143 protein-coding genes, 1 tRNA gene and 27 pseudogenes (1 of these 171 cut by a window edge) are annotated in these 109,309 nt (G+C 48.5%); 106 read left to right on the plus strand and 65 right to left on the minus strand.

Annotated elements, in window-relative coordinates:
• On the plus strand, positions 1–201 hold a 201-nt coding region (locus tag JCM11216_RS14230), incomplete at its 5' end, for a hypothetical protein (RefSeq protein WP_243674485.1).
• Between the two features lie 223 nt (positions 202–424).
• The gene (locus tag JCM11216_RS00005; RefSeq protein ID WP_054852912.1) at positions 425–1,357 is read left to right on the plus strand and encodes a hypothetical protein; all 933 of its coding nucleotides are present in this window, start codon (positions 425–427) and stop codon (positions 1,355–1,357) included.
• 357 nt (positions 1,358–1,714) lie between these two features.
• On the opposite strand, the gene JCM11216_RS00010 is transcribed toward JCM11216_RS00005, so the two are convergent.
• Together JCM11216_RS00010 and JCM11216_RS00015 are read right to left on the minus strand one after the other, a co-directional pair.
• Positions 1,715–1,960 carry a hypothetical protein gene (locus tag JCM11216_RS00010; protein ID WP_054852913.1) on the minus strand — a complete coding sequence of 82 codons (246 nt, stop codon included), beginning with the start codon at positions 1,958–1,960 and terminating at the stop codon, positions 1,715–1,717.
• Positions 1,945–3,138, minus strand: a complete 1,194-nt coding sequence (locus JCM11216_RS00015) for a hypothetical protein (protein WP_054852914.1) — start codon at positions 3,136–3,138, stop codon at positions 1,945–1,947. The genes JCM11216_RS00010 and JCM11216_RS00015 overlap by 16 nt, the downstream gene beginning before the upstream one ends.
• Positions 3,139–3,399: 261 nt before the next feature.
• Here JCM11216_RS00015 and JCM11216_RS14235 point away from each other — a divergent pair, with 261 nt between their 5' ends.
• The 10 genes and pseudogenes from JCM11216_RS14235 (at position 3,400) to JCM11216_RS00055 (ending at position 8,899) form a co-directional block, all read left to right on the plus strand.
• Positions 3,400–3,663: a hypothetical protein gene (locus JCM11216_RS14235; RefSeq protein WP_243674487.1), complete on the plus strand. Its 264-nt coding sequence runs from the start codon at positions 3,400–3,402 to the stop codon at positions 3,661–3,663.
• 129 nt (positions 3,664–3,792) lie between these two features.
• On the plus strand, positions 3,793–5,004 hold the full coding sequence (locus JCM11216_RS00020; RefSeq protein ID WP_243674489.1) for an ATP-binding protein: 1,212 nt from the start codon (positions 3,793–3,795) through the stop codon (positions 5,002–5,004).
• Between the two features lie 175 nt (positions 5,005–5,179).
• Positions 5,180–5,708 (plus strand): annotated as a pseudogene (locus JCM11216_RS00025) (PaREP1 family protein).
• 112 nt (positions 5,709–5,820) lie between these two features.
• Positions 5,821–6,681, plus strand: a pseudogene (locus JCM11216_RS00030) (S-methyl-5'-thioadenosine phosphorylase).
• Between the two features lie 256 nt (positions 6,682–6,937).
• Positions 6,938–7,129, plus strand: coding sequence for a hypothetical protein (locus tag JCM11216_RS00035; protein WP_054852915.1), 192 nt, complete (start codon positions 6,938–6,940; stop codon positions 7,127–7,129).
• A gap of 112 nt (positions 7,130–7,241) precedes the next feature.
• Positions 7,242–7,424: a hypothetical protein gene (locus JCM11216_RS00040; RefSeq protein ID WP_054852916.1), complete on the plus strand. Its 183-nt coding sequence runs from the start codon at positions 7,242–7,244 to the stop codon at positions 7,422–7,424.
• A gap of 65 nt (positions 7,425–7,489) precedes the next feature.
• A pseudogene (locus JCM11216_RS00045) lies at positions 7,490–7,843 on the plus strand (translation initiation factor).
• A gap of 181 nt (positions 7,844–8,024) precedes the next feature.
• Positions 8,025–8,258 (plus strand): hypothetical protein, encoded by a 234-nt coding sequence (locus JCM11216_RS14240; RefSeq protein WP_243674491.1) that lies wholly within the window; start codon positions 8,025–8,027, stop codon positions 8,256–8,258.
• Positions 8,259–8,399: 141 nt separating this feature from the next.
• On the plus strand, positions 8,400–8,543 hold the full coding sequence (locus tag JCM11216_RS14245; RefSeq protein ID WP_243674493.1) for a hypothetical protein: 144 nt from the start codon (positions 8,400–8,402) through the stop codon (positions 8,541–8,543).
• Complete coding sequence (locus tag JCM11216_RS00055; RefSeq protein ID WP_243674821.1) at positions 8,477–8,899, plus strand: DNA-directed RNA polymerase; 423 nt, start codon at positions 8,477–8,479, stop codon at positions 8,897–8,899. The genes JCM11216_RS14245 and JCM11216_RS00055 overlap by 67 nt, the downstream gene beginning before the upstream one ends.
• A gap of 14 nt (positions 8,900–8,913) precedes the next feature.
• Here JCM11216_RS00055 and JCM11216_RS00060 read toward each other — a convergent pair whose 3' ends face one another.
• The 4 genes from JCM11216_RS00060 to JCM11216_RS00075 form a co-directional block, all read right to left on the minus strand.
• Positions 8,914–9,951, minus strand: a complete 1,038-nt coding sequence (locus JCM11216_RS00060; RefSeq protein WP_243674495.1) for a hypothetical protein — start codon at positions 9,949–9,951, stop codon at positions 8,914–8,916.
• The gene (locus JCM11216_RS00065; protein ID WP_054852918.1) at positions 9,887–10,090 is read right to left on the minus strand and encodes a hypothetical protein; all 204 of its coding nucleotides are present in this window, start codon (positions 10,088–10,090) and stop codon (positions 9,887–9,889) included. The genes JCM11216_RS00060 and JCM11216_RS00065 overlap by 65 nt, the downstream gene beginning before the upstream one ends.
• Positions 10,091–10,104: 14 nt before the next feature.
• Entirely contained in the window at positions 10,105–10,476 is a 372-nt protein-coding gene (locus JCM11216_RS00070; protein WP_054852919.1) for a hypothetical protein, read from the minus strand.
• 71 nt (positions 10,477–10,547) lie between these two features.
• Positions 10,548–11,222, minus strand: coding sequence for an ABC transporter ATP-binding protein (locus JCM11216_RS00075; protein ID WP_243674497.1), 675 nt, complete (start codon positions 11,220–11,222; stop codon positions 10,548–10,550).
• Positions 11,223–11,368: 146 nt separating this feature from the next.
• Here JCM11216_RS00075 and JCM11216_RS00080 point away from each other — a divergent pair, with 146 nt between their 5' ends.
• Complete coding sequence (locus tag JCM11216_RS00080; protein ID WP_243674500.1) at positions 11,369–12,520, plus strand: MFS transporter; 1,152 nt, start codon at positions 11,369–11,371, stop codon at positions 12,518–12,520.
• 199 nt (positions 12,521–12,719) lie between these two features.
• Here the strand turns inward: JCM11216_RS00080 and JCM11216_RS00085 are convergent, their stop codons facing one another.
• Entirely contained in the window at positions 12,720–13,022 is a 303-nt protein-coding gene (locus JCM11216_RS00085; RefSeq protein ID WP_054852920.1) for a hypothetical protein, read from the minus strand.
• Positions 13,023–13,699: 677 nt separating this feature from the next.
• Here JCM11216_RS00085 and JCM11216_RS00095 point away from each other — a divergent pair.
• Positions 13,700–14,167, plus strand: a complete 468-nt coding sequence (locus JCM11216_RS00095; RefSeq protein ID WP_243674822.1) for a helix-turn-helix domain-containing protein — start codon at positions 13,700–13,702, stop codon at positions 14,165–14,167.
• Positions 14,168–14,212: 45 nt separating this feature from the next.
• Here JCM11216_RS00095 and JCM11216_RS00100 read toward each other — a convergent pair whose 3' ends face one another.
• The 3 genes from JCM11216_RS00100 to JCM11216_RS00110 form a co-directional block, all read right to left on the minus strand.
• The gene (locus JCM11216_RS00100) at positions 14,213–15,130 is read right to left on the minus strand and encodes a universal stress protein (protein WP_243674502.1); all 918 of its coding nucleotides are present in this window, start codon (positions 15,128–15,130) and stop codon (positions 14,213–14,215) included.
• Positions 15,131–15,270: 140 nt separating this feature from the next.
• The gene (locus tag JCM11216_RS00105) at positions 15,271–15,780 is read right to left on the minus strand and encodes a hypothetical protein (RefSeq protein WP_243674504.1); all 510 of its coding nucleotides are present in this window, start codon (positions 15,778–15,780) and stop codon (positions 15,271–15,273) included.
• Positions 15,781–16,109: 329 nt separating this feature from the next.
• Complete coding sequence (locus JCM11216_RS00110; RefSeq protein ID WP_243674506.1) at positions 16,110–16,574, minus strand: Lrp/AsnC family transcriptional regulator; 465 nt, start codon at positions 16,572–16,574, stop codon at positions 16,110–16,112.
• A 485-nt stretch (positions 16,575–17,059) separates the two neighbouring features.
• Here JCM11216_RS00110 and JCM11216_RS00120 point away from each other — a divergent pair, with 485 nt between their 5' ends.
• Positions 17,060–17,383, plus strand: coding sequence for a methyltransferase domain-containing protein (locus JCM11216_RS00120; RefSeq protein WP_243674508.1), 324 nt, complete (start codon positions 17,060–17,062; stop codon positions 17,381–17,383).
• A 280-nt stretch (positions 17,384–17,663) separates the two neighbouring features.
• Here the strand turns inward: JCM11216_RS00120 and JCM11216_RS00125 are convergent.
• Positions 17,664–18,591, minus strand: a pseudogene (locus JCM11216_RS00125) (chloride channel protein).
• A gap of 13 nt (positions 18,592–18,604) precedes the next feature.
• The gene (locus JCM11216_RS14250) at positions 18,605–19,039 is read right to left on the minus strand and encodes a hypothetical protein (protein ID WP_243674510.1); all 435 of its coding nucleotides are present in this window, start codon (positions 19,037–19,039) and stop codon (positions 18,605–18,607) included.
• A 60-nt stretch (positions 19,040–19,099) separates the two neighbouring features.
• Between JCM11216_RS14250 and JCM11216_RS00130 the strand changes: the two genes are divergently transcribed.
• The 5 genes and pseudogenes from JCM11216_RS00130 (at position 19,100) to JCM11216_RS14255 (ending at position 22,676) form a co-directional block, all read left to right on the plus strand.
• Positions 19,100–19,720: a hypothetical protein gene (locus JCM11216_RS00130; RefSeq protein ID WP_054852926.1), complete on the plus strand. Its 621-nt coding sequence runs from the start codon at positions 19,100–19,102 to the stop codon at positions 19,718–19,720.
• On the plus strand, positions 19,720–19,923 hold the full coding sequence (locus tag JCM11216_RS00135) for a hypothetical protein (protein WP_054852927.1): 204 nt from the start codon (positions 19,720–19,722) through the stop codon (positions 19,921–19,923). The genes JCM11216_RS00130 and JCM11216_RS00135 overlap by 1 nt, the downstream gene beginning before the upstream one ends.
• 44 nt (positions 19,924–19,967) lie before the next feature.
• The gene (locus tag JCM11216_RS00140) at positions 19,968–21,359 is read left to right on the plus strand and encodes a hypothetical protein (protein WP_054852928.1); all 1,392 of its coding nucleotides are present in this window, start codon (positions 19,968–19,970) and stop codon (positions 21,357–21,359) included.
• A 163-nt stretch (positions 21,360–21,522) separates the two neighbouring features.
• Positions 21,523–22,457 (plus strand): annotated as a pseudogene (locus JCM11216_RS00145) (cation:proton antiporter).
• Between the two features lie 63 nt (positions 22,458–22,520).
• On the plus strand, positions 22,521–22,676 hold the full coding sequence (locus JCM11216_RS14255) for a hypothetical protein (RefSeq protein WP_243674512.1): 156 nt from the start codon (positions 22,521–22,523) through the stop codon (positions 22,674–22,676).
• Here the strand turns inward: JCM11216_RS14255 and JCM11216_RS00150 are convergent.
• The 17 genes and pseudogenes from JCM11216_RS00150 to JCM11216_RS00210 all read right to left on the minus strand — a co-directional run bounded on the left by JCM11216_RS00150 (position 22,654) and on the right by JCM11216_RS00210 (position 33,140).
• Positions 22,654–24,064: pseudogene (locus tag JCM11216_RS00150) on the minus strand (CoA-binding protein). The gene JCM11216_RS14255 and the pseudogene JCM11216_RS00150 overlap by 23 nt on opposite strands.
• 25 nt (positions 24,065–24,089) lie before the next feature.
• The gene (locus tag JCM11216_RS00155; RefSeq protein WP_243674514.1) at positions 24,090–24,926 is read right to left on the minus strand and encodes a hypothetical protein; all 837 of its coding nucleotides are present in this window, start codon (positions 24,924–24,926) and stop codon (positions 24,090–24,092) included.
• A 185-nt stretch (positions 24,927–25,111) separates the two neighbouring features.
• On the minus strand, positions 25,112–25,489 hold the full coding sequence (locus JCM11216_RS00160) for a hypothetical protein (protein ID WP_054852929.1): 378 nt from the start codon (positions 25,487–25,489) through the stop codon (positions 25,112–25,114).
• 128 nt (positions 25,490–25,617) lie between these two features.
• Positions 25,618–25,884 carry a hypothetical protein gene (locus JCM11216_RS00165; RefSeq protein WP_054852930.1) on the minus strand — a complete coding sequence of 89 codons (267 nt, stop codon included), beginning with the start codon at positions 25,882–25,884 and terminating at the stop codon, positions 25,618–25,620.
• Positions 25,868–26,506, minus strand: coding sequence for a hypothetical protein (locus tag JCM11216_RS00170; protein ID WP_054852931.1), 639 nt, complete (start codon positions 26,504–26,506; stop codon positions 25,868–25,870). Before JCM11216_RS00170 ends, JCM11216_RS00165 begins: the two co-directional genes overlap by 17 nt.
• Complete coding sequence (locus JCM11216_RS00175) at positions 26,436–27,476, minus strand: SMC family ATPase (protein ID WP_054852932.1); 1,041 nt, start codon at positions 27,474–27,476, stop codon at positions 26,436–26,438. The genes JCM11216_RS00170 and JCM11216_RS00175 overlap by 71 nt, the downstream gene beginning before the upstream one ends.
• Positions 27,473–27,832: a hypothetical protein gene (locus JCM11216_RS14260; protein ID WP_243674516.1), complete on the minus strand. Its 360-nt coding sequence runs from the start codon at positions 27,830–27,832 to the stop codon at positions 27,473–27,475. The genes JCM11216_RS00175 and JCM11216_RS14260 overlap by 4 nt, the downstream gene beginning before the upstream one ends.
• Positions 27,819–28,013, minus strand: coding sequence for a hypothetical protein (locus tag JCM11216_RS14265; RefSeq protein WP_243674518.1), 195 nt, complete (start codon positions 28,011–28,013; stop codon positions 27,819–27,821). Before JCM11216_RS14265 ends, JCM11216_RS14260 begins: the two co-directional genes overlap by 14 nt.
• On the minus strand, positions 27,985–28,419 hold the full coding sequence (locus tag JCM11216_RS14270; RefSeq protein ID WP_243674519.1) for a hypothetical protein: 435 nt from the start codon (positions 28,417–28,419) through the stop codon (positions 27,985–27,987). Before JCM11216_RS14270 ends, JCM11216_RS14265 begins: the two co-directional genes overlap by 29 nt.
• A gap of 165 nt (positions 28,420–28,584) precedes the next feature.
• A complete protein-coding gene (locus JCM11216_RS14275) occupies positions 28,585–28,740 on the minus strand; it encodes a hypothetical protein (RefSeq protein ID WP_243674521.1) in 156 nt (51 codons plus the stop codon).
• On the minus strand, positions 28,733–30,661 hold the full coding sequence (locus JCM11216_RS00185; RefSeq protein ID WP_054852933.1) for an ATP-binding protein: 1,929 nt from the start codon (positions 30,659–30,661) through the stop codon (positions 28,733–28,735). Before JCM11216_RS00185 ends, JCM11216_RS14275 begins: the two co-directional genes overlap by 8 nt.
• Before the next feature lie 153 nt (positions 30,662–30,814).
• Entirely contained in the window at positions 30,815–31,150 is a 336-nt protein-coding gene (locus JCM11216_RS00190) for a hypothetical protein (protein WP_054852934.1), read from the minus strand.
• Between the two features lie 8 nt (positions 31,151–31,158).
• The gene (locus JCM11216_RS14280; protein WP_243674523.1) at positions 31,159–31,302 is read right to left on the minus strand and encodes a hypothetical protein; all 144 of its coding nucleotides are present in this window, start codon (positions 31,300–31,302) and stop codon (positions 31,159–31,161) included.
• On the minus strand, positions 31,296–31,541 hold the full coding sequence (locus JCM11216_RS00195) for a hypothetical protein (RefSeq protein ID WP_243674524.1): 246 nt from the start codon (positions 31,539–31,541) through the stop codon (positions 31,296–31,298). The genes JCM11216_RS14280 and JCM11216_RS00195 overlap by 7 nt, the downstream gene beginning before the upstream one ends.
• A gap of 137 nt (positions 31,542–31,678) precedes the next feature.
• Complete coding sequence (locus tag JCM11216_RS00200; protein ID WP_243674526.1) at positions 31,679–32,350, minus strand: hypothetical protein; 672 nt, start codon at positions 32,348–32,350, stop codon at positions 31,679–31,681.
• Positions 32,253–32,582, minus strand: a complete 330-nt coding sequence (locus JCM11216_RS00205) for a hypothetical protein (protein WP_054852937.1) — start codon at positions 32,580–32,582, stop codon at positions 32,253–32,255. Before JCM11216_RS00205 ends, JCM11216_RS00200 begins: the two co-directional genes overlap by 98 nt.
• 114 nt (positions 32,583–32,696) lie before the next feature.
• Positions 32,697–33,140, minus strand: coding sequence for a hypothetical protein (locus tag JCM11216_RS00210; protein ID WP_054852938.1), 444 nt, complete (start codon positions 33,138–33,140; stop codon positions 32,697–32,699).
• Positions 33,141–33,290: 150 nt separating this feature from the next.
• Between JCM11216_RS00210 and JCM11216_RS14285 the strand changes: the two genes are divergently transcribed.
• The 7 genes from JCM11216_RS14285 (at position 33,291) to JCM11216_RS00230 (ending at position 36,225) form a co-directional block, all read left to right on the plus strand.
• A complete protein-coding gene (locus tag JCM11216_RS14285) occupies positions 33,291–33,860 on the plus strand; it encodes a hypothetical protein (RefSeq protein WP_243674528.1) in 570 nt (189 codons plus the stop codon).
• Positions 33,838–34,017, plus strand: coding sequence for a hypothetical protein (locus JCM11216_RS14290; RefSeq protein ID WP_243674530.1), 180 nt, complete (start codon positions 33,838–33,840; stop codon positions 34,015–34,017). Before JCM11216_RS14285 ends, JCM11216_RS14290 begins: the two co-directional genes overlap by 23 nt.
• Positions 33,984–34,505: a hypothetical protein gene (locus tag JCM11216_RS14295; protein ID WP_243674533.1), complete on the plus strand. Its 522-nt coding sequence runs from the start codon at positions 33,984–33,986 to the stop codon at positions 34,503–34,505. The genes JCM11216_RS14290 and JCM11216_RS14295 overlap by 34 nt, the downstream gene beginning before the upstream one ends.
• Positions 34,506–34,600: 95 nt before the next feature.
• Entirely contained in the window at positions 34,601–35,041 is a 441-nt protein-coding gene (locus tag JCM11216_RS14300) for an Rrf2 family transcriptional regulator (RefSeq protein ID WP_243674535.1), read from the plus strand.
• Positions 35,038–35,499, plus strand: coding sequence for a CBS domain-containing protein (locus JCM11216_RS14305; protein WP_243674537.1), 462 nt, complete (start codon positions 35,038–35,040; stop codon positions 35,497–35,499). Before JCM11216_RS14300 ends, JCM11216_RS14305 begins: the two co-directional genes overlap by 4 nt.
• Before the next feature lie 75 nt (positions 35,500–35,574).
• Positions 35,575–35,817, plus strand: a complete 243-nt coding sequence (locus tag JCM11216_RS00225; RefSeq protein WP_243674539.1) for a hypothetical protein — start codon at positions 35,575–35,577, stop codon at positions 35,815–35,817.
• A gap of 24 nt (positions 35,818–35,841) precedes the next feature.
• Complete coding sequence (locus tag JCM11216_RS00230) at positions 35,842–36,225, plus strand: hypothetical protein (protein ID WP_054853128.1); 384 nt, start codon at positions 35,842–35,844, stop codon at positions 36,223–36,225.
• A gap of 24 nt (positions 36,226–36,249) precedes the next feature.
• On the opposite strand, the gene JCM11216_RS00235 is transcribed toward JCM11216_RS00230, so the two are convergent.
• A complete protein-coding gene (locus tag JCM11216_RS00235; RefSeq protein WP_054852940.1) occupies positions 36,250–36,636 on the minus strand; it encodes a hypothetical protein in 387 nt (128 codons plus the stop codon).
• A gap of 271 nt (positions 36,637–36,907) precedes the next feature.
• Between JCM11216_RS00235 and endA the strand changes: the two are divergent.
• Positions 36,908–37,465 (plus strand): annotated as a pseudogene (gene endA, locus JCM11216_RS00245) (tRNA-intron lyase).
• Here endA and JCM11216_RS14310 read toward each other — a convergent pair.
• Positions 37,435–38,592, minus strand: coding sequence for a thermopsin family protease (locus JCM11216_RS14310; RefSeq protein WP_243674541.1), 1,158 nt, complete (start codon positions 38,590–38,592; stop codon positions 37,435–37,437). The pseudogene endA and the gene JCM11216_RS14310 sit on opposite strands and share 31 nt — an antisense overlap.
• Positions 38,579–39,673: a thermopsin family protease gene (locus JCM11216_RS14315; protein ID WP_243674543.1), complete on the minus strand. Its 1,095-nt coding sequence runs from the start codon at positions 39,671–39,673 to the stop codon at positions 38,579–38,581. The genes JCM11216_RS14310 and JCM11216_RS14315 overlap by 14 nt, the downstream gene beginning before the upstream one ends.
• 201 nt (positions 39,674–39,874) lie before the next feature.
• On the opposite strand from JCM11216_RS14315, the pseudogene JCM11216_RS00255 reads away from it, so the two are divergent.
• Positions 39,875–40,914: pseudogene (locus JCM11216_RS00255) on the plus strand (MFS transporter).
• 32 nt (positions 40,915–40,946) lie between these two features.
• Entirely contained in the window at positions 40,947–41,912 is a 966-nt protein-coding gene (locus JCM11216_RS00260; RefSeq protein WP_243674546.1) for an EamA family transporter, read from the plus strand.
• 8 nt (positions 41,913–41,920) lie between these two features.
• On the opposite strand, the pseudogene JCM11216_RS14320 reads toward JCM11216_RS00260, so the two are convergent.
• The 8 genes and pseudogenes from JCM11216_RS14320 to JCM11216_RS00280 all read right to left on the minus strand — a co-directional run.
• Positions 41,921–42,151, minus strand: a pseudogene (locus JCM11216_RS14320) (DUF1634 domain-containing protein); the annotation flags it as partial.
• Between the two features lie 69 nt (positions 42,152–42,220).
• Positions 42,221–43,232: pseudogene (locus JCM11216_RS00270) on the minus strand (sulfite exporter TauE/SafE family protein).
• Positions 43,233–43,402: 170 nt separating this feature from the next.
• Positions 43,403–43,594, minus strand: coding sequence for a hypothetical protein (locus JCM11216_RS14325; protein ID WP_243674548.1), 192 nt, complete (start codon positions 43,592–43,594; stop codon positions 43,403–43,405).
• Between the two features lie 29 nt (positions 43,595–43,623).
• Positions 43,624–44,004, minus strand: coding sequence for a hypothetical protein (locus JCM11216_RS14330; RefSeq protein ID WP_243674550.1), 381 nt, complete (start codon positions 44,002–44,004; stop codon positions 43,624–43,626).
• Entirely contained in the window at positions 44,001–44,291 is a 291-nt protein-coding gene (locus JCM11216_RS14335) for a hypothetical protein (protein ID WP_243674552.1), read from the minus strand. The genes JCM11216_RS14330 and JCM11216_RS14335 overlap by 4 nt, the downstream gene beginning before the upstream one ends.
• Positions 44,249–44,440, minus strand: a complete 192-nt coding sequence (locus tag JCM11216_RS14340; RefSeq protein ID WP_243674555.1) for a hypothetical protein — start codon at positions 44,438–44,440, stop codon at positions 44,249–44,251. The genes JCM11216_RS14335 and JCM11216_RS14340 overlap by 43 nt, the downstream gene beginning before the upstream one ends.
• A gap of 121 nt (positions 44,441–44,561) precedes the next feature.
• On the minus strand, positions 44,562–44,741 hold the full coding sequence (locus JCM11216_RS14345; protein ID WP_243674556.1) for a hypothetical protein: 180 nt from the start codon (positions 44,739–44,741) through the stop codon (positions 44,562–44,564).
• A 6-nt stretch (positions 44,742–44,747) separates the two neighbouring features.
• Positions 44,748–46,277 carry an APC family permease gene (locus JCM11216_RS00280; RefSeq protein WP_054852943.1) on the minus strand — a complete coding sequence of 510 codons (1,530 nt, stop codon included), beginning with the start codon at positions 46,275–46,277 and terminating at the stop codon, positions 44,748–44,750.
• Positions 46,278–46,463: 186 nt separating this feature from the next.
• Here JCM11216_RS00280 and guaA point away from each other — a divergent pair, with 186 nt between their 5' ends.
• The 4 genes from guaA (at position 46,464) to JCM11216_RS14355 (ending at position 48,275) form a co-directional block, all read left to right on the plus strand.
• Complete coding sequence (gene guaA, locus JCM11216_RS00285) at positions 46,464–47,036, plus strand: glutamine-hydrolyzing GMP synthase (RefSeq protein WP_054852944.1); 573 nt, start codon at positions 46,464–46,466, stop codon at positions 47,034–47,036.
• 99 nt (positions 47,037–47,135) lie between these two features.
• A complete protein-coding gene (locus JCM11216_RS00290) occupies positions 47,136–47,891 on the plus strand; it encodes a hypothetical protein (protein WP_243674558.1) in 756 nt (251 codons plus the stop codon).
• Positions 47,866–48,150 (plus strand): hypothetical protein, encoded by a 285-nt coding sequence (locus JCM11216_RS14350; protein ID WP_243674560.1) that lies wholly within the window; start codon positions 47,866–47,868, stop codon positions 48,148–48,150. Before JCM11216_RS00290 ends, JCM11216_RS14350 begins: the two co-directional genes overlap by 26 nt.
• 23 nt (positions 48,151–48,173) lie before the next feature.
• Positions 48,174–48,275: a hypothetical protein gene (locus JCM11216_RS14355; protein ID WP_243674562.1), complete on the plus strand. Its 102-nt coding sequence runs from the start codon at positions 48,174–48,176 to the stop codon at positions 48,273–48,275.
• On the opposite strand, the gene JCM11216_RS00295 is transcribed toward JCM11216_RS14355, so the two are convergent.
• Positions 48,276–48,845, minus strand: coding sequence for a phosphoribosyltransferase (locus tag JCM11216_RS00295; protein WP_054852945.1), 570 nt, complete (start codon positions 48,843–48,845; stop codon positions 48,276–48,278).
• A 348-nt stretch (positions 48,846–49,193) separates the two neighbouring features.
• Here JCM11216_RS00295 and JCM11216_RS00300 point away from each other — a divergent pair, with 348 nt between their 5' ends.
• The 8 genes from JCM11216_RS00300 (at position 49,194) to JCM11216_RS00330 (ending at position 52,813) form a co-directional block, all read left to right on the plus strand.
• Positions 49,194–49,403 (plus strand): hypothetical protein, encoded by a 210-nt coding sequence (locus JCM11216_RS00300; RefSeq protein ID WP_054852946.1) that lies wholly within the window; start codon positions 49,194–49,196, stop codon positions 49,401–49,403.
• A 156-nt stretch (positions 49,404–49,559) separates the two neighbouring features.
• Complete coding sequence (locus JCM11216_RS00305; RefSeq protein WP_054852947.1) at positions 49,560–50,438, plus strand: hypothetical protein; 879 nt, start codon at positions 49,560–49,562, stop codon at positions 50,436–50,438.
• Between the two features lie 5 nt (positions 50,439–50,443).
• Positions 50,444–50,818, plus strand: a complete 375-nt coding sequence (locus JCM11216_RS00310; protein ID WP_243674564.1) for a hypothetical protein — start codon at positions 50,444–50,446, stop codon at positions 50,816–50,818.
• 10 nt (positions 50,819–50,828) lie between these two features.
• Positions 50,829–51,299 carry a hypothetical protein gene (locus JCM11216_RS00315; protein ID WP_054852949.1) on the plus strand — a complete coding sequence of 157 codons (471 nt, stop codon included), beginning with the start codon at positions 50,829–50,831 and terminating at the stop codon, positions 51,297–51,299.
• A gap of 103 nt (positions 51,300–51,402) precedes the next feature.
• The gene (locus JCM11216_RS00320; RefSeq protein WP_054852950.1) at positions 51,403–51,867 is read left to right on the plus strand and encodes a hypothetical protein; all 465 of its coding nucleotides are present in this window, start codon (positions 51,403–51,405) and stop codon (positions 51,865–51,867) included.
• The gene (locus JCM11216_RS14360; protein WP_243674567.1) at positions 51,845–52,072 is read left to right on the plus strand and encodes a hypothetical protein; all 228 of its coding nucleotides are present in this window, start codon (positions 51,845–51,847) and stop codon (positions 52,070–52,072) included. Before JCM11216_RS00320 ends, JCM11216_RS14360 begins: the two co-directional genes overlap by 23 nt.
• A 97-nt stretch (positions 52,073–52,169) precedes the next feature.
• Positions 52,170–52,511 (plus strand): hypothetical protein, encoded by a 342-nt coding sequence (locus JCM11216_RS00325; RefSeq protein WP_054852951.1) that lies wholly within the window; start codon positions 52,170–52,172, stop codon positions 52,509–52,511.
• Positions 52,508–52,813 carry a hypothetical protein gene (locus JCM11216_RS00330; protein WP_054852952.1) on the plus strand — a complete coding sequence of 102 codons (306 nt, stop codon included), beginning with the start codon at positions 52,508–52,510 and terminating at the stop codon, positions 52,811–52,813. Before JCM11216_RS00325 ends, JCM11216_RS00330 begins: the two co-directional genes overlap by 4 nt.
• Positions 52,814–52,880: 67 nt before the next feature.
• Here the strand turns inward: JCM11216_RS00330 and JCM11216_RS00335 are convergent, their stop codons facing one another.
• The gene (locus JCM11216_RS00335; protein ID WP_054852953.1) at positions 52,881–53,522 is read right to left on the minus strand and encodes a thermopsin family protease; all 642 of its coding nucleotides are present in this window, start codon (positions 53,520–53,522) and stop codon (positions 52,881–52,883) included.
• Entirely contained in the window at positions 53,519–53,779 is a 261-nt protein-coding gene (locus JCM11216_RS00340; RefSeq protein ID WP_054852954.1) for a hypothetical protein, read from the minus strand. The genes JCM11216_RS00335 and JCM11216_RS00340 overlap by 4 nt, the downstream gene beginning before the upstream one ends.
• Positions 53,780–54,332: 553 nt before the next feature.
• On the opposite strand from JCM11216_RS00340, the gene JCM11216_RS00345 reads away from it, so the two are divergent.
• From JCM11216_RS00345 to JCM11216_RS00360, 5 genes are all read left to right on the plus strand, one after another.
• Positions 54,333–54,614: a hypothetical protein gene (locus tag JCM11216_RS00345; RefSeq protein WP_243674569.1), complete on the plus strand. Its 282-nt coding sequence runs from the start codon at positions 54,333–54,335 to the stop codon at positions 54,612–54,614.
• Positions 54,615–54,693: 79 nt separating this feature from the next.
• Positions 54,694–54,840 carry an AbrB/MazE/SpoVT family DNA-binding domain-containing protein gene (locus JCM11216_RS14365; protein WP_243674571.1) on the plus strand — a complete coding sequence of 49 codons (147 nt, stop codon included), beginning with the start codon at positions 54,694–54,696 and terminating at the stop codon, positions 54,838–54,840.
• Positions 54,833–55,594: a hypothetical protein gene (locus JCM11216_RS00350; RefSeq protein ID WP_054852956.1), complete on the plus strand. Its 762-nt coding sequence runs from the start codon at positions 54,833–54,835 to the stop codon at positions 55,592–55,594. Before JCM11216_RS14365 ends, JCM11216_RS00350 begins: the two co-directional genes overlap by 8 nt.
• Before the next feature lie 37 nt (positions 55,595–55,631).
• Positions 55,632–55,880, plus strand: a complete 249-nt coding sequence (locus JCM11216_RS00355; protein ID WP_054852957.1) for a hypothetical protein — start codon at positions 55,632–55,634, stop codon at positions 55,878–55,880.
• Between the two features lie 127 nt (positions 55,881–56,007).
• The gene (locus tag JCM11216_RS00360) at positions 56,008–57,915 is read left to right on the plus strand and encodes a hypothetical protein (protein ID WP_243674573.1); all 1,908 of its coding nucleotides are present in this window, start codon (positions 56,008–56,010) and stop codon (positions 57,913–57,915) included.
• 250 nt (positions 57,916–58,165) lie between these two features.
• Here the strand turns inward: JCM11216_RS00360 and JCM11216_RS00365 are convergent.
• Positions 58,166–58,242: transfer RNA gene (locus tag JCM11216_RS00365), tRNA-OTHER, on the minus strand.
• Positions 58,243–58,394: 152 nt separating this feature from the next.
• On the opposite strand from JCM11216_RS00365, the pseudogene aroC reads away from it, so the two are divergent.
• The 10 genes and pseudogenes from aroC (at position 58,395) to JCM11216_RS00400 (ending at position 64,592) form a co-directional block, all read left to right on the plus strand.
• A pseudogene (aroC, locus tag JCM11216_RS00370) lies at positions 58,395–59,390 on the plus strand (chorismate synthase).
• Between the two features lie 212 nt (positions 59,391–59,602).
• Positions 59,603–60,633, plus strand: a pseudogene (locus tag JCM11216_RS00375) (ATP-binding protein).
• A 122-nt stretch (positions 60,634–60,755) separates the two neighbouring features.
• Positions 60,756–61,256 (plus strand): chorismate mutase, encoded by a 501-nt coding sequence (locus JCM11216_RS00380; protein ID WP_054852959.1) that lies wholly within the window; start codon positions 60,756–60,758, stop codon positions 61,254–61,256.
• Complete coding sequence (locus JCM11216_RS00385) at positions 61,222–61,746, plus strand: prephenate dehydrogenase/arogenate dehydrogenase family protein (RefSeq protein WP_243674575.1); 525 nt, start codon at positions 61,222–61,224, stop codon at positions 61,744–61,746. Before JCM11216_RS00380 ends, JCM11216_RS00385 begins: the two co-directional genes overlap by 35 nt.
• Positions 61,743–62,174, plus strand: coding sequence for a hypothetical protein (locus tag JCM11216_RS14370; RefSeq protein WP_243674577.1), 432 nt, complete (start codon positions 61,743–61,745; stop codon positions 62,172–62,174). Before JCM11216_RS00385 ends, JCM11216_RS14370 begins: the two co-directional genes overlap by 4 nt.
• Positions 62,168–62,748, plus strand: a pseudogene (gene aroF, locus JCM11216_RS14375) (3-deoxy-7-phosphoheptulonate synthase); the annotation flags it as partial. The gene JCM11216_RS14370 and the pseudogene aroF, both read left to right, overlap by 7 nt.
• Positions 62,745–63,587, plus strand: coding sequence for a 3-dehydroquinate synthase family protein (locus JCM11216_RS00395; RefSeq protein ID WP_243674579.1), 843 nt, complete (start codon positions 62,745–62,747; stop codon positions 63,585–63,587). The pseudogene aroF and the gene JCM11216_RS00395, both read left to right, overlap by 4 nt.
• The gene (locus tag JCM11216_RS14380; protein ID WP_243674582.1) at positions 63,587–63,793 is read left to right on the plus strand and encodes a hypothetical protein; all 207 of its coding nucleotides are present in this window, start codon (positions 63,587–63,589) and stop codon (positions 63,791–63,793) included. Before JCM11216_RS00395 ends, JCM11216_RS14380 begins: the two co-directional genes overlap by 1 nt.
• Positions 63,775–64,029 (plus strand): hypothetical protein, encoded by a 255-nt coding sequence (locus JCM11216_RS14385; RefSeq protein WP_243674584.1) that lies wholly within the window; start codon positions 63,775–63,777, stop codon positions 64,027–64,029. The genes JCM11216_RS14380 and JCM11216_RS14385 overlap by 19 nt, the downstream gene beginning before the upstream one ends.
• Positions 64,030–64,034: 5 nt before the next feature.
• On the plus strand, positions 64,035–64,592 hold the full coding sequence (locus JCM11216_RS00400) for a hypothetical protein (RefSeq protein WP_243674586.1): 558 nt from the start codon (positions 64,035–64,037) through the stop codon (positions 64,590–64,592).
• Here JCM11216_RS00400 and JCM11216_RS14390 read toward each other — a convergent pair.
• On the minus strand, positions 64,589–64,912 hold the full coding sequence (locus tag JCM11216_RS14390) for a hypothetical protein (RefSeq protein ID WP_243674588.1): 324 nt from the start codon (positions 64,910–64,912) through the stop codon (positions 64,589–64,591). The genes JCM11216_RS00400 and JCM11216_RS14390 overlap by 4 nt on opposite strands.
• On the minus strand, positions 64,879–65,289 hold the full coding sequence (locus JCM11216_RS14395) for a type I 3-dehydroquinate dehydratase (RefSeq protein WP_243674590.1): 411 nt from the start codon (positions 65,287–65,289) through the stop codon (positions 64,879–64,881). Before JCM11216_RS14395 ends, JCM11216_RS14390 begins: the two co-directional genes overlap by 34 nt.
• 63 nt (positions 65,290–65,352) lie before the next feature.
• Between JCM11216_RS14395 and JCM11216_RS14400 the strand changes: the two genes are divergently transcribed.
• From JCM11216_RS14400 to JCM11216_RS14425, 6 genes and pseudogenes are all read left to right on the plus strand, one after another.
• On the plus strand, positions 65,353–65,736 hold the full coding sequence (locus JCM11216_RS14400) for a hypothetical protein (protein WP_243674593.1): 384 nt from the start codon (positions 65,353–65,355) through the stop codon (positions 65,734–65,736).
• The gene (locus tag JCM11216_RS14405) at positions 65,684–66,181 is read left to right on the plus strand and encodes a hypothetical protein (protein ID WP_243674595.1); all 498 of its coding nucleotides are present in this window, start codon (positions 65,684–65,686) and stop codon (positions 66,179–66,181) included. The genes JCM11216_RS14400 and JCM11216_RS14405 overlap by 53 nt, the downstream gene beginning before the upstream one ends.
• 266 nt (positions 66,182–66,447) lie before the next feature.
• A pseudogene (locus tag JCM11216_RS14410) lies at positions 66,448–67,100 on the plus strand (transketolase).
• On the plus strand, positions 67,097–67,597 hold the full coding sequence (locus JCM11216_RS14415) for a hypothetical protein (protein ID WP_243674597.1): 501 nt from the start codon (positions 67,097–67,099) through the stop codon (positions 67,595–67,597). The pseudogene JCM11216_RS14410 and the gene JCM11216_RS14415 overlap by 4 nt, the downstream one beginning before the upstream one ends.
• Before the next feature lie 8 nt (positions 67,598–67,605).
• Positions 67,606–67,827 (plus strand): transketolase C-terminal domain-containing protein, encoded by a 222-nt coding sequence (locus tag JCM11216_RS14420; protein ID WP_243674599.1) that lies wholly within the window; start codon positions 67,606–67,608, stop codon positions 67,825–67,827.
• A gap of 46 nt (positions 67,828–67,873) precedes the next feature.
• Positions 67,874–68,017: a hypothetical protein gene (locus JCM11216_RS14425; protein ID WP_243674601.1), complete on the plus strand. Its 144-nt coding sequence runs from the start codon at positions 67,874–67,876 to the stop codon at positions 68,015–68,017.
• Positions 68,018–68,097: 80 nt separating this feature from the next.
• Here JCM11216_RS14425 and JCM11216_RS14430 read toward each other — a convergent pair whose 3' ends face one another.
• The gene (locus JCM11216_RS14430) at positions 68,098–68,238 is read right to left on the minus strand and encodes a hypothetical protein (protein ID WP_243674603.1); all 141 of its coding nucleotides are present in this window, start codon (positions 68,236–68,238) and stop codon (positions 68,098–68,100) included.
• A 5-nt stretch (positions 68,239–68,243) separates the two neighbouring features.
• Here JCM11216_RS14430 and JCM11216_RS14435 point away from each other — a divergent pair, with 5 nt between their 5' ends.
• The 4 genes from JCM11216_RS14435 (at position 68,244) to JCM11216_RS14445 (ending at position 69,956) form a co-directional block, all read left to right on the plus strand.
• Positions 68,244–68,441 (plus strand): hypothetical protein, encoded by a 198-nt coding sequence (locus JCM11216_RS14435; RefSeq protein ID WP_243674605.1) that lies wholly within the window; start codon positions 68,244–68,246, stop codon positions 68,439–68,441.
• A 7-nt stretch (positions 68,442–68,448) separates the two neighbouring features.
• Complete coding sequence (locus tag JCM11216_RS00430; RefSeq protein WP_243674607.1) at positions 68,449–69,399, plus strand: 3-phosphoshikimate 1-carboxyvinyltransferase; 951 nt, start codon at positions 68,449–68,451, stop codon at positions 69,397–69,399.
• A gap of 111 nt (positions 69,400–69,510) precedes the next feature.
• Positions 69,511–69,714 carry a hypothetical protein gene (locus tag JCM11216_RS14440; protein WP_243674609.1) on the plus strand — a complete coding sequence of 68 codons (204 nt, stop codon included), beginning with the start codon at positions 69,511–69,513 and terminating at the stop codon, positions 69,712–69,714.
• Complete coding sequence (locus JCM11216_RS14445; RefSeq protein WP_243674611.1) at positions 69,714–69,956, plus strand: hypothetical protein; 243 nt, start codon at positions 69,714–69,716, stop codon at positions 69,954–69,956. The genes JCM11216_RS14440 and JCM11216_RS14445 overlap by 1 nt, the downstream gene beginning before the upstream one ends.
• Here JCM11216_RS14445 and JCM11216_RS00440 read toward each other — a convergent pair.
• Both JCM11216_RS00440 and JCM11216_RS14450 read right to left on the minus strand, forming a co-directional pair.
• Positions 69,936–70,466: pseudogene (locus JCM11216_RS00440) on the minus strand (indole-3-glycerol-phosphate synthase); the annotation flags it as partial. The gene JCM11216_RS14445 and the pseudogene JCM11216_RS00440 sit on opposite strands and share 21 nt — an antisense overlap.
• A complete protein-coding gene (locus JCM11216_RS14450; protein WP_243674613.1) occupies positions 70,448–70,606 on the minus strand; it encodes a hypothetical protein in 159 nt (52 codons plus the stop codon). The gene JCM11216_RS14450 and the pseudogene JCM11216_RS00440, both read right to left, overlap by 19 nt.
• A gap of 240 nt (positions 70,607–70,846) precedes the next feature.
• Here JCM11216_RS14450 and trpA point away from each other — a divergent pair.
• The 11 genes and pseudogenes from trpA to JCM11216_RS00480 all read left to right on the plus strand — a co-directional run.
• Positions 70,847–71,494: pseudogene (trpA, locus tag JCM11216_RS14455) on the plus strand (tryptophan synthase subunit alpha); the annotation flags it as partial.
• Between the two features lie 75 nt (positions 71,495–71,569).
• Positions 71,570–72,814: pseudogene (locus JCM11216_RS00445) on the plus strand (TrpB-like pyridoxal phosphate-dependent enzyme).
• Between the two features lie 5 nt (positions 72,815–72,819).
• Positions 72,820–73,152, plus strand: coding sequence for a hypothetical protein (locus JCM11216_RS14460; protein ID WP_243674823.1), 333 nt, complete (start codon positions 72,820–72,822; stop codon positions 73,150–73,152).
• Positions 73,145–73,840 carry an anthranilate phosphoribosyltransferase gene (gene trpD, locus JCM11216_RS00450; RefSeq protein ID WP_243674615.1) on the plus strand — a complete coding sequence of 232 codons (696 nt, stop codon included), beginning with the start codon at positions 73,145–73,147 and terminating at the stop codon, positions 73,838–73,840. The genes JCM11216_RS14460 and trpD overlap by 8 nt, the downstream gene beginning before the upstream one ends.
• Positions 73,837–74,028, plus strand: a complete 192-nt coding sequence (locus JCM11216_RS00455; protein ID WP_054852963.1) for a hypothetical protein — start codon at positions 73,837–73,839, stop codon at positions 74,026–74,028. Before trpD ends, JCM11216_RS00455 begins: the two co-directional genes overlap by 4 nt.
• On the plus strand, positions 74,009–74,161 hold the full coding sequence (locus JCM11216_RS14465) for a hypothetical protein (protein WP_243674617.1): 153 nt from the start codon (positions 74,009–74,011) through the stop codon (positions 74,159–74,161). Before JCM11216_RS00455 ends, JCM11216_RS14465 begins: the two co-directional genes overlap by 20 nt.
• A gap of 5 nt (positions 74,162–74,166) precedes the next feature.
• Positions 74,167–74,487 (plus strand): hypothetical protein, encoded by a 321-nt coding sequence (locus JCM11216_RS00460; RefSeq protein ID WP_243674824.1) that lies wholly within the window; start codon positions 74,167–74,169, stop codon positions 74,485–74,487.
• Positions 74,477–75,754: pseudogene (locus tag JCM11216_RS00465) on the plus strand (chorismate-binding protein). Before JCM11216_RS00460 ends, JCM11216_RS00465 begins: the two are co-directional and overlap by 11 nt.
• Before the next feature lie 5 nt (positions 75,755–75,759).
• Positions 75,760–76,344: an aminodeoxychorismate/anthranilate synthase component II gene (locus JCM11216_RS00470; protein WP_054852965.1), complete on the plus strand. Its 585-nt coding sequence runs from the start codon at positions 75,760–75,762 to the stop codon at positions 76,342–76,344.
• 107 nt (positions 76,345–76,451) lie between these two features.
• Complete coding sequence (gene ppsA / locus JCM11216_RS00475; protein WP_054852966.1) at positions 76,452–78,899, plus strand: phosphoenolpyruvate synthase; 2,448 nt, start codon at positions 76,452–76,454, stop codon at positions 78,897–78,899.
• Between the two features lie 432 nt (positions 78,900–79,331).
• The gene (locus JCM11216_RS00480; protein ID WP_054852967.1) at positions 79,332–79,658 is read left to right on the plus strand and encodes an AbrB/MazE/SpoVT family DNA-binding domain-containing protein; all 327 of its coding nucleotides are present in this window, start codon (positions 79,332–79,334) and stop codon (positions 79,656–79,658) included.
• Positions 79,659–79,680: 22 nt separating this feature from the next.
• Here the strand turns inward: JCM11216_RS00480 and pyrC are convergent, their stop codons facing one another.
• Entirely contained in the window at positions 79,681–80,886 is a 1,206-nt protein-coding gene (gene pyrC, locus JCM11216_RS00485) for a dihydroorotase (protein ID WP_243674825.1), read from the minus strand.
• Positions 80,887–81,047: 161 nt separating this feature from the next.
• Positions 81,048–81,819, minus strand: a pseudogene (sufC, locus tag JCM11216_RS00490) (Fe-S cluster assembly ATPase SufC).
• A gap of 115 nt (positions 81,820–81,934) precedes the next feature.
• Between sufC and sufB (JCM11216_RS00495) the strand changes: the two are divergent.
• The 4 genes and pseudogenes from sufB (JCM11216_RS00495) (at position 81,935) to JCM11216_RS14475 (ending at position 86,099) form a co-directional block, all read left to right on the plus strand.
• Positions 81,935–83,362, plus strand: a pseudogene (gene sufB / locus JCM11216_RS00495) (Fe-S cluster assembly protein SufB).
• Positions 83,363–83,428: 66 nt separating this feature from the next.
• Positions 83,429–84,865, plus strand: a pseudogene (gene sufB, locus JCM11216_RS00500) (Fe-S cluster assembly protein SufB).
• A gap of 36 nt (positions 84,866–84,901) precedes the next feature.
• On the plus strand, positions 84,902–85,579 hold the full coding sequence (locus JCM11216_RS14470; RefSeq protein WP_243674619.1) for a hypothetical protein: 678 nt from the start codon (positions 84,902–84,904) through the stop codon (positions 85,577–85,579).
• A pseudogene (locus JCM11216_RS14475) lies at positions 85,576–86,099 on the plus strand (SufD family Fe-S cluster assembly protein). The gene JCM11216_RS14470 and the pseudogene JCM11216_RS14475 overlap by 4 nt, the downstream one beginning before the upstream one ends.
• 4 nt (positions 86,100–86,103) lie before the next feature.
• On the opposite strand, the gene JCM11216_RS00510 reads toward JCM11216_RS14475, so the two are convergent.
• The 3 genes from JCM11216_RS00510 to JCM11216_RS00515 are packed head-to-tail and all read right to left on the minus strand — an operon-like array spanning position 86,104 to position 87,778.
• Positions 86,104–86,757: a class I SAM-dependent methyltransferase gene (locus JCM11216_RS00510; RefSeq protein ID WP_054852968.1), complete on the minus strand. Its 654-nt coding sequence runs from the start codon at positions 86,755–86,757 to the stop codon at positions 86,104–86,106.
• A complete protein-coding gene (locus tag JCM11216_RS14480) occupies positions 86,754–86,936 on the minus strand; it encodes a hypothetical protein (RefSeq protein ID WP_243674621.1) in 183 nt (60 codons plus the stop codon). The genes JCM11216_RS00510 and JCM11216_RS14480 overlap by 4 nt, the downstream gene beginning before the upstream one ends.
• On the minus strand, positions 86,906–87,778 hold the full coding sequence (locus tag JCM11216_RS00515) for a phosphate uptake regulator PhoU (protein WP_243674623.1): 873 nt from the start codon (positions 87,776–87,778) through the stop codon (positions 86,906–86,908). Before JCM11216_RS00515 ends, JCM11216_RS14480 begins: the two co-directional genes overlap by 31 nt.
• A 50-nt stretch (positions 87,779–87,828) precedes the next feature.
• Between JCM11216_RS00515 and JCM11216_RS00520 the strand changes: the two genes are divergently transcribed.
• Complete coding sequence (locus JCM11216_RS00520; RefSeq protein WP_054852969.1) at positions 87,829–88,374, plus strand: NTPase; 546 nt, start codon at positions 87,829–87,831, stop codon at positions 88,372–88,374.
• A 103-nt stretch (positions 88,375–88,477) separates the two neighbouring features.
• Here the strand turns inward: JCM11216_RS00520 and JCM11216_RS00525 are convergent, their stop codons facing one another.
• From JCM11216_RS00525 to JCM11216_RS00535, 3 genes are all read right to left on the minus strand, one after another.
• Positions 88,478–88,945, minus strand: a complete 468-nt coding sequence (locus JCM11216_RS00525) for a hypothetical protein (RefSeq protein ID WP_243674625.1) — start codon at positions 88,943–88,945, stop codon at positions 88,478–88,480.
• 98 nt (positions 88,946–89,043) lie between these two features.
• Positions 89,044–89,220, minus strand: a complete 177-nt coding sequence (locus JCM11216_RS00530) for a hypothetical protein (RefSeq protein WP_243674627.1) — start codon at positions 89,218–89,220, stop codon at positions 89,044–89,046.
• 113 nt (positions 89,221–89,333) lie between these two features.
• Positions 89,334–89,495, minus strand: coding sequence for a hypothetical protein (locus JCM11216_RS00535; RefSeq protein ID WP_243674629.1), 162 nt, complete (start codon positions 89,493–89,495; stop codon positions 89,334–89,336).
• A gap of 494 nt (positions 89,496–89,989) precedes the next feature.
• Here JCM11216_RS00535 and JCM11216_RS00540 point away from each other — a divergent pair, with 494 nt between their 5' ends.
• The 10 genes and pseudogenes from JCM11216_RS00540 (at position 89,990) to JCM11216_RS00575 (ending at position 95,812) form a co-directional block, all read left to right on the plus strand.
• On the plus strand, positions 89,990–90,886 hold the full coding sequence (locus JCM11216_RS00540; protein WP_243674630.1) for a metallophosphoesterase: 897 nt from the start codon (positions 89,990–89,992) through the stop codon (positions 90,884–90,886).
• A gap of 169 nt (positions 90,887–91,055) precedes the next feature.
• Positions 91,056–91,538: an inositol monophosphatase family protein gene (locus tag JCM11216_RS00545; RefSeq protein WP_054852973.1), complete on the plus strand. Its 483-nt coding sequence runs from the start codon at positions 91,056–91,058 to the stop codon at positions 91,536–91,538.
• Positions 91,539–91,565: 27 nt separating this feature from the next.
• The gene (locus JCM11216_RS00550) at positions 91,566–91,892 is read left to right on the plus strand and encodes a hypothetical protein (protein WP_054852974.1); all 327 of its coding nucleotides are present in this window, start codon (positions 91,566–91,568) and stop codon (positions 91,890–91,892) included.
• A 69-nt stretch (positions 91,893–91,961) separates the two neighbouring features.
• Entirely contained in the window at positions 91,962–92,186 is a 225-nt protein-coding gene (locus JCM11216_RS00555) for a hypothetical protein (protein ID WP_054852975.1), read from the plus strand.
• A gap of 79 nt (positions 92,187–92,265) precedes the next feature.
• Positions 92,266–92,658 (plus strand): hypothetical protein, encoded by a 393-nt coding sequence (locus tag JCM11216_RS00560; RefSeq protein WP_054852976.1) that lies wholly within the window; start codon positions 92,266–92,268, stop codon positions 92,656–92,658.
• A gap of 125 nt (positions 92,659–92,783) precedes the next feature.
• Positions 92,784–92,960 (plus strand): hypothetical protein, encoded by a 177-nt coding sequence (locus tag JCM11216_RS14485; protein ID WP_243674632.1) that lies wholly within the window; start codon positions 92,784–92,786, stop codon positions 92,958–92,960.
• Positions 92,957–93,229, plus strand: a complete 273-nt coding sequence (locus JCM11216_RS14490; RefSeq protein ID WP_243674826.1) for a class I SAM-dependent methyltransferase — start codon at positions 92,957–92,959, stop codon at positions 93,227–93,229. The genes JCM11216_RS14485 and JCM11216_RS14490 overlap by 4 nt, the downstream gene beginning before the upstream one ends.
• A complete protein-coding gene (locus tag JCM11216_RS00565) occupies positions 93,216–93,443 on the plus strand; it encodes a hypothetical protein (RefSeq protein ID WP_054852977.1) in 228 nt (75 codons plus the stop codon). The genes JCM11216_RS14490 and JCM11216_RS00565 overlap by 14 nt, the downstream gene beginning before the upstream one ends.
• 67 nt (positions 93,444–93,510) lie before the next feature.
• Positions 93,511–95,182: pseudogene (locus JCM11216_RS00570) on the plus strand (long-chain-fatty-acid--CoA ligase).
• 45 nt (positions 95,183–95,227) lie between these two features.
• Positions 95,228–95,812, plus strand: a complete 585-nt coding sequence (locus tag JCM11216_RS00575; RefSeq protein WP_054852978.1) for an MBL fold metallo-hydrolase — start codon at positions 95,228–95,230, stop codon at positions 95,810–95,812.
• Here the strand turns inward: JCM11216_RS00575 and JCM11216_RS00580 are convergent.
• From JCM11216_RS00580 to JCM11216_RS00600, 6 genes and pseudogenes are all read right to left on the minus strand, one after another.
• Entirely contained in the window at positions 95,801–96,031 is a 231-nt protein-coding gene (locus tag JCM11216_RS00580) for an amidohydrolase family protein (RefSeq protein ID WP_243674827.1), read from the minus strand. The two genes, JCM11216_RS00575 and JCM11216_RS00580, sit on opposite strands and share 12 nt — an antisense overlap.
• 23 nt (positions 96,032–96,054) lie before the next feature.
• On the minus strand, positions 96,055–96,732 hold the full coding sequence (locus JCM11216_RS00585) for an amidohydrolase (RefSeq protein ID WP_054852980.1): 678 nt from the start codon (positions 96,730–96,732) through the stop codon (positions 96,055–96,057).
• Between the two features lie 105 nt (positions 96,733–96,837).
• Positions 96,838–96,984, minus strand: a complete 147-nt coding sequence (locus JCM11216_RS14495) for a hypothetical protein (protein WP_243674634.1) — start codon at positions 96,982–96,984, stop codon at positions 96,838–96,840.
• Positions 96,981–97,619: pseudogene (locus JCM11216_RS00590) on the minus strand (enoyl-CoA hydratase-related protein). The gene JCM11216_RS14495 and the pseudogene JCM11216_RS00590 overlap by 4 nt, the downstream one beginning before the upstream one ends.
• A 9-nt stretch (positions 97,620–97,628) precedes the next feature.
• Positions 97,629–98,174: a Zn-ribbon domain-containing OB-fold protein gene (locus tag JCM11216_RS00595; RefSeq protein ID WP_243674828.1), complete on the minus strand. Its 546-nt coding sequence runs from the start codon at positions 98,172–98,174 to the stop codon at positions 97,629–97,631.
• Positions 98,174–99,401 (minus strand): annotated as a pseudogene (locus tag JCM11216_RS00600) (thiolase domain-containing protein). Before JCM11216_RS00600 ends, JCM11216_RS00595 begins: the two are co-directional and overlap by 1 nt.
• 156 nt (positions 99,402–99,557) lie before the next feature.
• Here JCM11216_RS00600 and JCM11216_RS00605 point away from each other — a divergent pair.
• From JCM11216_RS00605 to JCM11216_RS14515, 6 genes and pseudogenes are all read left to right on the plus strand, one after another.
• Positions 99,558–101,564 (plus strand): annotated as a pseudogene (locus tag JCM11216_RS00605) (3-hydroxyacyl-CoA dehydrogenase/enoyl-CoA hydratase family protein).
• 61 nt (positions 101,565–101,625) lie between these two features.
• Positions 101,626–101,967 carry an SCP2 sterol-binding domain-containing protein gene (locus JCM11216_RS00610; RefSeq protein WP_054852981.1) on the plus strand — a complete coding sequence of 114 codons (342 nt, stop codon included), beginning with the start codon at positions 101,626–101,628 and terminating at the stop codon, positions 101,965–101,967.
• A 164-nt stretch (positions 101,968–102,131) separates the two neighbouring features.
• Complete coding sequence (locus JCM11216_RS14500; protein WP_243674635.1) at positions 102,132–102,485, plus strand: hypothetical protein; 354 nt, start codon at positions 102,132–102,134, stop codon at positions 102,483–102,485.
• On the plus strand, positions 102,479–103,048 hold the full coding sequence (locus tag JCM11216_RS14505; RefSeq protein ID WP_243674637.1) for an NAD(P)-dependent oxidoreductase: 570 nt from the start codon (positions 102,479–102,481) through the stop codon (positions 103,046–103,048). Before JCM11216_RS14500 ends, JCM11216_RS14505 begins: the two co-directional genes overlap by 7 nt.
• Before the next feature lie 5 nt (positions 103,049–103,053).
• On the plus strand, positions 103,054–104,073 hold the full coding sequence (locus JCM11216_RS14510; protein WP_243674639.1) for a thiamine pyrophosphate-binding protein: 1,020 nt from the start codon (positions 103,054–103,056) through the stop codon (positions 104,071–104,073).
• A gap of 206 nt (positions 104,074–104,279) precedes the next feature.
• A complete protein-coding gene (locus tag JCM11216_RS14515) occupies positions 104,280–104,774 on the plus strand; it encodes a thiamine pyrophosphate-dependent enzyme (protein WP_243674641.1) in 495 nt (164 codons plus the stop codon).
• A gap of 41 nt (positions 104,775–104,815) precedes the next feature.
• Here JCM11216_RS14515 and JCM11216_RS00625 read toward each other — a convergent pair.
• Together JCM11216_RS00625 and JCM11216_RS00630 are read right to left on the minus strand one after the other, a co-directional pair.
• Positions 104,816–105,882 (minus strand): annotated as a pseudogene (locus JCM11216_RS00625) (alcohol dehydrogenase catalytic domain-containing protein).
• A gap of 136 nt (positions 105,883–106,018) precedes the next feature.
• A complete protein-coding gene (locus tag JCM11216_RS00630; protein ID WP_243674643.1) occupies positions 106,019–106,549 on the minus strand; it encodes an SCP2 sterol-binding domain-containing protein in 531 nt (176 codons plus the stop codon).
• A gap of 125 nt (positions 106,550–106,674) precedes the next feature.
• Between JCM11216_RS00630 and JCM11216_RS14520 the strand changes: the two genes are divergently transcribed.
• The 7 genes from JCM11216_RS14520 to JCM11216_RS14550 all read left to right on the plus strand — a co-directional run.
• Complete coding sequence (locus tag JCM11216_RS14520) at positions 106,675–107,277, plus strand: acyl-CoA dehydrogenase family protein (RefSeq protein ID WP_243674646.1); 603 nt, start codon at positions 106,675–106,677, stop codon at positions 107,275–107,277.
• A gap of 3 nt (positions 107,278–107,280) precedes the next feature.
• The gene (locus JCM11216_RS14525) at positions 107,281–107,430 is read left to right on the plus strand and encodes a hypothetical protein (RefSeq protein ID WP_243674648.1); all 150 of its coding nucleotides are present in this window, start codon (positions 107,281–107,283) and stop codon (positions 107,428–107,430) included.
• A complete protein-coding gene (locus tag JCM11216_RS14530) occupies positions 107,391–107,930 on the plus strand; it encodes an acyl-CoA dehydrogenase (RefSeq protein ID WP_243674650.1) in 540 nt (179 codons plus the stop codon). The genes JCM11216_RS14525 and JCM11216_RS14530 overlap by 40 nt, the downstream gene beginning before the upstream one ends.
• 59 nt (positions 107,931–107,989) lie before the next feature.
• Positions 107,990–108,295 carry a hypothetical protein gene (locus tag JCM11216_RS14535; RefSeq protein WP_243674652.1) on the plus strand — a complete coding sequence of 102 codons (306 nt, stop codon included), beginning with the start codon at positions 107,990–107,992 and terminating at the stop codon, positions 108,293–108,295.
• A gap of 14 nt (positions 108,296–108,309) precedes the next feature.
• Complete coding sequence (locus JCM11216_RS14540) at positions 108,310–108,792, plus strand: acetoacetate decarboxylase family protein (protein WP_243674654.1); 483 nt, start codon at positions 108,310–108,312, stop codon at positions 108,790–108,792.
• A 136-nt stretch (positions 108,793–108,928) separates the two neighbouring features.
• Positions 108,929–109,156 (plus strand): hypothetical protein, encoded by a 228-nt coding sequence (locus tag JCM11216_RS14545; protein ID WP_243674656.1) that lies wholly within the window; start codon positions 108,929–108,931, stop codon positions 109,154–109,156.
• 29 nt (positions 109,157–109,185) lie between these two features.
• Positions 109,186–109,309: the 5' portion of a hypothetical protein gene (locus JCM11216_RS14550; RefSeq protein WP_243674658.1), read on the plus strand. It continues 107 nt past the right edge of the window; only the first 124 of its 231 coding nucleotides appear in the window; it begins with the start codon at positions 109,186–109,188; its stop codon lies off the right edge, out of view.

Here is a 109,309-nt window from a genome sequence, read left to right on the forward strand (position 1 = left end):
AAACCCGCCGGGTGCCGGGTGAGGGTCCCCCCCGTAGAAGACGGGGGGGTTGATGGGGGGGTGGGGGGGTGTAACCCCCCCCGAGGGTTTTCCCGAGGGGGGGGAGCCCGCCACTCCCAATCGCCCCAGGTGCGGGTGGTGGGGGGGTTTAATGGGTGGGTGCCTGGGTGTGGTTGGGGGGGTTGGGTTGTTCTTTCATGATTTTGCATATCCGGGTTTGCATTTTTAATTTGGTTGGGTGTTGTTCATACCGTTATGGCTAACTCAGTGGTTAGGCTCTTGATGCGTTCATCAATAAGGCACTCATTTTGTTCAATGCAAGGGCAGTAAATAATCAGGTGTTGGGGGGGGAGGTTGAGAGGCTGGGTTATGTTGGTGGTTTGGGGGGGTAATGCTTAAAGTTGGTTGTGTTTTCTTGTTGGTTATGCCTAGTCCGTACCTGTATGTTGTGGTTGTTTTGGTTGTGGTTCTTGTGGTTGTTGGTGTTTACCTCGGTATGCTTGTTGGTAATGAGGCTTCGAGGGTCTCGGCGTTGCAGGGTGAGGTTAATTCGCTGAGGACTAACTACACTGTGCTGCAGGTGGAGTATGGTCAATTGAAGAGCCAATACGTGGTGTTGCAGGCGAACTACTCAGCACTGCAGTCGCAGTATAACCAACTTGAGGTTAATTATACGAGTTTGAGGGGGGGTGAGTATGAGGAGTTGAGGGGGGGGTTTGTGGATTCGTTACTTGGTGGGCAGTTGGTTCTTTGGAGTAGTGTGCCTGGTTACCCAAGGCTGGTGAGTGGTCGGCTGCAGGTTACGCCTAATGAGCCTAATACGATGGGTATAATAGCAATCCCTATTAGGGTATACCGTGGCCTTGTGAACTTAACGATCGATGGTCTCAACGACGAGGTTGTTGGTAATGATACGGCCATACTTGTGGTACTAGCTCCATACGGGTCATTAACACTAATAAATCAATCAATAAGCCTAGGTAATCAGTCGATTCAGGTGCTAATGCCAAGTAACGTGACATATTACGCGGTGTATCACGTTTTTCTTAGTAACTTAATATCTGGTGGCGTTAGTTGGAATAGTATAAGTTGTAGTGTGGTGACTTCATCCTCTTACTACCCAATAGTTCTGGTAATTAAGTCCCCCCCAACCACCGCACCCACACTTGGTATGGGTTGTGGTACCGGTTATGCAACTGGGTCGGAAATCCTGTTAGGTAATGGAATTTATTGGTTAGTTATTGAGTTTATCAATGGTCCTGGTTCGTACATCGGTGATAATTACATAGTGAGTATTAACTATGAGACTGGTGGCTGGTCAATGACGTTAACACCAATGGGAATAATAAGTGGGTAATGAGTAAAATGTTAATGGGGTAATTAATAAAGCTTGAGGTGCGCGTTAAACTCTGTCTCCCAGTCACCATAATACCTGTAGGTATTGATACGTGTAATTCCACGATTCGTGAGGTCGCTTAATGGCTTTAGTTAGTCCCTAAGGTGTATCTAAATGGCCTGTAGTGAATTACGCGCTCTCAGGCAGCGTGGTTGGGTTATACTGTGGTTTTGTGGTGTTGTATACGAGTGTTGGTAACGTGACAGTACCACTACTGCCGGGCTATGGGTGGTGGCAGGGTTAATGATTAGGCCTTGATTAATTAGAGCGGTCGTTGAACTTCATTTTCGATCGTCATAGCTCCCTCGTGATTTTAATTTACCTTATTGTGGTTCCCAGGTCTTCCTGCCATTCCGTGCTTCCGTTTATGAATTCCTCCGCTGTGTCTGGGTCGTTGAGCATGGTGACGAGGAATAACTCGTTCCAGCCCTGGGAGTACATGGAGTTTATGATCCTGTTCACCAGTTTCTGGGCGTCCTGTAGTATGCCCACGCCGAACTTGAGCAATAGTAGGGCTAGTGCCCTAACAATGGGCTCCGTGAGGTCCGTCACCGCCCTAACCAAATCCCCCCCGAGTCCCTAGTCAGCATTCCCTCCTTACTTGCTATGTCGAGTATGGCTAGGGCGGCGTTGCCGAGGGCGTTTGAGAATGGTTTCGTGACTTTCTCGTGGTCGTTTAATTCGTTGATTGCCTTTGCAATTGCATCGCTTGCCAATGCCGTAATGCGCATTGCCAGGGCCCTGGCCTGTGTTTCGTCATCCACGTATTGCTGGGTGCTGGGTTTGATTATTGATGTGGTTGAGTTCACGATCGTGTTAAACACTTGAAGGGCGTGTATTCCCTCATTTAGTAGGTCGGGTGTTAATGTCCTGAGGGCTTTCTCGATGTATGGCTTAATGCCGCTTTCCTGCTCGTCGGTGGGTAATGCCGTGTCTGCGTACGCCCTGAGCGCACTTAGTAGTGCATTTACGTACTTCTCGCCATGGTGGAGCCGCTGCAACCTGTTGAAGAGCCACGCGTTCCACATGATTACGTAATCCTCCACGTCATGCCTCACCAACGCGTTTACTGCGTCATTGCTAAGGGTGTTTAATGCCTCTGCGATGAGCTTAGTGGCGCCTTGCCACGGTAATGCCCTGAGGGCGTGTAGAAAGAAGTTGCGAAGCCGCATTATGGCTTCCTCTGTTAATTCGTCGTCGAGTGCAGGGTTAATGCTAACGCCGGAGAGGGCTGTTAGGGCGCCTGGTATTGTTGGTTTGGAGCCGCTGACCGCGGCTGTGGCCGCAGCCCTCACCACATGGTCCTCATCCCTTAAATGGGGTATTGCTAGGGTGGCCGCCTTCGTCGCCGCCACGGCAAATGCGCCAGCCCTCTCCGCCCTCTCCTCGTTGAGTAGGATTTCTGGGTCTTCGGTGATGATGGCCCTGATTATGTTTATGTAGCGGTTTAGGAGTATGCCTATGTGGTGCATGCTCCTAAAGTGGTGCTCGCCGGTGGCGAAGAGGTCCAGGACTACGCCCTCATCAATCAGCCTGAGTGCTGTGGCTGCGGTTTTCCTGTTGGTTATTGCCTGGGTGACCGTGATGTATAGCACCGCTATGTGCCTGCTAAACACTGGCTTTAGGGGATCTACCCCCCCCAGCGTTACGTGGTCCGCGAATTCGTTGAGGGTTGGCCCCGAGCCCCCCCTTTGCCTCAACCTCCTCTCAATCCTGCGAGCCACCTTAAGTGGGTCTTCCACAATACTGTGTTTCTCTAAATGATTTATAAGGTTATGAATGATTGTTCTGGAGTGGGTTGGGGATTTCGTAATTGGCATGAGGATGTGCGCCAGTGGGTGGTCGTGGGAGGTGATTTGTGTTGGTGTTGTTTATTGCCATGGGCGCTTTTATCGTTGCTGGGCGTAGTAATGGCGTGGTAAGGGGCAGTGCGTACCTGGTTGATGAGTTGGTTTGGTAACTCCCTCGGCGGTGGCTGATTGCTGGTTGTTGATTTTCCCTGAGTGATGGTTTTAAGGGTGTTGTTTGTGGTGCTGAGTTTTTGGGGGGGGTTCTGTGGTGTGGGGGGGTTGTGGGTTTGCCCACCCCCGTCTAGCGGGGGGGTTTCCTATTGTTATCTTCTTTGTTATGGTGATTATGTGGTTATTCCCGGCGACACCATGGTCATACCCTACTTCCATCTGCATGGTTCTGTGGAGTTAATGGCGTTGGTGTTTCTAGGGAGAGGATTCTCGTCGTTGATGGTGGTAGTAGGGATGGGACCCTAATCGGCCTACAATTCCTCGGAATGGCCGCCATGGCAATATACATGAAGAGAATGGAGTATAGGCTCAGGAAGGCCGTTGAATCATTGCGCAGGGATTGATGTCCGGGCCGTAGGTCCTGTTAATTAGTACGTGTATCCTGGGCTATGTGTTAAGGCTATTACCTGGCTTGAGGAGTGGCTTGGTGATTCCTCGGGAGATATCCTTATAACTGCTGGGTCTTCAGTTACTGCTGGGTCTGCAGTGCTCTTTGACCTGCACCCGAAGGAGGTTCGGGATGAGCTTTTTGGTAGGGATGAGGAGGTTGAGTATGTTAAGAGGCAGGTTAGGGCTGGTAATTGGGTTGTCATTAGTGGTCAGCGTGGTATTGGTAAGACCAGCCTATTGAAGGTTGTACTTAATGAGTTATCTAGGGAGGGATTTAGGGCGATCTATGTCAATGCGAGGGGGGGCGTCACAACACTTAGGGATTTGCTTGCGATATTAATTAATGAGATTAATAAATCACGCGTAAGGCTTAGGCTTACTGTCTCGCTGAACTTCATCATTGGCTCGGCAGGTATCACCCTAAGTAGGGGGGGTTCCAGGGTATTCAATGGCTTGTTGGAACTCCTGTTATCAATCGATGAGGACACCGTGATCGGGATTGATGAGGTTCAGGAGTTGAGTAGGGTCAGTGGTCAATTCCTAAGGATACTCGGCAACGTATTCGCGAGTAATCCGAGGGCCTCCTTCGTGTTCACTGGATCGTACGTGGGCCTCGTTAGGGCATTACTAAGGCCGAGCCCTGAGTCGCCGCTGTACGGCAGGCCGCCGGTGGAGGTTAGGCTTAGGCCGTTTAGTGATGAATTGTCTAGGGAGTTCCTAAGGAGGGGGGGATTTAATGAGTTGGGTGTTCAATTCCATGCCTTTGACACCGTCATCAATAGGCTTGATGGTGTGGTTGGTTGGTTAACACTCTTCGGTAATTACCATGGGGGGGTTAGGGGGGGCTTGGGCATAGAGGACTCGCTGAGGGAGACGGTTAATGAGGGCGTTAAGATAATGATCAGCGAGCTTGAGCACTTCCTAGAGGACAAGGCGAACAAGGCGCTCTACCTGGCCATACTATCGGCATTGAGATTCGTGAGTAGGTGGAAGGATATTAAGTTCGCTGTAACGACGAGACTCGGTAGGGAGTTCGGCGATAGGGAGTTTGTAAACGCGCTAAATGCCTTAATTAATTATAACTTCGTTGAGAGGGTCAGGGAGGGCGAGTATAGGCTAATTGACCCAATGCTTAGGGAGGTCGATTACGATGAATTAATTAGGAAGTACTCACGAACGAGTGAACCGCAGCGTTAGGTAGTGCGTGGATAAGGCCGTATTAGGCAGTAAGGATTTGTGCGCATTTACCTTAGTAGTAATTACGGCGGGTTTTATGTAACGAATAATCTGAAGCACGGAATCCAATCGCCAAAATTAAGTTACTGGCATTACGGCAAATCACTAAGTATTTAAGGGCTAACTCAATTAATAAATTGCGAATACCGAAGCCCCTGAGAGGCCGCTGCCTAAGCCAGTTACGGAGGATTATGTGAGTGTTAGGTTGTTGGAGGCTTTGGTTGAGACTGGTCTAGCCCTTGAGTTCCTTGGTAGGGGGGGCTTGGTTAGGAACTCGGCTGGTAAGGCTTTCCAGGCCTGGAGGGCTTTGTTGGCGGCTTTGCTTAGGCTTGAGCTTGATAAGTTTGTTGGGGTGCCAAGACCGAGGAGGAGCGTAGGTGGCTTGTAAATAGGGCTGTTCCGGGGTACCAACAACGAGGATGGTCAGGCTATCACAGATGCTTGAGGAGGTTGGTCACTACGGATTATCCGCATGGACCGCGGTAGCCCTGGAACTACACGACTACCAATACAACGGGCCAGATCCCGATATGGCACTATCGAAGTACAGGGATAGGCAGAAAGCAGTAGCAACCGTGATAAAGCTGATGAGGGAGTTAGTGAATAGGATCGGGAACCTAAAGCAGAGGATAAGGGGGGGAGTGACGTACTTGAGAGTAGCTTAAGGCATTGAGGGAGGGTTTAGTGGGTAGTTCGTGATTGTGCTTAGCCGTTGGTTTCCGCCTCGTTATTTGGTTGTTGGGTAACGCTTTTATAGGTCCTTTTCCCGGCATTACCGTGGTTGAGGTTAGGAAGTTGACGGTTACCAAGGCGCCCCCCCTTGACCCGCGTGAGTTGGGTCTTGATGCCCTGCCCTACGTTGGCGTTATTGGTGGTAGTGGGCTTTATGAGGCTGGTTTCTTCAGTGAGTACTTTGAGGTTCAGCTTCACACGCCCTATGGCTTGCCAAGCGATAACGTCGTGATTGGTAGGGTTGGTAATGAGTGGGTTGCCTTCCTGCCTAGCATGGCCGTGGGCATAGATACCCGCCGCACAGGATCCCGTATAGGGCCAATGCCTGGGCCTTGTGGGCCCTTGCGTTAAGGCCGTGATTAGTGTCAGTGCCGTGGGTAGTCTTAGGCAGGACTTTGCGCCTGGGGGGGATTTCGTGATTCCTGACCAGTTCTTCGATGCTACGAAGGGTAGGGAGTACACGTTCTTTGATGGTCCTAGGACCTGCCACATACAGATTGGCCTTGAGCCTTCAACCCAGTCATTAATCAGTTGCTCTTTGAGGAGGCCTCCAGGGTTAATAAGACGCACCTCGGTGGTTGCTACGTGTGTATTGAGGGCCCGAGGTTCAGCACCAAGGCTGAGTCCAGGGTTTGGAGGGATGTCTATGGCTGTGACATAATTGGTATGACGCTCGTGCCCGAGATAAACCTGGTGCGTGAGTTGGGCATGTGCTACTCATTGCTCGCCCTGGTGACCGACTACGATATTTGGGTCCCGCACCAGCCCGTGACTGCCGAGCTTGTGGAGAGGGTCATGAGTGAGAAGCTGGAGCTTGCCCGTAAGGTCCTCCTAAGCGTGATACCCAGGATACCCAGGGATGTGCACGTCAGGTGCGAGGAGGCGTTGAGGAACGCCTGTGTCTAGTGTTTGGTGATTAAACCCCCCCGTTGCCGTCTTTTGGGGGGGTTGGGTTTTGTAATTCGTAGGGTTAACCTTGGATGTTTGCCTGAGTTTGTTGGGCACTTGCGTATTTTGGAGAAACGCATTTATAGTCCCTACCAAGAATACTTATGACCAGCGCCCATGGTTGTTAGGCAATTCGGTGGTAAGTTCCCCGTCACCTCCCTGGATGAGTTGGAGGCCTTGTTTAGGGCCTCGAGTGTTGAGTTGGGTAGGAGGTTTGGGGGGGGCCCGTAGGGTTGGTGATAAGTACCTACTGCCCATCCAAGCCGTTCCCTGGTTCACCCTGGTTGACCTTGGCCGTGAGTACCCAGTAAACGACTTGGTTGTTAGAGCGTTGCCGTTGAGGGGGGGCCCATTGACAAGCCCTGGTTCGACCTGGTCCTCGGGTTCTTGGTTGGTGACTACGTGATTGGGGGGGTCTCACTGGTTGGGCGTAGGGCCGTGGGCTGTAGGTCACGCCCACTCAACCACCGCTTGATCTTTGGGACCTGCCCAGGGGGGGCCTTGATTTCCCGAGGCCCGTGGCCATCACCAGGGAGGTCAATGGCGGCGTCATCGATGTTTCAGCCCCGATGGACTGCTTGGTGGGTTTTGGCCTTAGTACTGCCCAGACTACTCGTTATCTCCTTGTGTATGGGGCGTTGGTGAGTGTTGGTGGTAGGGTTTTCATTGATCTTGGGGGTTCCTCCCTGTTTGTTTCGTGATGTTGCGTCCTTTCCTGGACGCAAAAGATATAAATACATGTGTTGCTTACTTACTCGGTCCATGAGTGGGGGAGGGTCAGGGAGACATAGTTGATGAGTTGCTTTCGTCAGTGCTTGGTGGTGAGAGTACGGCTGAGGCGGAGATTGCAAGGAGCAGGCCCTGGTTAGGGTTAGGGTTGAGAGGAGGAAGAGGCACTTGGTTACTGTTATTGAGTTTGATAGTTCTGATGTTAAGGCTATAGACATCAATGGCATTGCCAAGGAGCTTAAGCGTAGGCTTGCGGCTGGTGGTACTGTTAAGGATAATGTCATTGAGGTTCAGGGTGACCAGAGGCAGAGGGTTAAGAAGTTGCTTGTGGAGTTGGGGGGGGTTTAGGGAGGAGAATATATTGATTGATGAGACCATTGTGGAGACCTAGGGATGATTGGGAGGGATGAGGCATTAATTAAGTACCTGAGGGATGAGTTGCCCGGTAGGTTAGTGAATCGCTTGGGGGGGGTGATGGTGCGTCAATAATAAATGGCCTCTCAAAACTATGCATTGAGGTCCTTAATAGGTCCTGTGGTGCCCTGGGCGTTGATTGCGGTGGTGATGAGTTGGTGAATGCCTGGAAGGTTATGGAGAGGGTTGTGGAGTTGAGTGGTGAATTTGTCCTGGCTAGGTACATGGCCATTGTCGCCTCCTCGGGCTTCATAGCCTCCGTGGCCGGCCCAGTGATTGCGGAGATGCTTGGTAGGGACTTGCTTACGTGTGTTGAGAAGGTTAGGGTTATGATACTTAGGATGGTTGAGGAGGGTAGGCCGTGGAGGGAGGTTTATGGGTTGGGTGATTAGTTTTTTAAAGGGTTTCTTAAAACGGAGCCTGCATGTTTAGGGTTTTGACACTCGAGGACTACATCAGGATCCCACCCAGTAGGTTTGGGGGGGAGCCGCTGGAGAGGGTTGCCTTTGAGGTTTTGTGGGGGGGGTGAGTACGTGGGTAGGGTTGAGAGGGATGTGGGCGTCTACGTGGCCATATTCGACGTTGAGGTCAGTAGGAGGGGGGCGTGGTCATATTCGGCGATGGGGGGGCCACGTACAACAGGGTTCGCTTTAAGGCCCTTGTTTACACGCCGTTAATTAACGAGGTTGTTGAGGGTGAGGTGGTTAGGACTGAGGACTTCGGGGCTTTCGTGAGGGTTGGGCCCATCGACGCCTTGATACATAGGACCCAGATGATGGAGGATAACGTGGTTCTCTACGACAAGCAGAGCGGTGCCTTCGTTGGTGAGCGTAGTAGGCGTAGGCTTGGTAGGGGGGGCGACGTTGTTAGGGCTAGGGTCGTTGGCGTGAGCTACGTGACCGCGGGCAATAGGGACGTGGTTAGGGTCAGCCTAACCCTTAGGCAGCCAATGCTTGGTAAGCTTGAGTGGATTGAGGAGGAGCTCAGTGGTGGTAAAAAGACCGCACAGGCCAAGGCTCAGCAGAAGCAGTAGTCCTTCCCTCTTCCTTACCGTCTAGCCAGCCCGATTAGGATGAGGGAAAGCGTCATTGTTTCCACCGTGCCCGTGATTAATAGGGTGATTGTTGAGTAGGCCGTATTCGTTGTAATTACCTGGACCGTGATAAAGGCTATCATTGGTATTGAGGCCGTCATTATTATTAGTATGGTATTGACCAAGTTCAGTAACGCCAGGGCCTGGGAACCCCCCCTTAGGTAGTCCCTGACCTCAAGTTGGAATATTACGGCGGACATCACGGTTGAGGCAAGTGGGGATACGGAGAGGGCTAGGATTGGTGGTATGGCTGATTGGTGGTGTAGGGCGGTGAGTATTGCCACTATGGGTACTGCGAGTGCGTAGTATGTCGTTAGTACCATGGGTATTTTTGCAAGCATCCTCCTAATCGGTGTTATTGGTATTGTGAGTATTATTGGCAGTGCGGAGTATTCCGCGTTGTACATCATGACGGGCAGGAACGAGGATATGAAGGCCAATGGGGCTGCGTAGGCCATGACACCGATCATCAACCCGAATTGACTTAGGTCATTCATTGAGGTGGCCAGGGATGCGTATAGGAACACGGCCATGAGCAGGCCACCAATGACCATACCCAGGGATCCCCTGGCACTCAATATCATCTTCATGTAGTACCTAACCAAGCCCGTGAATGAACCCCCCCTGAATCTGAACCCCATGAATGGCCTCCCAATGTTTATCACGGACTCTGGGCCGCCTGGTATCTTCGGCCTCAGCAGCCTAGGTCCCGCATTTATCACTAGGTACACATCGGTTATGAGGAGTATTACCGTGGTTACCATGGAGTTCATGACGGCCATTGGGTATTTCATGATCAATGGGTCGTTTACCAGCGGTACGTATTGGGCAATTCCAGGGCTTATGATGCCGGGGGGGTCCTCACTGAGCATCAGTAGTGCCATTGCTATTGCCCAGGGTATTGAATTCATCACAACAACGAGCGACCTAGTCAAGAATGCGTTTGCCAATCCCCTCCTCCTGACCACGGTGTCGAGAGCCACTATACCCATCAACGGCCCCCATCAAACCCAGAAGAAGTGCCTGCGCCGTGACTAACACCAACACTGGCGTGTGTACTATTACTGATATTATTATTGCCATCATGATTGACGCAAATAATGGCGCATCTACGGCCCTAATTATGGCCACCGTTGCGGCGAGCCTTATGAAGCCTCATTGAGACCCAACACCCTGAGTAGGTCACCAATCACCGGGTAGCCCATTACGGAGGTAACTATTGGGGGGGTTAGTAGCATGTAGATCATTAATATTATGAAGTACATGGCCAGGTATTCATAGGGTGGTGACTGGTACATGCTAGCTGCGCCATTCCAGTGCGTGATTAGGTCTATGATGAGCGGCGCTGCTAGGTATGTTGTGGTCATTATCGAGGCCACGGCCTTAATTACCCCCCCATAGCCATTAACAATCCTATCAACCTTGACGGGCCTAGCCCCCCCAGTCCTCCTGGACTGGGTTATTGCCTGAACAATCAATTCCCTATAGACCAGGCCACCAAGCCACCAGGCATTCATGTCATAAACCCTCCAGCAATCCCTTGATTTCGTCCTCAGCCCTAATGGCCCTTAGGAAGGCGTCCTCGAGACTACCCCGCATTGGCTGCGTTAATAATTTCCGTAGGCGTTCCCTCTATTACGAGTTTGCCCATGCTCATGATGCCGATCCTCATGCAAACCCTCTCGGCAACCTCCATTATGTGTGTCGTGAAGAGTATCGAACCACCGGACTCAAGGTGCCTCTGCATCAACTCCTTAATAACCCTCACGGACTTGGCGTCCAGGTAATTGAAGGGTTCATCCATGAGCAGGAGCCTCGGCCTATGCATTAGGGCTGCCGCAATAACCACCTTCTGCCTATTGCCCGCGGACAGCGTCATTATTGGCCTGTCAATGAACTCCTCAAGGCCCAAGGCCCTGACCAAGGCCTCCACGTACCTGGAGTCCCTAACACCCCTAACCGAGCCAACGAACTCCAGGAAGTCCCTTGGGCTCAAGGTCTCCAGGACCAGTGGGGTCTCCAGGACCGCACCCACGTGGTTCATGATCTCGGGCCTTGGTGGTCCCATGCCAAGTATGTCTATGACCCCCTCATACCTCACGAGACCTAGCACGGCCTTAATCGTCGTCGTCTTCCCAGCCCCCCCATTCGGGCCCAGGAGGCAGTAGGTCTCACCCTGCCTTACACAGGTGCTTAGGCCGTCAACGGCGACCTTGCTCCCATACTTAACGGTTAATTTTTCAATTCTCAATGCACAATCCATTCAATTAAACGCCAACACACCCACTTTTATTACTTTATTGGGTTATCACCCCCCCGGCTTTACCAGTGATTATGTTTAAATCAGTGATTCTCATGGCCGATTCAGAATGCACAGGAGTGTTTACCTGATTTTATTTGTTAAGGGGGTTGAGGACCTTCGTCTTCGGCATGGTCAGCGTGTTGACGCCGATTTACCTGGCAATGCTAGGCTTCTCACCAACCTATGTTGGTGTATCCATATTCCTGGTAGTCCTCGGTAATGTCTCCTCAAACATACTACTTACGTGGTTTGGCGACGTGATTGGTAGGAGGAGTTTATTGATCATTTTTAGTCTCCTCACTTTCGTCTCCGGCATCCTCCTATCCTCATCCTCGCTATACCCCCCCGTACTAGCCCTGGCGCTGTTCATGGGTAACATAAGTACGACTGGGACTGAGGCAGGTCCCTTCCAATCCATTGAGGTTGGCGTACTGCCCAGGTTCACGGGCAATAGGTTGGGTAGGGTCTTGGGTATTTACAACCTAATTGGTTACTCGGCCTCATCCCTGGGTGCCCTCGCATCGTCAATACCGGCCTACCTGGGGGATAAACTGGTTTTTGTTAGGTTGATGTACCTCATATACGCCATGGCCGGTTTGGTCATGGCAATAATCTATAGTGCGTTGGGTAATATTGAGGCTGGGGGTAGGAGGCCTGGGTTGAGGGGGGGTTTGGGTAGGGCTGCCGTTGTTGATATTAGGAATTTATCAATACTATTCTCAGTGGATGCCTTTGGTGGTGGGTTGGTTACGCAGTCCCTACTGTCCTACTGGTTCTATGTTCGTTATGGGGTGACCCTGAGGGAGTTGGGGTTGGTTTTCATGGTTGTTAATGTGGTTACGGCGATCTCGCTGGTTATTGCGCCGTTGATTGCCGAGAGGATTGGTAATTTGAGGACCATGGTCTACACGCATTTGTTATCAAACGTATTCCTAATCCTAGTGCCACTCGCGGGCTCCTTCATGGGGAGTCTCGCATTTCTTTTGCTGAGACAAAGCGTATCACAAATGGATGTGCCGACTAGGCAGGCGTTCATGGCGCAGATATTCAGTGATGAGGAGAGGGTCCCAGCGAATGCCGTGACGAATACCGCGAGGAGCATAGGCTCCCTGCCCGGCCCATTAATTGTTGGTGATTTAATATCCCAGGGGGGGCTCTACTCCCTACCATTCATAATCAGCGGATCCATGAAGATAATGTATGACTTGACGATTTACCTAATGTACAGGAATAGGGTTAGAGATAATGAGATTAGGTAACCACGGCAGTATGGCAATGAAGGTGGTGCATTGGGGGGGGATTGAAATACGGCAATCATTAATTAAGTACCATAAGTTAATTGTAGATAAGGGCTAAAACCCATAATCAAATAATTAGTAATGGCTTATGCTTAACTATAGGCTCTATATGGGTAATTACTACGAGGCCCTAGGCGGTATTAATGCAATAATTAGTTGTTTACTCCTCGTTCTCCAGCACGTACTCCTCTGCTGTACCGTTGCGGAGTGAGTCTATGGCGTCGGCAATGGTCACCGCTGTTTCCGGAATCCTCATTACCCTTATCCCATGGGTTATGAAGTCATAGACTGCCCTGGGCCCGATCCTCATCACCATAATTGCATCGGGTCTTAACCCTATTATCCTCTCATGAATACTCCTGCGAACGACTGAGGCTTGTTCGCCCTCTCCTCTCTCCTCATGTGGTCCCTCGCCCTCTGTGAATGATATACTTAGTATTTTACTGTTATCATCAATATCCACCAGGGCTAGGTATGGGCTCTGCCGAAGTGTGGTGATATCCTTGATTGTTCATTGTTCCTATCAAGTACGGGTATTAAGATCCTCATAATAATTCGTGTCTCCTTCGCGGCTTATAAGTGTTGCTTCACGTGTATCGTGGTCTTAATCTTTCTATTTTTCTAAAATTTCTAATGTTTTATTATTTTTAGAAATTAAGAAAGTTTTATAAATTAGTGAATTAACAGTATAGTTGGTGAGTGGTATGGGTGAAGACCAGTCCAAACCTGCACAGGTAACGGTGGGTAGGTTAAGTACATGGGGGGGCTTTTGGCTTGCGATAATTGGCGCGTTGCTAATACTCATTGATGGCGCCTGGTGCTTGGCATGAGCACGTTCTATGGTTGGCATTATGGTGGTGTCTCCGTGGTTGGTTGGACTGAGATCTCCCTAAGCATCATCATGTTCATACTACTACCCCCTCTATAAGAGGTGGCCTGCTGCCATTGGCTGGACTGTGTTTGTGCTCGCAATAATAACTATGCCATTTGATGGTGGGTTCTGGGAAGTCGGTGCCATACTTGCCTTGATCGGAGGAATACTCGTGGCCATTAAGAAGTGAGGCTAAGCATGCTGTGTGTAACTTTTAAAAATTCAAAATTTTCTTTAATTTTCTCCTATTAGGGTTTTGGGTGGTTGCCATGTCCCTTGGTGATGCCTTGAATGATTCCCTGGAGCTAATGGGTAGGATACTTAGGCGTTGGGGTTTTAGTGAGAAGGACATAATAATATACACGGCACTCCTCATGAGCCCCCCCGGACCCATGACTATGAAGGAGATTTCCGAGAAGACTGGCTTTAGCTTATCGACTGTGTCCCAATCACTTAATAATTTAATTAGGTATTACATGGTTAAGCCTGAGAAGAGGGGTAGGGTTAGGGTTTTTACTGCAGTGCCCATGTTCTATGAACTCTTCCTAAATCAGCCGGTGGAGATGCTCGATAAGGAGGTTATACCACTTAAGCAGAGGCTGCTTGAGCTTAAGGATAAAATGCCTGAGTTGAGGGATAGGATTGACCTAATACTGAGTAACCTGAGTAACATGGAGTGCGTGTTGAATGAAATAATAAGGATAAAGAACAACAACACCTGCATGAATAGCAGGTAGGCATTACCCTGGGTAAATGATAAATTTTGACTTTAATACTTGGTTTCACTCAGCTCTCCTGATTATTAGTACGGGTATTGGGGGGGACCTCGCCACAACCTTCAGTGCAACACTGCCGATCATATGCGGCCTATGACCCATCATGATTAGGTCGAACTTACCTGTGCTCGCGTAGTCAATAATTACTGATGCGGGATCACCAACCGCTATTTCATAATTAATATCCATATTGTTTATCTCAATAATCTTACTGGACCTAATGGCGTTGATTAAGCTCCTCATCTTACTCTCTGCAATCTTCTTCCCATCGGCAATAACGTTCTCCGTAATGAACTCACTAACTTCAGACAGGTTAAGCGGTACAACGTAAAGGAATGTTACACTACTTATGTTGCTTAACCTGTTCAATCCCTCAATAACCCACCTCTCCGTATCACTCGATAAGTCCACAGGGACCAAGACGTTTAAGCCTGGCCTAACTGCTAGGCTCTCAACCTCGAAGGTACTCTCCTCAGCAACACCCTTAACGCTGACCTTAGCCCTCTCTTCCACGGGCACCTTAATAGCCTCCTTCTCTCTCCTGACTCCATAGAAGTTCATTACCCTGTCCCTTAACTTGAGGAATAGTATTATGAAGATCACCTGGAAGGCAGGTAGTAATGATGGTGGCATTGAGGCTAGGAAGGCAATTCCAGAACCGAGCGGCGCGAGCGCCACTGAACTTAACGCAATGGCCGTTGCCTCATTCTTTGGAATACCAGTTAGTATGGCCACCATTGCCGGGTCATAAGGCGACTCACCCCCCCTCCTATTCAATTTAACGTACTTAAAGAATAGTGTGAATACTGTGAGCGATACAGAGCCAAAAACCATAGCCGAGTAGAATATGCCCAGCACATCCATTATGTGCGTGATAAGTACTCCTGCATGGGCGAAGAATATTGTGAATATTATGATCATCATCCAATCATGGTGATTGATGGGAATAATGGGCTAATCCTCCTAAACCTGTTTGCCCCCCATCCTCCTAATCATCACCTCACGGGTTGGTATTGCCAGGACTAGCGGTATGATTAGGACCTCTATTATCGTCATGACTAGGTTCATCTCAACCTTACCAAGGACCGCACCGGACAGCGTAAGCCCCCCCTTACATGGGTTAGGAACATGCTTATGTAGACTGAGGACTCGGCGGGTATCAACGCGAGTGATAGTATGAATGATAGGGCTACCATAGCCGTTGCGGCGCTTATGTCAGCCATCATCAACCCCCCCACATAGCCAATACTCATTGATGAGCATGGGACAGCCCAGGCAAGGAAGAGGCCGAACCTAACGAAGGGATTTGGAACAAACAATAATCCAAGTATTACTGCCATTAATGGGCCGTAAACGAAGTTCAGCAATACCACTGCTGTAGTCAACTTGTAATTCCTAAAGGCGTTTCCTAACGCTCTTATATTTAACATGAGTAGCATGGGGAATATCATTATGTATATGGAGGCCATCATTATCATGTTCAATAACTGCTCGTGATAATGCACCCAACCCATACTGTAGTAACCTGTGACCAAACCGAGAATTATCATGAGACCTACGTAGCGCCCAACCACCTATCAAGGTGCGCCCTAACTCTCTCTAACCTATTACTTACTTCAAGTGTATTTGATGTCACGAGGCGCGACAAAACACATCGAGCTAATAAGTCTCTCTGACAAAACCTTGGATAGTAATGAAATATAGTTGCAATAATTAGATCATCAAAGTAGGGAGGGAGGCAAAAATTGCCACTAAACGATTTGACTATGCATGTGCAATCCATAATACTTTCTTAAAATGAATTCCATGGATAATCATTGACCATATTATGAGACGTGTGTAAAACCCATCATGCAGAGACCTTCGAATAAGCAATGATTTTTCAACGCATCGCCGTAACTGTTTACTTCACCTTATCAATCACAACATCAAGCTCCGTGTTATATATCTTAAACTTAGTGAGATTGTTCAATATGAATCTCCTAATACCATCTAAATCCTTACCCACTATGACAGCTGCAATACGCTTATCGCCACTAATTATGAATAATTCCTTGACCATTTCCTGCATCCTTATGAAGTCCAGGGCCTCCTCCATGTTCTCCGGAGACACATTAAAGAACAGGATAACCTCACTATAACTCAGCGCCTTATAATCAACCACAGCCCTACACCCCCCCTTAATAATACCCATACGCCTGAGTCTCTCAATTCTATGCCTAACGGTCCACGGGCTCCTACCAACCCTCTTCGCAATCTCATGATAAGTAAGTGTACAATCCTCCTCAAGGATCCTCAGTATTTCGTGATCTAAATCATCAAGTAGTAGAGAGTCATTTCCATGCCCACGTCTCATAAATTCGACCATAAAATCAACACAGGAAATATAAGCCTTTTTATGTGGGTCTATGGCCTCATACTTAAACTGTTGTATTAATACTCATTGATATTAAGGCATTTCCAAGCTGAGATGCGCATAATCCAGTATTACATCAAAATAATGACGAGAAGGTTAGGCGCATATCGAGGTAACAAGCCTAGTCGTTGTATCCTACTCCATCGGCTCAAGAACCAATGGTTTTACTTAAAATACTTGCTCCACGCGCATTGGAAAACGCAGGCAAATGCCTTGGTTCAGTACGGCATCATTAAACGCGATAGTGACCATGCCTTGCATTAAAGAATTAAAGGAAGTTCTACATCAATTATATTTATCATGCTAAGTTACAAGCTTTATGTACGTGATTACTACGAGGCCCTGGGCACCAGGTACCTGGAGCTTTACCTAAGGGATAGCGTGCTCGGCTACCTAGGCGCCGCAGAGGCGCTGGGGGGGTTAGGGGGGGTGCGAGGGTGTTGGATGTTGGTTGTGGGGGGGGTTGGCGTGGGGGGGGCGGCCTTCTGTCTGGCTCGGCTAGGCAGTACGTGTGCCTTGACATCGCCTGCGGCGTGCTTAGGTACGCCAATAACCTGCCAAGCGTTGACGTGGTGTGCGCAGACGCTGCCCTATTACCCATCAGGCCTGGCTCCATAGACTACGCCCTGCTGATTAATGTCGTTAATGCGGAGACCGATGGTGAGCAGGTGCTTAGGGAGGCCCTGGGTCTCGGTGCCCGCGTCTATGCCCTGTCGCCTAGGGCTGTGGATAATGAGTTGATTAGGCACTTAATTCCCTAAGGTTTAGGTTTTAATGTAAAGCGCTAGCCAGTAATTTTGGGTAATGAGTTCTGAGGAGGTGATTAGGGAGCTTGAGGAGCGTGAGAGGGAGGTTGGGGGGGAGATGGGGGGGAGGAGGGCTGAGACTGATCGGGAGTTCATAAATTCATTACCACCTAGGGTCAGGAGTGCCGTCTGATAAGTCTTAAATGCTTTCTATAAAAGGACCCGGTGGTTATCATTACCAAGGGGGTTACTCACTTACCTGCCGTAATTATTATGTAACAGTTATGTCCGGCGTTCACTCGTGCTTGGTATGCCTTTTATTGATTCTCTGGGCCTTAAATACCGTGAACTTCCAAGTCGTCATTAGGTAGGCTATTGCCGATGCAATGACTGCCTCAGGAAGTATTCGGTAGTTGTTTGTCATTTCGAGGAGCATTACCATGACGGCGAGTGGGGCGTTTGAGGCTGCGCCGAACATTGCCAGGGAACTCACTACGACGAATGGGGGGGCAACGTTAGGCGTGAGCGTGGGGGGGTATAGGCTGTGGAAGAGTAGGCCCATGTCCAGCCCCCCCGTGAAGGCCCCCCCTATTACGAGGCCTGGCGCGAAGACGCCGCCAACCTCCCCCCCGAGCCAGGGTTATTGATGTGGAGATTATTTTAATGAGTGGGAGCAGGGCTAGGAGTATTATGAGTGGTATTACCTGTGAGGAGAAGGCGCTTAACCTTGCGTAAATCGCCAAGTCCATCCAACCCTCACCGGCACCAAGTACCTGGGGGGGTGTCGCGAGGCCGATCAAGCCAATTATTAAGCCGCCAATGACGGTCCTGACCACGTCATTAACCCCCCCCAACCCACTGAATAACCTGCGGACGCCATCTAACGACTCAATGTATATTATGGCTACGGCGCCATCAACAATCCCCCCCAAAACAACGTAGAGTGGGATTGACGCTATGGGCGTGTTCATCATTACCTGGCCCAGGTATGGCTTAAAGCCAGTTGCTAGGCAGAAGATTGCGTAGGCCACCAGCGAGGCCACGAGGGCTGGGTATAGGGCCCTAACTTCGAGGTCCCTCCTGTAGGGTATTTCAGCCGCGAGTAATGCACCGCCTATTGGCGCCTTAAATATCGCGCCTAAAGCCGCGCCCATACCAGCAATCATAGCCAAGGCTCTATCCTCATCATTAAGCCCAAGCCTCTCGGCAATGAAGTGCGACAAGTCACCTCCGAAGTTACCGGTGGGTGCCTCGGGCCCCCCCGCGGAGCCCCCCTGAGCCTATTGTTATTGCCGAGAGCACCACATTAACAAAGCCGTGAAGAACAGGGTTACTGAAGGGTCTCCTTCTACCGTGGTATGCCTCAATGACGGCATCAAGGCCGGCCCTGGACTCGCGGAACTCCCTGGCGAGGTAGGCAATAATCACTGCGCCGATCACCGTGGATACGGGTATTAACCAAGGTCTCTCAATGCGTGGTGCGTACATTAGTGAGCCACCGAGCCCAATGGGCTCTGGCTGTTCATAACCAACCAGTAGGTTTAGGAATATGTATGTGGTTAACCTAAGTATTAGGTAGAACGTTAGTGCCGAGGCGCCTGCGGCCACCCCCCCAATCAGTACGCCGAGTATGAGCCACTTAACGGCGTAGGACTGCCTAGCTATGTCCATGACGTGCATGAAGATTATGAAAACCTTTAAAACATTATCTATTAGAACGAATTGTGTCAGGTGAACCCAATGGTGCAGTTAATGACTGCGTTATTGGCTATTGTCTACCTAATTGCGTCCTCTGTCATTGCTTACGTAATGCTTAACCGATTTACATGGCGTGGTAGGGCTTCATGGGTCTTAATGGGTATTGGCTTTATGGTCCTCGCCCTAATACTGCAGGTGATTGCTCAGGAAATACCAATACTCATGGTTATCCTAATCCACATTAAGGAGGTCGTGATTGGGGGTGCATCATTAATTACTGGCTTGATCCTGGGCTTTGTTAAATCGAATATTTACCTAGTGGCCATTTACATGGGGTTAATGGCTGGGGGGGTCTTTCAGGAGGTTTTCAAGTACCTGGCTGTTAGGGGTCGTGAACTCAAGTCGGCCCTGTACATTGGTTACGGCTTTGCCCTTGTGGATATTGCATTTGCCATTGCGAGTGTGGTTATGTCATTGCTAGTACCTGTGTCGGTAAATCTCGATACTCAATACCAGTACATTGCCGTGGCGCCCATCATAAGCCTGGTCGGCCTTGCCACTCAGCCCGTGGTCTCCTTCCTATTCCATCCAGGCTCGTCAATGCTCCTTAAGGCCTATCAAACCGTTAATAGGGGGGGGTTGAGGGGGGCTTAGTGCTCATGATCCTAGCTCATGCATACATGGACTCCTTTACCTGGTACATAGACAACGCAGTTGCTCTCGGGCTCATTAATTCATCATTAATAATGTCCCTATCCACGGTCTACTTCATCACCGTGGTTTCATTGTCGGTGTTTATCTTTATCGTTGGTTTTAGGGTGCTTGATTACGTAATTCGCAGGGCGCATTTTAACTGAACTCCCAAGTTAAAAAAGAGTCTTGGGTGGTTTAATGATTGGTTATGAGGAGAGTAATCTATGCCCTAGTTAGCGTTGTGGTAGTGATTGTTGCCATATCCTTAATGCAGTTTCACGTATCTCATGGGCCTGTGATGAATAATAGCAATGCCGTCTCCGCATTACTTAATGGTGTTCCTAGGCCTACAGTGTGTATTGTCGGCTCCCTGAGTAACCCATACGTAGCGAGTATCGCCAAGGGCCTGGGCATGGTTAATGTGCCCTTTACCGTGGAGTCTTGGCTTCCGGGCAATGCCTCGTGCAGCATGGTTGTTATTGAGGATGACTTGCTAAGCCTGAATAGTAGTTATTATAGGCGTGAGGTGATCAATTACTTAGGGCGTGGTATACCCGTTGAAGTTGTTGGCTCCAACGCAGGTAATGCATTACTGAATTTAATAGGTAATTTTATCAGCGAAAGAGCTACCGTGGTTATTGGTGAGCCCGGCCCCCCCAACAAAACCGTTATACCTGAGTTACCGAGTGGTATCACCGCGGTAATGGTTACAATGATACCATCAAAGAACGCCAGCAGATTTGTGACGGGTTGGGACATTTTTGAGGGATTACCATCAAACAACTTAACATATGCGGTGCTGAGGGGGGGCTGGAGGGATTATGATAGTATGCTGACGGACATGAATAATAAGCTTTATGCCCCAGTACCAACCCTAACGCTTGGGGGGGTCCCAAGGATTAAGTTTCAATCAAGCGCGACGTCAACCACAGTATTCATTCAAGGATTCACGTACGTGGGCTACGTGGGTTGGTACTCATCAAGTACCTACGATTGGTATGGTGAATTGGCTGGTGAGCAGTGGGCCATGGTTAAGTTCTACTATGCATACCAGCAATCCCCCCCTGGTCCGTACTGGTGGTTCCTAAACCTAATACAGCATGAAGTGGAGGGTTTCTCAACGAGTGATCCCAGCCTTGGTTTTATACCATGCTACGCAGGTGAGGGCGTTAATGCATATTCCAATACCTACCCCCCCGGCCAGGTATTTTGGAGCGCCGCACCGACAGGTTCATCATCCAGTCAGCAAACAATATCATACACACTTAGTGCTGGTCCATCCGGCGTCTATGTGCAAGTGTCCGAGACTGTTACCCAGGGAACCATTGGTTGGGGCTACTCAGGCAATCCAAGTCTCGGTCAAGATAAATGGACTTGGAACTTCAATAATCCAGAGATTGGTTATACGTATGTCGTGATACCCAGCGACATATTCATGCTTGACCCAAGCAAGCCTGGTGGTTATCCACCGCTTTATGAAACTATAAACTTCACGTCAACCTTCGGCAACTTCCTGGGCTGTTTCAATAGTCCATCGCCAATAACGGTTACAGTTGATGTATTTACCAATCAGGTAACGGTGGTTAGTTCAAGTACATAGCGCATGGTGGCGCTGCGTCATTGCATGGTATTAAAAATTGTTTTTATTTTCTATTCCCCCCCATTAAAACCACCGAAGTATTGTTTATTAAGGCGAACACTCGACGTAGCCTGTGCCCGCTGGTGAGTCTATTTTCCTCACGCTTCTTGAGGTTAGTATCCTGGTGCTACTGGCTGACTTAGCGGGTGGTGTCCTCGCTAGGTATGGCTTTCCAAGGGTCGTTGCCGAGCTCCTCATTGGGCTTACCCTAAGCCCATACGCCCTGGGCTCCATATTGAACGCGGTACTCCACATGGGGGGGTTATTCACGATTAATGACTACCTATTATTCCTGACTAACCTCTCGGTGATACTGCTATTATTTGCCTCGGGCCTTGAGCATGGTCTATCCACGCTTAGGGAGGGTGGTGTCTATGGCATGTTAGCCGCAGTATTCGGCGCCATAGTCCCTTATACCCTGGTGTACTGGGCCTTAGTGAGTATGGGTTTGCCGTTTGTGGAATCAACAATCATTGCCCTATCAACGGCGCCCACAAGCCTGGCGGTCGTTGCTGGGATCATTGAGCGTGAGGGCTTGACTGGGTTACCCAGTACTAAGGTTTTGATTACGGCTGCCTCCATTGATGATGTCGTTGCCCTAATACTCCTGTCCATGGTTACTGCAGTGATAGCGCCGGCGTTTTTACATACGGCACCCTAATCACGGCCGTAAAGATCGTGGCCCTCTGGGTCCTGATATTCCTACTCTCCGTATTATTCATACCGAGGATCCTAGATAGGGTTGGTGAGGAGATCATTGTGTATGCATCCCTGGTGGTTCTCTTTGGTATCGTTCTCATAATGACGACCATGGGCTTCTCCGAGGTCATTGCCGCGTTCATAGCCGGCGTGGCTGTTGCCGAGAGCAGGTTCTCGCAGAGGGTTAGGGAGACCGTGAACGTGCTGCTCGCCATATTCGGTTCAATATTCTTCATAGTCATGGGCCTCCAGCTAAATTTTAGGTATGTACTTAACGTCGAGGTTTTGGTAATGGCTATCGTGGTCTCTATCGTGCAATCATGGGTAAGGTCATTGGTATATACCCATTCGCCTACCTGAGGCTTCGTGATAGCCGTGACTCAATAATCGTTAGTTACGGCATGATACCCAGGGGGGGGTGAGATGGGCCTTGTAGTCGCATCCATTGGATTGAGCAGTGGGCTTATTACCATGGGTGACTTCGGAGTTATAATACTCATGGTGTTGATAACCACGATAATAGGCGCCGTAGCCTATAGGCGGGAGGCCTGCAGGTTCAGGTCAGTGAGGGCGCGCTAAACCCCCTAATCACCGCATACTCATATAAAGCCCTCAATGCATTGGCCGCGGTCTCCAACCTATCATAAGTGGGCACGCCGCCCTCCTCAAGCCTTGCCTTAAAGGCCCTGGCATCCTCATTGGCGCTAATTCCGTAGACGACTATCGGCTTATCGAACCTCCCCCCCGCCTCAATTATGTAATCCGCCAGCTTAGGCGTCATGCCAGGTAACTGCATTTGGGCTAGTACCAATGCCATGTCCACGTAGTTCGTTGGTAGTACCGTGTCTAGTACGAACTCGTACATGGCATCCGTGGCGCTACCCGTCAAGTCAATGGGGGGGTTAGCCGTACTTGCGAAGGGAGGTAATGACCTAGAGAGTGTGTTGCGAACCTCCTGCGGCAGTTCAGGAACAACCAACCCAACGGACTCCACATTATCAACGGCCTGAACACCAGCCCCCACCACTATCCGTGACTATCAACACCCTGTTGCCCCTCGGTAATGGCTGCGTGGCTAATGCCTTGGCGACCTCAAGCGCATCCACTAGGTTATTAACCTCTATTGCACCCGCCTGCCTTAGCATTGCCCTGTAGATCTCGTAATTACCCGCCAGCAGCCGTGTGAGACTTAACGGCCCTACCGGAGGACTTCGACCTGCCCGCCTTATAAACAACCACAGGCTTTTTCCTGGTCACGTTCCTTATGACCTCAAGGAGTCTCCTGCCCTCTCCTGGGTATTTCAATCCCTCAATATACATAACGATAACCCTCACATCCTCATTACCTGCCAGGGCCTCGAGCAACTCCACCTCACTAATGTCCAGCTTATTTCCGTAGTTCACGGCTAACCCAACCCCCCCAATATTCCTCCTGGCTGCCCAATCAAGGATTGCGGCGGCGACGGCACCACTCTGGCTTATGAGGGCTATTGGCCCCCCCGGCTAGGTCTCTCCATCCTATCCTGCGGTATAAAGAACGTGTCAAGACCATTAAATGCATTATAAACACCGATGCAGTTAGGACCGAGCACCCTAACCCTGCTCTGGGCTGCATTCTTAACCTCCCTCTCGAGTTTCGCCCCATCCTCACCGGTTTCGCTGAATCCGCCACTAATTATTACGGCTACCCTAACGCCCTTCGCCACGCACTCATTAATTATCCTTGTCACGGTGGGTGCCGGAGTAACTATTACGGCTAGGTCAACCTCATCGGGAACCTCAAGCACGGACCTGTAGACCCTATGGCCCAGTAACTCCGTGTAGCTTGGGTTGACTAGGTAGACCCTGCCCCGGAACTTGGTGAGTAGGTTCCTGGTTATCACACCGCCAACGCTTCCCTCCCTTGCCGTGGCGCCTATCACTGCTATTGACCTGGGATTGAATAGGTAGTTAAGGCCCTCACTCACGGCTTATGAATGTGGGCTGGGCTTATTACGTATTACTCATCTGCATGGGCGCTATATATACGGGGAACCAGTCCTCCCTAATAATCACTATGTTGTTGTATGTGTAGACGTACTTCAGGGCGAGGTTTAGGTAGAGGAGCGTTGGTAGTGATGTTGTTGGTGTTGCATTGCAGTAGTACCAAGTACCCAATGGCTTCAGTGTGCCGTTTATAGAGGATATGTTTATTGCGAAGTACGTGGGACCACCCGGCAATACCGGTATTGGCTCACTGAAATTGCACCTAACCTCACCAATCACTTGCCCAAGGGAGACCAGGTTGAAGCCCGTGATGTTCGTACTCCCCCCCATCGGGGGGGCCATCTGGAATACGTAGACTCCAAGGATTGGTATCGAGAGGTTCGTTATTAACGGTACCGCGTATACAATGCCCGAGTCCTGGGTTGTTAATTGAAAGAGCTCCCTCTTAACCACGTCATAGACTAGGACCGTGGCGTTGAATCCATAGGCGACCCCCGACTTGGTTAGGTCTGCCAAGTCCCCCCCTGGGTAGCCGGTCACGCTTAGCCCTGGGGCTATGATTACGGTGTTATTAAGCCCCCCCTGGTAAATCATCACTAGGAAGTATGAGCCGCTGGGTATTTTGCCGCTTATTGTTATGTTCGTGCCAGTCCTGGGTATGTAGATGCTTAGTTCCGTTATTGGGAAGTTGAAGTTGTTTGTGCCTACTATCACGAGCAGGTTATTTCCGAAGCCTAGGTATGCGTTTGCGGTCAGGTTTAGGTAACCAGTCACCGTGGTTAGTGGCGACGGTATTGAGAGTATGAGGGAGAGGGATGCCATGAATCCCACGAGTATTATCAAGCCACCAAGGGCGTAGGCCGGTATACCCCCCTAGCCATAACCTCAGGTTAATGAATCAATTTGCAGTTATAAAATTACTTCCTCATCAAGAGTTCGCGAACATGCTCTCCCCCCCCTCTCATTAACGAAGCCTACCCTAATCACGTTATCGGCTATCGTCTCCAACGCATCAACATGTGATGTTATTATGACAGTCCTAACACCATTACTAAGGCTCCTAATCCAATCACCAACCCTACGCCTATGCTCCTCGTCCAGGTGCTCCGTGGCTCATCAAGTATTAGTACTGGTATTAAGCCCATGACCACCCTGGCGATCGCGTACCTAAGCATTAGGGAGACTAGGTTCCTCTCACCTATGGATAGCGCCTCAACGGGTAGTGAGACTCCGTCGTTCCTCTTGATCACGACATCGTATTCGTCATTGACCTCCATGGACGCGTATGAGGCCTTATGCATTAATTCCTTCATCATTACATTCAATTCCTCATTAACTGAATCAAGGAATATCTTCCTAACCACGGGCTTAACGTCATCAAGAACCTGCTGAAGCCTACTGAGCATGTCAGAGACACCAACATACTTACCTAACTCGTTCCTTACCCTGCCAACCTCCGACTCCCTACCCGCTAACTCGCCCCCCCCTCAACTTCTCAATCCTATCCCCTAAGCGCGTTGATCCTACCCCCCCCTCAACTCCCCCCCCAACCTCCCCTCATCAACGAATCCCTCTTTGCACCCAACTCCTTAATCCTAGCCCTAATACCCCTCAAGCTCCTTAATCCTCCCCCCCCTCCAACTCCCCTAAGCCTACCCTCAACCCTCAACTTCTCACTACGTATACCCAACAACCTAGTCTCACCATCCTTAATCCTCCCCCCCTCAAGCTCATCAGCACTCGCCAACTTACCCCCCCTCAACTCGGCAAGTTCAACCTTAGCCCTACCCCAACTCCTCAAGCTCCCTATTCAGTCTACTTAATTCATCTTCCACCTCCTTCAACTCCCTCCTCAATGTCTCCTCATCATAACCATCCAACCTAGATAACTCCTCAAGCAGTGAGTCCCTCCTTCTGCGTAAGTCCTCGAGGGACGCCTTAACTACGACCTCCTTACTCAACTCACCCTCGATACTCCTCAACTCGTTCTCTAACCTATCCAGTTCCACGGCCTCACCACTAAGCCTACTCAACCTACTCATTAACTCCTCCCTCCTCCTCATCAACTCCCTCAACCTAACCTCCCTACTCACCACAAGCTCCTGAGCCAACTCCCTATCCAATGGCCTACCACACAACGGGCACCTCTCGACAGAGCCACCCCCCCTCAGCAGGCTTAATTCCGTCTCTACGTGCTCAATCTCCGCATTAACCCGGGCAAGCTCCTCCCTAACGCTGTTGATCTCCACATCCATAGACGCCTTCCTAGCTAACCCCCCCTTCCTCAGCTCCTCCGCCCTCGCCTTTAGCCCATTAATCCTGTCAAGCTCATCATTTAACTTCCTAATACTATCATCGATACTCCCCCCCCAACTCCCTCCTAATCTCCCCCCCAGCCCTCTGCCTATAGCCCCCCCGGGCAAGTGCCAGCCTCGCCTTAACATCATCCCTCCTACTCATTAACTCCTCAAGCCTAGTCCTCAACTCATCCTCCCTGGATATCACGGACTCAAGCTCAAGGACCCTAGTCCTCAACCGACCCAGTTGGTTTAGTGTATTCCTCAACGTGTTAATTTCATTCACGACCCTACCCTCCTCCTCACTAAGCATTGAGAGCCTCTGCCTCAACTCTGCATACTCACCCTCAAGTCTCTCCAACTCCTCCTCACTACTCATTAACCTACTCAACTCCTCCTCAACGGCCTTAAGCTCGTCCTCCCTCTCGCTCAGAGCCTTCTCAGCGATGGAGACTTCACCATCCAACCTGGTTAATTCCTCCCTTCTACTCCTCAATTCACGTTCAAGAACCTCAAGCCTACCCCTAAGCCCCCCCTCGGTAATGCTGGTCACGGCCCTAAGCCCCTCCCTAACCACGTCCTGCCTGGCCCTCTCAATGGCGTCTAGCTTGAGTAGGGTGTCCAACCTGAACTCGCCTTTCCTGCCGCTCCTGAGTATCTCCCTAATCTCTCCCTGCCTCACGTAGAGGAGTTCCGAGAATGTGTCGAGGTCGATGCCCGTGGTTTTAACCACGAATTGCGTGACCTCCCTATCCCTAGCCGCAACCCTCTTACCGACATCATCGAGGACGTAGGTCTGCGACTCGAGGGTCTTCTCGGTACTGAAGGCCCTCTGTACCAGGTACTTACGCCCATCAATCCCCACGTACTCTAGGCGAATAATGGCGCTGGAGGCGCCGCGCCTCACGAGGTCACCAAGCCTATACTTACCCCCCCTAACCCACTCAGAGCCGTAAAGGGCTATTGCAATTGCTTCGAGTATGCTCGTCTTACCGGAGCCGTTAGGTCCATGTATGAAGTTAATGCCCTCAGTGATTACGGCCCTACCCCCCCTAATTATTGACCTAAAATTCTCAATCTCAATCCTGGTTATCATGATTTAACACCCAACCAATCGGTGATTGATTTACTACCCCCCCTGAGTGGCACGCCGACCAGGTTCTCCAGGGTCTTCAGGGCACCATCCTCATCATCAGCCCTAACCCTCTCGATGATATCCATGACAGCGCTCACCAACTCATCATTGCCCAGCCTCGACTTAAGGGCCTGCCTAATTATCTCATTAATACCACCAAAAACCCTAATCGACCTCTCACCCTCACCAACCCGCCTCTCCAGGCTTAGCCTAACGTCGACCCAAGCCCTACTGAAGAGCTTCCTAAGCTCATTGGCGTTGAAGTCCCTCGTGGAGTAGCCGCCGGCTACCCTGCCCTCAATCTCAAGGATGATCAACGAACCCCCTCTGATCCATGTTACTGGCTATGTACGACACGTCACCCTTAACAACGCTGGGCTTAGCCTCCTCATACCTAATCCTCACCCTCGCCAATCTCCTGGAAACCCCAAGCCTAACATCGCTGACCCTAACGCCATTACCACCAACATCAAGTAGTAGAAAGCTTCGGGTCGACATCCTTAACCTTCCTTAGTTTTCCGTTGGCGTACTCATAAACCTCGAATTCCCTGGCATCCCAAACCTCGAGGGAGCCTGAATAAACAGCGTTAATCCTCGGGTGCTTAAGCCCATGCTCGTGTATGTGCCCCCCCACGGCGAAGTAATCAATGCCCAACTGAGCCAGTGGCTTTTCATTAATCATGAAGACATCCACGTTAGGCATTGGGTATATGTACGGCGCGCCCTCGATGTATTGGTGAATAACGGCTATGTTAATGCCGTTGCCCCCCCTCAGGGCATTTAGTGAATTAACTAATTTGTTCTGCATGTCCGTATACACCGTGCCAACACCGATCAGCCTAACACCGCCCAGATCCACGTAGCCATTATCCAAGTACTGAATCAAACCCATCTGATGGAGCACGGCAAGTGGGTTCTCGATTGGGTTTATGACGGATGAGTCGTGATTACCCCCTAATGACTATGACCCTGATACCAACCTCCCTAAGCCTTGTTAACCCCCTAATCGCCGTTATGTATATGCTGGGCGACGGCCTCTGGGTGTCGAAGAAGTCCCCCCCGCTAATGATCACCGTGTCCAACCCCCCCTCTCCTCCCTGAGCCGTACCAGCTCATCGACGGCGTTCAGGAATGCCCTGTTATAATCCTCAAGCCTCTCCTCTAGTCCGTACTGTCGATGGCCCAGGTGTACGTCGGCTAATTGCGCAATTAGCATTCTAACCAACCTTCAGTAATCCATCCTTAATTGCTTTTGCTGTCAGTGCTATTACGTGTGGGCATGGCTCATACGTAGAGCCACACACCTCGCAGCTCCAGGTATTCTCGCCAAGCCTCACCTCAACGTGAACATCACCAACCCTGCCGCTGAGGACTCCCGTGTCCATACTCACATCACTAACCTCACTAATTAATGGGGGGGCCGCCTCAAGCACGCTCCTTGCACTAACCCTGGTGCTCAGGGCTTTCTCGACCTTATCCCTCAACTCCTCAATACCTAGGTTGACCTGGGTGTTCCATGCCTTGCTTAGGTCTATGTCTGAGCCGCCGTAATCAAGCACCCTATCCCTAAGCCTAATCACCAGCGGTAGCGGTGTTATTGGGCCTACGACTATTCCCTCACCAACGTCAAGCATAGGTATTAACCTGCCCAGCTCCTCATTAAGCACCTCACTGGCGCTGAGTACGGCCATTACGTCCCTCTGATTAACAAGCCTCAGTATTATCTGACTATTGCACTGACTGAGCACGTCCGGGTCAACCTTAGACGGCCTCTGGGTTATCACGACTAGGTAGACGCCGAACTTACGCCCCTCACCAGCTATCCTAGAGATAACGCCCAGGCTCAGTGTTGACTTAACGGCCCTGGGCTGGGCGAACCTATGGGCCTCCTCGAGAATGACAACCACGGGGGGGAATGGGTACCTAGGCCCTGGCAAGTTCCTCACGTAATTAACCCTAGCCCTAAACACCCTACTCAGTACGTGGTACACAACGTGGTCCTGAACCTCGTCACTTAAGCCTGCGAGGTTAATGATGGTTACCGAGCCAGGCCTCAGGACCTTATCAAGTGGTAATGACCAGTGCGTGTAAAGCCCAATCCTCCTGAGTCTCCTTAAATAAACCCTGGTGCTAACAAGTAGTGCCTTCTTGGTCTTACTATCTATTAAGTCCTCGAGTTCCTTCAACACCTTCTCCGCCTTCCTCCTACCCTCATCATTAAGCGATGCATTGAGCTTCTTAAGTATCCTATCAATGCTCGTGTTTGTTCCATACTCAAGAATCTCATTAATGACCTTAATCATTGAGTCCAGGGTACCCAATTGCCTAGCACCGCTGTACTTAACGATGGTCCTGATGAGGGTATGAACCAGGTATATGACGTACCTAATCTTGGAGGCACCCCCCCTCGGAACACCTGCGACGTCCGCCAGGACCTCCGGCTGAACCTTCATCGTGTTTATCCTATACCTCAAGTCGCCGGTGCCGACCTCGGATGCCGTTATCACGATGACCTTATCGAGGAATTGAGGACCAAGCCTTGAGATGCTGCTCTTTATGTGTACGTATTCACCGTGTGGGTCTATGACGAGCACCGTGGCGCCCTTCTTCAGTAGTTCCTCAATGAGTATTACTGAGGACCACGTCTTCCCGGAGCCCGTGGATGCTATTATGGCCAGGTGCCTCCTGAGGCCATTCATGTCTATGCAATAGGGTACGCCGGACCTAAGGGAAAGCCTGCCAATGCATAGGGCCCTCTCTGGGTCTACCCTCACGAATTCGCTGACCATGCCTGTGTCGGCTAGGTACACAGGCGTGCCCACGGCAGGTGTTGTCCTCGGCATGTATATCTTATCGCCGTACTTATAACCGAGCACCATTACCCTGGCCTGGACAACCTCGACAATGCTGTCTCTGGGCATGTTGTCCAGGACATCGGCTACATAACCATCAGCACCAACTATAGGTTCGCGCCTTATCCATAGTACCTGGCCGAGCACGTTGACGTTGACTTCCTTATCATCAACGTAGTCCCTCATGGGTATGTATACGTAGTCATAACGGTTAATGCCGCTGTTTCTCTTTATGGAAATCACGTACACTAACGGACTTTCCACATTGACGATAAACCCAACCTCATTAGTCATGACTAGGCAGGAAACCCACGATGCACTGGGTATTTAACATGTTGCTGACAGGCCTTGAGTAGGCCTAGGCAAAACTTTCACTCTCAGTGTTGATTCCACCAGGACCTAGCCATACACTGTAAATACATCGGTACTGCATTAATGATTCTGAAACTAGATGTGGTAGTAAAATAACTTGATGAGCGCGAGTGTGATGGCGTCTCTATCATTATTCCTTATGGCACTATAAAGCCCGGCAAATAACCTACTAATTATGGGTAATCCCCCCCTCATGCGTATACCAACCATTGCCATAGCCCTAGCAGCCACGTAATTGCCATTAATCAAGGCGTTCAGGACCAGGATGAGGAGGGCGTGCGAACGCAGTGGTGCAATGGCCTGAACCAAAGCCCCCCCAGCGCTAACGCTTTCCTCAACGGCTAGGCACGCCAGCCTACACAGTGAATTTCCACCACATGCACTATCACAGTGGTCAGTGTAAACACCCAACGCCCTCTTCAGGCTGGCATAAACGTGGCATCTACGTACTCCCTCACCGCACTCACCAACTCCTCAGCCCTCGGCCTACCAACACTCGTTACCCCCCCAAGCCAATTTAGGAATAGTCTAGCGGCCGCGTAGGTAAAGACGTCCTTCACCATCGACTGTGCAACCCCCCCATCATTACCTCACTGGCCTTGGCGCCATCATTAGTCATGCCCAAGTAAGCCGCGTATTCGATTGCTAAACGAGTGAGTGTGGTAGATTCAGTAAATGCAGGCCCTAGCTTCTCCACGGCCAGCCCATAAACCTCCTCAAACTTCTTACCTGCATTGATAAATTCGTTAATATCCTCAGAAGCCCTAATCAATCTGACCCTAGCGATTAAGCTAGATGCCATGATAAAGCCCCCACCAATCTCCAATCCTCTCACTGATGCCTCTGGACTTCTCAAGGTACTTCAGGCATCATCGAGCCAATCCTTATCCACACTAATCTTACCCATGGCGATGTAAAGCCTCACCAACTCCCAATCCACTAGGTACTCAAGGGTGTCCCTAAAGCCTTGGTGCTTAGACGCCTTAGGAAGTCCATGAGGCCCTCATTACTGATCTCCACGCTTCCCCTCATCCCCCCCTCAACCTTACTGATAAGCCCACCCAATCTATCCGCTGGGTCAACACCGCAGTGAGGACCAGCCTCGGTGAGCTTTAGGTGAACGTGGGCCTTAACAAGCGTACTAAGTACCTCACTGTTCAACCCACCTATTGCACCTAGGATGCTCCTAAAGACCTTGCATCTGTTTGTCCTCACCCTGAGGGTATTTGCCATAGCCATTAGTAGGAATGCCCTGCCCCCCCAATTACTGAGGTTTCTACGAATCTTCCATAGGCCATCCACATACTGAGCCAACTCACGTAATGCGCCTTCCTGATCCACAACCGCACTGACGTTATGGAGTAATGCAGCCCAATCGTCAAGCGATGAACTCCTCAAACTGATCAACAACCTAACCAACCTAGTTAATGAGCTTGGCCGCTGAATGAGGCGTACCACCCAATTAGCGATTCTGAGAGCCTTAGTCCCAAGTTCATTATTAGCCCTGTAACCATTAAGGCCCACCTTCACGGCGTATGCCGTAAGCACTACTAAACCAAGTGCGTAAAGCCCCTCGGCGAGACCTAGACCCCCTATTCCTCTCCCTACCATCCTCGATAACCCTTATGAACTCACCTAAGTCCCTCTCAACATCGCCGCTCCTACCCTCAGCCAATGCATCAAGTACGGGGGGGCTAGTATACCCCATGACAGGCCCAACCAGCAGTATCTCAGTGAGTGGTGTTATCTCATTATTTACCATCAGTAGTTTCAATGCCATGCATTCATTAACCCTACCGGCATCGCTTAGGAACTCTACGGCCGGTCTGACCAGCGGCATCAAGTCATTGGCCGTGCCCCCCCAAGGTCCCTAATCGCGTAGCACCCCCCCACACAATGCCGAGTAGTAGCACCAACGTACCCCAGCATTTATCGTCCAATCCAGCAAACTCCCTCCTCACCTCACCCCCCCGTAATACCCAACTATGTACTTAATGGCATCATCCCTAGTGCTTATTCCGAGGTTGACTGTGCCGTGGTTAATCCACGGCCTCAGCACATCCCTCAGGTGTTCGTAGTCCTCGGTAATTCCGCCCATTAATGTGTTGACAATAAGCGTTAGCGCCCTTTCAGTGATTTCATCATGCCTAGCGGCTAGCCAATTGATGACTTCCTCATTCAATAATACCCGCCCACCTGATATCCAGTGGGTAAGCCTGCCCATGAAGTATGGAGTCATCACATAATAACCAGGCCCAGCGCCACCTCTGCCCTTAAATAACTCCCTAATGATTAGAGCCATGGCCAGTACCTTAACAACATCGCCGCCCCATACATTAAGGTAATCGTTAATTTTGCGAATTACTTGCTCTAGATCGGCATCACGAGCATCCTTGGGCATAACTTAAATACCAGTGGGGGGGGATTTTAAAAATTATTGAATCATTTGTAAATCATTTTTGTATACTTTCACAATAAAATTGAAAAATAACGAGAAAACAGGGATTGAAGGGTAGGCAGCCACGCAATTAAAGGCCTTGGTAAGGTGCCAGTGAATAGTAATAAGGTTAGCGCGTATACAATATACGTGAACAGGTGGGGTACATTACGACTTAGGTGCCTGAGGTGTGGCTACTTGGGACCTAGTGATGGTCCGCTATGTCCCAGGTGTGGCTTTCCGTTAATTGTTGAGCCTAGGGGTGTCCTTAGGATTGATAGGGAGAAGCCGAGCATCCTTAGGTACGCGTCTGTGCTGAACTATGGTGACAAGGCTGTAACCCTCGGTGAGGGCCTTACGAGGATTAGGAGGGTCAATGGGGGGGTTATGATTAAGGATGAGTCCAGGAACCCAACGGGCTCCTTCATGGACAGGGGGGGTTCCTCGGTTCTAATTAGTAATGTGAGCGGTGAGGTTAAGGTTTTGTTTGAGGAGGACTTCACGTTGTCAATAGCCACCTACGCTAACGCGGCCGGCATTGGCATTAGGGTCTATGTGAATCCCGACCACGTGGGTGCCTATGCGGAGCTCCTTAGGTTATCTACCATGAGTAACGTTACCATCGAGTTTAGTGAGGGCGGGCATAGGGTTGACATAATTTATGGCGAGCCCCCTATTCCTTGATGGTGTTAAGACCATTGCCTACGAGCTTTATGAGCAAGTTGGTGAGGTTGAGGGCGTGGTGCTACCCATGGAGAGGGGTTACCTGGCCCTCGCGATTTATGAGGGCTTTAGGGAATTACGTGAGTGGGGGGGCTCATTAGTGAATTACCGAGGCTAATACTCGTTAAGCATAGGGCTGGTCAAATGACGGAAATCAGTGATTGGCTTGTCAAGGCCGCTGGGGGGGCTAGGGTTGTTGATGTGGGTGATGAGGAGACCATAAGGTCAATGATCGAGTTGGCGAGGGGGGGTGGTATGTACGTCAAGCCCGTGTCCGCCATGGCCTATGCCGTGGCCTCAACGCTTGGTAGGGATTACGTGGCCGTTATAACGGGTACGGGGGGGATCAAGGAGTACAGGGTTGGTAGGGAACTCGGTGGCCTAACGAAGCTTCAGGAGGCCATACTCGGGGGGGTTTTGGAGGGTTCGAGGCCGCTGACGGCTTATGAAGTTTGGGAGAGGCTGGGTGGCACGGCCACTATTCAGGGGGGGATTTATAAGGCCTTGAATTCATTGGTCAGGCGGGGGGGTCTTGTTACTGTTGATTATGAGGTTTATGGTAATAGGAAGGTTAGGGTTTTTCGTGCATTATCGAATTATAAATAATTAAGGATAATTATTAATAATGAACAAGAAGTTCGCGTGTTTTATGGTGGATAAAAATTATAAATAATAGTTTATATAGAAAGTAGTGATTAGAAATGATGATTGAGAAGTTACCATCGACCTATGCCTCGATACTTAATGCACTTGTTGAGTTATATATGATGTCTAAAAAGCCGGTTAAGTCCAGGGATATTGCCGAGAAACTCAGTATTAATGAGGGAACTGTCAGGAACTCAATGGTCGCCCTGAGGGCCATGGGCTACATAGAGTCTAAGACCGGGCCCTACGGTGGTTATGTACCGACCCAAAAGGCCCTTGAGTATGTTAAGATGCCTACGAATACCGTGTTTGCCCTGGACATTGCCCCCCCCATATCAATTAATAAGTTACCCACGAACCTATACGTGACGGGTATTGAACTCCTTGACGTAATTAACCCGTTCAGTAATAGGGCGCTTGTGAGGGTTATTGGTGATATGAAGAATATTAGGATTGGTGATAATGTTAGGATTGGCCTACGGCGAATAGTAGGGTGATTATTGAGGGTGTGATTACGGAGAAGAATGAGGGGGGGTTGAGGGAGTTAGTGGTCGCCATTAATAAGTTGATAGCCATACCAAAGGTTAAGGTTGAGGCGTTGATGAGTAAGAACGTGATAACCATAAGGCATGACTCATCACTCAAGGATGCGGCGAAGATCTTCGCCGAGAGGAAGATTAGGGCATTACCCGTAATTGACGATGAAGGTAGGATTGTTGGTTTAATAACAACCAGCGAAGTATCCAAGGCTTACTACGAGGGTGACCTAAATGCCAGGATTGAGGATTACATGAGGAGGGATGTACCGACAGTTGATAAGGAGGCTGATATTTACGACGCCATGAGATTAATGACCGTTAACAAGATAGGTAGGTTAATAGTGGTTAGCGGCGGTAAGCCCGTGGGCATAATAACCAGGACGGACATACTGCAGTACCTGGCATCACTTGATTAAGTATTTAAAACGCAACACTCGTTGACAAGTATTAAGTCAGTCCACCTCTGTGACATTTGCGAGGAGAAACCTGCAGTGATTAGGTGCAGGGTTTGCGGCAGGTATGTGTGTAGTGACGACTTTGATCACTCAATTAACGCATGTAAGGCCTGCTCAGCAACCCTGTGCCAGGTATGCCGTGAGAGACTCGCCATTGGGCATTGCGCCAGGTGCGGTAGGTTGGTTTGTAGGAGGGATAGTGTTAGGGTCGGCCTTAGTAGGTACTGCATTGATTGTGCCAGGGAGTTGGGTTTAGTCAGTGAGGTTAAGAATAAATAAGGGGTTCACGCAGTGACTAGGTTGATGAGCGAGAATAAGCCGAGTGAGGGTAAGCCCGCGAGGAAGCTTTTGATACCGAGCTTCCTAACGCCGAGCGGAATCAAGCCTGAGGAGAAGAGGGAGAGGCGTGAGAGGAGGTTGAGGATTAGGCGTAGGGGTGACGTGGATGAGGGTAAGGCTAAGATGAACCCTGAAACAATGAGGGAATTGGAGATCAGTGGCAAGGTGGAGATTGTATTGGTCGGTGGTGGCTCTAGGGAAAGAAAGTACATATTCGCAGTAATACCTAGTGAGGATGTACCAAAGAACGAGGTTTGGTGCAATGAGGAGGAAATGAAGAAACTAGGTGTTGCGGATAACAGCATTGCAACCGTTAGAGCCCCAAGGGAGGGCGAAGCTGAGCAATAGGTAGTATAAGCTGTTAACACAACCCTACACTTTATGCATAAGTACCCCCAGCGCCAATATAGCCAGTACTTCATCCAACACCCTCATTGAGAATCTAAGTAACTCATCCCTACTCATCGTGAACTTAGGCGTCCTATAAACAAACACCCTATCAGCAATACCCCTATAACGCCCTAACACGAACTTGTTTATGAAACGTTCAATCCTTTCATCCCTAACTACGGCTATGCATAGGGTCGCAGTACGGCATGCCCTGAGGAACTCGAAGGCGAAGTCCAAGTCATCATCAAATACACCAAATTGCTTAAAGGCCCTCCGCTTACTCCCAGATGTGCACCTAAACCTTATGCCGAGTGAATCGTAAACCTGGCCAAGCTCATTACAAACACCACCACCTTCGATCCAGAACACGATCCTAATAGGCTGTGAGGAGACTGAGGAAATATAAAAACCCAACTACGTGAAATAGTGCCATTAAGTGATACGCATTAACCATAGCATGGCATAGTAATTATTAATCCATAAATAAGGCATTAGTGGCCCATTATTAATGGGCAGCATCGACGTTGAGATGCAAAACCAAGGCCGAAGTAGGGCACCGGGCACCCACGGCGCCAACTCGTAAATAGGCACGAGGAAATTGTTATTAGGACCTTTGCCTACTTCCGGTTTAGGACATGCCATGTTTAAGGGTTACTTAATTGGCAGTGCTGTGGTTGTTACGGGCATTGATGATGCCAGGAGACTCTACTCAATGGGCTTCTTTGGTAAGTTCATTAATGAGGATAAGGTTAAGCTGAATGAGGTTAATAACGTGAATACACCACTCCAATTATCAATTATCGAGGCCCTGTACCTGATGGATAAGGGCCTCCTGGAGATCTTTGATGAGGATGGCAATAAGCTAACGAGGGATGACTTGGTTAGGGTTGGGCGGAGCACAGTGGTTAACTTCGACCAAGTATACACAATATATAAGGAGCTGAGAGATGGGGGGGCTTCGTTGTAAAGAGCGGGCTTAAGTTTGGTTCGTTATTCGCAGTTTACGAGAGGGGGGGCCTGGCATCGACCACGCACCAGTCCTACTGCACTTCATAGAGCCTAGGAGAGCCGTGAGCGCCCTGGACATAACGAGGCTGCTAGGCTTAGCCACAGTGTGAATAAGAGGTTTGTCCTGGCAACGCAGAGTGAGGTTGATAGTAAGATACACTATGTGGCCTTTGAATGGTGGAGGGCATAGTACTCTCCCTCATTAGCTCCTACACTACGCCGAGTTAATTGAATAATCAGTAATATTGCGATTAGAACCAAGGCAATCATCAGCGCAATGCCGTAGTAACCAATCACTGGCGCTTCGACAACGCACACTGCATTAATCGGCACTAGCAATTCCTGGGTTACTCCATAGGCATTCGTCACGCCACTTAATTCCTGAACACCACATTTAATAACGACTTGCGTGAAGGGCTCGGGTAGACCAAGGACATCCCTAACGCTGAACTCCCTATACTCTGCGTTAAGCACTGCCGTGCCATTCACGCCGCTTATGATCAACGGAGTCCTCAACTCGTAGGTGATACCATTAACACTCACGTTAGTTACCTCCTCACCATACCTAACCCACCCCCCCAGGTATACCGTGCCGACGTAAGCCCCATTAATGGTGTATAGGATTAACGAGGCGTTGTACTCCCTGATCCAGTTAACGGTGACGGTCACGGGTCTATCCATGAGTAGGATAAGCGTATTGTTCGTGATGACGTAGCGCGTGGCGTTTGTGGTGAAGCCAGTGAATGCAAGTCTTGTTTCGTTACCTAGGTAAATAATTGTTTTGGGTACGGTAATGTTGACTATACTATCCTCATTATACCAACCACTTAGGTTCGTGAGTTGGTTTGACGGGTCAACAACGTTTAACCTGTAATACTTAATCCATAAGTAGTTAACCACATATGACTGGTTCATTACCAATGTCAACCCTGTGGAATTAATATACTCATTATTAATGAGTAGACCGGCTAACCTAAGTAACGTGTTGTTCCCAAGGTAAACACCCCGCGGGATCGTTATGACTACCCTGGAATTAACGGGTAGCGGTAACTCAATGGAGGCAATGTTCTGGTTATTGAGTAGGTAGCCATTGATTATGAGAAATGCTAGGTAATCAGCGTTGATCAAGGGCCCTATATACTCACTGCCAGTTGTCACCTCCACGGTACCTGGGGGCGATGGCGTAAGCCTGGCATTAACCACGGTCTCACCGGTATCACTACCCATGCTCCAGGCACTCGGTACCGGCAGCAAATCGCCGCTGGGCCCCTTGTAATAAAGGGACAGCAGCGCATTTAGTTCATTAACCCTCACCATCGCCCCGTAACCCGGGCCCCCCAATCACGAACTCGGCATCAATTAGGTAACCCAGTGGTGAGTACTCTGAGCCGTTCACGACTAGGTACGGGCCCCCCCACGATGGGGGGGTCACTAGGAATGTGACATTATCAACAAGCGTATTGACGCCGCCCATTGAGTAGCCAATGAGTACCTGGGGGGGAAAGCCATTAACGGTCTTGTTCGTTATTATTGTCAAGTTCACGGCTAAGGGCATTTCATAAGGTGTCCAGTTACCCATGTATGCGTAGACCTCGTTATTCATTACCGAACCGCGCCCAACGATGAATAGCGGATCCATGAATAACTCAGCACTACTCATGTTCCAAACATTAACAAGTGGCGCCATTAAGCCATAGGTAGGGTCAATAATTAGGACATTCTGAACCCAGTAATACTGGGTTTGATTATTAACCACCATCTCAAGCACGGCATTCAACTGTAGTGAGAAGGAGCCCGGCGGCATTGAGAAATAGTTAGTTAGTGACTGAACGCCAATGCTCAGTATCCTCGCCTCACCAAGGAACTCATTGGTTATGTATGAATACGGTATGTAACCCACCTGCGAGGGCATCAACCCATAATCAACAATACCAATTGGCGCATTCGTAATTGGCGTTGAGTAATTGCGGGCCATCACGAGCATTACCCGGGCCATCGCTGAGCCATTGTTAATAACAACGATGTAATACTCATCACTGGGTAATTCGATGGTGGCATTGAGTTCCTGCCCATAATAAGCAAATAATGGCTTAACCGTAGCCCCCCCAGACTTCAACTCGCTGAAACCCTGACTACTCAGTACAAGCAATAGTACATCGGCGTTCGATGTTAGGTATAACCCCCCCATTGGCCCGGGGCCATACGCGCTCACTGAGTAGTACGTGCCTGGGGCTATCATCATTAAGTACGTGCCTGAGCCAATCACGTGGTTGTAAATCACGGCGTAATTAATTGGGTATGTGTAAATCCCGTAATTATTGATTAATGGGCTTACCTGGTACGTGGTACCGTTGGGTAGTGCCACGAGTATTGCCAGTAACGTTAATGGGTCCAGCACGTGAGTTGGTTGTCAAGGTCACTTAAAAGGGTGTCTAACTAATGGAATAGCTTAATAGGGTGGGGGGGTATTAACCATTGGGATAAATGGAACTGAGCAATAAACTTGCATTGATTGGTGCCGTAAGATCACTGGGGCGGCTCGCTTCTGTGGTCGTTCACTGGATTCGCCCTATTCCAATACTACAAACTACCCCTCACTCTGGTCTCCCTATTCTACGTGGCCCAGGCCGTGGTTAGCTCAATAGCCTTCATAATCGGTGGTTACCTAGCAGACTTCCTCGGTAGGGTCCGGACAATGGTCATTTCGGCGGTGTCATCATCAATAGCCCTAATCATCGCCTACGCAATTAATAAGCCACTCATTGTCGTTTTAATGGTACTCACCCAGTCATTCTTCAACAACGCCTATGGTGTAGCCAATACGTCAATCGTCGGCGACTACGCTAGGGGGGGATTCACGTCACTTGTTAAGTACTTCAGCAGGCTTAGGGTGGGGGGGGTTAATGCCGGGTGGGCGGTGGGACCAGCCATTGGTGGTCTACTCTATGAGATCTATGGCTTTAGAATGCTCATGCTCCTCGGTTCGTAATACCACTGGCGGCATTACCACTATTAATGACTCTGCCAGAGCCTAACTACACGGTTGAGGCTGGGTTGACATTCCACGTGAACAGGGCATTCGCGATGTTTCTAATACCGTCCTTCCTAACATTCCTGGTAATGGGCCAATTAGGCTTTCCGCTACTAACATTCTATAACATGCATGACGGCCTAACCACCTTCCAGGTTGGTCTGCTGTACATGGAGAATGGATTACTGGTGGTCTTCCTCCAGGACTTTATTGGCAGGTACTTAAGGAGACCGAGCTTGATATCGCTTGGTATGGTTATTTACGGCGTGAGTTACCTGGCCGTGGCCTTCATACCGGGCTTTACCTGGGCCGTGTTGGACATGTTCTTCATAACGCTTGCCGAGATGGTTGTCTCGCCGCTATCGCAGAGCATAGCCAATGCCCTGGCGGACCCAAGGTCCAGGGGGGGTAGGTACATGGGCCTATACTCACTTATTACCGGCCTGGGCAGGACCATGGCATCATCGATCTCCGGCGTGCTCCTGACCTACGCAATCAAGCAACCACTTGCGCTGTGGGGGGGCTTTGTATTCGCGGTGGCCATATCATCATCGGGCCTTTACTCAATCATCATTAAGGATGCCCTGGTGATTTCCCGGAGGGCGTAACACTCATTAAGAACGCCAATACTCACTGCAACGTGGGCGGTAAGGATGGCTTGTGGCCTGGACTTTACATAGTGGCTGCGGCGGCGCTTTGGTCAACAATAGGCGTGGCCAGCGTATATAGCGGGAACCCAATTATGCTTGGTCTCTTTAGGTCCCTATTCGCGTCCCTGGCCTCATTATTTATACGGAGAGTCCTTAATAGGGCCTCCGTATTAACGGGCATAGCCCTCGGCGTATTATTCTCAGCATACCCACTGGCGGCCGTAACGGCCGGCGTGGGTCTCGCAGCCTTCCTACTCTACACGGCGCCCCCCCTATGGACTACGTTAGTGGCCCTCGGCATGGGTGAGAAACCAAGTAAGCGTGGTGTTGTCGGTGTCTCGCTGGTGATAATCGCAATTACATTAATTGGTGCTCAGACGATCAAGGGTTCGATAAGCCTCATTGGCGTGCTTCTGGGCCTGCTCTCGGGCACCTCCTATGGCACATACATAGCCCTAGCCAGGAGGTTTGCCAGGGTGGGTAATGAGGTTGATGTTTCCTGGGGCGCAATACCATATACCTTAATAATTACGGCACCAACAGCCATCGCCTACTCAATCATTACGGGTTCCTGGAGGCCAATAGTCAATCCAGCCCTGTGGGGTGTTTACCTGGGCATTGTGACCACCGTGATACCCTATAGACTCTTCGCAATGGGTGTGTCTAGGGTAAGGGCCTCCACGGCCTCGGTCATAGCCACGGTGGAACCCGTACTGGCGGCTCTCTGGGGGTTCCTGCTCTTTGGTCAGGTGCCCACGGCATTGACACTTATAGCCTACGCCCTAATAATAACCGCGTCGACGATAGTGTACTTCGAGGGGGGGCTTGATGGGTTTTATGAGGATGGGCAGAGCAGTTTTAGTAATTGGGCATTCGTGTGTAGGTGCATTATTGATGGTAATACGAATATTGCGAGCATCAGGTTTATGAATACCACGGCCGTTATGAATACGTAGAGCCAATCCCTCTCCATGGCGAAGGAGGCAATGCCAAGGGCTACCCTGAGCACCGGTGTTGCTATTAGGACCATGAGGCCAAGTATTATGAATGAGAGTGGATCAAGGTTAGGAAGCCTGGATAGGGCGTATGCCGGCGGTATTACCGTGGTGTTTATTGGGGGGGATGTTGGACTCATGACCAGAGATTCGCTGCACCCAAGGGCCTCGCCCTTAACGTGGAATAGGACAACGCCAATTAGTATTAGGCTATGCTTATTACCACGCCGTACCTAAGGGTTAAACCGATCACGTAGTCCATATCCCACTTAGGCATTCCCACCACCCCCTACCGCAGTCCTCTTCTCGTTCTTAGCCATTAACACGCCATAGCGATAGTAGAGTATTGTCATTACTATTGCTGTGAATATTATACTCAATAGGTACTGGGTTGCCACGGCTATCGTTATTACGTGGTCCAGGTATAGACCCTTCAGCAGCATCTCCATGCCGAGGAAGGCAAGTATTGCCAGGAAGACCCACCTAACCTGCTTATTCGTAATCCTCACCAGTATCTTCGTACCACTCATAGCCCCTATCAAGACCCCCCCTATCGCGGTCACGGCAGCCATCATAGGCTGTATATAGCCGAAGTACCAGTACAGGGCGCTGCCCGTGGCTGCCGTTACTCCTATCATGAAGTTGCTTGTTGTTGTGCTTACCTTCATGGGCAGGTTCATGGCCCAGTCCATCCCAAGGACCTTAAGGGCGCCACTACCAATACCCAACAAACCACTAATAAAGCCTGCGAAGAACATTATTAATTCACCAAGCCACCAACGAACACCCCCAGTACTTAACCTCCATCTTAAGGGCATCATCGTAGTAACTACCATATAGCTTAAACACCCTCGTGGTCCAATCAGGCTTTCTTGGGTCCGGTATTTCGTACTTACCCCTCTGGGCTGTCGGTATTATTGAGGTCAATATGACTATACCGAATACTACGTATACAATCCAGGCGAGTCCGTGTGTGTATACGTAGTTAGCAGTTAGTGAGCCGACTATTGAGCCTGTCGTTGTTGCTATTTCAAGGCCCATTCCAATCCTTACGTTGGTTATCCTATCCCTAATGTAGGCACTGGCTGCGCCGCTCGAAGTGGCTATTGTGGATATTAACGATGCACCAGCAGCGTAGGCAATAGGTATGCCCAGGAACAAAGTGAGAAGCGGCACAAGAACTGTTCCGCCTCCTAACCCTGTTAATGACCCAAGCAGCCCAGCAATTATGCTAAATACAAGCAACTCTATGCAACAAATTATTGTTCTAAGTAGGACCATGGCTACCTAGCTTGATTAGCATGACCTTAAAAAACTAACTTGCCCCCGAGGGACTTGTTGTGCATTCTACGTGCGTTATTAAGGAATTTTCAAATCTAAAACATTAACTAGGTTCATGCCTTATAAACTTCCATATTCCTATTATTTTACTTAAGTAAAATGAAATGCCGCTAAGCCATATTACTCAATTTCCCATAAACCTCAGGAATCACATCATACAACTTCTCAATCAATTCCCCCCCCTCATTAACACCGATTAATCCACCATCCCTCACCACAAACCTCCCGCCAACAATCACATCATTAACACTATGACCATTAAGCAATGACACCACGGACTCCACTGGGTCGTATATAGGCAACGCCCTGACGTCATCCAGCCTAAGCGTTATTAGGTCGGCCTTGAAGCCTCACTAACCACGCCCACATTATCCCCCCCAACCAGCAGTCCACCCCCCCAACCCGTGAGTGCCCTGAGCATAGTTACCGAGTTAAAGGAGGACTTATCATAGGTCATGCTAACGGTTAATGCCTTACCCACGGCCCTAGCAACCTTAACCTCATGAAGAATGTCAAGGCTTGTGAATGCACCACCATCACTACCAAAACCAAACAACACATCGCCAAACATTGGTAACCAATGCTGACCCATTACCAGGGAGTCAACCGTTGGGCACCAAGCAATCCCTAACCCCCTATCCCTAACAATGGCTCTCTCCCTATTTGATAGGTAAACCGCATGCGCAATAACCGTGGGCCTGATAAACGTCAAGCCCAACCTATCAAAGACCTCAAGTGGCCTGGCGCCGTACCTAGTGAGTGCATAGTCGACCTCACCCTGGTACTCGCAAGGTGGTAAGTTATACCAAGCCCTTTACTCAAACATAGGTCCTTTAACTTAAGGAGTAAGTCCTCGGTAACCATCATTATCTGCCTAATTGAGCACCAAACCCTGACCCTATCACCGACCTCGGGCAATAACTCCTCAGTCCTACGCACGACTTCCTCAGCATCAATTACCCCATCACCACGCACATTAAACGTTGATGGTGTGACCACGCCCCCCCTAACCCCCCAACCTCATTAATAGCCTTAATCAACTCCCTGGGTCTCGGCGCACCTGCCTCTATGAAGTATGTAACCCCGTTCTTAGCCATGGCGGCGACGCTCACCAGGGATGATAGGCGTGCTAAGTCATCGGTTAGCAAGTCCTCAAAGGGTATTAAGAGCTTAGTCCATATTGGGGGGGTAATGCAAGCCTCTCATCATTGATGAACGACCTAAGCAACACCTGCTGGGTATGGGTGTGGACGTCAATAAGGCCTGGCATCAGTACGTGCCTATCCTATCAATGACCTCCTCGCCACTGTACTGACCGAGTACCTCACTCGCCTTACCCACGGCCTTTATTAAGCCGTTATCCACGGCTACGGCCCCATCCTCAATAACCATTGGATTCGACATTGTTATTACGTACCTAGCCCTAATGATTAGGTCTACCCGCTCCATCAATAATCACTCTGGCGGAATCTCGACATACGCCACGGAAATATCCATGCCATACCTCCTCAGGTATATGGACCTAGCCACTAGGTAGGCGATGACCCCCCCTAGTACGAAGGCGCCGATTATTACGCCGTAGGCGAGTGGGTTACCGCCCCCCCAGATCTGCGGGTAGGCTAGGAACTCATAGTCCAGGTAAATGAACACTAGAAACTGAAGAACGCCAGCGGTAATAAGTGCCGCCCTAGCCCTGCCGCTCAGTTCATCGTTTTTCCTGAGCGCGATTATCACCGCGGCAATACCTACGAATGCCAGGTACGTTAATGGCCCAACCTCGGTACCGTAGAGCGCCGTGAACGTTCCATAAAACAACCCAGTAACTGCGATGAGGGCTGAGGTAACGATTAAGTCAAATAAATGGGCGTATATTGGTGTTCCGAGTCTTGGGCTTATGTAGGCGAAGGTGCTTGGCCAGACTCTGTCGAAGGCTAGGGCGAACCAGTACCTTACGACGACGATGGCTCCGTAGGCGAGGACGGCTAGGTACCAAGTGACTGATGAAATGCCAATAAACCACTTGAGTACGTAGTTATTGGATAAAACCATAGCAATTGTCCAGAAGTTAACAACACCATTGAGGTTGGGGTTGGATAGGGCCTCAGTAACGAAGTTAAAGCCCAGGGAGTAATACATGGCCTCAAACCCTATGGTTGCCATTACCATGGTGATGAGGGCTGCGACAGGTACGTTATACTTAATCGCGCTTTTACCCCCCCTTATTTCAGAGGCTATTGCTGGCCCGGCCATTAGCCATGGGTATACGTAGAGGGCGAAGAAGGGTATTACCATGAGTATGCCACTTAATGTGGTCTCAGGCCCTTTATAGCTACTGGCCAGTGATGAGTATGTGTAGCCACTTGGTAGTAGATTATTGATTGCCGCTATTGCCGTCTGCCTCGGTGTCAGGAGCATTATGGCTATTGCGATTACCAACCCAGTCATTGATATCGTGGTTAGTATGGTCATTAGCCTAAAGCCGTACTTAGTGCCCAGTATGTTGGCTAGGACTATGACGGCGAAGAAGGCTATGGCTATGGCTATCGCGTCCCATGTACTGAAGGACACGTTTAAACCTAGTATGGGTAGCACCGACTCAAGCTGGAAGACTCCAGCTATCGCAATGAGCGCGTAGTACGCCAATGCCTGTATGACGAATGCCATGACCAAGCCATTAATGAGCCAAGCAACCCTAGGTCCAAAAGCCCTTGTTAACCATACATAGTCGCCGCCAGTGCGTGGTATTAACGTGGTCAGTAGTGAATACACGATTATTTGAGGCACCGATAGTAGAAATGCAACTAATGATGCATACACTAAGTTTACACCAACAATACTCGGCAAGGCAGCCAGTGTTAGGCCCACCGTACCCAGTGCAGCGCCTATTGACATGTTAGCTATGTTTATTGAAACCGCATCCCAAAAACCAGCCTCTTTGACCAAGCCCGTGGACTCCCTAAGAAATACACCCTGCTTGACCTCCATTATTCCATCGAGAATTGGAATATTTAAAAACCTTTCGTGTGAAACTATCGAGCATCTATTTTAATAATCAATTAAATTATTTAATAAATTCATTAAACAATAACCTGATAATTGGTTGGGATCAATTACGCTAACCTGATTCATCGCTAATAAAAGTATTTAAACAACTGTGAAATAATCATTTTCGTGGTTGTTGGCATTCTTAATTTCGGCGGTCAATACAACCACTTAATACTTAGGCGTGTAACTGAACTGGGCTTTAGGGGCGAGTTCTTAAGCCCGGACGAACCGCTTGATAGGGTTAAGCAGTTGTTTGACTGCCTAATCATTAGTGGTGGTCCTTGGAACATACCCGAGGATTTACCGAGGACTGGAAACGCCATTAAATACATCCTCGAGTTCCCAGGGCCCGTACTTGGTATTTGCCTCGGGCATCAGTTGATGGCCTATGCATATGGTGGTGGATTGGTGAGGGATCGACCTGAGTTTGGCGGTGTCAAGGTCTATGTTGTTAGGGAGGATACAATATTCAAGGGAGTGCCTAGGGAGTTCACTGCATGGGAGAGCCATAATTTAAGTGTTGCCAATCAACCTAGGGGGGGCTTTGAGGTTATTGCGTATAGTGATGCCGTACCTGTTGAGGCCATGGCTAATGAGAGAATCAATAGATTTGGCGTTCAGTTTCACCCCGAAGTTAGACATACGGAGCATGGACTTACAATAATGAAGAACTTCCTTGATCTATGCCAACGTAAGTGAGGGTGGTTTATTGTTTATAACTTTAATTAAATAAATAATTAAGTAATACGGTTTATCCATAGGCTAAAGTATTTAAACAATCAATAGAATAAAAACAATATGGACATGGCAATTATCGGCAAAATGATTGAGGATATTAAGTCACTACCCATTAAATGCGCCCTTGCGGCAATCTCAGGCGGTGTTGATAGTACCACGGCGGCGGTACTCGTGAGGAGAGCCATCGGCAATAGGCTTAAGGCCGTATTCATCGATACAGGCTTCATGAGATTTAATGAACCTGCACATGTTAAGGATATACTCAACGATATTCTTCCTATTGATATCATTAATGCAAGTGATAGTTTTTACCACGAAATGCTTGGACTCAGTGATGCCGAGAAGAAGAGGATTAGGTTTAGGGAGGTTTTCTATGGAGTTCTCTCCGAGATTGCCAGGGGGTACGGCTGTGATTGGCTTGTCCAGGGTACAATAGCCCCCCCTGACTGGATTGAGACGAGGGGGGGTGGAATTAAGACTCAGCACAACGTGCTTGAGCAAATAGGCATAGACACCGCGTCTAAGTACGGCTTCAAACTCCTCGAGCCACTTAGGGAGCTTTATAAGGACCAGGTCAGGGAGTTAGCCAGAACGCTTAATGTGCCAAATGAAATAGTCAATAGGCAGCCATTCCCTGGACCTGGACTGAGTATTAGGGCCGTGGGGGGGGAACTAACACTTGAGAAGCTTGATGTGGTTAGGGAAGCAACGCGTATTGTCGAGGAGGGACTGGAGGGTATGGGCCTTAGCCAGTGGTTCGCCGCGGCTTGGGAGTACGAGTTTACCCCTGATGAGGGGGCTTTCCAGGGCCATTAATGGGCTTGGGGGGGATCTGCAAACCTACCTATTTAGGGTTAGGGCCACGGGTGTTAAGGGTGACTCTAGGTCCTACGGAAACGTGGTACTGGTTAAGGGCCACCTGCTCAGGTGGGACCTGGCCTATGAACTACACAGGTACTTAGCTGCAGCTTACGATATCACACACGTGATTTACGAACTAATGAATAGGGACTCCGGTAAGTACTTCGTGTCCATTAGGGCTGTGGTCACTGATGACTTCATGACGCTGATGTAGCCAGGATACCGCGTGATACGCTAATGGATATTGCGCGGGAAATACTCAACAATGACGATAGGGTTGCCGCGGTTGGTTACGACGTAACCCCCCCAAAGCCACCGGCGACTATTGAGTATGAGTAGTTAGCGGAGTAGCTTCGTTAATTTATTCACAAAGTCCTCACCAAAGTACTCACTCAGTCTGAGACTCCTTATTACCGACTCTGGACTTGAACCCTGAACCTGGCTCCTAATAACCTCGCCAACCTCCCATGGAAATAGTATCCACTTATCCGTGGTACCCACGTAATAGTCAGGCTTAATCTTCGACCAAGGCTTAACATAGAGAGTTGCCGTCCTCACCTCCCTGGCGCCATAGAACCTAAGTATGTCTCTGGCCACGGCAAGGGTCTTCCCGGTGTCCGTAACATCATCAACAACCAGCACACTCCTGCCCCCCCGTAAATCACGTATTATTGGGTAAGTAACCACAGGCTCCTCACCCTCCCCCCCAATCCTCGTACCATAACTCACGAGCCCAAGAATCACCAAGTCATCAACACCGAGAAAATCCGAAATAAGCTTACCAACGATGTAACCACCCCTAAGAATAGCAATTACCGAGTCAGGCCTATAACCAGACTCCTTAATCATCAATGAGAGGTCCAACGATAAATCCACAAGTCTCTGCCAATTAAGGACTAGGAACTCCATTAATTGGTTCAATGAAATAATGATGTTAAAAGGCTTTCCTCATGGTAAGAACAACATTACCACAAATAATTAAACAATTTGCCCCCTGCATGCACCCACACCACTGGGTCCCAGCGGCCCGGTTTCGCGGGTCGTTGGGTGGCCCAATGGCGTGAATGCAAGGCAGGTATGGGCTCTATCATTATTTAATCCTAATATATTTATATTATTTACCCTTATCGATCTTTCTTAAAATACATATAAATTATATGTATAGCATATGTGTATTATAGTCTTCATATTTTAAATTTAAACTTTTTATTCGATATAGGCAAAAGATTGAAAAATCAAGAATAGAAATAAAACAATGTGAAAAGGACAATAAAGCAATGTAAGGAGAAGTTTCTTGACTGCGCATTTGATGTAATAGTTAAGGCTAAGTTAGGACTCATTGACAAGGACGAGGCATTCGACGCACTTTGGGAGTACCTAGTTAATGTTGAGTATGAAGTTAAGATTCTCGAAAGGAGGATCAGCATGAGCGATAACGTGGGGGGGAAAGAAGCCAATAGTGGCTAGGCGGTATTCAAATCAATGCTCTCAATCGTCGAATACCTCGCCTAAAGAGTACGTTAATGAGCGGGTATTCGTAAACCGTAAAGCCTACTCGACCTCATTCGACTCACTTTTTATGAACACCCAAAGCAAAAAAAGCCCGTGTGTTTATTACTTTTGATGGGTATGGGTTACAGGTCAAGGCTCTTACTTATTATCGCCGTGGTCGTAGTTGCCGTTGTCCTATTCGTGGTTAGGTACTTCCTCATACCCAGGCACTTCCTCACATCGTATGTAATGCCTAAGGCCATTGATTACGGCTTCCTCTATTGCAACAATCACTTCATAGTTATTCCTGGAAATTCAATGGTTATTCTCCGTTATCACGTTCATGGCGATGTAACCATTAATGGCGTAGTCATCTACATGGCTTTCCCAGCTGACTTAATTAATGCAACCTTAAACGCCTTCTTGAGGCTGCCAAATCCTAATAATGCCATGATGCTTGGTGTCTATGTCAATGGCAAGTTAATTGCCGTGGATAATGACTCGTCGCCGATCCTTGGTTTAAAGACTTCTGTGAGTATACCATACCATTACGGTAATGAGACCGTGACCTTCTGGCAACTACTGAGCCTTAGAAATGAAACACACACCCTAGTTGAGTACACAAGCTATGGAGTCACCCTCCCAACAATCAACCTAACGCCAAGTGATACCTTGACGGTCATCATCTACTCAGCAGTACCCTACGCACTACCCTCGTGTGCCATGACTAACGAGAGTTCTGAGGTTGGGTTAATGGTTGAGGAGCATTGGATCGGGTTGATCGGCATTTACGGCGTGTTCAACGCCACACCAACGGCCGAGCAGCTCTACATGGAGGGTAGGTACATAACAGAGGTACCCATAATCTACGTAATAAACGTTACAGGCCCAATAAGCCAATTACCGCAGGAACTAACGCCAGGACTACTCACCAATGTGAGGTCATTCGCCATCGGGTACGCGCCATCATTCGCAATCGGACAAACACTACCACCAACAGGCAATGGGTGATGGACATGGTGAGTAAGCTCAAGATTACCTCAGCAATCGTAGTATTAATCCTCGTAGTACTAACTGCGTTAATAATGCTACCGAAGCAAGCCGCTGCGCAAAGCAATTCCTGCATGCAAGCCATTGGCAACTGTAATTATGAGTTCACGACAAATGGAGTAACGCCAAGCTTTGTTAGTGCCCAGGCATATATAACAAACACGATGGCTGTACAGTCCTACACTGGGGGGGAGACTGTACTTGCATTACTGTATAACCCAGACATAAATATGGTGTGCGGCCCACTTGCCTGGTACTACGGAAGCACTGGGTATTGGGACCAGGGAGTTATAATATACGGTGTGATTATGAACCCGCCAGCAACCGGGCACCATAGGTAATCTATACCTCATGGTACAGACATATAATTGTTCAGGATATTTAGTATGGAATAACTTACCTCCTGACCTCAGCCAACCCACAGCTACGGACGTTCCATGGCCGCTCGTCTCCGGTTCTGAGTGGGAGATTATATACTATGTTGGTAATAATGGCTTGATTAACCAGGTTTATGAGTACGTGTACATACCAGTTAATGGAGGGGGGGAGTATTATCAGGAATACATAACTATTCAATCCCAATACGCGAATCGTTGGTACAGATCTAACGTGAATTGGGGCGGCAGCCCTGGCGGTGGTTCAGTGAACTTCTACCCAGGCGGTTCCGGCCAGTTCTTCTATAATTCTAACGTGAACCTATATCAAGGCCCATTAGCTGCTAATGCTGCGGAAAGCTCCAACGTAAACTACACCCAAATGTACACTCCACCACCAAACACATGCACCCTATATGAACTATACCAGGACTTCCAGACAACGTAGCTTAGCCATTACATAAAGCCTATAACTCAAAACCAAAGCCCCCCCATTATGGGGCTTTTCCTCCACTCAACTCCCCCCCTTTAAAAGCTAATTAGCCAGTACCGTGATTGGGGAATTGACTAAGTATGAGGCTTGGAAGGACAATAGGGCTAGCGAGCATAATACTATTCACGCTACTCATGATGCTCCCAAGCCATGTAATGGCAATGCTATACTGGCGCTTTGGCGGTGGGGGGGCATACCACACGTGGTGGTTGGCACGAACTCCTACTCAACACCATCAACAGGCTATGTAATAAAACCAAGCACTATGGTTTACCAACAGAACTCTGGAGGCTATGCTAGCCACGGCACTGCCTCCTACCAACCAAGCACGACCACTGTCAATGTACCCACGACAAACACCATAATCACAAAGGTAGTCACCCAAACCACGACAATAACATACCACACATACACGACAATAACAACCTACTACCCAATCATTAGCTACATAGCCCAGTACTTCATGACCTGGATGACGCCAAGGGGGGGCATGTGCCAGAATGGGCTTTACCGTCCACGGTAGTAACAGCCCCAATGAGTGGGGGGGACGCTTCACGTACGTACCAGCCGTGACTGCCGTATTCAACTACACTGGCTTTGGCCTACAGGTTGGCGTTAAGCTGGTGCCCCCCCAGATAACGGGCTGGAGGCCCCCCCAACCAGGCAACCCAAGCCCCCCCAGCTCCCCCCCCAAGCCCAAGCCCACCACGCATAATACCAGGGAATGAAACACTAAACATAACGCTCTCAATACCAAGCAAGCCACCCACAGCCTACTTCACCTACGGTGGCGGAGGCAATCCAAATCCAAAGGGCACTGTTTATGTGCCCTACTACAATCCACAACTCGGCTTCCTACCAGACCTAATAAAGGGCGGTGGATTCCTCACTGCCGCCTTCCTCGACGGCGGTGGTGACGCCCTACAGTGGATTGGAGCCAACACGTACAACATCGGCCAAAACATCTACACCCAGTCCCAGGTCATTGCGAATGAGGTCCAGGCCGCGGCGCAGGCTGGTAGTAACTGGTTAATACAGCACACGCAGGGCATACCAGTACTCAACTACCTCGGGCAGATCGGAGCCTACACCATCAATGCGATAGGCAATGGCATTGCCTACATAACCTCCACTGGGGGGGGAGCGCCATTGGTAGTGGCCTCATGAGTATTGGCGAGTCCACCTACACTGCTGGGTATAATATTGCCAATATTGGTAACCAGCTCGGGCAGGAGTCACAGACCTACAGCGTCTACGGCACCTACCAATCAGTGCAGGTGAGCCCAGGGCAGTCAATTACATTACCGAGTACGTACATGACAACGTATAGTGGGAGGCCTGGCGGTAGTGCCCAGTGGTTCATTGATGGCGGTAATAACCCATCGAGCCCATTTGCCCAGTTGGTCCAGGACCTACTCAAGCCTGGCAACATGTACCCAATGCCCTCACTGTTCGGCATCACTTGGTAACGCCCCCCCTGGGCTTGCCAGGGGCTTTTAAACTCAAAAACAATCAAATTTTTCCCCCCTTAAATCCTCAAGGGGGGGTGAAGCCAGGGCTTGGCACGCTGGGAGTCTCATTAACGGCTTGAGGCCAGGAGACTACTGCCTTACCATTGTTCCAGTATATCCAGGCGTTTGTGACGTATTCCTCAGTTCCGGTAACGCCCGGCGTGCTTGGTGCTGGTTGCCAAGCCGAGCCATTCCAGTAGTAGAGGGCTAGGATGACATTGGCACTTGTGAAGTCCACATCGTATTGGTTGGCGCCGGGCCCGCCAATCACCAAGCCCGTCCCAGCATTGAATGGGAGCCTGGGCACTATCGTGGCATTACCCACTGGGTATTGATAGTACCAATCAACATTAATGCCATCAAGGGAGTAGCCGAAGTAGGCAATGCCATTGGCTATCTTTATTATGAGCCACCCGCAGGTGGCTCCGTAGTAAACATGGGGGGGATACAATGCTACCAAGTTTGATTGGCAAGATATTACTGGCATTCCATTAATGTTTCTCGTAGTGCAACCGCTTGGTGGTGACCAGACATTTACACCAAAGCCTGGCTCCCAAGCCCCACCCTCCTCATACGCCGCTGTCGAGTACACGTCCTGTATCCAGTAGCCATTACTCAACTGTGCATTGAGTTGTATCGAGTATGTATTTGGTATTGCCGTGTTCACGCAGTAGTAGCCCGCGATTGCCGTGGTTGGTGGGCCTGTGTAGCTAGGCCAACGGCTTGGTTTGTTACCCTCATCAGCCTTGGTTTGGGGGGGCTTGGTTTTGGGTTGGTGGGCTTGGGGGGGCCTGTGTTTGGTTTGTATTTGGCCCGTGGGTTAGGAGGAGTGTTAGGCTGGCCCCCAATGATTAGGGCTAGGGTGGCTAGGAATAATCCGAGGAATACCAGCCCGATTACCCTAAGCACGCCCATTCTCGCCACCCAATACCTGACTGGCTCAAGGCTTTAAATAACTATACTGAGCCTGACCCCCCCGCAGACTCAATCCTAATGATTACCGTAACCCTCACGCCCTTTTCATTCAAGTACCCCCCCCACAACTCATTATACTCAGTCGGGAGCGTAATCACGTACTGCCTACCGAGCTTGGCAACAGTCCTACCTTGATTACAAAGTCTCGCTTGAGGCTATCCAGGAGTAGGTTTAGCTCCAGCTCATCCATCAGTGCCAAGCCAGCTTGGGGGGGCTTAATTAAATTAGGCGTTGGATAATACCCGTAATTATCTGCCTACATGCAATGGGCTCTGGTGCCAAGTGGCACTGGAGCACCGGCGCTCTGGAACCATCATCACTTCTGATTAAACCCAACTAAAAGCCCTCCTAGTCGGCTTAATTAGAATCACAAAGAAGGCATGCACGTACTTCGAATACCATAGTCCTAGTTCTTCATGCCCTAGGCCCCCCCAGCAGTGTTTAGTGAGGGCTCAGTATTAAATGGGGGGTTATAAACCAGCCCCCCCTTAGGTTGGTGGTAATGCCCATCTGGGTTTACTACCTTGATGAGTTTAAGCTAATCAGTGATTACGACTTTGATTACACGGTTAATGAGTTGATTGGTATGGCGATAAGCGAGGCTGAGAAAGTCGGCATCAAACCAGCTACCGTATGCCAATTAAAGGTTAATGAAGACGTAATCATCGAGGTAAGAGGCAATGACGGGCAAGTACTGAAGTTGATAAAGGCGAGAGACCCAACGAGGGCACTCGAGGAGTTTTATGAGAATGAGGGTGTCTTGGCTTGTTCCTCGGTTGGTTAGTGGTTTAGTTTCGGCGCTGTGTCTACGTATACTGTTTAAATGAAGCACTTATTAGTTGGCTAGCGATTTTGCTAGCGCAGTGCCTGTACTGGCGAGGTCCAAGGTTTGGCATAACGGGAGGACAACAATACCGAAGGAGGTAAGGGCAGTACTGGGCATAAACGACGGAGACCAAATAGAATGGGTACTAGAAAACGGAGAAATAAAGGTGAGAAAGAATGAGTAGTGGCTTTGTTCATGAGGAGGAGGTTAACATCAGGCTGGCTGATGCACTCAATGAATTAGGTCTTGACTGCAGACCAGAGCGAGTTAGCGGTAAGCGTAGACCTGACATTAGGTGCTTTTATAACGGTTTAATAATAGGTATTGAGGCATCCTATAAGGACAGGGATGCTGAGGAGGATGCTGGGAAGAGGATTGACCAGGGCATTGTTGATTTGGCGATTGCCCTGCATTACCCTGTTAGATACCCTAACATACTTAAGGATAAGCTCATAGAGCAAATCAAGCAGTCGCAATTCAACGTAAAGATTATCACGCCTAAGTATGTCAAGGTAAGTTCCCTACTTCAATTCATAAACCAGCAATTAGGTACGGGAAGACCATTAGTGACTTCTGGATGGTTCACCGTTGACATACCTACATTGACCAACGTAATTAGGCACGCAACTGATTACCTAATTCAGGAGAGCGAGATTGAAGAGGAAATAGAAAAGATTAAGCATGTGATAAATAATAATTTCGTTAATTCGTTAAGGGGGGGTGGAGGAGTTTATAGGGAGATTTATGATGTCATGTATAGGCTTTATGGAATGCAGAGCCCCCCCACTGATGAGGACTTGGTGCTTGCTCAGGCTGCGTTGTCGTTGTTGTTGACTGCGACGTTCTACGAGCACGTTAGGAACATCCACACAAGGTTAAGCCCACTGGATAGTTATGTACGTAGGTATGGACCCATTGAGGCTTTAAGAAAGCCTTGATGAGTTACTGAATATTGACTACAGGGAAGCCATTAAATTGGCGAGAGAGATCCTGGACAAACTACCGCCAAACGCTGCTGACAGGGTTAAGGAATTAATTGAGGAAGGCATTAGTATTGCCCAGAACAGGACCTTGCTCAGGCATGACTTCGCAGGTAGGGTTTATCACGAGATTACTGGCGACATTGCAGTGAAAAAGAACTTCGCAACATTCTACACGCAGGTACCTGCTGCGTACCTACTTGCCACGTTAGCTGTTAGGTCATTGCTGGGGGCTGGAGGATGAAATTAAGAGGGCTATTGATGGGGGGGTTAGCAATCCTGAGGAGCCTATCCGTAGGATTAGGGAAATTAAGGTCACGGACTTCGCCTGCGGCAGTGGCACGTTACTCACTGCTAGTTACTCGGCATTGATGAACGTGTTAACGGCACTTAAACACTATAAGGAGCTTGATATTAACCTAGACGATTTAGGTAAGGAATTGATTGAGAAGGGTATTTACGGGATTGATGCCCTCAAGTACGCTGCTCAGGTAACGGCGATAAACCTCGCCTTAATAAGCCCAGGCAACATCGCAAAGGAGAACATCCACACAATATACCTAGGCCATATAACTGGGAAGAACCAGCCATGGCTGGGTTCACTGGAGCTTCTGAATAATGGCAAAAGGGTTGGTGGTATACTCTCATTCATTGAGGGCTATAAGATCGAGGGCATTGAGAAGGTATCGCTTGAGGGTAGTGAGGGAACGTTCGAGCTACCTGAGAAATTCGACCTTGTGATCATGAACCCACCATTCACAAGAGCTACGGGCAGAGTTAGTAAAGAATTTCGTGAGAAAGAGAAGGGTTTATTCGGCTTCATAAGTGAGGAGAAATATAGAGAAACTCTCCTTGAAAGACTCAACGAGATTAGGGATAATGTAAGGGATAATTTGAGGAGTATTGCTAAGAACCTCGCCGAGACGGAAAACCTGCCTAGTGTAATTAAGGAAATAATTAATGGCAAAAGGGAATTCAAGCAGTACTTGAACATTGGGCAGGCCGGTGAGGGTCTTCTATTCCTTTACTTGGCTTATAAGTACGTTAAGCCAGGCGGTGTGATAGCATTCGTACTACCTAGGAACGTCCTTTCAGGCGTTAGTTGGTTCCTCGCGAGGGCATTACTAGCCGGTAAGTTCCACGTTAGGTACGTCATAGTAAGCAGTGATACTGAGAATGGCTACAACTTCAGTGAAGGCACAAGCCTAAGCGAAGCACTGATAGTGGCTAAGAGGGTTGACGAGCATGAACTAAGTGAGGAAACTAAGTTCATAGTGCTCATGAAGAAACCAAAGAGTGCCGTAGATGCGGTGATTCTTGCTGATAAATTGTTAGCTAATAACGCTACTTATTACGGCGCTTTAATAAGGACTGTACCCAGGAGTGCCTTACTTAATACAATTATCAACTGGAATATTCACACGATACCTGATAATGAATTACTGAACGTAATTGATAATATAATCAATAACGGTGCCATTAAGCTATGCAGTATATCCGTAGAAATACCAATTACGTACTTCAACAACCTGATAAGCGACATGGGCGTTAATAGGAGGGGGGGAGATATAATTGAGGCATTTAACTTACCGAAGAGGGGGGGTACCCGAGTTGATTGCGATGCATTGTCAAAGGGGGGGCCCATTCCCAATGGGGTACCCATGCTCTGTAGTGGTGAGGAGGAGTTAAGGAAGGCGATGCTCGTGAAGCCGAATGCGTGGGTCACTGGCAGTGGGCCTAAGGCTGAGAGAATTACTAGGTTGAGGTCTAGGTTGCTAGTTCCTGATAGGATTAGGTGGAATACCTGGAGGGTGATTGCGGTTTATAGTGATGAGCAATTAATTGCCAATAGATTCTTCATGGTTAAGCTAAAGAATGAGAATGAAATGCAGGAAAAGGCGCTAGTGACTTGGTTGAATACGACGTTTGGATTACTAACGGTACTAGCCAATAGGGAGGAGACAGAGGGGCCATTCACAGAGGTAAATATTGGTCAGTGGAGGGCATTGCCGATACTTGACATAACCAGGTTAGATAGTGAAAAATTAAGCTCACTAGCGAGGGTCTTTGATGCCTATGCGGATAAGGAGTTTAAGAGAATACCGGACCAATATGGTGACCATCCAGACCCTGCCAGGTTAAGTTTTGATCTTGATTTCTTAAAGGCGCTGGATTCAGGAATTAATGAGGACAGAGCAAAGCAATGCCTGATCGAACTATATAAAAGGTTAGGCATTACATTAAAAACATGGATTGACAATGGTGATCAAAGTTTATAGAGACGTTTTCATCGACATAACAGGTATGGCGCGTGTCCTAAGTACCGCTGCCTTAGTTCCTCAATTAGGTAACTTAAGGATTGGAGTCTCTGTTCATTATTGATTTAATAAAGGGCGATGGGTTGGTAATAAACCATGCTCTGGCTACTCATTGAATTGTTGACGCGTCTATAAGTTTTGCGGGAATGAATTATATGGGGGGGGATTGGGAATGATGTTGGTAATACTTCATTAGGGATTGATTGTAATTTGGTGCGGCCGCCGGGATTTGACCGGTTCTGCGGCTCGGGGGGGCCGCCATCCTAGACCAGTCTAGACCACGGCCGCGGGTTAATAGCGTCTGTTGAGGTTTTAAGTTTTTGGTTGTTGTTTTTCGTGCACTGTGATGCCTTGAATGCTTATATAGGTTAAATAGTGCGTTGACTTGATGGGTAGTGTCTTTGGACGCGTATTTAGGGTTGTGACCTTCGGGGAGTCTCATGGACCTGCCATTGGGGGCTGTTGTCGACGGTGTCCCTGCCGGCGTGGCCCTCGATGAGTCATTCATTAAGAAGGAACTAGAGAGGAGGCGCTTTTGCCATTTGCCAATCCTCAATCCTAGGTGTGAGGATGAGGAGTTCCAAATACTGTCTGGTGTTAAGGATGGGTTTACCGAGGGTACGCCGGTAGCCATCGTTGTTTGGAATAAGAGGGCTATTTCTGATTACTACAATGAGCTTTGGATGAGGCCTAGGCCCAGCCATGCCGATTTAGCCTACTACCTGAAGTTTGGTAGGTTTTATGACCATAGGGGTGGCGGTAGGGCCAGCGGTAGGGAGACTGTGGCTAGGATAGTGGCTGGGGGGGCCATTGCGAAGGCCGTGCTTAGACAGACAATAGGTGTTGAGGTGGCGAGCCACCTGGTCGAGCTTGGTGGCGTGGCCATATCTAGGGAGGACTACACCTTCGAGGATGTGGTCAAGTCCTGGGAGAAGCCCCCCCTTCCCATGGTCGATGATGAAGCCATGAGGAGGGCCATAGACGTGCTGGTCAATGCCGCTAAGGATGGGGGGGATAGCGTTGGCGGTGTTGGCGAGGTACTAACCACCGAGGTTCCGCCGGGGCTTGGTGAACCCGTCTTTGATAAGTTGAAGGCTGACCTGGCTAAGGCCGTCATGTCGATAGGCAGTGCCGTGGGTATTGAGTTTGGGCTTGGGTTTAGGCTTGCAGGATGAGGGGGGGTAGTGAGGCCAATGACCAAATAGTGCTTAGGGATGGTAGGCCTAGGCTTGAGACCAACAGTTGGTGGTATACTCGGTGGCATGAGCATTGGCGAGCCCATTAGGTTCAGGGTTGCCTTTAAGCCAACACCCAGCATTAGGAAGCCCCAGAGGACAGTGGACTTGGAGAGGATGGTTGAGACTACTATAACCTTTAGGGGGGCCGTTATGACGTGTCCACGGCGCCAAAGGCGATACTCGCGGCCGAGGCCATGACCGCCATAGTCCTCGTGGACCACGCAATTAGGGCTGGGTTAATTCCTAGGGTCATTAAGAGGTAGGTTTATAGGTTGGGAGGGGGGGGTAACCTAGTTGGGTGGGGGGGGTAACTGCTCTTTGACATTAGGGTTAAGGAGAGCCTTAGTGACTTGTTTGATAGGGATGATGAGGTTAAGAGCCTTAGGGCCAGTCTTAACGAGCCGTTAATAGTGATCTTTGGGCTTAGGAGGGTTGGTAAGTCCTCATTGATTAGGGCAGTACTTAATGAGTATGCACCAAATAATTACTTCTACATAGATCTGAGGAGGTTTGAGGAAAGTGGTTACGTGAGTTACAGGGACTTTGTTAAGGCGCTTGAGGATTCCATAAACGCTAGGGTTAGGTCAAGAAGGTTATTGAACATTCTCTCAAGGATTAGGGGGGGCGTAAGTATTAGTGGATTCAGGGTGAGTTTCTCCTGGGGGGCAAGGATAGGGTTATGCTTGCGGATATCCTGGACTCAATAAATGATTGGGCTGGTGATGAGGGGGGGTTGAGGGCGATAATAGTCCTTGATGAGGCCCAGGAGCTTGTTAAGGCGAGGGGCTTCAACGTATTACCGGTCCTCGCCTACGCATACGATAATTTGAGGAATTTAACATTCATAATAACCGGGTCCGAGTTCAGGGTTTTCACGAAGTTCCTTAAATTAAACGATCCAGAATCCCCACTTTTTGGTAGGGCTTACGTAAGCATTACACTTAATCCATTTAGTGAGGAACAAGCCGTTGAGTTCCTGAGGCGTGGATTTAAGGAGCATGGTATTAACTTTGATGGTGCTGAGAGGATCTATGAGGAGCTTGGCGGTAATCCCGGTTGGTTAACGCTCTTCGGCTACAGAGCCCTGAGAATGAGTTTTAATGAGGCATTGAACGAGACCAAGAGGGAGGCTATTGACCTAATTCGTAGGGAGATATGCAACTTCATTAATGAGGGCAGGCACTTGGCAGAGAGAAGGTACTTAAGAATACTCGAGGTTTGCGCCAATGGTTGTCGTTGGTCAACCATTAAAATGGCCCTTGAGGCTATGGAGGGTAGGGAGTTGAATAACTCCATTGTTGACTCACTGATTAAGGCGTTGTTGGATTACTCATTACTCATTAAGGAGGGTAATACCTACGTATTGCCGGATAAGCTGATGAGGGATGCTGTGGTGGGGCTTAGGTGTTTCGTAAACGCAGTAAATAGTGATAATGTTTAAAAATATAGTTTCTTAATAACCCTGGGACCTCTATGGAATATCTAGATTCGTAAGGTACGAGGTCAAACTTAGTGGTTATCTAGACCCAGCCGTGATTAGTCATTGCTTGATCGGTGGTTATCATGCTCTCTGAATTGAGGCGTAGCATTGACAGTATTGATGAGGAGTTGATAAGGCTAATTGGAGAAAGGATTAGGCTCGCTGTCGAGATTGGTAGGGTAAAGAGGAGCCTTGGGCTACCCATCATCGATAAGGACAGGGAGGGCGAGGTCATTGCCAAGTGGGTTGAGGGATTGAGTAAGTTTGGTGTTGATGCCGAGACCGCCATCGGGATTGCACAGTCAATAATTAGGGTTTCGACAAGGGCTCAGTTGGTGAGTAGGCTTGATATTGGTGTAACGATAATTGGCAGTGGTAGGGTTGGTAGGACCCTCGCCAGGGCGCTTGGTAGGGTCGCTGACGTAATACTCCAGAGACATGATGAGGAGTTGGTGCCTAATGACGTCATCATATTGGCCACGAAACCCACGGATGAGTCAATAAACATATTGAGTAAGTACTCAGGCAAGCTTAGGGGGCTCCATAGTCATGGACTCATTCTCAGTCAAGATGCCCATGTTTAGACTAATCGAGAATGAATCACTGAGGGCTGGCTTCCACTACATAAGCGTCCACCCACTCTTTGGTGAGTTGAGTAATCCAATCGGTGAGACCGTAGTCCTAATACCATCAAAGACTGGTGATGATAAGCTCGAAATTACTAAGGACCTATTTACAGGTGCCGGCCTCAATGTCGTTGTTCTAAGTAGCCCTGAGGAGCATGATAGGCTTATGGCCTACCTGCAGGTTGCTCACCACGTATTATTACTCACGCTTTACGCGGCATTGAGGAGGATCGGCCTCGACCTAAATACTCAACTCGTTACCCACAGCCTTAGGTATACGTTTAAGGCCTTGGAAAGGGTTTTGGAGCAGGTTGAGGTTAGTAATGAGTTGTTTAGGCTTAATCCATACTCGAGGAATGTGGTTGAGGAGTTGGGTGATTTATTAAAGGAGGTTGTTGAGGGACTTGATAGGGGGGGGCGACATGGTGGGGGGGGTGTTGGGCCATGATAATCAAGGTATCCAGGGATAGGGTTGATGATGTAGCCAGCCTACTGGACAAGGCTGGGGTTAGGTTCAGTGTTGTTAGGATTTATGGGGATGACCTAGTAATTACTTGGCCTGACTCCAAGATTGATGTTAATGCCGTTAAATCCGTGGATCCGAATGCCGTTATTATCGAGGTTAAGGCCAAGTACCAATTGGCGAGTAATGCCTGGAGGGATAGAACAATCGTTGACGTCAGTGGTGTTAAGATAGGTGGTGATGAGGTCGTAGTGGCCGCAGGGCCCTGCGCAGTGGAGAGTTATGAGCAGGTTAGGGATACGGCCATTGCCGTTAAGGAGGCCGGGGGGCTAAGTTACTTAGGGGGGGTGGTGCGTTTAAGCCTAGGACAAATCCATATAGCTTCCAGGGGGGGCTTGGTGTTGATGGGTTGAAAATACTTAGGAGGGTGGGTGACGAGGTTGGTTTACCAGTCGTCTCCGAGGTCATGGATACGAGGATGGTGAAGACCGTGGCCGAGTACGTAGACATGCTACAAATAGGCGCAAGGAATGCCCAAAACTTCGACTTACTCAGGGAGGTCGGTAGGTCAGGTAAGCCCGTGCTCCTTAAACGAGGGCTCGGTAACACGGTTGAGGAGTGGCTACAGGCCGCTGAGTACATACTCCTTGAGGGTAATGGCAACGTGGTATCTGCGAGAGGGGGGGTATAAGGACCTTTGAGCACGTCACTAGGTTCACGCTGGATCTGGGCGCCGTGGTTGCCGTTAAGAGACTAACGCACCTACCAGTTTGCGTTGACCCATCGCATCCAGCGGGCAGGAGGGACCTGGTAATACCGCTGGCGCTGGCCGCCATAGCCGCAGGCGCTGACATGCTCCTCGTAGAGGTTCACCCAAGGCCCTGGGAAGCCCTTTCAGATGCTGAGCAGCAATTAACATTTGAGATGTTTAGGGAGTTGATGGTTAAGGGTAGGGAGGTGGCTAAGGCGATTGGTAGGTCGTTATGAGGGAGTTCACGTATAGGTCGCGGGATGGTGACGTTAAGGTACTAATCAACATTAATCATGGCGAGGCCCTGGAAAGAATTACTAAGGATTACACCGGGTGTGTTGCGTATGCCTCGAGGAGTGTCGCCAATAGGGTTAAGATTGCCTGCCCAATGATTCCGATAGTGGATGGTGAGGAGGGTAAGAGTATCGAGACGGCGCTAAACATTGTGAGGAGCGCGCATGAGATGGGCGTTGATAGGGATGGCCTATTCATAGGCATTGGGGGGGGTGGGAGTGTCCTTGATGTCGTCGGCTTCTCCGCATCAATATACCTGAGGGGTGTTGATTATGTTAATGTCCCAACAACCATGCTGTCCATGGTCGACGCATCCCTCGGCGGTAAGACGGGTGTTAACGCCCTGGGCCTCAAGAATGTGATTGGGGTCATTAGACAACCTAGGTACGTAATTATTGACCTATCCTTCCTAGACTCACTGCCAATGCCTAATTACCTCGATGGCTTTGCGGAGGTTATTAAGTATGGCGTGACGATGGATAGGGAATTGCTTGATAAGGTAATGGGTAATACCGATGGATTGATTAATAGGGACCACTCACTTCTCGAGGATGTTGTCTATAAATCGTTGAGGGATAAGGCAAACATTGTTGAGGCTGATGAACTAGATAAGGGTGGTGTAAGGGCCGTTCTTAATTATGGGCATACCGTGGGCCACGCCATAGAATCTGCGACGAACTTCTCGGTTAGCCACGGCAGGGCGGTGGCGCTGGGCATGGTGTGCGAGGCCCGCGTTGGTGTTAAGCTGGGCTATACGCTAGGGATGTTCCTAACCTACTAGTGAATGCATTATCCATGTTCAACCTAATTAATGAGGTTAGCATTGACGTGAATAAGCTCGTAGGTGCCATGTTGAGGGATAAGAAGAGGAGTGGTGATTTCATAAAACTTCCCGTGGTTACGGACGTGGGTAGGTGGGATGTGGTTAGGGTGAGTATTAAGGAATTGACCGATTTGGTGATTAACGAATGCAGGTCTATGCCGTAATTGGTTATCCACTCAATTACACATTATCGCCCAACATACATAATTACGTGTTCAAAGTATTGAGGGTAAGTGCGGTTTACGTACCTCTTAGGGTATCGCCAAGTAGGTTGACGCATTTCGTGGAGTTTGCCAGGGACTCCCTGGGTGGGTTTAACGTAACCATACCGCACAAGGTGGCTATTACGGGACTCATAGATGGCGTGGTGGGCCCCCCCGCCAGGAACTCGGTAGTGTGAATACCGTGGTCAATAAGGACGGTGAATTAGTGGGCTATAACACTGATTATCTAGCCATTAAACAAGCATTAGGTGAGAGGGGTTACTCAGGCGGTGATGCGTTGATAGTTGGTGCTGGTGGTGTTGCCAGGGCAGTGGCACTGGCCCTTAGGGACTTGGGTTGCTCCAGGGTTTACGTCATGAATAGGACTGTGGAGAGAGGCCGTGAATTATGTTCGCTCATTAGTTCCTGGGGTGTTGATTGTATAGCACTTGGCCTTCAGCAGAATGCCGGTGTCAAGATTCAATTACTAATCAACGCCACACCACTGGGTATTGATGGCGATTTCCCAATAAACCCAAGGAATGCCGGTGCCGGGCTTGTGCTGGACCTCGCGTATAAGCCAGGTGGGGGGGTTACGGACCTGGTAAGACTGGCTGAGGAGGGGGGGTCTATACCTTACATTGATGGCCTCGAAATACTGGTTAGGCAAGCCCTCGAGTCGGATAGGATTTGGCTAGGTTCATTTGAAAAGCCGACTTGGCATGAGGTATTTGAGAGATTGCGCAGCGGTTTAATCTAGTTATTCCCTGTTGAACATCGATAATGAACCTTAAGTAACTTTACCTTGTTGCAAAGGCCAATGCTCAATTGACCAGGGCCTGTCCTTCCACGTACTGAGCAATACATTAGGGCTGTGTTCATGATTATCGATACAGCCCTATACGCAGGGTTCCTTGGGATCACGGCTACGTGAACATCATAAATACCGAGTAACCTGAGTAGGTTTAGGAATTCATCGTCATTAATTGAGAAGACCTTGTATATCAATGCCCTGAATCTCCTTGCAACGTCTAAATCCCTAAGCGCTAATTCATATGCATTAACATCCTTGCTAAACACGTGTCTCGACAGTATTGAACCCTCGGCAATATCCCCCCCATACATCTCTGGTACTTACTCAGTAGGTTCACCTCAATGTCTGGCAACGCACCAACACTCTTGCTAAACTCAAGAATTTCATACTTGACCTCAGGGTTTACAAAATGGCTACCACCCTCCTCACGCTCCCTCACAGTGACTATGGTTGGGTAATGCGATGCGTATTCCTCAATCACGCCCTTAAGTTCCTGGGTAAGGCCTAGGTTATCTATGTAATCAAGTCTGAGTTCCACCGCTTCGCAGGATGTGGGTAAGTAATAGAATGACGGCTTCTTCAGGGGTATTGCGCATACCAGCACTGGCTTGTTCATTAGTAATTTGCCCCCCCATGTAGGCATTACTAGGTATTTATACGTAGAAACTTAAAAATATTGTTACTATATACTGAAATTAAATAGACCATGGTATCATGGAATGAGGAATACATAACCTATGGAGGTATATCAATAATAAATGCAATACCTGCGTGGCTTGGCGGCGCTGTAGCCGTAGACCTGAAGGTAAGGGTGAAAATCAATGATGGGCCCTGCGCCATGAATGAATTCATTAACTTTATAATTAATTACTTAAGGGAAAGGCTTGGCATCAATAATGACGTATGTATCGAGGTTAATAGCGAGGTTCCTCCAGGCAGCGGCCTTAAGAGTAATAGTGCCGTTGCCGTGGGTGTTATATATACCTTATTAACTTCATTGAGGGGGGGTAACGCAAGCCCTGTGGAGGTCGCTAGACTTGCTGCTGAGGTTACGAGCCCATGGCTCGTCAATAACGGGTGCATTCGATGACGCATCAGCCGCGATACTGGGAGGCGCCGTGCTCACTGACAATAAGTCGTTAAGCATCATTAAGCAATTAAACCTGGACCCGTTCACTGTGGTCATAACAGGTCATAGAGAACGTAAAAATCTGAGATCCATTGATAGGTTAAGGGCTTTGTCGGGGATTTATCAGGCATTATTTAGTATGGCGATTAACGGCGATTTATGGAGGGCAGCAACAATAAATGGAATACTCGTTGCGGAGTCCCTGGGTTATTACAATGCGTTGGAGATCATAGGCAGGGCACTAAGGCTAGGTGCAGTGGCGTCCGGCGTGAGTGGTAATGGTCCATCAATATACGCCGTATTTAGGCCAGGTGAGGAGGGACCATTTATAGATTATATAAGTAGTACCTGGGGGGGCTACTACCTAGTCACTAAGTTAGTTGAGATTCGGTATCTGGTTTCGTGATTTCCCATGGTTTACGTTATTGAGAATATAGAGAATATAGGTTAGGATAATCCTTAAATATTTGTTAAATGTCTGTGGTTCCGTATGGAATATCGGGAATTCCAATGGTGATTGATGGATCAAAGATGGCAATTGACATAAATAGGCTTGTGGAGGTTAGGGATAAGGCCAGGGAATTACTGATTAGGCTTGATAAGGAGTTTCCATACATTCACCTTGGCTCCTCACTGGCTGCATTGGATATAATAAACATAATTATCAGGATCATGAGGAGAGGCAATGATGATTGTAGGGATTGGTTCATACTCAGTATTGGTCATGTGGCGCCGGCCCTATATGCCATACTAGCCATTGAGGGCTTAATACCAGTGGATAAACTTATGGAGGTTAATCAATCATCCTCCAACATATCAACCCATGCCGATAACCTGGACCTACCCTACATAGATGCCACAACGGGTTCACTAGGCCAGGGGGGCTCAGTATGGGTGTGGGTTTGGCATTGGCGAATAAGACCAGGGGGGGGTGCAGTGATGGTGTCGTTTATGTTTTAATGGGGGGGGATGGTGAGTTAAATGAGGGCCAGGCATGGGAGGCTTCAATGACGGCTGTTAAGTATGGTCTCGATAACCTAGTGGCAATAGTCAGCCTGAATGGGTATCAACTCGATGGCCCAGCAAGTAGTATTAAGCCCATTAATTATGCCAGGGTATTTGAGGCAATAGGCTGGAATATTCTTTATGGTAATGGGCATGATTACGAGGACATAATTAGGCTAATCACCAAGGCACGCGGGACCAGGGGTAGGCCGACGGTTATATTCCTGAGCACGGTTAGGGGGGGCAGGGGGGGAATTAAGAACCTCGAAAACACCAGTAAGCAGACCCTAAATCCGCCACCAAGCCGCAATTCTCAATGAGGGAAGCACTGGGAATTACCTTGGCCAGGCTTGGTGAGGATAATGATAGGTTGGTTGTCGTGACGGCAGATGTCGGTGAATCAACGAGAGCCAGGTACTTTGGCGAGAGATTTCCCAATAGGTACTTTAATGTTGGTATTTCCGAGCAGGACCTAGTCGGGGGGGTTGCTGTTGGGCTTGCGTTGGGTGGTTACGTGCCAGTTGCCATGGCCTACGCCATGTTCATGATGAGGGGGGGTTGGGAACAGATTAGGAATTCGCTAGGCAGGATGAACCTTAATGTGAAGCTCATAGCGACGCACGCTGGTTTGAGCGACTTTGCTGATGGGCCAAGTCACCAGGCACTTGAGGATGTGGCATTAATGAGGACGCTGAGCAACATGGTCGTTGTGGCGCCGGCTGATGCGTGGGATGTGGAGAGAATAATACCCAAGGTCATTGAGTATAGGGGGGGCCTGTTTATGTTAGGGTTGGCCGTGATTACTCACCGCCAATAACCATGGATATGGATTACGAGTTCAGGATCGGCGAGATATACGAGTTAATCGATGGTGATGACATAGTGGTCATGGGTTACGGACCGCCACTCCATAGTGCCGTGAGAGCCGCCCTAGAATTAAGGAAAATGGGTATTAAGATGGGTGTTTATAATGTACCGACGATAAAGCCCCTTAACGAGGATGCCGTGGTTAGGATAGCCCGTAGTCAGCAACATAATCGTTATTGAGGAACACTCACCAAGAGGTGGCCTTGGCTCGGCAATTGCAGAGCTAGTGAGTGGTTTTGCTAGGGTTAAGATACTTGGTGTTGACGGCTACGGCCATTGGGGGGGTAGGTCTGAGGAGGAGTTGCTGAGACTTTACGGACTTGATGAGGAGTCAATAATGGATACAGCAATTAAGCTTGTTAACTCGTAAGGCGCATTAATAATATCGTCTCCCTTAATAATCACACAAAACTTTTTACCTCAAGGTGAAGACAAACCTAAATGAGTAAATTAGTTATTAATGGCTTCAGGCTCAGGAGGGACTATCGAGGCTCCACCATCCAAGGCACTAACCCTTAGGTACCTCCTCGCCTCAGCCCTCTCGAGGACCTGGGTATCACTTAGGAAATTGAATTGGGGGTGATGATACATGGTCAATGATTAGAGGTGTTAAGCCGGTCTCGGAGGTCGAGATTAAGGATGACCATGTGAGGATTAGGCGCGGAATCACTACGGAAAGGTTTAGGGTTATTGACGTTGGTGAAAGTGGGTTCACGTTTAGGGTATTAACAGGGGGGGTTTACTCGGGTATTGATGGCGTAACATTACTAATGCCAAGGGGGCTCACTCATTGATAGGCCAATGGATGAACTACTGAATGCCCTTAAGAACTTGAATGCTAAGGTTGATAGGTTGGGAAGTGTTATTAGGGTCGTTGGCGGTAGGTTAGTCGGTGGTTATGTGATGATAAATGGGTCAATAAGTTCCCAATACATATCCGCACTCCTCTACCTGGCACCACTAACGGAGGGCGGTATCGAGGTGAACATCAAGCCACCGATAAAGTCGCGTCCATACATAGACGCCACAATAAATGTGCTTAGGGACTTCAGCATAAGTGCGGAAAGGAGTGAGGACATGATTTACGTAAGTGGGTCCCAGGAGTTTAGGGCTGTTAATGAGGAGTTCGTTATACCAGGTGACTACTCGTTGGCGGCATACTACATAGCACTCTCTGCGCTTGTTGGTGTGGACCTACGGATAACAAATCTAAGTAAGAGTAAAGCCATTGAAAGTGAGTATGTTTTCATTAAGTACGCCAGGGAGGTTGGGGTAGAGGTTGAGGAGTACGAAGACTCAGTAATGGTTAAGGGTTCCTCAGTTAAGGAGTTGAAGCCATTGAGCATTAACCTAGGTGATTCGCCCGACATCGTGATGCCACTGGCACTATTGCTTGCAAGGGCTCACGGAAAATCAAGGATACTGGGTGTTAGTCACTTGGTTTATAAGGAGAGTAATAGGCTTAGGGGGGGTGTTGCCAATGTCCTCAAGTGCCTCGGGGGGGCTGGCGTGAGCATTGATGAGACCAATGGCGTGATCGAGATAGAGGGCGTTAATGAAATAAGGGGGGGTGGCTGCGAGATTGATGCGTTGAATGACCATAGGATCGTTATGATGGGTGTAATAGGTGCCTTATCAGCCAGAGAACCAGTAACGATAATTAATTGGGAAGGTATTAGTAAGTCCTGGCCCACATTCATTTGGGATATAGAGAGATTGGGTGCCGAAGTAAGGATACTTAATTCCCCATGAGTATTACGTAATGGTTCATCAATTCTTCTGCTATTGACGAAATTCTTAATTATAATTCCTTAAGAATTTATACAAACATTTTTATTAAAATTAAGATAATAAGAAAAACGTATGCCCGAAATACGTGAAATAATATTTTACGGAAAGAGTGGGGATGGAATACACACAATCGCGGACCAATTGGTTCAGAGATTAATTAGGCGGGGACTCTATGTAATTTCCTACCCCCCCGAGTACGATCCCGAGCGTAGGGAGACACTGGCTAAAATACATGTAAGGGTCTCCAAGGAGCCTATTCACATTAGGGTCCCGTAATGAACCCAGAAATTGCGGTGTTATTTGATGTTAGGTTGCTCAGGAGTAATCAGGAGGTGTTAAGTGCCAGAAAGTTGATCGTTAATGCCCCCCCGAGTAGGGAGTTAGTAATGAAGTATGCTGGGGACGTCAATGGAGATATTATTAACATTGACCTAAATGAATTAAGGAAGGCTGGTATTGATTATTCGACCCACGTTATCGACCTAATAATCAACACATTATTTAATGACAACACCTGAAAGTTCCCGGGCCAGTTCCACGTTTTTCATTAATGCCGTACCCACAAGGATCGCGTTTGCACCTTCCCTGGCCAGTTTTAAAGCGTCATTAACGTCCTTAATGCCGCTTTCAGCAATTATGATGTTCGCCTTGCCCCTAACAGCCCTAATTATTGATACCGCCCTATCCAGGGATATTGATAAATTACCTAAATCCCTCGAGTTTATCCCAAGCATGACACCTGGGTTGTTATTAACGACATCAAGCGCATCATCTTCACTGTCAACCTCAACTAGGGGGGGTTCCAGGCCCAGCCTTATGGCATAGTCGACCAAATCCCAAAGTGCGTCACCAAGAAGTCTCTTAATGAATAGTACCGAGCTAGTACCCAGCCCCCTGGCCTCATCAATTTGTTCCTTACTAATAACGAAGTCCTTATACAGCACTGGCTTACCGTAATTAAGAGCTATCTTAACAAAGACTGGCGAGCCTAGAAAGTAAAATGGCTCAACTAAGACGCTGAATCCCGTGGCGTATTTACCGACGGTGTCGAAGTAGGCCCAAGGGTCAAGGTCAAGCCTAACGACCCCCCACTTGGACTAGCTCTCTTGTACTCCGCTATTAATGCCAGGTAGCCCTCAGAATTGCGTCTCTCAATGGCCTTGAGCATGCTTGGGGGCCCTTACATTGGACTTAAGGGCCTCCACCCGCCTTCTTGTTAACTCGCCAATAATGGTTAAAAAGTCCACGGTTTGTTAATTCTACAATTACATATAAGCATTTCCTAATCTATATATAATTAATATAAATATATATCTTTTGTTCGGTAATAATTACTAATGAACATTAAATACATAAAGCTTTTAAATACCCCCTGAGACAACTCGTTGGTGAACTCCATGCCCCCCCAATGGTCATAAGGAAACCGGGCCTGGGCGCGTACGTAACAGCCACATACCCAAGTAAAGAATCCTTCCTAAACGCGGTTAAGTGCCTATCAAGTGTTTCGGATTTCCTCGAAATAGGAATACCAACGCAAAACCCAAAGTACGATGGGCCAGTCATAAGGAAGACCCACTTTGCCTCTGAGCTTAAGGGTTTGGAGGCAATTAAGGTGACTAAATATGGCGAAGTACCGACAATACTCATGGGTTACGTTGAGGATTACGTGAATGACCTAGAAACAGTCGCTAAGACGGCAAGTGAGGTTGGTGCATCCTCAGTATTATTCCCAGACCTACTATTTGAGCATTTAGAAGCATTTGAAAGATATGTAAGCATCATGAGGGATTACTCGTTAAGGCCCTCATTCTTCGTTTCAAGCAACACACCGTATAGGTTAATAAACATGCTCGTTAAGTACGAACCACTATTCATATACCTAGGCCTATACGCAGCAACCGGAATAAGGCTACCACTTTATATTGAGAGAAACATTAGGGAGATTAGAAAGCTCGTTGATGGTGTGATGTTGGTTGCCGGATTCGCCATAAACACGCCCGAGATGGTTAGGCTCGTGATCAATGCAGGTGCCGATGCCGTGGTCGTCGGAACGGCGCTTGTGGATAAGTTAAACGACCCGAGGACCTGCACGGAATTCATAGTAAAGCTCAGGGGGTGGTCTACCATGATGATACCGCACTATTGGTATAACATAAATGTGGACCTGCCAAAGCCATTACCACCACCCATTGATCCCTATGAAGCCGATTCAAGGATTGCCCTGCTCATGAGGATACTACCCAGTGAGTTAATTGACCAGGAATTCACGCCACTCAGGTACGTGCCAATACCAGACGAGGTTAGGGAACTCTACGAGAGAATGGGTAGGCCAACACCGTTCAGGAGGGCCTATGGGCTTGAGAGGGCGTTGGGTAATGGTGTTAGGATTTACTATAAATTCGAGGGTGCACTACCGACGGGCTCCCATAAGTTAAACACGGCAATACCCCAGGTATACTACGCACTTAAGGATGGGGGGGCTAAGGAAGTCGTCACAGAGACCGGAGCGGGGGGGCAATGGGGGGGCCTGGCTGTGTCGTTGGCTGCGGCGTTGCTGGGTGTTAGGGCGACGGTATTCATGACAAGGAACTCCTACTTCAATAAGACACAGAGGGTGCTCTTCATGAGGACCTACGGCGCGGAGGTTTACCCAAGCCCCAGTGAATTGACGAAGTACGGAAAGGAAGCATTGAGAGCTAGGCCTGATCACCCAGGTAGCCTGGGCCTAGCCATCACTGAGGCGATCGAATTCACGTTAATGGGTGAGGGTAGGAAGTACATACCAGGTAGTGTGTTGGGCTTCGTAATACTCCATCAAACGGTGATTGGGCAGGAAGTGCTGCAGCAAATGCCAGAGGAGCCAGACCTAGTGATTGGGTGCGTTGGTGGTGGTAGCAACTTCAGTGGCTTCTCATTCCCAATGATAGGTGCAAAACTTAGGGGGGGTGAGGGCTTTGAAAGGACCAGGTTCCTCGCGGTGGAGTCAAAGGCGGCGCCCAAGCTAACCAGTGGCAGGTACATGTACGACTTCCCCGACACCGGCGGATTACTACCAATGGTTAAGATGCTCACCCTAGGCCACGACTACGTACCACCACCAACACACGCAGCAGGGCTCAGATATCACGGAGCAGCGCCGGCACTATCGATGTTAGTTAAGGAGGGCCTTGTTGAGGCGAGGGCTTATGGGCAGGAGGAGGTCATGGAGCGGCTAGCTATTCGCCAGGACTGAGGCATAATACCGGCTCCAGAGTCTGCCCATGCAATAAGGGCTGTGATTGACGAGGCTAAGAAAATGCCCAAGGGCTCGGTCATATTCTTCAACTTATCGGGACATGGTCTCCTCGACGTTGATGCTTATGGTAATGTGAGGTGACGGCAATGAAGGATGTACTCGAGAAAATAGCCAGGGGGGGATTAGCCCTAAGTGTGGATGAGGCTTATGAAGTCGCCAAGGGCATGCTAACGAGCATTGACGAGGCGTTATCAGCGGCAATACTAATGGGCCTGAGGGTAAGGGGGGGTGAGGCATCCAGTGAGATTGCCGGCTTTGCGAAGGCGCTCAGGGACTTCTGCATCAAGATACCAATAGATGATAGGGGGGGTAAGTACGTGGATACCGCCGGCACGGGGGGGGTGATGGGTTCGGAACGCTCAATGCGTCCACGGCAGCCGCGTTGGTGGCGGCTTACCTGGGGGGGCCCACGTGATTAAGCACGGCAATAGAAGCGTCTCATCAACCTCAGGCAGTGCAGACTTCCTTGAGGCGTTGGGCTTCAACATAAACCTACCACCCAATAAGGCAGCCGAAATGGCGATTAAGTACCGATTCACCTTCGCCTTCGCCCCCCCAGCCTATCACCCAGCGATGAAAAACGTTATGCCCGTAAGGAAGAAGTTGGGCATTAGGACAATATTCAACCTAATAGGGCCGCTGGCAAACCCAGCCCTACTCACTAGGCAGTTAATTGGTGTTGCGGATAGTTCATTAATGGATAGGATGGCTGAGGCGGCGTTGATGCTTGGTTATGAGCATGCCGTGTTTGTGCACGGTGAGCCTGGGATTGACGAGGTTTCGGTCTTTGGTAAGACCATGATTATCGAGGTTAGGGGGAATAATGTGGATAAGTACTTCATTGAGCCCAGGGACTTAGGACTAGGCATTCATAGGATTGATGAGGTTAGGGTTTCAAGTCCATTGAGTAGCATTGAGAAGGTTAGGCGGGCTATATCTGGTGAGGATGAGGCTGCTAGGGACTTCATAATTGCCAATGCCGCATTTACACTATATGTCGCAGGCATAGTTAGGGATCCCAGGGATGGCGTTGAATACGCTAGGTCACACCTGGACAACAGTTTTTGGGACTACGTGAGTGAGCTTGCCAGGGTGAGTAGGTCATGACATTGCTTAAGATTTGTGGTGTTACTAACGTTGAGGATGCCGTAATGGTTAGTAACTATGCTGATTATGTTGGTGTAATAGTGAATTCGAGGGTACCAACACCGAGGCTTGTTAGCAATGAGGTGGCCAGAGAAATAATAAAAACGGTTAAGGGAGTCAGGGTCGTAGGTGTCGTGGAGGGGGCTTGAGCTCATTGATGCCGTTAAATTGATTAGTGACCTTGGGTTTGAAATTCTTCAGTACCATGGTGGGTTCGAACCAAGTGGGGGGGAGGTTATGGACCTAGTTAATGATTTTGGAATTAAGTTGCGCCGGTATTGACGTACATGGGTGATAACTCAATAATTAATAAGGCCGCCAAGCTTGCGTTGATTAATTACGTGGAATACGTGCTCATTGATGCGCCAAAAACGAACTTCACTAGGTATGAACATGGACTCAAACTGCCGTTGGACGTGATAAGGGAGGCCAGCGCCATACCCAGGGTTGGTGTCGCTGGCGGTATAAACCCAGATAACGTGTCACTGGCGATGAGATATAGGCCGTTCTTAATCGATGTTAGCTCGGGGGTTGAGAAAAGCCCTGGAATTAAGGATGAGGCGTTAGTGAGGAAGGTCGCGGAGGTGGTTAGGGGGGGTGTCCGTTAGGAAGATACCCATTCAGTACTTGCCGAAACCCAGGGAACTCACTAATCACCTACTTAAGTCTGGTGAGGACTTTGTGACGCTACTCGAGAGTGGGCCAGGCTTTCCAGAGAGGTCTAGGTACACAATAGTTGCGTGGGGGGGAATTACCGAGCACCTGGTGGTTGACTGGGATAGTGATTTATACGGCGAATTAAAGGGGGGGTTGGTTAAGAGACTTGGTAGGTTTGAGGGTGGTGATATTGCCCTTGGCTACCTATCCTACGAGGCCGTGGCCCACATGGAGCCATACCTAAGGAATTACCTAAGGAGCCGCAGTGGCCGATTGCTGAGTTCATAATACCGAGCAACGTGGTTATTTACGACAACCTACTGGGTAGGGGCTATGTTAAGGGTGAACTGCCTAGTAATGCCTCGGTGGATTTAGATGACTTTGAGGTAGTTGGTAAGGTTGGTGGTACCAGGAGGGAGGACTTCATTAGGTGGGTTGAGTCATCGCTTGAGGATATTAGGAATGGTGAGATTTTCCAAATAGTCCTGTCTAGGTATGAGGATTACTCGGTGAGGGGGGGTGACGTGATGAGTCTATACATGAGGCTGGCCGATTTAAATCCATCACCGTACATGTACATAACCAAGTTCGGGGGGGATAAGTACATAGTTGGTACGAGCCTGAGCTGCTTGTTAAGGTTGATGGTGATAGGGTGGAGACACACCCAATAGCCGGGACTAGACCGAGGGGGGGTAGGGACCCAATTGATGACTTGAGACTTGAGGAGGAATTGATTAATAGTATTAAGGATAGGGCGGAGCACGTAATGCTCGTCGACCTGGCCAGGAATGACATCGGCAGGGTGTGTAGGTTTGGTACGGTTAGAGTTAAGGAGTTATACGCCATTGAGAAGTACCAAAGTGTCCAACACCTGGTTTCTAGGGTTGAGGGCGTCCTGGAGCGCGGTAATGATATTGTTGATGCCCTATTCGCAACGTTCCCAGCAGGCACGGTAAGTGGGGGGTCACCCAAGCCGAGGGCCATGGAATTAATTGCGAAGTACGAAGGCACGGCTAGGGGGGGACCCTACGCCGGCGCAATAGGCTTATGCATAGTGGCGGCGGTGAGTTTGCAATAATGATAAGGACCCTCTTCCTAATGGATAGCATGGCCAGGATACAGGCGGGGGCTGGAATAGTTTACGACTCAGTCCCTGAGCTTGAGTTTCAGGAGACCGAGCACAAGTTGGGTAGCCTTAAGACAGCCATGGGGGGGTGATCTAAATGGATCTGGTGGTTATTATAGATAACTATGATTCCTTCACCTACAACATTGCCCAATACGTGGGTGAACTCGGCGCGAAGCCCCTTGTATTTAGGAATGATGAGGTTACTGTTAAGGTAATTGAGAGACTTAGGCCCGGTGGCATAATCATATCGCCAGGCCCCGGGAACCCACTTAACCCTAGGGACGTTGGTATATCCAAGGACGTAATTCAGTACTTTAAGGGTAGAGTACCAATACTAGGTATCTGCCTTGGTCATCAATTAATCGGCACTACCTTTGGGGCCAGGATTAGGAGGGCCAAGACGATAAAGCATGGTAAAACCAGCATGATTAGGCTGGTTAGGCCCTCGCCGATATTTCAGGGGCTCCCCCCCGAGAGGATTGAGGGCATGAGATACCACAGCCTGGTCATTGATAATGTACCCAGTGAGTTGATTGTTACGGCGGTTTCGGAGGATGATGGTGAGGTTATGGCAATACAGCATAGGGACTACCCGATATTTGGTGTTCAATTCCACCCAGAGAGTGTCGGCACGCCAATGGGTAAGGAGATACTGAAGAACTTCCTTTCTATGGGCTAATTCAATTCATAAATTACGTAAAGTATTTCAGCAATAGTCGATTTTTGAAATTATAGTAATTATTTATTCTTACCAAATTATTTAAGCCGTCAAGGCATGGTCTTGCCGTGGCGGATTATAAATTCATAGTTTGGCTCAATGAGGAGGTTAAGGACCCATCAATACTGGGTGGCAAGGGTGCTAACCTGAATAAATTAGTACTCATGGGCGTACCCGTGCCGCCCGGCTTCGTAATAACGACGGAGGCATTCAATTATTTCATGACCGTAAACGGACTTAAGAACAAGGTACTCAATGTAATTAATGAGGTTATTAGGGAGGGCAAACCTGAGGAGTACGAGGAAGCTGAGAGGAGGATCAAGGAGTTGATAATCAGTACTGAAGTCCCTAGGGATCTCCATGATGAGATTGCCAGGGCATACATGGAGTTAAGCAGTATGTTTAATACGGATGCCGTGGCGGTAGCCGTTAGATCAAGTGCAAGTGCTGAGGACCTAAAGACCGCAAGCTTTGCCGGGCAGCAGGATACATACCTAAATGTTAGGGGGGGCGTTGGGGGGGAATTGATTAAGTACGTAAAGCACGTGTGGGCAAGCACTTACAATGCAAGGGCATTGGCGTACAGGGATGAGAAGGACATACCACATGATGAAGCTCAAATGGCAGTAATCGTGCAGAAGCTAGTAAATGGTAGGGCTGCGGGTGTTATGTTCACGATAAACCCAGTGACTGGCAATGAGAGTGAGGCGGTTATTGAGGCTTCCTGGGGCCTTGGAGAGGCCGTGGTCGGCGGTATGGTAACCCCAGACAGGTGGGTTGTGGATAAGGGTGGATTGGTGATTAAGGATAGGGTCATATCCAGGAAAAGCGTAATGATGGTCAGGGATGAGGCTGGGCTAACGAAAATGGTCGAGGTGCCCAGAGACCTCGTTGAGAAGCCTTCGTTGAGCGATAAGGAAGTACTCGCGCTGGCTAAAGTGGGCATCGAACTTGAGGGCCGCCTTGGTTATCCACTGGACATTGAGTGGGTCATTGATGCGGACTCGGGCAATATATACATTGTTCAGATGAGGCCGGAGACAGTGTATAGCGGTGGTAAGGCAAAGGTGATCAGTGAGGCAAAGGCAACGGTAGGTAAGGCCGTGGTTAAGGGCATTGCGGCAAGCCCAGGTGTAGCTGTCGGCAGGGTAAGGATATGCCTAACCCCCCCCGAGGAGGCCAGGGCTAAGATGAGTAAGGGTGACATACTCGTGACGAAGATGACAAACCCTGACTGGGTACCCTACATGAGAATTGCCTCGGCAATAATAACCGACGAGGGTGGTATGACGAGCCACGCCGCCATTGTATCGAGGGAATTAGGTATACCAGCAATAGTGGGCACTGGAAACGCAACCTCAGTGCTTAGGGATGGTGAGGTATACACGGTAGATGCCGTGCATGGGGGGGTGGTTTATGAGGGTGAGGCCAAGGAGTTAGTGGGTAAGGCAAAGGCCGTTAAGGAGGAGACCATGGCATCAGCCAACACTAACGAGTTAATACTACACATTTATAGGTCAATAAGGACCGCGACTGGCGTGTACATGAACTTGGGAGTTCCTGAGAAGATCGACGAGTATAAGGACCTACCCTTTGATGGTATTGGCCTAATGAGGATTGAATTCGTGCTTTCCAGCTACATCGGTGATCATCCACTTCATCTAATCAGTATTGGTAATGAGGAGAAGTTCATCAATAAGTTGGCCGAGGGCGTGGCCTACGTGGCCAAGGCCATATACCCAAGGCCGGTCATTGTCAGGTTTAGTGACTTCAAGAGCAATGAGTATAGGCAGTTAACCGGTGGTGAGAAGTTCGAGCCTGAGGAGAGAAATCCAATGCTTGGTTGGAGGGGTGTTTCGAGGTACATAAGTAGGGAGTATGAGAAGGCCTTTAGGCTTGAGGTTAGGGCCATCAAGAGGGTTAGGGAGGAAATGAACCTGAATAACGTGCATGTAATGGCGCCATTCGTAAGGGCTCCCTGGGAACTCGAGAAATTCATGGAGATACTAAATGATGAGGGGCTCGGGAGGGATAGGGATTTCAAGGTATATGCAATGGCCGAAATACCCAGCATAGCCCTGCTTGTTGAGGACTTCGCGAAGTATGTTGATGGCTTCTCAATAGGCAGTAATGACCTGACACAACTCGTTATGGGTGTTGATAGGGATAACGACATACTGGTTAGGCAGAACCCGAGGTACTTTGACGAGAGGGAACCGGCGGTGCTCAGGGCCATGTATGAGATAATAAGGAGGGCCCACGCAATGAATAAGAGCGTTGGCATATGTGGGCAGGCGCCATCGGTTTACCCCCCCGAGGTCACGGAGTTCCTTGTGAGGGTGGGTATTGACTACGTATCGGTGAATCCAGACGCCGTTATCTCGACTAGGCTCCTCATAGACTCAATAGAAAGGAAGGTAGTACTTGAGGAGCTACGTGAGTTAAGGAGAAGGTTAATGCCAACAGACCCAGAGGGTGAGTTCCGTGAAGTATTCAATAAGGTCTTTAAGGGATAATCACTAGGGCAAATAAAGGCTAAACCTAAAACGGGAAAAGGGAAATGCCTAACCTAGTTTTGCCTTTGGTCGTTAAAATGCTTGATTTTGGTGCATACTAACCCACTACACGCGTGGTCTGCCTTGGCCATTATACCGTTTCTTTTATGTTGAGGTTTTATTTTCGAGGTAAAAAAATATTCCCATATAATCAACACCCGATCCAATATATTGGCATGTAATTAATGTGGTATGACGACCCTAGAGGGAATGATTCTTAAGTTGAATGGGGGGGTTGGGTAAAAATGACTGGAGAACTATGGGTGGAATTTGGAATTTTAATTTGATATTATATGCATTTCAATTTCTGGCATTTTGCCCTCTCACTATCAATTTCTATTTATTAGCTTTATAGGAATACTTTTTATTTTAGGGCTGGATTTAATGGTCCGAATGCCAAGTTCAAAACCGATTGAGGAACTTCCCTATAAAGCCAGGGTATACATCAATAACCAAGTTCTATTACCTGCAAGACTAGTTAAGGCCCTGGGCATTGAATGGGCTAAATATGCGGAAATAACCATTAAGTACAAGGATTGTGTAATCACGTTGAAGCAGGTGGCATTACTAAGGACTAGGCATACAGCCAGTAGGCAATTCACAATACCAAAGGAGGTCAGGGATAAGTATGGCATAATGCCATTGGATGAAATCGAGGTAATCGGTATAAGGCCCTTAAGGAATAAGGAAATCAATGCCAAGCAGGTAATTAATGAATAATTTTTAAATGACAAAACACGAATTACCCCCCCTGTAGCGCATTTTCTAGGGTTTTTACCGTCGTTTCATCGATGTATCCCTCTCCTATGTACGCCAACTTACCATGAAGTATTGTCGCAGCCACGGCAACATCAACCTCAAAGCCCTTAAACGGTGAAAACTTAGCCTTAGACCTAAACCTCTCGGGCTCTATCCTATGCCTGGCCTTGGTATTTATTATTGTTAAATCAGCACAGAAGCCCTGCCTAATCCCCACATTAAGCCCAAGGAATTTAGCCGGTCTCTCCTGTATCGCCCTCATTACTGTTCCAAGGTCCGTAAACCCACGACGCCACAGTGTGAGTAGTAATGGCGCCGTTGTTTCAAGGCCAACGATACCCGGCGGTGCCTCATCATACGGCCTATCCTTCTCCCAATCAGCGTGTGGTGCGTGGTCGCTGGCTACGATGGGCACCTCACCCCTAACGAACATGGTCAATAACTCCCTCCTCGTGGTCTCATCCCTAAGTGGTGGATTAACCTTGCAGTAAGCAGGCTTCTCAGCCCTTGCGAGGCACTCCTCCTGGCTTAGTAACATGTGGTGTGGGGTTACGTCAAAGGTGATGTCAAGACCACTTAGCCTAATCATGCTTATTGACTGTGGTAGTGTTAGATGCGTCATGTGAACCTTGGTTCCATACCTATACACCAACTTAATGATATTATGAACACAGGCCAACTCAGCCCTTGGGCCCCTAATCGCATTATGATGTTCAAAATCCCTGGGCCCACTGTACTGGTTAATAATTACTGGATCCTCACAATGCATTACTATTGGTATCCCAACCCTAGCCGCCTCCCGAAATAGGGCCTCTAGGTATTGGTCACCGCCATAATCAAGAACCTCCTCGGGTAGTACCTCGCCAACCGCGTATGCGCCATTAATGAGTGCGTCCTTAAGTATAGACGGGTCCTGAGGGGGGGCGCCAAAGTAATGCCTAATATGCAGATTCGTTTTCCTGCCAAATTCCTCGATTTTTCTCCTCAATAATTCAACGGTTTTTATTGGAGGCTTTGTGTTGGGCATGTCGCCAACGGCTACGTAGCCGCCGGCCAACGCGGCCTGCGTTCCACTGACTGCATCCTCCTTATAGGATAGTTCGAAGTCCCTGAAGTGGACATGAATATCCACAAAACCGGGAAGTAAAAGGTATTGGCTAGGTAATTCCAATTTACTACCTGCTTCAATGGGTTCATTACCAACGTAGGCTATCTCACTGCCTGTGATGCCTATGTACGTCTCCTTAACACTACCCCCCCTTACGTAGGCCCTAGCCTAATTAATACATCAGTCTTGGTAACACCCATTAATGAGAAATTAACAACCCCGAATTAAAGTTATCCGTTACATTACGCATTCAGTTTCACGACCTCCTTAAAGAACCTCTCATAGCCCATGGACTCAATCATCTTAACGACCTCCTCACCACCAACATGAATAACCGAGCCCCCTTGCCATCACGACAACCCTGGTGGGCTTAACGTAGTGTAGTATCTCTGCGTGGTGCGTGGTGACTAATATCGCAGTACCTTCCTGGCAAGCCTCGCAATCGACCTACCTATTATTGCAATGCCATCCACGTCAAGTCCTGAGTCAGGCTCGTCAAGCATTGCGACCTTGGGCTTATACATTAGTAGTTGAAGCATCTCAGCTCTCTTGGACTCGCCGCCGCTGAACCCAGCGTGGACACCCCCTTGATAGGTGCTCGGGCTTCAAGCCAAGCTCTGCGGTTAACCTGGTCATCTCGGCAATGGCTTGCGGCGATGGTGGGTCAGTTATGTGCTTGCCAGCCTTCTTATTGAGCATAGCCGTTATTAACGTCGACAATCTAACCTCAGGAACAGGGGGGGTTGGGCTCTGCAGGGCGAGTAGTATCCCCCTCTGAACCCTCTCCTCAGGGTAAAGCTTAACTATTGATTCACCATCAAGCCTAATATCACCATTAACTATGTTATACTTGGGGGGGTAGCCTGCAATCGTTAAGAACAGAGTTGTCTTACCGCTACCGTTTGGACCCATTATGGCGACAACCTCCCCTGACTCAACGGTCAAGTTAACGTTGTTCAGTATCCTCTTACCATCAACTTCAACACTTAGGTTAGTTACCTCAAGCCTTGTCATTATTGATCACGTAGCATATGTGACACTGATTAAAAACTTTTCGGCAGTGTCTATGTAGACTCACCACTAGAAAGCTTAATAATAATAACTAATGGATATATTCTAAAGAATAATTATGAGCAGGGATGGTGTAAAACTCGAACTCGCAAAGTCAGAGATATACTCAAGCATATTAGGCCATGCAAAACCCATTAAGTGGGAGGTGGAGATTAGAGGTAAAATTACGAGAGACGTTATTGAGGAAATAAGTAGGGTCAGGGGGGGTGAGCCTGATTGGATGAGGAGGCTTAGGCTTAGGGCTCTGGAAATGTTCGAGAAGCAGCCCTGGCCCAATTGGCTTCCTCTTGAGGGTAACATCGACCTTGAATCATTGGTTTTGTATGCCAAGCCCAGTGTTGAGAGGGCAAGGTCATGGGATGAGTTACCAAAGGAATTAAGGGAATATTACGAAGCACTGAGGATACCTGAGCTTGAGGCTAGAGTTTTATCTGGGGTTATTGGGCAGGTGGATGGCGGAGTTGTTTATGAAAATACCAAGAAGGATCTTGAGAAGGCGGGGGGGTCATTGCGATGAGCATGGACGAGGCAGTCAGGAGATACCCTGACCTCGTTAAGCAATACTTCGCGAGGGTATTCCCGCCGGAGTATAAGTTTGCGTCATTGAACATAGCCCTTTGGGGCGGTGGCGTATTTGTGTACGTGCCACCTGGCGTCCATGTTAAGATGCCCATTGAGCTCGTTATCCTAATCAGTAGTGCTGGTATTGGGCAGTTTGAGCATTCACTAATCGTTGTTGACGAGAATGCAAGTGCTGAATTCATAGTTGCCTGTGCAGCACCGGTATTCACCGGGCTTAGCTACATGATGGTATGACTGAGGCATACATACATAGGGGCGCCAGAGTCAGACTCGTGGACCTTAAGAATTGGAGTAGGGATGTTATTTACTTCGGCAATAATAGGGCGATTGTTGAGGAAAACGCAAATGTTGATTGGTTAAGCGGTTCCCTGGGTGGTAAGGTGACGATCGTATACCCAATGAGTGTACTTAAGGGGGGTTAATTCAAGGACCACGGTGACGAGCGTGGCCCTAGCCAACGGGCCGACATGGAAGGAGGAGGGCGCCAAGGTATTCCATAGTGCACCACATACGTATAGTAAGGTCGTGAGTAAGGGCGTTAGTCTGAACGGCGGTACATCTGTATATAGGGGGCTTGTCTATGTTAGGGAGGGCGCCAAGTATGCCAAGTCATCCGTGAGCTGCGAGTCCCTTATTCTGGACGATAAGTCTAGGGCCTACACAATACCCCCATGAGCAGGTTTTTGAGGAGACGGCCACGGTCACACATGAAGCCTACACCGGTAGGATTGGTGAGGATAAGCTGTTCTACCTACGCAGTCGTGGCCTTAGTGAGGAGGAGGCCCGTAGCCTCATAGTCCTTGGCTACTTCCACGACATCATGGTTAACCTACCCGTTGAGTACGTATCCATATTCAATAAGGCCATTGAGCTGGAGCTATCGAGGATGGGCGGTGTTGGATAGTTCATTATAAGTTATTTCCGGGGACTGGTTTTTAAATAACCACAGTAGAGAGGCTCGGTGACACTGATGAGCAATAATTCGGCAGAGTCTTTGAAGACCGTTATTGAGAGGAGCTCCGTCGAGGAACTGCTCGGCCCAGAAATGGAGTTTGTCCCTTGGGAGGCCGTGATTAAGGGCAGGATAACGAAGGATATGATTGAGGAAATAAGTAGGATTAAGGGTGAGCCTGATTGGATGAGGAGGCTTAGGCTTAGGGCCCTGGAAATGTTCGAGAAATTACCGGAGCTAAGTGGTTACCAATTAAGGAGGAGATAGACCTGGAGTCCCTGGTTTTATACGCGAAGCCGAGCGTTGAGAGGGCAAGGTCATGGGATGACGTGCCCAAGGAGATCAGGAAGTATTACGAGGCATTGGGAATGCCCGAGCTTGAGGCCAAGGTATTAGCTGGATTGCTTGGTCAATTCGACTCTGAGGTTGTTTATTTGCATGTTAAGAAGTACCTTGAGGAGAAGGGCGCTGTGGTGACTACGATGGACGAGGCCGTTAAGAAGTACCCAGACATTGTTAAGCAGTACTTCGCAAGGATATTCCCACCCGGTGAGCATAAGTTCGCCGCATTACATGTGGCGTTGTGGAGTGGTGGTACCTTCGTCTACGTACCGCCAGGCGTTAAACTTGATATGCCAATAGAGTCCTTCTTCCTAATAGGTAGTTCTGGCGAGGGTCAATTTGAGCATTCATTAATAATTGCCGATGAGGGTGCAAGTGTTGAGTGGCTTGAGGGTTGTGCAGCCCCCCCGTTTACAGGGGCTTCAGTTTTCACGATGGTATGGTAGAGGGTTACGCGGCAAGGAATGCCCACCTGAGGATCAATACAATACAGAACTGGAGTAGGAACATAATCAACTTTAACAATAAGAGGGCTGTGGCCATGGAGAACGCGACAGTTGAGTGGGTTGAGGGTAGCCTCGGTAGTAAGGTTAGCTATACATACCCAAGCACTGTGCTTAAGGGCGAGGGCGCTAAGACAAGCATCATAGGCGTGACCATAGCTAACGGCCCATTCTGGAAGGAGAATGGGGCTAAGGCATACCACGACGCGCCAAGGACGTCAAGCAAGATCGTTAATAAAAGCGTAAGTATAAATGGAGGTACCGTAGTCTATAGGGGGCTTGTCTATGTTAGGGAGGGCGCCAAGTACGCAAGGTCCTCGGTATCATGCGACTCATTAATCCTTGATGATAGGTCCAGGGCCTACACAATACCCCCCATGACCAAGTTTTTGAGGAGAGTGCTACGGTGACTCACGAGGCATACACGGGTAGGATTAGTGAGGACAAACTATTCTATCTGCGTAGTAGGGGTTTTGATGAGGGAACGGCTAGGAGCCTAATCGTTCTCGGTTTCATACAGGACATAACCGTTCGCCTACCCACGGAGTATGCAATGACACTAAATAGGGTCATAGAGCTCGAATTCGGTAAGTTATCTAAGGTAGGATGACTTAAAAGGACCTTGTTAATACCTAGGTGGTCTTGAATGAGTAAGTGGCTTGTTGAATTAAAGTTAAGGGCTCGGGAGCTTGCTCAGAAAATACCGTACCAACAAATTAGGGATTCACCGTCAGTTAAGTACTACACGGATTGGAATGCCTTTGAGAAGTGTGTCGACCCAAGCATTGAAGAATTATCTAAATACTCTACTACGATGAATATACCCTATGAATTAAATATAGCCTCTATAAACGGTAATATGAGTATCGCGAAGGTTCCCAACGGCGTTAATGTAATGAGCATCAACGAATTAGGTGATGAATTCGGTAAACTGCTATTTAAGTCAATGGATATTTCGGAATCAAGGGCTCTGGCTCGGCATGTGGCTAACCTAATCAATGGAGTTTACGTTGAAGTAAATGATGACTTAAGGGAACCACTTAGAATAGGCGTTACAGCATCAACGCCAAGGCCGGTATTACTACCTACTCATTACACGGTTTTAATAAATGACGGAGTCACGGCATCACTCAGTATCTTCATACATGGCTTTGGTGGTTGTCCATCAACCACGGTGGAGATTTACCTGGGCAGAGGCTCTAGGCTGAATGCATTATTCGTGAGTACCCATGAGCAGGTACCCACCTACTCGTTGATTAAGGTAATAGCTAGTGATGACTCATCAATAACGGCTAGAACACTAATCATGGGGGGGGTTCCATGAATCACCATAGGGAGGACTACCTACTACAGGGCAGGAAGAGTGACCTAAATCACCTGGGCCTTGAGATTGGTCATGGCGCATCAAGGATTGACTATCAGGTAAATGCAATCCATACAGGCGAGCATGGCACAAGCTATTCGAAGGTACTGGCATAGCCAGGGATAAGTCCTTCATAATACACAGGGCCCTCGGCAGGATAACGGAGGGCGCCAAGTGGAGTGATACGAATGTTGAGGGTAAGGTCTTTGTAATGAATGAGGGCGCCTACGCAGCCTCAGTACCGATAATAATGGTCGATACCGGCGATGTTAATGGCGCGAGACACAGCGCAGCAGATGCATCACCAGATGAGGACCAAGTCAATTACCTTAGACTCAGGGGGGGTATTAGTAAGGATGAGGTCACTGACTTAATAATACATGAAATCGTTTCCCAATTCATGGATTCACTACCAAGCGAGTTCGTTCATGACGCCGATATCATAAAAACGCTGGTGATGGGTAAGTTGTTGAGGCAGTAATGGTTTACCTACGCACAGCCTCAATACACACGAAACCAAACCTCTCGGCTGCATGTAGCTCGACGATCTGCGGTTCCTCGGAATAATCACCAACACCCCTGGACAGCACGGCCACAGCCTTACCACTCACCGCAAACCCCAGAGACTCCAGTGCCTCCCTTACCTCATTCACGGTATAGAAATGCGCCACTGAGTAAAACCTGTGGCCCTTCCTGCCTAGTTCCATGTAAAACCTACCATGCTCACTATCCCTAGGTACTACGCAGGTAATGAGCTTACCAGCGGGTTTAAGGACTCTATACACCTCGGCAAGGGTCCTTCTCGGGTCGTCCAGGAAACATATTGTCACTATTATAACGGCATAGTCAAATGAGGAATCCCTAAGTGGCATGACCTCCCCCCCAACGCCAACCACTACATCAACACCCTTATCCCTGGCCAACTTAGCCATCGCCAGAGCGGGTTCTAGACCAATTGGTATCCCAACCCTACCGGCAAAGAACCCACTACCAACACCAATCTCGATACCAAGTCCCTTGGGCACCAACATTGATACTGCCCTAATCTCGGACTCGGCGATATCTGCATGCTTCGCGTACCAATTATCGTAGTCCCTGGCATACCTATTAAATATTGATATTGAAGACGTTGTGATCACCCATACGTATCGAGCGTTATCTCGGCAATGTCATAGCTATACTCAGAAACCCTCCTAATACTCTCCACGATCATCATCAACCTACCACCAACATCAACATGAAGCCCACTACCGTAAATAGACTTAATAACCTCAAGGCTCTTACCCCTCATGGCCATCCTCCTATCCAAGACCTCCATGCATCCTCAACATCGCCATTGATAAATGCCATAACCGACTCTCTAAGTATATCGGTTGAGTTAAGGCCAAGCTCGATTATGTCATCAACAATAGGCAACCCACTGAGCCTACAGCACATTTGTCCCGCCTCACCAATTATCTGAGCAATCCTCCAGGCATGATCACCGGCTCTCTCTATGGACTTAGAAACCATCAACGCATTCACTAGCTCCCTAGAGCTACTTGCTCCAAGCTTTGAAAGCACTGACTGATCAGTGATCCCCATCATGACCAGCCTCTCAATGAGCAGGTAAAGTCTATCGACTTCATTATCCCTATCAATGATATCCTCCGGCCTAGTACTTAATCCCCGCATCATATCCAGGGAGTCCTTGAGCATGCCAAGTACCGTGAGGGCCATCCTATTTAACAACCTCTTGATTGGTACCTCGGGTATTGGTGTTACAAACCTAAAGACGAGGTAATCACTACCCTCCTCAATAACCTCAACCCCCCCAGAAATCCTCTCCCTAACCAACCCCCCCTTAACCTCACCCTTAATGCCTACAAATCCCTTAAACCTCACCCTAACCTCATCAATACCCCCCCTAAGGTACTGAGTGATCAACTTCCTAAGCACGTAATCCGGGCTATCCCTATCGACCTCAATAACATTACTAACGCCTGAACTACGTATTGAGCGACCCAATGGGATGACTGCTATGTGGTCACCCATAAATCTAAGTAGAACGTACGAACCAGCCTCGATCCCCCCCAACGCCGAAACCCACTTCTTAGGTATTGTAATGGCTATTGAAGACCTACCCGAAGCCACGACCTTCCTAACCTCCTCCTCAACCACATGCTTCAAACGCAAACACTTAATTAATCTTATCAGCAATTAGGGAGAGGATGCTTAGGGTCCTAATAACAGGGCCACCGGGCGTGGGCAAGACCACCCTCATTAAGCGGTTGGTTGATCATGCAAGGTCAATGGGCATTGGAGTTTTCGGCTTCATAACCACCGAAGTTAGGGAAGGTGGTTCTAGGGTGGGCTTTAAGATAGTGGATATTAATAGCGGTAGCGAGGCTTGGCTGGCGCACGTGAGCCTATTCATAGGTGGGCCAACGGTTGGTAAGTACAATGTCAATCTAAGGGCCATGGAAGATGTCGGAATACCGGCAATAAGGTCTGCCCGGCTAGGCTCATTGCTTGTGGTTGATGAGATTGGCAAGATGGAGCTAATGCATGAGGGCTTCCTGAGGGCTCTTGAGGAGGTTGTTAGTGGCGTTCACTTCCTCGGCACGATATACATGGCCTATAGGGCCAATAGGCCCGTGGCATCCTTCGTGAGTAAGTACGGGTTTAAAGTCATTGAACTGACGAAAACTAATAGGGATCAAACACTTAATGAGTTAATTAGGGAGTTAGATAGGGTAATTAAGTCAGGGCATTAGGTATTGAGTTAATAATTACTTAGGTAACAATTGCAATAACATATGTAGTCAAGGCCAAGGCCCTTGGGATTAATTAAGGGCATTAATGATAGATACTACGTAATTAAATGCCGTACTCACGGACCAGCCTAGCCATATACTCGTCAATAACCTCGTAAATATCTCGCCCAACCTCCCTAACCATGTACATATTAACCAAGGTCTTTAAGCTCGTTGTGAAGGTCTTATCATCTATTGAGTGTCCAATCAGGGATTCAGCAAGTCTCTTAATCTCAACCCACCTAGCCCTACCTAACGTGGCCAAAGCCCTGTAAATGACAAGCTCGTACCTTCCCAACCCACTGAGCTCATCCTTAATAACCTCCCTGGCAATATCTCTTAGGGCATTCATGGCCTCTAAATGGTTCTTACCACTTGATCTAAGGCTTCCATAATATGTTAACCAACCAACAATACCGTCAAGCTCACCCACTGCATCCTCAATCTCAACATCACCGATGCCGATACCACAATCCCTCAAACCAACCCTCAGAAACTCCATGGACTGCTCCCTGGTAAAGCTTAAGCTCAAACCTAATCAATGGCCTACCCAGGGACTCAGGACTCCTCATTATTAATCGTGTAGTACCAATGAGTGAACCACTAAATACAAACCTAACCCTAGATTCGTTATAGTCTAACGGAAAGAAGCGCGGGGAGTTTTGGACTAATTATGTTCTGAACCTCATCAATGGCCAACACAACCCTTATGCCCAAGTCCTCGGCAACCCTATCCACGGCCTCCAATAACGACGTAAATACAGCCCTACCTCTACGCCAGGTTATGGATACACTCAGGGGCTGCATGCCTATTGAGATGCCATCAATATTACATAACAAACCAATTAATTTATCCTTAAAGCTAGACCTCTGCTGTAGGAAGTTTGTTAACGCCTGTGAGAACCTCAGTCATGAAACCTCTAATGTTCACTCCCCCCCTCATTAAGTATAATCCTCCTAGCATCAATTAGTGTATGCGGTATTCCATAACTATTTAAGAAACTCCTTAAGAGACTCGACTTACCCATCCTCCTAATGCCTAGTATTACTGCGATCCTACCATCCCTATAGCACGCGATCAATTTGTTAAGTTCGTCCCTAAAATCATATAACTCCTCAATACATTCCTTGGGTCTTAAATCGAAAAAGCACTGGTATACTACCAGCAATAATTTAGATACTTACTTCTATCGAGGCGCTTTGGCATAAATTATAATTAATGACTTGACATAAGAAGAGTTTATATTTGAGGTTACATTAACTTATATAATTAAACAATTACAATTATTCTCTTAATTTGGTTAAGTTATATTTTACATATATACCTTATGAACCTTATTTAACGCAGGTAAATTATTAAGGGCATTCTCTGTTCTTAGTGCTAATAATAGAAGGAGTATTCATGTAATTTAATAATCACAATCCTAACCATAATGCTTACATTAATACCCAAATCATTCTAATTATTTTACATTAGCGTTATTATTGCCACGTATTTCGATTATTGTTTCATTTAATTATTTGTTTAAATAATTTGGTTCGTATTTCCCCTGTTTTGATGGGTTAGGTTTAAATATTGTTTAAAACAAGCGTCTTCGTGGGTAGATTAAGGATCTTGCTTGTTTCGGACCTGCATGGTTCCAGTGTGGCTTATGGTAAGTTGTCTAATGCCATTAAGTTCTATAAGGCCGATGTGGTGGTCTTTGCGGGTGACCTCACTGGTAAGGCCCTGGTGCCTATTATTCGGGATGATGGTTCCTTCAGCCTTGGTTCTGGCGTTAGTAAGTACTTGGTTAATGTCTTCGGTGATGTTAAGGCTGTGGGTGATAAGGACCTTGACAAGGTGGTTAAGGACCTGAGGGGGGGCAGGGGGGGTTATTACCCGCTTGTTACTGATAAGGCTGGTTACGAGGAACTAGCCAGTAATAGGGACAGGGTTAGGGAGACCTTTATCAAACTCATGATTAATGCCCTGGAGGAGGACCTGGGCAAGGTGGTTACTAGGTACAGGGAGGCCGGCGTCAAGTTATTAATGATACCTGGCAATGATGATTATCCTGAAATTGCGGATTACGTGAGGAAGCAAGCCTCTGATATATTAATACCGATTGATGAGGATGTTGTTGAGCTCAACGGTTACTACTTCCTGGGCTTCGGATACTCAACACCAACGCCCTGGAACACGCCCAGGGAAGTCAGTGAGGAGGAACTTAGGGCGAGGGTTGAGAGACTAATTGGTAATGTTGATCAATCCAGGCTCAGCAGATTGATCATGGTTATTCATGACCCACCATATAATACGCTCATTGACCAAGCCTATCAATTAAGCAAGGACTTTAAACCCATGATTAGGGGTGGCGAGGTTTTGAGGACACACGTCGGTAGTAAGTCCGTGAGGGCCTTGATTGAGGAGTACTCACCGTTAATGGGCATGCATGGCACATACATGAGGCGCCCGGCATTGACTACGTAAAGAGCAATGCTGGTGCCAAGGTGCCCGTCATCAATGCAGGTAGTGAGTACTCGGAGGGCGTGCTCAGAATGGCTTACCTAATAATTGAGGATAATAAGTTAAAGAATTACTTCCTAATTAGGGGGGGTTAGGTAGGATTTTTAAATAGAGCAATCGAGAGTTAACTAACGTGGAGGTTAACCTTGAATCACTCATTAAGGACCTAGCCGTCAAGGCCGGCTCGTTCGTTAAATCTAAGTCCAATGACCTTAGCTACAGGCAAATAATGAAGAGGGGTTCAACGGATGTTTCGAGACGCATTGACCTGGAGGTCGAGGACATGATTATTAAGGATATCGAGAAAGAGGGCTTGAGGGCAGTAATCAGCACTGAGGAGAGAGGCGTTGTTAAGGTCGGCGATGGGGATCCCGAGTACGCATTCGTTGTTGATCCATTGGATGGTTCATTAAACTTCGTGCTAGGTATACCGTTCTACTCAATATCGATTGCAGCTGGTAAGTACGGTAACCCATTAAGATTCAGCGACTTAACGGATGGCGTCGTTTATTACGTCGCAAAGGACGTACTTTACTACGGTGGTTCAGGGGGGGCATTGAGTTCAGGGGGGGTGATGATCTTGGCGACCTTAGTGAGGATATTGATAGGCCCGTGATATCACTCTACCTGGAGCCTAATGCGGATGAGAGGTTGCTGCGGGGGGCTTAGGGCTGTTTATGATAGGTTTGGTAAGTTTAAGATAAGGAGTTTAGGTGCTGCTAGCCTTGAGATGGTGATGGCGTCGATGGGCAGATTCCTCGCCTTCATGGACCTCAGGAATAGGCTTAGGATATTTGACATTGCCGGTGCTTACGTGATTTCTAGGGCAATGAAGGTAAATGCTTATACGTTAAATGGTGATGATTTAGGTATTGAATTAGTGAGTGGTGATAGGAGATTTAGTGTTGTGGTTAGTAGGAATGGTGAGTTCATTAGGGATTTCCTTAGTTTGATGGGGGGGGTTAAGTGAAAGTTTTGCTATTCTAATTAGTTAATTAGTTAGGAGGTATTAAATAGGCGTTTACTCACTGTAAAACTGATGAGGATTAGACTAAACCTTGACTGTCCAAGGTGCGGCGGAGCATTGTTCCTAGAGGAGGATGAAAAAAGCGTGGGCATTTACTGCACCAGGTGCGGTCTCAGGGTTAGTTGGAAGTTACGTGACGCGGCCAGGAGGGCCATTAAGAACATTGACGGTTCATTAATATTTGATTGGAACTCAGTAATTGATGAGCTGTACCTCGAACTAGCCATTAATCAGTAATGGGTAATACCTAATTCATGGACTAGAAAGATTAATTTAAGCTGTCACGAAATACCTAAGGAATCCCTGGTGGTTAACTTTGTCTGAGGAATTAGCACCGCAATTAAGTAGGAAATTGAAGGAGTGGTTACTAGAGCTAGCCAGCAAGCTTAATTGGAGAATTGATAAAGTCCTAGACTCCTACAGACTTGCCCAGCGTTCAGAAATAATCGACGTCAGGGATGATGGCAAATCAATAAGCGGCGTTAGGCTTAGGGTACCATCAGAGACCAGAAACGACGTGAATTACTACGTGTCAGTTGGTCCATACGGCGCAAAGTGCACTTGCGAATCCTCGGTAATAAGAGGCGAGGTTTGTAAACACATAGTGGCCGGCCTGATAATGTGGAACATGCTAAGTGTGATCAAGTATGGTAAGTGGCTCGACCTCAATGAACTAGAATGGTTGAGACAACCCAAGGATAATGAATGACTAAAGCCCACCATGCTAGAAAGACAAATGCCCAAAATCAATTACCCACAAACTTTGAAAGATAATTCATCGCATTCATCCTCACAGACAGTTAGGGATTAGAAACTTCATAATCAACAACACATGTGGAATACCTAAAGGACTTAATGAATACATATGACGCAATCTCAAGAGCCTACACAGAAGCCAGGGAAGAGGGACTACTAGCGAGGACACTACTCAACAACATAAACGACTTAATCAATGGGTTAAACCTAGGGTTGTACTCGACATCGGGGGGGCAGGCGCTGGCGGTAACCTGAGGGTCACAAGGTCATTTCTAAACGCAGCAATGTACATCGGCTGCGAATTGAGTCTCGGCATGATAAAAGCAGCGCAGGAACAAATTGATTGGATAAACTGCTCAGCAACGCACATACCAATAAGGCCAGGCTCTGTGGACTTAGTTATTTCAATAGCCACGCTACACCACATACCCAAACACCTGGTGAATGCGGCCTTACGGGGGGGTATACACGAATCACTAAGTCCAGGGGGGGCTTATTTGTGGCCACCGTGTGGGGGGCTGTAATGAGGCCACGCTTAGGAGATTAAGGCGTATTAATGATTGTGAGGGCTATATTAACTGGAGCTACGGACTTAATGAAAGCATTACTAGGTATTACAGGCTCTATAAAAATGATGAGTTGAAGAACGAGGCTTTGAACGCGGGCTTTACTATCATTAGGAATGGAACTATTAGGTTAGGCAAATTTATTAATTATTACATAGTTTCGCATAAATAGGTATATAGCCAATATATAAGTAATGCTTTATTACGTATTTTGCTATAATTACTATGGGTAGATCGGAATGAGCACACAGCAGTATGACTATCAGTTAACGCTGGACAAGCTGATACGCAAGGCAGCGCTGATATACCCAGACGTCGAGATAGTGCACGCGCCACCCGGAGGCCCAATAATTAGATCAAACTACGCCAAGGAATGGGACAGAATACAGAGACTTGGTTCCGTACTTGAGGAATTAGGTGCGAGCCCAGGCGAGCCTGGTAAGTTCGGTAGTAAGGTTGCGGTGCTTGATTGGAACACGATTAGGCACTTCGAGCTTTACTACGGAGTGCCAATGTACGGTGCAGTACTTCATACGGTGAATGTACTTCTCGCGCCTGAGGACATAATATACACACTGCTCCAGGCCCAGGATGATATGTTATTCATTAATGAGGACTTCATACCACTCGCAAGGGTTGCAACCTCACTCGTGAAGTCCATAAAGAAGGTGGTGATAATGAGTGACAAGCCGGAGCACGAGGAGATATCTTTCGATGGAGTTGAGGTTTATTGGTACGAGGACCTCATCAGGGACGCGAGGCCCTACAACTTCCCAGAACTCAGTGAGAATACCGTAGCCACCATGATGTTCACCTCAGGAACAACAGGCAGGCCAAAGGGCACCTACTTCACACATAGGCAGTTGGTACTACACGCAATGTCAGTCGCCCTATCACTATCCGCGCCACCAATTAACGCCAACATATATGACGTAGCAATGCCCCCCCTCGTACCCATGTTCCACGTACATGCCTGGGGACTACCGTACATAGCCACCCTGGTCGGCATCAAGCAGGTATACCCAGGGCGCTTCGACTGGGGGGGCTGGATACTGAAGTTAATCAAGGAAGAGGGTGTTACAATAACCAATGGAGTACCAACAATACTATACAACATACTCTATCACCCAGACTCGCCAAAATACGACCTAAGAGGTCTAAAGTTCGTAATAGGGGGCTCAGCACTACCCAGAGGGCTCCTTGAGGAGGCAAACAGGAGGGGCATACACGTGTCCAGGGCTTCGGCCTAACAGAGACCGCGCCAGTAATACTACTAACAATGGAGAAACCAAAGATGAAGGACTGGCCCGAGGACAGGAAGAGAGATATCATACTAAGCGCCGGCCTACCAATACCTCTCGTGGACATCAGGATCGTTGATGAGCAGGGTAGGGACGTTCCAATGGATGGTAAGACCATGGGTGAACTGGTGGTTAGGGCCCCCCCGTGGATAACCAGGGAATACCTAAATGACCCAGAAAAAACCAGCAAGGCTTGGCGCGATGGCTGGTTCCACACCGATGACATAGCCGTTTGGGACAGCGAAGGCTATGTATGGATCATGGACAGGGCAAAAGACGTAATCAAGAGTGGCGGCGAGTGGATATCAAGCACGAGACTCGAGGACTTAATAAGCACACACCCAGCGGTTTACGAAGTGGCGGTTATTGGAGCCCCCCATCCAAAGTGGGGGGGTGAGAGGCCCGTGGCAATTGTAGTGCCTAAACCCGGTCAGAAGGTTACGGAGGACGAGATAAAGAATTACTTAATGAGCTTAGTTAATGAGGCAAGATGCCCAAGTGGTGGATACCAGATAAAGTGATAATCGTTGATTCCGAACTGCCAAAGACAAGCACTGGGAAGGTTGATAAGAAGGTACTTAGGGAGAGATTTCAAATAAGTCTTGGTTGATAATTACCAAATCCTTATTAAATACTAAAGCTAGCTCATCAAAATATGGAGGTTTACATAATAAAGAGCATGTCAAACAGTTATCTAACGAGCGACGGCGTACTCATAGACGCCGGCGCAAGGGTTACCGACATAACTAAGGTGGCTAGGGAACATGGCATTGACATCAAGTACCTATTCATAACGCATTATCACGTTGACCACACCAGGTATGCCCACGAAATCGTTAAGGCCCTTAACTGCAAGGTTGTTGCGTCAATACCTGAATCCAGTATCATTGAGGGTAAGGAAAAACCCAAGACCACAAGCCTTCTTCAATCAATTATATCAATCTTCATGAGAATAAAACCCGTGAGTGTGGATATTAAGGTTAATGACGGCGACATTATCGAGGGCTATAAGGCAATATACGCACCTGGCCACACGCCCGGTAGCACCGCCTACTTCAAGGACGGTATACTATTCAGTGGGGGGGACGCAATTGTTGAGCATGGCGGAAAACCAGCACCACCGCCGAGGGAATTCACGATAAATATGGAGGAGGCCATGAGAAGTATGGATAAGCTACTTAGCCTAAGGCCAAGGATTATTTATCCAGGGCACGGAAAGCCAATAAGCTTAAGTACTTAGGTTCTCATTAATCCTAAAGCCATGGTACTTAAACAACTCAATTGCGTTATTCATCATGATCATCTCCTTATCGATATTATCAACCTCATCACTACCATCAACACACTTAACATCACCAACTAAATCCCTAAACCTCCTATACGGATAACCACTACCAAACAATATCCTCTCCGGACCCAGGGTATTCAAAACGGGCTTCGCCGACTCATCATTAAACAGGTAGCAATTAATCCCCGGCGTACTTAGGTACGTATTATCATACTTCTCATCACCCTAAGAACCTCCCTAACCCAAAGGCTAAACCTCTCGGGTGGCGTCCCAAGGCCATTAATGACCATGTAAGGCCTATACTCGTCAAGGACCTCAGCAAGGTTCTTAGGCATCACATGCGTAATTATCCTCTCATCAACATCCTTAGGCATCCCCAAGTGCATCACAATCAAAACATTATTCTTCTCCGCATACTCCATCAACTGCTTAAACGCTGGACTTGTGGCCGGGTTAAAGAATTGAAGCGTTGGAGAGACAAACACGCCCCTAAGGCCCAGGTGCTCCAACTCCTTAATCTTCTGCTTAACATACTTACTACCAAAGCTTGGGTTAATACTCGAGAAAGGTATGAAGAAATCACTAACACCCTCCTTAAAAACCTCATACCAAAGCTTCATATTATCAATCATGTACTCAGGCCACTTATTAACCAAGTCATAAACCTCCCTAACCACGGACTTAACATCAACATACATGCCCAAGTCCCTACCTAATCTATATAGACCATTAAGGGTTAAGCTAAGTGTTGGGTCAACATCAATCGGGTATAGTACGGATGCAACGGCACCAACACGATGAAGCCTCTCCCTTAATACCCAAAGCTCTGCACCAGGATGAACATGGAAATCAATAAAGTAATTACCCAGCATTAATAATCTCTATATTACTGGGATTTAAAAATTATTCGCTAATATTTTAATCTATAGATGCAAATTCAATTACTTAATCCAAGTATTTTTACATAAATCAAACGATCAAGAACCAGTGAACCTCGGCCTCCTCCTCTCAAGGAAGGCACTAACACCCTCAACAAAATCATGAGTATTACCCAACTCACCCTGCAACCTAGCCTCAACAGCCAGGAACTGATCAAGGTCCTTAAACAACGCCTCATTAATCAACCTCTTACCATACGAATAAGCCTGAATGGACCCTGAACAAGTTCGTTAGCAAACCTCAAGGCCTCACCTAATGGATCATCAACAACCTTAACAAGGCCCATGGCCTCCGCCTCCTCAGCCGTAAACTCACCACCAATAAGCAAATACCTAAGCGCCCTAGCACCAACCAACCTAGCCATCATAAGCGTCAACCCAGTATCAGGAACAATACCAAGATTCTGAAAAGCCAAAACAAACCTAGCATTCCTAGAGGCAAAGGCGAAGTCACAAGCCACGGCAAGGCTAATACCAGCCCCCCGCAGCCACACCATTAACAGCCGCAATAAACAACTTATCACTAAACCTAATCTCCCTAAGAATCAAGTGAAATGAATCCCTAAGCTCACCCTCAAGATCCACAGCCCCCCCAGGACCACTGGCTTAACGGAAATCTCAGCACCAGACGAGAAGGCCCTACCAGCACCCGTCAATACCCCCCCAACCCTCTTACCCGGGTCAGCATTAAACCTACGCAGCGCATCAAGCAACTCAGCCCTAAGCTCAGGCCCCCCCAGGGCATTCAACTTATCAGGCCTATTAAGCGTGAAAACCGTTACAGGACCCCCCCTATCATCAACAATCACGTACCTATACATAACAACCACCTACTGCTCCACAGGCACAAACTCATACGTCAAGTAACCCTCAGGCTCCCTCCTAACAACCTGAAGCCTAACCCTCATACCAACCCTAACCCTCTTTGGATCATCAACCCTCAACCAAGCCAACACATTAAAGCCCTCCCTCATCCTAGCAATAGCCACCACATAATCCGGGTAATGCGAGTACGTCAAGGGCTTCGTATTTATCACAGTATACGTCAACAACTCACCCTCACCACTAACCTCAACCCAATCCATATCACTGGCCTTGCAATACGGGCAATCAGCCTGAGGCGGGAAGTAATACCTACCACACCTCCTACACCTCGTTGCATACACCTTACCCTCCCTCAAGCCCTCGAAGAACCTCTTAATCCTCTCAACACTAATCGAAAACCTAAGCCTCATCTCCCTAACATCATACCACAGACTATACTGACCCTTCTCATCAGGCGCTATGGGCAGTCCCGTGGCCTTGACAACCTCATTCAACTGCTTAATAGACTGCCTCCAAAACTCCTCATACCTAGCCTCCAGGGACATCACCATCACCTCTTGGGCTTCACCCTCGGCGAACCATCCTTATCCAGCGAATAAATAGTTACATAGGCATAATGACCAGTACCACCGACATTATGCGCCAAAGCCCAACCAGTATAGATATCAGCCTGCCTATCCCTAGGCTCAACACCCTGCCTCAACTGCTTAGTCATCTCGACAGCCATGCTCGTGCCCGTGGCACCGATAGGATGGCCTTTTGCTTTTAGTCCACCGTCTAAATTAACAGGTATCAAACCGCCTTTATATGTTTGCTCATTTCTAACTAGTTGTATGCCCATGCCTCTTTCTACAAAGCCCAGGTCTTCGTATGCCATGACTTCGGCTATTGTGAAGCAGTCATGTACATCGGCGACGTCGAAGTATTTCCAAGTATCTTTGTGTTCGATACCTATTCTCTTGAATGCTTGTTCGGCTGCTTGGTAGGCCGCGTCTAGTCCTATGAAGTCTGGTCTCTTGCTTAGGTTTGCGGTGCCTGTGGCCACACCTACGGACCTGATCCACACTGGTGTGTCTGTTATTTTCCTGGCCAGTCCTCACTGGCTAGTATGACGGCGGCTGCCCCCCCGTCTGTTATTGGGCTTGAGTCGTAGAGTTTGATTGGCCATGCTACGTACCTTGACTTGAGGCATTGGTCGATGGTTATCCTCAAGCCGTAGAATTGGGCCTTTGGGTTTATTGAGCCGTAGTAATGATTCTTAACGGCTACCCTGCAGAAGTCCTCCTCGGTTGCCCCCCCGAACCTGTTCATGTATGCGGTCATGTAGAGTGCGTAGTAGCCTGGGAACGTTAGTCCGAAGTTTTCGAATTCCCAGAAGTAGTTGCCTGCCCTGCCTATGAATTCGACTACCGTGGGTGTTGGTGATTCGTACATCTTTTCCACGCCTATTGCCATGGCTATGTCCGCCATCCCCCCCGAGGCCACTGCTAGGTAGGCATTGTAGAGCGCGGCGCTTCCCGTGGCGCAGGCTGCCTCGACCCTCATCGTGCCCCCCCTGGGCTTAGTCCGCAGTATTCGCCTACGACTACTGCGGGTAGTGACTCGGCGCTCCAGCCGCCGGCGTTGCCCACTACGAAGTATTGTATGTCCTTTTGGTCAAGCCTTGCATCATCAAGGGCCTCTTTGACGGCCTCCCAGGCAAGTTCCCCCCCTATTGTTGTGTCTGTTCTTCGTCCGAACTTGGCGTGGCCTATCCCGACCACCGCAACGTTTCTCATAGTTCCCAGTATTTCTTGGGAATGCTTTAAATAATAATGCCTCTCTGTTCACTATTGCTTGGTTATTATCACTATATTCATTATATATGGCATTGACGCGGATAATTTGAATAAATTGAAATCGCACTTAAGAACTTAACCAAGTTTCGAAGTATGATGAGTACACAAATCAAGAGGGTCGCGGTGATAGGATCAGGTACTATGGGTCACGGTATAGCGGAGGTGTCCGCCCTGGCTGGTTATGAGGTTGTGATGGTCGATGTGTCGCAGGACCTACTAAACAAGGCCTTGGAGAGGATTAAGTGGAGTCTCGATAAACTGGCTGAGAGGGGGGGTACGATTAGTAAGGAGAAGGTTGGTGAGGTCATGGGTAGAATAAAGACTTCGTTGTCTGTTGCTGAGGCTGTTAAGAATGCTGACCTAATGATTGAGGCGGTGCCGGAGAATATTGACCTTAAGAAGCAGGTATTCTCTGAGGCGGATGCAAATGCGCCTCCGCATGCGATACTGGCCACGAACACGAGTAGTTTGCCGATAACCGAGATTGCAAGTGCCACGAAGAGGCCTGAGAGGGTTGTTGGTATTCACTTCTTTAATCCGCCGGTCCTGATGCCCCCCCTTGTTGAGGTTATTAAGGGTGCGCAGACTAGTGATGAGGTTGCCAAGAGGGCCTATGACTTCGTTAAGAGCTTGGTAAGGAGCCGATAATGGTTAATAAGGACGTGCCCGGATTCGTCGTGAATAGGATTTTAGTTGCTCTAAACTCGGCCGCGTGTTTATTGGTTGCTAATAATGTTTATTCAATTGTTGAGGTGGATTCAGCCGTTAAGTACAGGGCTGGTTTGCCCATGGGTATTTTTGAGCTTCAGGACTTCACGGGGGGGATAGACGTTGGTTACCTGGTTGGTTTTGCGGTTGCTGTTAGGGACCCAATGCTTAGGGTCCCATGTCCATTGATTGAGGAGTTATATAAGAAGGGTTGGCTTGGTCAGAAGAGTGGCCGTGGTTTCTATGAGTATAAGGGTGGCCCGTACGAGAGGGCTAACATACCCAGGGAGGCTGGTGAGAAGGTTGACCTGGTGCTGATTTTTGCTCCGGCGATTAACATGGCGGCTTGGTTGCTTAGGGAGGGTATAGCGAGTAGGGAGGATATTGATAAGGGCGTTAAGATGGGCCTTGGTTGGCCGAAGGGCGTATTTGAGTATGCTGATGAGTTTGGCATTGATAAGGTTGTTGAGGCCCTAAACCAGTTGTACTCCAAGTATAATTATGACCTGTTCAAGCCAGATCCACTGCTCACGCAGATGGTTCAGGAGGGTAAGCTCGGGCAGAAGAGTGGCAGGGGGGCTTTTATGACTATGGCGCTACTGGCGTGACGGAGTTCAAGGAGATAATACTCAAGAGGGAGCCGCCGCTTGCCTGGATAATACTCAATAGGCCGCATAGGCTTAATACCTTAACCCTGACGATGCTTGATGAGGTCAGTAAGGCTCTTGATATGCTTTGGGATGATAGGGATGTTAGGGTCGTGATAATAAGGGGGGGTGCTGGTGATAGGGCTTTCTCGGCCGGTGCTGATGTGACTTCATTCCAAGGCCCGCTTCACACCTACTACTTCTTCATTTATAATAGGAAGTTCCAGGAGGCTGTGAGTAAGATTGAGAGGTTCCCCAAGCCCGTGATAGCTGCAATAGATGGTTACGCCCTTGGCGGTGGTTTGGAGATTGCCATGGCCTGCGACTTCAGGATAGCCACGGATAGGTCTGAGCTTGGTCAGCCTGAGATTAACCTGGGCATAATACCGGGTGCAGGAGGCACGCAGAGGTTGATTAGGTATGTTGGCCTTGGTAGGGCTAAGGAGTTGATAATGTTTGGTGATAGGATTAAGGCTGATGAGGCGTATAGGATTGGCCTTGTTAATAGGGTTGTGCCTAGGGAGAAGTTTGAGGATGAGGTTAGGTCATTTGCGCTGAGGCTTGCCCAGGGTCCACCAATAGCGCTGACCTACGCGAAGTATGCCGTGAACTTTGGGACGCAGGTGCCTGTTGACATTGGCTGATGCTTGAGGCCGCCTTCTTCAGTATGGCGGTTAACACTAAGGATGCTCAGGAGGGCGTCATGGCCTTCGCCATGAGGAGGAGGCCCGAGTTCAAGGGTGAGTGATCATATATAGTATAAATAGCAACATTACTTAAAACAACCCCCCCCTTATTATTCTCATAGTATGTCAGAGGATCCCTTTGAACTACTAAACTCAATGACCCAGCAGGCACTACCAAAAATAGCCAGCAAGGTTTCTGGTCCTGTGAAGGTGTTTCAATTTACTGGGGAGGGTTATGAACCGTTCTATGTAGAGGTTGGTGGAGGCACCGTAAAGCTTACTAAGGGTACTCACAAGTCACCAACTGCCACGATACAGGTGAATAAGGATAACCTGTTGAAGATGATTAAGGGGGGGCAGCTCGATGCCATGCAGGCCTACTTCTCAGGTGCCATTAAGGTAATGGGTAATATAATGGATGCCGCGTCGCTCATAGACATAATAAACACTGCACGTAGGTCATGATAAATAAGCAGAATCTATAAACTTAAATTTACTTAAAATCATTTGGTTTCCTGGTTTCTATATGATATATATAATGAGCATTTAATTACTGACCCAGGGATTAAGTGGTTATATGAGGATCCTAGTTACAGTGCCACTCACGGACAGACGTTGGTCCTCAGGCCATGAAAATGCTCAGTGAGGTTGGTGAGGTTGATGTTAAGCCCGTGACCACTGGGCAATTAAAGGAGATCATTGGTGATTACGATGCGGTAATTATCAGTGTTTGGCATAGGATTACTCGGGATATTATTGATGCCGGCAGGAATCTTAAGGTCATTGGTACGGCGTCCGTGGGCACCGACCACATTGATGTCGAGTATGCCGAGAGTAGGGGCATCAAGGTCGTTAGTGCTGCCGGTGCGTCGACCTATAGCGTTGCGGAGTTCACCTTCGGCCTATTGCTAATGATGGTTAAGAGGATTCCCGAGAACATGGATAGGGTTAGGGGGGTGGTGAGTGGGGGGGTTCCTTGTTAACGCCTGGTATTGAGTTGTTTGGTAAGACGCTTGGTGTTATTGGCTTTGGTAGGATTGGTTCCTACGTGGCTTCAATAGCCAATGCCTTTAGAATGAGGGTTTTGGGTTATGACCCGTTTGTGGATAGGGAGAGGTTCATTGAGGTTAATGCCGTTAGGGTCGAGAGCCTTGATGACTTGCTTAGGCAGTCTGACTTCATAACAATACATACGTCATTGACCAGGGAGAGCAAGGGCTTAATTGGTAGGAGGGAGGTTGGGCTTATGAGGGATGGCGTGTTCATTGTTAATACGGCCAGGGGGGGTGAGGTGGTTGATGAGAATGCAATCCTCGAGGGTTTAAGGAGCGGCAAGATAGCTGGGTATGCGACGGATGTACTCACCGGTGAACCACCAACCGAGGAATCATCGCCATTGCTGAGGGCATTTAAGAGACGTGAGGTCACTAATCTATTTGTGACTAGCCACATTGCTGGGGGGGTAACGCGGGAGTCCGTTAAGAGGTATACCCTGTACGTTGTGAGGGGGGGCGTTAGGGATGCATTAATGCTGCTTAGGAGGTGATGGCTATGGTAACTGGTGGAGAGGTAATAGTTAGGTCTTTAATCGAGGAAGGTGTGGATACCGTATTCGGCCTACCCGGAACACACGTGCTAGGCCTATACGCGGCATTACATGATTATAGCGAGAGGATTAAGCATGTGCTTGGGCGCTTTGAACCTAGCATGGGGGGGTTTATGGCCGATGGGTATGCAAGGGCCAGTGGCAGAGTTGGTGTTGTCATTGTCACGGCCGGCCCCGGCGCCACCGGCCTAGTAACGCCACTCGCCCAAGCGGCTGTTGAGGGTGTTCCTATAGTGGCGCTTGCCGGTTTAACACCGATAAAGACGGCGGGCAGGGGGGGCTATTACCACGAGTTTAGAGACACCAATGCGCAATTAAGCATCTTTAAGTCATTCACGAAGTTAGCCGTTAGGGTTGAGGAACCCAGGGAAATACCAAAGACATTGGCTAAGGCCTTTAGGGTGGCCAGGGAGGGTAGGCCAGGCCCTGTCTACGTGGAGTTGCCTAGAGACATAATTGATAGCGAGGCTGAGTGGACTGGCTACACCAAGGAGGAACCGACCAGGGTTAAACCTGACATGGGCCTGGTCGACGCAGCCGCCAAGGAATTACTCAACGCCGAGAGACCCGTTATTTACGTCGGTGGTGGCATCATAGCAGCCAACGCGAGTGAGGCCCTAGTTAGGGTTGCCGAGGAGTTGGGCGCACCCGTCGTTACGTCAATCATGGGCAAGGGTGCAATACCATTTGACCACCCATTACATGGAGGCTTAGCCGCGGGCTACTTCGGGGGGGATACTGTGGCTGTCAAGCTTGTCGAGAACGCCGACGTAGTGCTCGCGGTGGGTACGAGGTTTAGCGAGCTGGGCACGGGCATGTGGTCACTACCGATAAGGGGGGGGAGGCTAATTCACGTTAATGTTGATCCAAATGATATTGGCAGGAATTACAAGACCGACTTGGCGATTGTCTCGGATGCTCTGGAATTCCTTAATGCGCTGTATGATAGGGTTAGGGGGGGGTAAAGGACCTGGTAGGGATAGGGGGGGGTCAAGCTAATTAATGAGGTTAGGGCTTCCGTAGGCAATCAACAACTGAGGGAGCTTGGTTATGACGAGTCCAGGATAAACCCAAGTGAATTGGTTAGAGCTCTTGCGCATGTGATTGATAATGACATGCGTGAGGGAAAGGCAATAGTCACTTGTGACGCGGGGGGGGTAATCAAGTGGCCATGTTTGAATTACCCGTCTACAGGCCAAGGACTTACTTTAACCCGGCGGGCTTTACCTCACTGGGCTTTGCAATACCAGCGGCGATTGGTGCTAAGGTGGCTAGGCCTGATGCGACGGTGGTTGCCACGACAGGCGATGCGGCCTTCTTTATGACTGGTATGGAGATAGCCACGGCAGCTGAGCTGGGGGGGCTTAGGATAGCCTTTGTGATATTTAATGATAGGGCTCAGGGAGTACTAAAGCTGCAGCAGAGGTTCCTCTATGGTGGTAAGGTCTATGCATCGCATACGTATCCCATGGACTTCTGCAAGTTCGCTGAATCGCTTAATGTGGGCTGCATCAGGATTAGTGATAAAAGGGAGCTGGAGTCTGGGCTTGAGAGGTGTATTTATAAGTCTAGTGGACCGTGTATTGCTGACGTCTTCGTTAATCCAGACGCTGTGCCGATTCCAATAACTAGGCAGTTAATGGCGATATTCGGTAGGAGACAGTGATATCATTGTTTTTAGTTTGATTTGATGAGGTCGGTCAAACCCTAACCCCCCCACTTAACAATGGCCCTTGCGTGAAGTCCCTTCTCCAGGTTTTCATATGCCTCATTTATCTGCTCAGGAGCGTATACGTGGCTGACCAACTTCTTGATATCCACCTTACCCGAAGCCACTAGCCTAATTATCTCCGGTAAGTCAAGCCTAGGCCTGTAGCCCAGGCTTCCCATTATCCTAACGCCATTTATAACGAACGGCAGCACATTAACGCTGAATGTTGACTTTGGACCGCCAAGTCCAGTCACAACTATCGTGCCAGCCTGGACACCACCTCCATGGATAACTTAAGGTCAGGTTCTGGCCTGGCTTCGTGAACTACGTCAGCGCCGTCTGGGAGTATGTCCTTTATCCTGCTTATTGGGTCCTCCTTGCTAGAGTTTATCACGTGGGTGGCGCCGAGCTCCCTGGCCTTATCTAGTGCGTAGTCCCTAATGTCCACGGCAATTATTGGGTACGCGCCCATGGCGCTGGCTAATTGAACAGCCGATAGGCCGACGCCGCCAACGCCGATTATGACCAGGCTCGTGCCAGGCCCAACACCTGCCTCCCTCAGTGCGTGGTATGCAGTGCCGTAGGCGCAGGCTATTGGTGATGCGTAGTAAACATCGACGCCTCTCTCCAGGGGGGCTATAACCGCTATTTCAGGGACTGTTAGGTACTCAGCATGGCCACCATTAAGCCCAACAAGGCCCGGCATCCTACCCGCAGCCGCTGGGCAGTAATTCTCCTTACCGCTGGCGCAGTACTTGCATATGCCGTCTGGGACGATCCAGGAAACAATGACCGGGTCACCCTTCCTTAAGCCCCCCCATGGGTTCTTAACGTCGGGCCCAAAATCCTCAACCCAACCGGAGATCTCGTGCCCAGGTATGAAGCCCGGCATGACTGGCCCAAAGTCGCCCTTAAACAGGTGTATGTCGCTGTGGCATATGCCCGTGCTTGCTACCTTAACGAGGATTTCCCCCCCAGGCCCCCCCGGCTTTGGTGTTGGTACATCCTTAATCTCTAGGTATGGCTTACTTGGTCCCTTGAATGTTGCCGCTTCATACGTCATTTTTAATTATTCTATAGGATTTTAGTTTTGCTTATATTTAGATCACGTATATTAATGACTAATCACTCATGCTAAACCAGGGAATAAAGATAATTTTGAATTTATTTTGAAGCTTTAATTATTTAAAATTATTTAATTAGTCTATGAACTTCGTCGGCACATTCCTTGTGGTGTTTGCAAGCTTTACGGCGGCTGATGAGTATTGCATTAGGGTTAGGAAGCTACCCTTCTTGACCTTGATCTTCCTCGAGAGTAATGCAGAAACCGCATCAGCCTTTCCTAGGATTAGATCCTTCCAAAGTGAGTACGTGGCCTCTAGCACAAAGTCCGCATCAACCTTACCAATCCTTATATTACCCGGTAACTTTATTTCTGGCGGTAAATTGACCGGTAGGTCTATGTAGAACTCACTGCCTTGGCATGTACCGTTCCTGAGCACCAATTTTATTGCACCTGAGTCAACCTTAATGCCAAGGTCCTTTGGCTTAGGTAGTCCAAGGATTTCTGATAATTTATCAACTACGTTCTCCGGTATGCTTGTCGCAACAAAGGCCACGTCCCACCTCCAGTCCTTGGCAGCCTCCCTATACTCCTGGTTTTCATTTATGGCCTTACAAAATGCCTCGGCCCATTGTGGACTTGGATATACAAAGCCCTCGCTTGACATACATATTAAATACATATCTATTGGTATTAAAGAATTATTAATATAAATGCTATATATTATAATTAATAAATTAATATATAATAAATAGCAATTACGTTTAAAGTATCTACATATAATTAGTATCAATGAGTTATTTAGATCTTGACAGATTAACGGAGGAGGATGAGGTGATCAGACGTAATGTGCATAAGCTTGCCGAGGAAGTACTTAGGCCATTGTCTATCAAGGTTGATAGGATGGACGTTGGGGGGGACAGGGTTGCGCCCGGTTCGCCGTTATATGACGCAGTCAGGGAGATGAAGAGGATGGGCCTGCACAGAATTCACTTGCCTAAGGATCGTGGTGGTCTTGGGTTAACGAACTTGCAGAGGTACGTAATTGATGAGGAGCTTGGTTGGGCTAGCCTGGGCTTTGCGACGCTCATTGGTGTTGATGCGATACCCTTCACAATAGCTGCATTATTTGGTTCAGAGAGGGTTAGGGAGGAGTTGGTTAGGCCTTGGCTTGAGGATACGGAGGGTAAATATATCGGTTGTTGGGGGGGTGTCACGGAACCTGAGCATGGTAGTGACTACATACTGGCGTTTAGGGATAGGGAGGTTGGGTCCTTTGGTATGGGTAACGTGGTTATTGAGCGTGATGGTGATGAGTGGGTCATAAATGGGCAGAAATCAGCCTGGGTATCGGCGGCGCGATATGCACCCACATGGGTCTCCATGCCCAGTTAAGGGATGGTAAGAGCCTTAGATGGCGCATTCGTAATAGTACCACTCAACTCGAAGGGCGTTAGGAAGGGTGAGCCAGTGGACATGCTTGGCAATAGGGATTGCCCGCAGGGCCCGTGTTCTTTGACAATGTACGTGTACCTGACGATTACGTGATAGCCCAGCCACCATTTTACGAACTATTCTCAGATCAACTACTCAACTTAACAAGCGTCAACATGGGCGCATTCTCAGTGGGTCTCGCCAGGGCTGCCTTCGAGGAGGCCCTGAGGTACGCCAAGACCCGTGTGCAGGGTGGTAAACCGCTAATTGAGCATAAGAACATTAAGTTAAAGATTTATGAAATGTTTGAGAGGGTGGAGACGGCTAGGTACTACGTTAGGAAGGCCATGGATTACGTATACACCGGGTTCTTTGTTGAGCAGTCATTCACTATACCGCCCAGGTACGCAAGGGCTGCCCAGATTTACGCTAAGAAGGTTGCTTTTGAGGTTGCTCATGACGCATTGCAAATATTTGGTGCATATGGGCTCAGTAGGGAGTTCATTATTGAGAAGTTGTTTAGGGATGCCAGGGCATTGCTCATTGAGGATGGTACAGTGGAGGCGCTAAGCCTTGATGCTGCTGATGACATTATACAAAACTATAGTTTATAAATTACAATAAATTATAAATAGCAACAATGCTTAAAATGAAATTTACATACTTCAAGTATATGGTTCTAAAGGGCGGCGAAAAGGGTTTCGGAATACCGCTAAATGCACCATTGTACCCATCATCAACCGCCGTAACGAAGATTAACTATGGTAAAGTTAGGGTTGCCCTGGTGCTTGCTAATATTGATTCCAAGTCAGTAGACCCACTACTGCCCGAGGGTGTTGACCTGGCCCTTGAGATGGCTGCCTTTTGGGTTGGTGATTATGGAATATCGACGGTTGGGGTCTATAGGGAGGCATTGATAGCGTTGCCCGTGAGGACCGAGGTATTGAACTTGCTTATTACATACCGTATATTTACGTAACCAATGACGCGGCCATGGCAGCGGGTAGGGAGTTGGCTGGTGCGCCTAAGAAGCTTGGTGACATTAGGCTTACGGTCAATGATTACGGTTTGGTGATAGGTACGTTAGATAGGGGGGGCGGTGAATTAATGAGGGTTGAGGTTGCAATAAGTGGTAGGTTGGGCCTTGAGCAGTTGGATGCGTTCAGGGCGTTGATGCCTAGGGCTGATAACACGGTCACGCTACCCCCCCTACTCTCAATAAGGACATTACCGCCGCTACCCGACGGCACGCCCGGCATTGCCCAGTTAATACAGTGGTACGCAAGGTTTACCTTCACGCCAAGGGAAAGCCCACAGATATGGAGTGGAGAGGCCAGGGTTAAACTAGGCGGTACTCCCTTTGATCCGCTTGATGATATTAAGGTGACTGGGGTAGTTGCGGGCTTTTACATCGAGGGTGATATGGAACTAGGCATAATTAGGAGGGTTAAGGAATGGAAATTAGTCTGGGAATGATTTATATAGCATATAAAATTATTAGAATGCATTATATAGCATATAGATTATAAAGACTTTTAACTATTTTCAAATAACTAATATTAGGACCATGCAAATAAGAAGTGCCTTAATATTTGTTCTTGGGATTATATTAGTGGCATTGCTCATGTATGAAACCTTGACAATGCACACAGGCAATGGGCATAAAATGGCGCAAAAAGGCTCATCATTTAATGGTGACCCAATAATATACATATACTCACCCATGGTTAAGGCCTTCGGTTTTATATCGTTCGCTGCAGGTAATTATGATGGTATACCCGTTGTGGTTTACAAGGCTGGAGGCCTTTATATGCCCTCAGGGCAGATTATGACGGTATAAGCCCCCCCAACTACAACATAACGCTCAGTATGAGTTCTGCCGAGATAAGTGACATAACCATATATGCCGCGAACATAACCGCAACGGTCTACATTATAGTACCAATTACCATAACAATAACTCCGCAGAATGTGAACTTACTATCAATACTCT

The sequence above is a fragment of the Vulcanisaeta distributa JCM 11216 genome (genome assembly GCF_001315985.1).
Lineage (GTDB): Archaea > Thermoproteota > Thermoprotei > Thermoproteales > Thermocladiaceae > Vulcanisaeta > Vulcanisaeta distributa_E.

Bases quoted from the DNA above. Each gene is read 5' to 3' on its own strand.
- JCM11216_RS14470 (WP_243674619.1), top strand. From the start codon at position 84,902: ATGAGTAAGTGGCTTGTTGAATTAAAGTTAAGGGCTCGGGAGCTTGCT.
- JCM11216_RS00070 (WP_054852919.1), bottom strand. From the start codon at position 10,476: ATGAATGCCTGGTGGCTTGGTGGCCTGGTCTATAGGGAATTGATTGTT.
- JCM11216_RS14385 (WP_243674584.1), top strand. From the start codon at position 63,775: ATGCAGGTCTATGCCGTAATTGGTTATCCACTCAATTACACATTATCG.
- JCM11216_RS14510 (WP_243674639.1), top strand. From the start codon at position 103,054: ATGGTAACTGGTGGAGAGGTAATAGTTAGGTCTTTAATCGAGGAAGGT.
- JCM11216_RS14345 (WP_243674556.1), bottom strand. From the start codon at position 44,741: ATGGAGCGGGTAGACCTAATCATTAGGGCTAGGTACGTAATAACAATG.
- JCM11216_RS14395 (WP_243674590.1), bottom strand. From the start codon at position 65,289: ATGCCTACATGGGGGGGCAAATTACTAATGAACAAGCCAGTGCTGGTA.
- JCM11216_RS14360 (WP_243674567.1), top strand. From the start codon at position 51,845: ATGGGCTTTACCGTCCACGGTAGTAACAGCCCCAATGAGTGGGGGGGA.
- JCM11216_RS00530 (WP_243674627.1), bottom strand. From the start codon at position 89,220: ATGCAGCCCCTGAGTGTATCCATAACCTGGCGTAGAGGTAGGGCTGTA.
- JCM11216_RS00460 (WP_243674824.1), top strand. From the start codon at position 74,167: ATGGGTGATAACTCAATAATTAATAAGGCCGCCAAGCTTGCGTTGATT.
- JCM11216_RS14480 (WP_243674621.1), bottom strand. From the start codon at position 86,936: ATGGAGGTCTTGGATAGGAGGATGGCCATGAGGGGTAAGAGCCTTGAG.
- JCM11216_RS14450 (WP_243674613.1), bottom strand. From the start codon at position 70,606: ATGCTCAAGGCCATTGAGAGACGCAATTCTGAGGGCTACCTGGCATTA.
- JCM11216_RS00005 (WP_054852912.1), top strand. From the start codon at position 425: ATGCCTAGTCCGTACCTGTATGTTGTGGTTGTTTTGGTTGTGGTTCTT.
- JCM11216_RS00160 (WP_054852929.1), bottom strand. From the start codon at position 25,489: ATGCTCAGTAGGCTTCAGCAGGTTCTTGATGACGTTAAGCCCGTGGTT.
- JCM11216_RS00140 (WP_054852928.1), top strand. From the start codon at position 19,968: ATGAGGAGAGTAATCTATGCCCTAGTTAGCGTTGTGGTAGTGATTGTT.
- JCM11216_RS14255 (WP_243674512.1), top strand. From the start codon at position 22,521: ATGGGCCTTGTAGTCGCATCCATTGGATTGAGCAGTGGGCTTATTACC.
- JCM11216_RS00455 (WP_054852963.1), top strand. From the start codon at position 73,837: ATGACATTGCTTAAGATTTGTGGTGTTACTAACGTTGAGGATGCCGTA.
- JCM11216_RS14445 (WP_243674611.1), top strand. From the start codon at position 69,714: ATGAACCCAGAAATTGCGGTGTTATTTGATGTTAGGTTGCTCAGGAGT.
- JCM11216_RS00380 (WP_054852959.1), top strand. From the start codon at position 60,756: ATGCTCTCTGAATTGAGGCGTAGCATTGACAGTATTGATGAGGAGTTG.
- JCM11216_RS00230 (WP_054853128.1), top strand. From the start codon at position 35,842: ATGAGCGAGAATAAGCCGAGTGAGGGTAAGCCCGCGAGGAAGCTTTTG.
- JCM11216_RS00595 (WP_243674828.1), bottom strand. From the start codon at position 98,174: ATGGTGATGTCCCTGGAGGCTAGGTATGAGGAGTTTTGGAGGCAGTCT.
- JCM11216_RS00430 (WP_243674607.1), top strand. From the start codon at position 68,449: ATGGATGAACTACTGAATGCCCTTAAGAACTTGAATGCTAAGGTTGAT.
- JCM11216_RS00060 (WP_243674495.1), bottom strand. From the start codon at position 9,951: ATGGGTATAGTGGCTCTCGACACCGTGGTCAGGAGGAGGGGATTGGCA.
- JCM11216_RS00095 (WP_243674822.1), top strand. From the start codon at position 13,700: ATGTCCCTTGGTGATGCCTTGAATGATTCCCTGGAGCTAATGGGTAGG.
- JCM11216_RS00315 (WP_054852949.1), top strand. From the start codon at position 50,829: ATGGTACAGACATATAATTGTTCAGGATATTTAGTATGGAATAACTTA.
- JCM11216_RS00330 (WP_054852952.1), top strand. From the start codon at position 52,508: ATGAGTATTGGCGAGTCCACCTACACTGCTGGGTATAATATTGCCAAT.
- JCM11216_RS14250 (WP_243674510.1), bottom strand. From the start codon at position 19,039: ATGGACATAGCTAGGCAGTCCTACGCCGTTAAGTGGCTCATACTCGGC.
- JCM11216_RS14310 (WP_243674541.1), bottom strand. From the start codon at position 38,592: ATGGTGAGGGTTAATGAACTAAATGCGCTGCTGTCCCTTTATTACAAG.
- JCM11216_RS00470 (WP_054852965.1), top strand. From the start codon at position 75,760: ATGGATCTGGTGGTTATTATAGATAACTATGATTCCTTCACCTACAAC.
- JCM11216_RS00585 (WP_054852980.1), bottom strand. From the start codon at position 96,732: ATGCTGGGTAATTACTTTATTGATTTCCATGTTCATCCTGGTGCAGAG.
- JCM11216_RS14520 (WP_243674646.1), top strand. From the start codon at position 106,675: ATGAGTTATTTAGATCTTGACAGATTAACGGAGGAGGATGAGGTGATC.
- JCM11216_RS14290 (WP_243674530.1), top strand. From the start codon at position 33,838: ATGGCGAGCCCCCTATTCCTTGATGGTGTTAAGACCATTGCCTACGAG.
- JCM11216_RS00295 (WP_054852945.1), bottom strand. From the start codon at position 48,845: ATGGAGTTCCTAGTCCTTAATTGGCAGAGACTTGTGGATTTATCGTTG.
- JCM11216_RS00210 (WP_054852938.1), bottom strand. From the start codon at position 33,140: ATGCCCAAGGATGCTCGTGATGCCGATCTAGAGCAAGTAATTCGCAAA.
- JCM11216_RS00360 (WP_243674573.1), top strand. From the start codon at position 56,008: ATGAACGTGTTAACGGCACTTAAACACTATAAGGAGCTTGATATTAAC.
- JCM11216_RS00550 (WP_054852974.1), top strand. From the start codon at position 91,566: ATGAGAGGTTGCTGCGGGGGGCTTAGGGCTGTTTATGATAGGTTTGGT.
- JCM11216_RS00610 (WP_054852981.1), top strand. From the start codon at position 101,626: ATGTCAGAGGATCCCTTTGAACTACTAAACTCAATGACCCAGCAGGCA.
- JCM11216_RS14265 (WP_243674518.1), bottom strand. From the start codon at position 28,013: ATGTCGACCCGAAGCTTTCTACTACTTGATGTTGGTGGTAATGGCGTT.
- JCM11216_RS00630 (WP_243674643.1), bottom strand. From the start codon at position 106,549: ATGTCAAGCGAGGGCTTTGTATATCCAAGTCCACAATGGGCCGAGGCA.
- JCM11216_RS00575 (WP_054852978.1), top strand. From the start codon at position 95,228: ATGGAGGTTTACATAATAAAGAGCATGTCAAACAGTTATCTAACGAGC.
- JCM11216_RS00200 (WP_243674526.1), bottom strand. From the start codon at position 32,350: ATGGTAGGGAGAGGAATAGGGGGTCTAGGTCTCGCCGAGGGGCTTTAC.
- JCM11216_RS14535 (WP_243674652.1), top strand. From the start codon at position 107,990: ATGGTTCTAAAGGGCGGCGAAAAGGGTTTCGGAATACCGCTAAATGCA.
- JCM11216_RS00110 (WP_243674506.1), bottom strand. From the start codon at position 16,574: ATGGTCGAATTTATGAGACGTGGGCATGGAAATGACTCTCTACTACTT.
- JCM11216_RS00310 (WP_243674564.1), top strand. From the start codon at position 50,444: ATGGTGAGTAAGCTCAAGATTACCTCAGCAATCGTAGTATTAATCCTC.
- JCM11216_RS00280 (WP_054852943.1), bottom strand. From the start codon at position 46,277: ATGGAGGTCAAGCAGGGTGTATTTCTTAGGGAGTCCACGGGCTTGGTC.
- JCM11216_RS00395 (WP_243674579.1), top strand. From the start codon at position 62,745: ATGAGGGAGTTCACGTATAGGTCGCGGGATGGTGACGTTAAGGTACTA.
- JCM11216_RS00480 (WP_054852967.1), top strand. From the start codon at position 79,332: ATGCCAAGTTCAAAACCGATTGAGGAACTTCCCTATAAAGCCAGGGTA.
- JCM11216_RS00195 (WP_243674524.1), bottom strand. From the start codon at position 31,541: ATGGCATCTAGCTTAATCGCTAGGGTCAGATTGATTAGGGCTTCTGAG.
- JCM11216_RS14400 (WP_243674593.1), top strand. From the start codon at position 65,353: ATGGTATCATGGAATGAGGAATACATAACCTATGGAGGTATATCAATA.
- JCM11216_RS00520 (WP_054852969.1), top strand. From the start codon at position 87,829: ATGCTTAGGGTCCTAATAACAGGGCCACCGGGCGTGGGCAAGACCACC.
- JCM11216_RS14415 (WP_243674597.1), top strand. From the start codon at position 67,097: ATGAGGGAAGCACTGGGAATTACCTTGGCCAGGCTTGGTGAGGATAAT.
- JCM11216_RS00290 (WP_243674558.1), top strand. From the start codon at position 47,136: ATGGACATGGCAATTATCGGCAAAATGATTGAGGATATTAAGTCACTA.
- JCM11216_RS00345 (WP_243674569.1), top strand. From the start codon at position 54,333: ATGCCCATCTGGGTTTACTACCTTGATGAGTTTAAGCTAATCAGTGAT.
- JCM11216_RS00305 (WP_054852947.1), top strand. From the start codon at position 49,560: ATGGGTATGGGTTACAGGTCAAGGCTCTTACTTATTATCGCCGTGGTC.
- JCM11216_RS14300 (WP_243674535.1), top strand. From the start codon at position 34,601: ATGATGATTGAGAAGTTACCATCGACCTATGCCTCGATACTTAATGCA.
- JCM11216_RS00075 (WP_243674497.1), bottom strand. From the start codon at position 11,222: ATGGATTGTGCATTGAGAATTGAAAAATTAACCGTTAAGTATGGGAGC.
- JCM11216_RS14280 (WP_243674523.1), bottom strand. From the start codon at position 31,302: ATGGTGAAGGACGTCTTTACCTACGCGGCCGCTAGACTATTCCTAAAT.
- JCM11216_RS00385 (WP_243674575.1), top strand. From the start codon at position 61,222: ATGGACTCATTCTCAGTCAAGATGCCCATGTTTAGACTAATCGAGAAT.
- JCM11216_RS14355 (WP_243674562.1), top strand. From the start codon at position 48,174: ATGGATATTGCGCGGGAAATACTCAACAATGACGATAGGGTTGCCGCG.
- JCM11216_RS00555 (WP_054852975.1), top strand. From the start codon at position 91,962: ATGAGGATTAGACTAAACCTTGACTGTCCAAGGTGCGGCGGAGCATTG.
- JCM11216_RS14420 (WP_243674599.1), top strand. From the start codon at position 67,606: ATGGATTACGAGTTCAGGATCGGCGAGATATACGAGTTAATCGATGGT.
- JCM11216_RS14350 (WP_243674560.1), top strand. From the start codon at position 47,866: ATGAGGGGGCTTTCCAGGGCCATTAATGGGCTTGGGGGGGATCTGCAA.
- JCM11216_RS14540 (WP_243674654.1), top strand. From the start codon at position 108,310: ATGGCAGCGGGTAGGGAGTTGGCTGGTGCGCCTAAGAAGCTTGGTGAC.
- JCM11216_RS00350 (WP_054852956.1), top strand. From the start codon at position 54,833: ATGAGTAGTGGCTTTGTTCATGAGGAGGAGGTTAACATCAGGCTGGCT.
- JCM11216_RS00100 (WP_243674502.1), bottom strand. From the start codon at position 15,130: ATGATGATCATAATATTCACAATATTCTTCGCCCATGCAGGAGTACTT.
- JCM11216_RS14500 (WP_243674635.1), top strand. From the start codon at position 102,132: ATGAAAATGCTCAGTGAGGTTGGTGAGGTTGATGTTAAGCCCGTGACC.
- JCM11216_RS14525 (WP_243674648.1), top strand. From the start codon at position 107,281: ATGGTAAGAGCCTTAGATGGCGCATTCGTAATAGTACCACTCAACTCG.
- JCM11216_RS00185 (WP_054852933.1), bottom strand. From the start codon at position 30,661: ATGACTAATGAGGTTGGGTTTATCGTCAATGTGGAAAGTCCGTTAGTG.
- JCM11216_RS14370 (WP_243674577.1), top strand. From the start codon at position 61,743: ATGATAATCAAGGTATCCAGGGATAGGGTTGATGATGTAGCCAGCCTA.
- JCM11216_RS14430 (WP_243674603.1), bottom strand. From the start codon at position 68,238: ATGTATCATCACCCCCAATTCAATTTCCTAAGTGATACCCAGGTCCTC.
- JCM11216_RS00175 (WP_054852932.1), bottom strand. From the start codon at position 27,476: ATGATAACCAGGATTGAGATTGAGAATTTTAGGTCAATAATTAGGGGG.
- JCM11216_RS14515 (WP_243674641.1), top strand. From the start codon at position 104,280: ATGTTTGAATTACCCGTCTACAGGCCAAGGACTTACTTTAACCCGGCG.
- JCM11216_RS14435 (WP_243674605.1), top strand. From the start codon at position 68,244: ATGATTAGAGGTGTTAAGCCGGTCTCGGAGGTCGAGATTAAGGATGAC.
- JCM11216_RS14460 (WP_243674823.1), top strand. From the start codon at position 72,820: ATGAAGGATGTACTCGAGAAAATAGCCAGGGGGGGATTAGCCCTAAGT.
- JCM11216_RS14440 (WP_243674609.1), top strand. From the start codon at position 69,511: ATGCCCGAAATACGTGAAATAATATTTTACGGAAAGAGTGGGGATGGA.